Here is a 111,181-nt window from a genome sequence, read left to right as displayed (position 1 = left end):
CGCGGGTGTTCAGGGCGCGGATGATGGTGTCGCAGGCGTCGTCCATGGAGGCCGCGGGGTGGGCGGCGGACTCGCAGAGCGCGGCGAGGCCCTCGCCGATGTCGGAGCCGCGCACCTCGACCAGGCCGTCGGTGCACAGCACCAGCCGGTCGCCGGGCGCGACCTTGACCCGCGTCACCTCGAAGGGGACGCCGCCGACGCCGATCGGGGCGCCGGTGGGCAGTTCGAGGAGTTCGCTGCGGCCGTCCTCGGCGCGGACCAGCACGGGCGGGATGTGGCCGGCGTTGGCGAGGGTGAGGTCGCCGCGGATCGGGTCGTACACGGCGTACAGGCAGGTGGCGAGGTAGGTGTCGCCGAGCCTGCGGGCCAGGTCGTCCAGGTTGCGCAGCAGTTGGGCGGGCGGGGTCTCCATCGCGGCCATGGTCTGCACGGCGGTGCGCAACTGGCCCATCATCGCGGCCGAGTTCAGGCCGTGGCCCATGACGTCGCCGACCACGAGGGCGGTGCGGGAGCCGGGCAGTTTGATGGTGTCGAACCAGTCGCCGCCGATCCGGCCGAGCCGGGTGCCGGGCAGATAGCGGGTGGCGATGTCGCAGCCGGCCATCCGCGGGGTGACCTGCGGCAGCATGCTGTCCTGGAGGGTGTCGGCGACGTTCTCCTGGTAGGTGTACATACGGGCGTTGTCGAGCACCAGGCCCGCGCGGGCGGCGAGTTCGGCGCCCGTGGTGCGGTCCATGTCGTCGAACTGCGGCCGGTCGGGGCGGCGCATCAGCACCATGAAGCCGAGGACGACGTTGCGCGCCTTGAGCGGGACGATGAGCAGCGACCGGCCGCTGATGAGGGGCCGCAGGTCGCGCTTCTCGAACTCGCCGGAGATGCGCTCGGACAGTTCCTCGGTGACCCTCGGGACGAGCACCGGCTCGCCGGTGACCATGCACTTGTAGAAGGGGGTGTGCTCGGGGAAGGCGAAGGCCTCGCCGACGGGCACGGTGTCGTCCCAGCGGCCCGGTTCGTCGTTGTGCTCCACCCAGACGCGGAACATCACGGTGCTGGCGTCCGGCGGGCCGTCCGGGAAGCCTTCGCCGGCCAGCACCGCGGCGCGCAGATGGGTGCCGGCGAAGTCCGCGAACCGGGGCACGGCGGCGCTGGTGACCTCGCGGATGGTCTCGCCGAGGTCCAGGGAGGAGCCGATGCGGGAGCTGACCTCGTTGAGGAACTCCAGCCGCTCGCGGACGGCGGCGTACTCCAGGTCCTGTTCGGCGCCGGCCGGGACCACGGTCACGGCCCGCTGCTGCGGTACGACGGCTTCTTCGGCGCGGGTGCGGCCGGGGCGGCGGGGCACGCCCCAGTCCGGGGTCACGGGCACCCGCTCGTACTGGCTGAACTCCAGGATCGGATAGCCGAGTTCGAGGACCTGCGCGACGATGCGGGCGCTGAGTCCCGGACCCATGTTGGGCAGGATCTCGGGCAGCCGCCGTTCGAGTTCGTCGGAGGCGGGCAGTTCGGTGTGGCGGGCGAAGCCGGGCGAGATGCGTTCGGCGGTCTCGTCGTCGTAGCCGCGTCGCTCGCGCAGCCGGGTGGCGTCGGCGGCGAGCACGAGCAGCCGGGCGGGTCCGGGGCCGATCAGCGGGTAGGCCCACCACAGCACGTCCAGCCGCTCGCCGTCGGGCGTCTGCGGGGGCGGGCAGAGGCGGGCGCGGCCGGCCGTGGCGTAGCCGGTGTGCCCGCCGAGCGAGGTCTCCAGGTCGGGGCCGGGTCCGTCGTACGTCTCGCACGCGTCCGGCACCGCGCCGTCCTGGAGGTCCTCCGGCAGGGCACCGGAGACGGGCAGCAGATCGGCCGCGGGCTGTCCGACGGCGTCCTCGCGGCCCACGCCGAACAGGCGGCGCGCGCCGGTGCTCCAGTGGGACACCAGTCCGGCCCGGTCGACGACGACCACGGCCAGCGGAATCCGGCCCGCGGCGGTGTCGCCGACGCCGCGCCCGGGAGCTGTGTCCCGCTCGCTGCCACGGTCCATGGCCCAGGCCCTCTCTCCCCACGGCTGTCCGCAAACGATCTGTGCCGCCCGCCACTACGGTAGGACGACCGCCGGGCGCGATGTGCGGCAATGCTGGAATTGGTTCCAGTTGATCGCTCCGGCGCGGCGAGCGGGCGCCCCGCTCAGTCCTCGTGGCCCAGTTGGAGATCCCGTTCCGTCCGGCCACCCCCCGCGACCTGCAACACCGTGGCGACCGGCGGGTAACCTGCGGCGATGACGGTGTACTCGCCGGAGGAGAGGTCGACGAACCGGAACGTTCCGTCGGCTCCGGTGGTGAGGGTGTCGACGACGTTGCCGGCGGCGTCGAGCAGGGTCACGCGCGCGTCCTCCACGGGCCGTCCGCCGCTCGCCCGGACGGTGCCCCTCAGCACGGCGCCGCCCGCGAGTTCGACGTCCTGCCGGGTCTCCCGGGAGGCCTGCACGGTGACCGGGAGCGCGGCGGGCCGGAAGGCGGGGGCGCTGGCGGCGAGGGTGTACTCGCCCGCGACCAGTTCCGTGATGACGTAGCCGCCCTCGCGCCCGCTGCGGGTGCTCGCGACGACCTCGCCGTGCACGTTGGTGAGCGTGACGGCGGCGTCGCGGACGGGGCTGCCGTCGGCGGTGAGCACGCTGCCGGCGAGGCGGCCGGCGCCGCCGAGGACGACGTCGAGTTCGACGGGGCGTTCGCCGACGGTGACGGAGACGGCCTGCGGCTGGTGCCCGCCGGCGGCGGCGATCAGCACGTACGACCCGGAGCCGGGCGTGCTGAGCGCGTACCGGCCGTCGTCGCCGCTGGCGCCCCGTCCGATCTGCTGTCCGGCGACGTCGATGAGGGTGAGGGCCGCGCGGGGCACCACGGTGCCGTCGGGGTGCTGCACGGTGCCGCAGACGGGGACCCCGGCGGCGTAGGGCGCCCGGGCGCCGGGGATCGAGGCGGTCACGGTCTGCGGCTCCGTTTCGGCGGTGTTGTGGGACACCAGTGGTTTCTCCTTGAGGAAGAAGGCGATGAGCAGGCCGAGGGCGAGCACCGGCACCAGGTAGAGGAAGATCCGGGGCATCGCGTCGGCGTAGGCGCGGATGTAGGCGTCGCGCAGGGCCGGGGGCAGCGCGTGGACGAGCTGCGGGGTGATCGAGTCGGCGGCGGGCAGTCCGGAGCCCGCGCGCGGGGGCAGCTCCTCGCGCAGCGAGGAGGTGAGCCGGTCGGCGAAGAGGGTGCCGAAGACGGCGGCGCCGACGCTGCCGCCGATCTGCCGGAAGTAGTTGTTGGCGCTGGTGGCGGTGCCGAGGTCGGCGGGGCGGACGGAGTTCTGCACGGCGAGGACGAGGACGGGCATGACCAGGCCGATCCCGGCGCCGAGGACGGCCATCCAGACGCTGTAGTGCAGCCGGGGCGTGTCGGTCTGAAGCCGGGACAGCAGCCACATGCCGACGGTGGCGACGGCGCAGCCGAGCACGGGGTAGACCTTGTAGCGGCCGGTGTGGCTGATGAGCTGTCCGCCGATGATGGAGGCGCCGACGATGCCGGCCATCATCGGCAGCATCAGCAGCCCGGACTCGGTGGCGCTGGCGCCGTCGACCATTTGCAGGAAGGTCGGCAGATAGCTGGCGGCGCCGAACAGGGCGACGCCGATCACCAGGCCGACCAGGCCGCTGAGGGCGAACACGGAGTCGCGGAACAGCCGCAGCGGGATCAGGGGTTCGGCGGCGAAGCGCTCGGCGACCAGGAAGAGGACGGTGGCGAGGAGGGCGCCGGCGCCGAGGCCGAGGATCTGCCGGGAGCCCCAGGCGTACTCGGTGCCGCCCCAGCTGGTGAGCAGGACCAGGCAGGTCGAGGCGGCGGCGAGCAGCAGGGTGCCGAGGACGTCGAGCCGGGCGCGTGCGCGCGGTCTGGGGAGCTTGAGGACGACGGCGATGACGGCCAGGGTGACCAGGCCGAAGGGGACGTTGACGTAGAAGCACCAGCGCCAGGAGAGGTGGTCGGTGAAGTAGCCGCCGAGCAGCGGTCCGGCGACGGAGGCGAGACCGAAGACGGCGCCGATCAGGCCCATGTACCGGCCGCGCTCCCGGGGCGGCACGATGTCGGCGATGATCGCCTGCACACCGATCATGAGTCCGCCGGCGCCGACGCCCTGGACCGCGCGGAAGGCGATCAGCTGGTCCATGGTCCCGGCCCGGCCGGCGAGGGCGGAGCCGAGGACGAAGACGGCGATGGCGAACTGGAAGACGCCCTTGCGGCCGACCAGGTCGCCGAGTTTGCCGTAGACCGGCAGGCCGATGGTGGAGGTGAGCAGGTACGAGGTGATCGCCCAGGACATCTTGTCCAGGCCGTGCAGTTCGCCGACGATCTTCGGCAGGGCGGTGGCGACGATCATCTGGTCGAGGGCGGCCAGCAGCAGGGCCAGCATCAGCCCGACGAAGACCAACCGCGCCCGGCGGGGCCCGATGCCGGCGGGCGGCGCGGGAGGCGGCGGTGCGACCACGGTCTCCTCGCCGGAGGCCGGTGCCACGACCGGCTCGCGCTTCAGCAGAGTCGTCCCGCCCATGTACCGCTCCCCTCGTCACACCCGTTCACATTTCCCGCGTAAGGCGTCAACTGCGAACAACTGCGGCGAGTTACGGCGCGATCCGGTATGGGCCGGAGATGCACTCGAACCGGTGAAGGGGCCGACCGGCGGTCAACCCCCTTTCACCGGTGGGTGCTTGGGCTACTTCTCGACCTCGGCGGCGAGCCTGGCGAGCAGGGCGTCGTAGATCCGGCCGAGGCCCTTGGGCGCGAAGGTCCTCTCGAAGAAGCCGCCGATGCCGCCGGCGCCCTGCCAGGTGGTGGTGACGACCACGCGCGAGGCGCCCTCACCGGCGGGGGTGACACGCCAGGTGGTGACCATGGAGGAGTTGCGGTCCTTCTCGACCAGCTCCCCGTCGGTGGGCTCGCTGACCTCCAGCAGGCAGTCGCGCACCCGCTTGCTGGTGGCCTGGAGCTTCCAGTGGACGAGGGTGCCCTCGCCGTCGCCGCCCTCGCGCACCTCGTACTCGCTGAACTGCTCGGGCAGCAGCTTCTGCCGCGTGCCGCGGTAGTCGGCGAGGGCGTCGAACACCTTCTCCGCGTCCGCCGCGACGACCCGCTCCGTAGTGGCCTCGACCTGCGCCATTGCGTTCCTCCACGACCTGGTTCCTCGGGGTTGGGGCAAGCCAACCACCCCGGCGCCCGGCCGCCCAAATCGGGGTTCGCACGATCATGGGAACATGTGTTCTATTCTGTGGGCAGCGCGAGCGAGGAGGCGTCATGCGCTGGGAGAACCTCACGGACGAGAGCGAACACGGCCGGGCCGCGGACGCCGCGCTGTTCGGCGCGGACGCCGTCACCACCCGGACGTTCGACACGCCCGAGTTCCAAGGAATCACCTTCCACGAGGTCCGGGCGCGCTCGGTGCTGAACCGGGTGCCGGGCGCCTCCCGCATGCCGTTCGAATGGACGGTCAACCCCTACCGGGGCTGCACGCACGCGTGCGTCTACTGCTTCGCCCGCAAGACGCACGGCTACCTGGACCTGGACACCGGCATCGGCTTCGACACCCAGATCGTGGTCAAGGTGAACGCCCCCGAGGTGCTGCGCCGCCAGCTCGGCTCCCCCCGCTGGCGGGGCGACCACGTGGCGATGGGCACCAACGTCGACTGCTACCAGCGCGCCGAGGGCCGCTACCGGCTGATGCCGGGCATCATCTCCGCGCTCACCGATCACGCGAACCCGTTCTCCATCCTCACCAAGGGCACCCTGATCCTGCGCGACCTGGACCTGCTGGTCCGGGCGGCGGAGGTGACGGACGTGGGCGTCTCGGTCTCCGTCGGCTTCCTGGACGCCGGGCTGTGGCGCACGGTGGAGCCGGGCACGCCCGCGCCCGAGCGCCGGCTGGACGTCGTCCGCGCCTTCGGGGAGCACGGGATCGGCTGCGGGGTGCTGATGGCGCCGGTGATCCCGTTCCTGAGCGACCACCCGGACCAACTGCGGGCCACGGTACGGGCCATCGCGGCGGCCGGGGCCACCTCCGTCACCCCGCTGGTGCTGCACCTGCGCCCCGGCGCCCGGGAGTGGTTCACGGCCTGGCTCGGACAGCACCATCCGCACCTGGTGCGGCGGTACGAACGGCTGTACGCGGAGGGCGCCTACGCGCCCAAGTGGTACCAGCGCCGGATCACCCGCCAGGTGCACGAGCTGGCGCAGGAGTACGGCATCGGGCCCGCGCGCCCGGGGCTGGCCCGCCGGATCCGCCCGGCCGAGCCGGCACCGGCCCCCACGGAGCCGGAGCCCGTCCAGCTCAGCCTCATGTGAGGACGCCCCGGGGCGTCGGAGGGCATCCCACGGTCTCGCAGGGCGGCGGCAACCACAGCGTCAGGCTGAGCGGCAACACGTGTCCGGACGGGTACCCGGCCGCGTATCCGGGCGACGGCAGGGTGCCGCGCGGCGGCGGCCCGGTGGACGCGGTCTGCCCGAGGTCCCCCGCCCCGACACCGCTGAAGGCGAAGCCGGCGTCATCGGGCTCCCGCGGCTCCACCCTGCACGGCCTGCTGGGCTCCCACCGGTAGCCGGTAGCCGGTGGTCGGGCACCGGGCACCTCGTCCGTCGGGGGCGTTGTCAGTGGGGTGGGCCATCATGGGGCCATGAGCGAACCGACCCGGGCCGGTCGTGGACCGATCCGCATTCCCGCGCCGGCCGGGGTGTTCCCCGCCGCCCAGTACACCCATGTGGTGACCGCGACGGGCCGCCTCGTCGCCGTCTCCGGCCAGCTTCCCCTGGACAAGGACGGCGAGTTGGTCGGGCCGGGTGATCCGGCGGCCCAGGCGCGGCAGGTGTTCGCGAACCTGCGGCGCTGCCTGGCCGCCGCGGGAGCCCGCTTCGAGGACGTGGTGAAGCTGACGTACTTCGTCACGGACATGGCCCACATGCCGGCGATCCGCGCGGCCCGCGCCGCCCACATACCCGACGACCGCCTGCCCGCCTCCTCCGCGGTGCGGGTGGCCGGGCTGGTGGCGCCGGAGTTCCTGCTGGAGGTCGAGGCCCTCGCGGTGGTGGCCGCGTGAGTGCCCTGACGATCCGGGAGATGACCCTCGCCGACTGCGACCGCGTCTCCGGGATACGGATCCGTGGCTGGCGGCACGCCTACCGGGGGCTCATGCCGCAGCCGTACCTCGACGGGCTCAGCGTCACCGCGGACGCCGAGCGGCGGCGGGCCCGGTTCGCCGAAGGGAACGGCTCGGTGGTGAACCTGGTCGCCGAGCGGGACGGCACGGTGGTCGGGTGGGCGGCGCACGGGCCGTACCGGGACGGCGGGACGCGCACCGGCGACGCCGAGTTGTACGCGATCTACGTGGAACCGGCCCTGCTCGGCGGCGGGATCGGGCGGGCGCTGCTCGCCGCGTCGGCCGAGCGGTGCCGGGGGTTCCCGCGCATGCTGCTGTGGGTCCTGAAGGAGAACGCGCCCGCCCGCCGCTTCTACGAACGCGCCGGGTTCCGGCCCGACGGGGCCGAGGAGCCCTTCGAGGTGGACGGCGTACCGGTGCCCGAGGTGCGGTACGTGAAGACGCTGCGCGGCTGACCGGGCGTCAGCTCGGCTGCTGTTCCGGTATCCGCGCCAGCGCGTGCACCGCGGCCTCGGCGAGCGCGGGGTGCGCGAGGGCCTCGGTGAGGACCCGCCGGGCGCGGGCGTCGCCGAGCGCGCCCAGGCCCTCCACGCAGGCGAGGGCCACCCGGCGGTAGGGGTCGTGCGGGCGCAGCCGCCGCTCCAGCGTGGTGATCAGCGCGGGCACGGACTCCGGGGCGCGCAGGGCGACCAGGAGCCGTACCGGGTGCAGGGCGTAGGCGACGCGGAGCTCGTTGGTGGCGAGGGCCGCGGCGGCCCGTGCCGTGCGCGGGTCGCCGAGCCGGGCGAGGGCGTGCGCGGCGGAGGCGCAGCGCGGCGGGTCGCGGTGGTTGAGCAGCAGCACCAGGGACTCGAAGGCGCGCCGGTCGCCGGCCCGGCCGAGGCGGAACGCGGCCAGCTCCCTGGCCCAGAGCGGCTGTCCGGGCGCGGTGAGCACCTCCGCCAGTTCGTCCTGGTCCCCGGTGGCCAGCAGGTGCTCGAACGCGGCCGAGCCGCCCGACTCCCGCCGTAAGCGTTCCGTGAGCGATCGCGACTCTTCGTCCACGAGGTCCAGCGTAGGCGGGTGGCGGCGGCGGAGGGAGCCACATCACAAAGTCGGTTCGCACTCGGGGACTAGCGCGCTCGTTACCCGCCGGTTAAGCTCATACGAGCGAGCAACCCTCTCGCATTTCCGCTGGCGAAGGTCTGGTGACGCGGCCGTCGCGAGCGAGCAGGTCGGTTCGGTACGCCGTGCGTACCGCGGTACGACCCGGCTTCGGGACAGAGCCGGTCGGAAGTCCGCCGCTCCCGGGCGTGTGCACGCCCGTGGCACCGGCGCCCCCGGGCGTGTGCGCTCGCAGCCCGGCAACACCCGCACTCTCCCCGCTCCGTGGTGCGCCCTGAGGCGCACCCGGCGCGCTCCTCGTCGTCACCCTCATTCCTGGAGTCCCGCGATGGCCACTCCCCTGTCCGACTCAGCTCTGTCCCCGCTGTCCCCGCTCAAGACGATCGCCGTGGTCGGCCTCGGCACCATGGGCACCGGCATCGCCGAGGTCCTCGCGAAGGCCGGCCGCGAGGTGATCGGCATCGACATCAGCGAGGCCCGGACCGCGCAGGCGCTCGCCACCCTGGAGGCCGCCACCACCCGCGCCGTGGCGCGCGGCCGGCTCACCGAGGAGGAGCGCGCCCGGGCGCTGGCCCGGGTCCGCACCGCCACCGACCTCGGCGCGGCGGCCGACGCCGACCTCGTCATCGAGGTGGCCCCGGAGTCGTACGAGATCAAGCAGCAGATCTTCCGCGAGCTGGACGGCATCGTCCGCCCGGGGACGATCCTGGCGACCGGCACCAACGCGCTGTCGGTGACCCGGCTGGCGGCCGGCTCCGCCCGTCCCGAGCGCGTGCTCGGCCTGCACTTCTTCAATCCGGCGCCGGCGATGAAGCTGGTCGAGGTCGTCTCCTCGGTGCTGACCGCGCCGCAGGCCGTGGCGGCCGTCACCGACCTGGCGATCGAGCTGGGCAAGGAGCCGGTCGCGGTCGGCGACCGCCCCGGCTTCGTCGCGGACGGGCTGCTCTTCGGCTACCTCAACCAGGCCGCCGCCATGTACGAGGCCAGGTACGCCTCCCGCGAGGACATCGACGCCGCCATGCGGCTCGGCTGCGGCCTGCCCATGGGCCCGCTCGCCCTGCTGGACCTGATCGGCGTCGACACCGCGCGGACGGTCCTGGAGGCCATGTACGCCGAGTCCCGGGACCGGCTGCACGCCCCCGCCCCGATCCTCAAGCAGCTCAGCGAGGCGGGTCTGACCGGCCGCAAGTCGGGGCGCGGCTTCTACACCTACGAGGCGCCGTGCAGCGGGACCGTCGTGCCGGACGCGCTGACCCCGGCGGCGGGCGCCTCCCCGGTCGCGGGCCGCGAGGTGCGCTCGGTGGGCGTCGCCGGGTCCGGCACCATGGCCTCCGGCATCGCCGAGGTGTTCGCCAAGGCCGGCTACGACGTCGTCCTGGCCGCCCGCAGCGAGGAGAAGGCGCAGGCCGCCAAGGCCCGTATCGGCACGTCGCTCTCCCGCTCCGTCGACAAGGGCCGGCTGACCGCCGAGGCCGCCGCGCGGGTCCTGGACCGGATCACCCCGGCGGGCTCCTACGACGCCTTCGCCGAGGTCGACCTGGCGGTCGAGGCGGTCGCCGAGGACCTGGAGGTCAAGCGGCAGCTGTTCGCCACGCTGGACAAGGTGTGCAAGCCGGGCGCGGTCCTGGCGACCACCACCTCGTCGCTGCCCGTCGTCGCCTGCGCCCGCGCCACCTCGCGCCCGCAGGACGTGATCGGCATGCACTTCTTCAACCCGGCACCGGCGATGAAGCTGGTCGAGGTCGTGCGGACGGTGCTGACGGCGGACGACGTCCACGCGACCGTGCGCGAGGTCTGCACGAAGATCAAGAAGCACGCGGTGGACTGCGGCGACCGCGCCGGTTTCATCGTGAACGCGCTGCTGTTCCCGTACCTCAACAACGCGATCAAGATGGTGCAGGAGCACTACGCGTCCCTCGACGACATCGACGCGGCGATGAAGCTGGGCGGCGGCTACCCGATGGGCCCCTTCGAACTGCTGGACGTGGTCGGGCTGGACGTCTCGCTGGCCATCGAGAAGGTGCTGCACCGCGAGTTCCGCGATCCCGGTCTCGCCCCGGCTCCGCTGCTGGAGCACCTGGTGGCCGCGGGCTGCCTGGGCCGCAAGACCGGCCGCGGCTTCCGCGAGTATGCCCGCCGCTGACGGCGCCGGCGACTGGTCCCGGACGGAGCCGGACTGGGGCGGACTGCTCGACCCGGGCGGCCCCGCCCCGCCGGCCCGGCCCGGCGGTCCCCCGTCCTCCGGGGGCGGGGGACACCCCGGACCTGCGCATCGGGCTGCGCGCATGCAGTACGTTCGGGTCATGTCCCAGCCCGCCAAGTCCTCACGTACACCAGCTACGCCCGACGCGCCGGAGAGTGCCGCAGGCAGCCGCGCCGCCGCCCAGCGGCTCAAGATGCGCCGGGAACTGGCGGCAGCAGCCATGGAGCTGTTCGCGACCAAGGGGTACGAGGCCACCACCGTCGACGAGATCGCCGCCGCCGCCGGCGTCGCCCGGCGCACCTTCTTCCGCCACTTCCGCTCCAAGGAAGAGGCGATCTTCCCGGACCACGACGACACGCTGATCCGCGCGGAGGCGGTCCTCAACGCCGCGCCCGCGCACGAGCACCCGCTCGACACCGTGTGCCGGGGCATCAAGGAGGTCATGAAGATGTACGCGGCGCGGCCGGACATCTCGGTCGCCCGCTACAAGCTCACGCGCGAGGTGCCCACCCTGCGCGAGGCCGAGATCGCCTCCGTGGCCCGTTACGAGCGCCTGTTCACGCGGTACCTGCTCGGCCATTTCGACGAGCACGCGCACGCGGACGACGCCAACGACGACCCGCTGCTGGCCGAGGTCGCCGCCTCCGCCGTGGTCACCGCGCACAACCACGTCCTCAGGCGCTGGCTGCGGGCGGGCGGCCAGGGCGACGTGGAGGCCCAGCTGGACCACGCCTTCGCCATCGTGCGCAAGACCTTCGGCACCGGCATCGGGGCCGGGCGCGGCACGGCTCCCCGGACGGCCGCCTCCGCGCCGGCGGCGGCCTCCGTCGAGGGCGAGGTGCTGGTGACCGTCGCACGCACCGACGCCCCCCTGGAAGAGGTCATGCGCACCATCGAACAGGCCCTCAAGGAACGCTGACCCGACCTTTCCCGCTGTGACAACGGCCACCCTCCGGGTGGCCGTTTTTGCATGTCAGCGCCCTTTTTGACCCGCCGGTAGCGGGCCGTTCGATCGATCATCGCTCATCTGTCAAGTAAAGAATTCATTTGAGAGCAAGTTCTGGCACTCAGTGCCTTGCGGGGTGACACGCGGTGTCATACGTTGAAGGAGTCCGGGCTGTCCCCGCAGACCATCACCTGCGCGCCCGGCGCCTGCGTCACAGGCAACCTCCCGCGCCACAAAGCGCTGCCGAAGCACCACCGAGCCGAACCGACGGCACACCCTCACCACCCTCAGCAGCACTGACAGCACCGACGAACCCTCAGGCGCCCTCCCTCAAGGGCGCTCACCCGCCGGAGGCAACACCGTGACCGTGAAGGACATCCTGGACGCGATCCAGTCGAAGGACGCCACGTCCGCCGACTTCGCCGCCCTGCCGCTCCCCGACTCGTACCGGGCGATCACCGTCCACAAGGACGAGACGGAGATGTTCGCGGGTCTGGAGACCCGCGACAAGGACCCGCGCAAGTCGATCCACCTGGACGAGGTCCCCGTGCCCGAGCTCGGCCCGGGCGAGGCCCTGGTGGCCGTCATGGCCTCCTCGGTGAACTACAACTCGGTGTGGACCTCGATCTTCGAGCCGCTGTCCACGTTCGGGTTCCTGGAGCGCTACGGCCGCACCAACGAGCTGGCCAAGCGCCACGACCTGCCGTACCACATCATCGGCTCCGACCTCGCGGGCGTCGTCCTGCGCACCGGCCCCGGTGTGAACGCCTGGAAGCCGGGCGACGAGGTCGTCGCACACTGCCTGTCGGTCGAGCTGGAGTCCTCCGACGGCCACAACGACACGATGCTCGACCCCGAGCAGCGCATCTGGGGCTTCGAGACCAACTTCGGCGGCCTCGCCGAGATCGCGCTGGTCAAGTCCAACCAGCTCATGCCGAAGCCGGCCCACCTCAGCTGGGAGGAGGCCGCCGCTCCGGGCCTGGTCAACTCCACCGCGTACCGCCAGCTGGTGTCCCGCAACGGCGCCGGCATGAAGCAGGGCGACAACGTCCTGATCTGGGGGGCGAGCGGCGGTCTCGGCTCCTACGCCACGCAGTTCGCGCTGGCCGGCGGCGCCAACCCGATCTGTGTCGTGTCCTCGCCGCAGAAGGCGGAGATCTGCCGGTCCATGGGCGCCGAGGCGATCATCGACCGCAACGCCGAGGGCTACCGGTTCTGGAAGGACGAGCGGACCCAGGACCCCAAGGAGTGGAAGCGCTTCGGCAAGCGCATCCGCGAGCTGACCGGCGGCGAGGACATCGACATCGTCTTCGAGCACCCCGGCCGCGAGACCTTCGGCGCGAGCGTCTACGTCACCCGCAAGGGCGGCACGATCACCACCTGCGCCTCGACCTCGGGCTACCTGCACGAGTACGACAACCGCTACCTGTGGATGTCGCTGAAGCGGATCATCGGCTCGCACTTCGCGAACTACCGCGAGGCCTGGGAGGCCAACCGCCTCATCGCCAAGGGCAAGATCCACCCGACCCTCTCCAAGGTCTACTCCCTCCAGGACACCGGCCAGGCCGCCTACGACGTCCACCGCAACCTGCACCAGGGCAAGGTCGGCGTGCTGTGCCTCGCCCCCGAGGAGGGCCTGGGCGTGCGCGACCAGGAGACGCGCGCGAAGCACATCGACGCCATCAACCGCTTCCGGAACGTCTGAGAGCCGGGAGGTCATAGATGACAGAGCGTCAGAAGGACCGGCCGTGGCTGATGCGGACGTACGCCGGTCACTCCACGGCGGAGGCGTCCAACGAGCTGTACCGGCGCAACCTCGCCAAGGGCCAGACCGGTCTGTCGGTGGCGTTCGACCTGCCGACACAGACCGGCTACGACCCCGACCACATCCTCGCGCGCGGCGAGGTCGGCCGGGTGGGCGTGCCCGTCGCACACCTCGGTGACATGCGCCGGCTGTTCCAGGACATCCCCCTGGAGCAGATGAACACCTCGATGACGATCAACGCCACCGCCATGTGGCTGCTGGCGCTCTACCAGGTCGTCGCCGAGGAGCAGGGCGCGGACGTCACCAAGCTCCAGGGCACGACCCAGAACGACATCGTCAAGGAGTACCTGTCCCGGGGCACCCATGTGTTCCCGCCGGAACCCTCGCTCCGCCTGACGACGGACATGATCGCGTACACGGTCTCCCACATCCCGAAGTGGAACCCGATCAACATTTGCAGTTACCACCTGCAAGAGGCCGGGGCCACGCCGGTGCAGGAGATCGCGTACGCGATGTCCACTGCCATCGCCGTCCTCGACGCCGTGCGCGACTCCGGCCAGGTGCCGCGGGAGCGCATGGGGGACGTGGTCGCCCGTATCTCCTTCTTCGTGAACGCGGGCGTCCGCTTCATCGAGGAGATGTGCAAGATGCGCGCGTTCGGCCGCATCTGGGACCAGATCACCCGCGAGCGGTACGGCATCGAGGACCCCAAGCAGCGCCGGTTCCGGTACGGCGTCCAGGTCAACTCGCTCGGCCTGACCGAGGCGCAGCCGGAGAACAACGTCCAGCGGATCGTGCTGGAGATGCTGGCGGTCACCCTCTCCAAGGACGCACGCGCGCGTGCCGTGCAGCTTCCCGCCTGGAACGAGGCGCTGGGCCTGCCCCGGCCCTGGGACCAGCAGTGGAGCCTGCGCATCCAGCAGGTCCTCGCCTACGAGAGCGACCTGCTGGAGTACGACGACATCTTCGAGGGCTCGAAGGTGATCGAGGCGAAGGTGGACCGGCTGGTCGAGGACACCCTCGCGGAGATCGACCGCATCCAGGAGATGGGCGGCGCGCTGGCCGCCGTGGAGTCCGGCTACCTCAAGTCGCAGCTGGTCGCCTCGCACGCCGAGCGCCGGGCCCGGATCGAAGCCGGCGAGGAGAAGATCGTCGGCGTCAACATCTTCGAGGGCACCGAGCCCAACCCGCTCACGGCCGATCTGGACACCGCCATCATGACGGTCGACCCGGCGGTCGAGGCCCGCGTCGTCGAGTCCCTCCGGTGCTGGCGGGACACGCGTTACCAGCCGCCCTTCAACCACCCGCGCCCCTGCAAGGCGCTGGAGCGGCTGAAGGAGGCCGCCAAGGGCACCGACAACCTGATGGAGGCCACGCTGGAGTGCGCCCGCGCCGGGGTCACCACCGGCGAGTGGGCGGGCGCCCTGCGCGAGGTGTTCGGCGAGTACCGGGCGCCCACCGGGGTCTCCTCGGCGCCGGTGGCCGTCGCCGCCGAGGCCGGCTCGGCGCTCGCCGAGGTCCGCGCCAGGGTGGACGCCACCGCCCGCGAGCTGGGCGTCGCCCGCTTGCGCTTCCTGGTCGGCAAGCCGGGCCTGGACGGGCACTCCAACGGCGCCGAGCAGATCGCCGTCCGCGCGCGGGACGCCGGCTTCGAGGTGGTGTACCAGGGCATCCGGCTGACGCCCGAGCAGATAGTGGACGCGGCCCTGGCCGAGGACGTGCACGCCGTGGGCCTGTCGATCCTGTCCGGCTCGCACGCCCGGCTGGTCCCCGATGTGCTCCAGCGGCTGCGTGTGGCCGGTGCCACAGATATACCGGTGATCGCCGGTGGCATCATCCCCAACGGTGACGCCGAGCAGCTGCGGCAAGCCGGAGTGGCCGCCGTCTTCACCCCGAAGGACTTCGACATCACCGGGATCATCGGCCGCATCGTCGACGAGATCCGGAAAGCGAACAAGCTCGACCCCCTGGAGGTCCCCGCATGACGACCCCTGTCAACCGCCTTCGCCCGCGGCGCTCCTGCCTGGCCGTACCGGGCAGCAACCCGCGCTTCCTGGAGAAGGCGCAGGGCCTCCCCGCGGACCAGGTCTTCCTGGACCTGGAGGACGCGTGCGCGCCGCTCGCCAAGCCCGAGGCGCGGCACACCATCGTCAAGTTCCTCAACGAGGGTGACTGGACGGGCAAGACGCGCGTGGTCCGGGTCAACGACTGGACGACCGAATGGACGTACCGGGACGTCGTCACGGTGGTGGAGGGCGCGGGCCCGAACCTGGACTGCATCATGCTGCCGAAGGTGCAGAACGCCCAGCAGGTCGTCGCCCTGGACCTGCTGCTGACGCAGATCGAGAAGACGATGGGCTTCGAGGTCGGCCGGATCGGCATCGAGGCGCAGATCGAGAACGCGCAGGGCCTGAACAACGTCAATGAGATCGCGCAGGCCTCCCCGCGCGTCGAGACCATCATCTTCGGCCCGGCCGACTTCATGGCCTCCATCAACATGAAGTCCCTGGTCGTGGGCGAGCAGCCGCCCGGCTACCCGGCGGACGCCTACCACTACATCCTGATGAAGATCCTGATGGCCGCCCGCGCCAACGACCTCCAGGCGATCGACGGCCCCTACCTCCAGATCCGCAACGTCGACGGCTTCCGCGAGGTCGCCGGCCGCGCCGCCGCGCTGGGCTTCGACGGCAAGTGGGTGCTGCACCCGGGTCAGGTCGACGCCGCCAACGAGGTCTTCTCGCCGTCGCAGGAGGACTACGACCACGCCGAGCTGATCCTGGACGCGTACGACTACTACACGTCCGAGGCGGGCGGCAAGAAGGGCTCGGCGATGCTCGGCGACGAGATGATCGACGAGGCCAGCCGCAAGATGGCGCTGGTCATCGCCGGCAAGGGCCGCGCCGCCGGCATGCGGCGCACCAGCACGTTCGAGATCCCGGAGGCGTGACGGCGATGCAGTTCGGACGCACGTACGAGGAGTTCGAGGTCGGGGCGACGTACAAGCACTGGCCGGGCAAGACGGTCACGGAGTACGACGACCACCTGTTCTGTCTCCTCACCATGAACCACCACCCGCTCCACATGGACACCAACTACGCCGAGCAGACGACCGACTTCGGCAAGAACGTGGTGGTCGGGAACTATGTCTACTCGCTCCTGCTCGGCATGTCCGTCCCGGACGTCTCCGGCAAGGCGATCGCCAACCTGGAGATCGAGTCGCTCAGGCACGTGGCGCCGACCTTCCACGGCGACACGGTCTACGGCGAGACGACCGTGCTGGACAAGTGGCCGTCGAAGTCGAAGAACGACCGCGGGATCGTCTACGTCGAGACCAAGGGCTACAAGCAGGACGGCACCCTGGTGTGCGTCTTCCGCCGCAAGGTAATGGTGCCCACCGAGACGTACATCAAGGAGCGCGGCGGCGAGCAGCCGGGCCGCCCCGAGCTCAAGGAGCAGGAGAAGTAGCCATGGCCCGTCTCGCCCAGACCGCCGGTCTGACCGACGTCCAGCAGGAGATCCTCTCCACCGTCCGGGACTTTGTCGACAAAGAGATCATTCCGGTCGCGACCGAGCTGGAGCACCGCGACGAGTACCCGCAGGCAATCGTGGACGGCCTGCGGGAGCTCGGCCTCTTCGGCCTGATGATCCCCGAGGAGTACGGCGGCCTGGGCGAGTCGCTGCTCACCTACGCGCTGTGCGTGGAGGAGATCGCCCGCGGCTGGATGTCGGTGTCCGGCATCATCAACACGCACTTCATCGTCGCGTACATGCTCAAGCAGCACGGCACGCAGGAGCAGAAGGACCACTTCCTGCCGAGGATGGCGGCCGGCGACATCCGGGGCGCCTTCTCGATGTCGGAGCCCGGACTGGGCTCGGACGTGTCGGCGATCACGTCGAAGGCGGTCAGGGACGGCGACGAGTACGTCCTGAACGGCCAGAAGATGTGGCTGACGAACGGCGGCACGTCCTCGCTCGTGGCCGTACTGGTCCGCAGTGACGAAGGACACCCCGAGGGCACGGCGCCGCACAAGTCGATGACGACCTTCCTGGTCGAGAAGGAGCCGGGCTTCGGCGAGGTCCGCCCGGGCCTCACCATCCCCGGCAAGATCGACAAGATGGGCTACAAGGGCGTCGACACGACCGAGCTGATCATGGACGGACTGCGCGTTCCGGCCGATCGGGTGCTCGGCGGGGTCACCGGCCGAGGTTTTTACCAAATGATGGACGGCGTCGAGGTGGGTCGCGTCAATGTGGCGGCACGTGGCTGCGGCGTCGCCCAGCGCGCCTTCGAGCTGGGGATCCGCTACGCCCAGCAGCGGCACACGTTCGGCAAGCCGATCGCCCAGCACCAGGCCATCCAGTTCAAGCTGGCGGAGATGGCGACCAAGGTCGAGGCCGCGCATGCGATGATGGTCAACGCGGCACGCAAAAAGGATTCCGGGGAACGAAACGACCTCGAAGCGGGAATGGCGAAGTACCTCGCCTCCGAGTACTGCAAGGAGGTCGTGGAGGATGCCTTCCGGATCCACGGCGGCTACGGCTTCTCCAAGGAGTACGAGATCGAGCGCCTCTACCGCGAGGCCCCGATGCTGCTCATCGGTGAAGGTACCGCCGAGATCCAGAAAATGATCATCGGTCGCAGGCTGCTCGAAGAGTATCGATTCCAAGGCTGATTGTCCGGATACGGGGTGTTTTCTTCGAGAAGAAGATCACACCCCGTAGACGCTCTTCAGCCGCCGACTCGGCTTCCTGGCTTGCCCAGTTGTGGCCCGCGACCGGTACGATCCCGGGAAAGCCGCCGTCCCCCGTCAGAGCGCGGCATCATCCGCTACGAAGGTCATCCATGCCCCACAGCCAAACCTCTGCACCTCGCGACAGCCGAGTCGGCGTACGCCTCGCGCGCGGAGCATCGCCGTGGCTTCTCCCGACCGTCGCCACCGCAGCCCTCAGCCTGGCCCGCGCTCGCCGCTCGGGCGTCGCCAAGGCCGTCGCCGTGCCCGCCACCGCGCTCGCGGCGGGCATGCTGTGGTTCTTCCGCGACCCCGAGCGCGAGATCGCCCAGGGCCAGGTCATCTCGCCCGCCGACGGTGTGGTGCAGAGCATCATGCCGTGGAAGGACGGGCGTACCCGCGTCGCCATCTTCATGAGCCCGCTCAACGTCCACGTCAACCGCGCGCCCCTCGCGGGCACCGTGACGTCCGTCGAGCACATCCCCGGCGGCTTTGTTCCGGCTTTCAACAAGGAGAGCGAGAACAACGAGCGCGTAGTCTGGCATTTCGACACCGAACTCGGCGACATCGAGATGATCCAGATCGCCGGCGCGGTGGCCCGCCGCATCGTGCCCTACATCCCCCAGGGCACGAAGGTCGAGCAGGGCGACCGCATCGGTCTGATCCGCTTCGGCTCGCGTGTCGACCTCTACCTGCCCGAGGGCGTGGAGGTCGCGGTCGAGGTCGGCCAGAAGACCGTGGCTGGGGTGACTCGCATTGACCGTGATTGATCCGGAGACCCAGGCGGGCTGGGTGCCCGAGGCCGACGAGGTGGACGACGAGGAGGAGATGCCTCTTTCTCTCCGCCTGTCGATAGCGGACACCCTCACGCTGGGCAACGCCACGTGCGGCTTCATGGCGGTGTACTTCACCACCACCGGCATCCTGATCCCGCACCTCACCGGCAGCCAGGAGTCCGGCATGGCCCGCCACAGCGCGGCCACGGCGGTCATCCTGATGCTCTGCGCGGCGGTCTTCGACCTGTTCGACGGGCTGGTGGCCCGCAAGCTGCGCTCGTCGCCGATGGGCGCGGAGCTGGACAACCTGTCCGACCTGATCAGCTTCGGGCTGGCCCCCGCGTACTTCGTCCTCGTCTACGGCATGGTCGCGGACGACGCGCACCAGCGGGTGGCCGCGGTGGGCGCGATCGTGGTGCTGCTGGCCGTGGTGCTGAGACTGGCCCGCTTCAGCTGCGTGACGATGAAGGACGGCATGTTCCAGGGCATGCCCTCGCCGTTCGGCGCGCTGACGGTCGTCTCGATCGTGCTGCTGGAGCTGCCGTTCGTGGCGACCCTGCTGGCGATCCTCGGGACCGCGTGGCTGATGGTGAGCCGGGTGGAGTACCCCAAGCCCCGGGGACGTCTCGCGGGCGCGATGCTCTCCTGGATCGTGCTGTCGATGGGGCTGCTGGCGGCGTGGGCCTTCGACGCGCCCAGCGGACAGCTGCTCCTCCAGACGGGCTGCGCGCTGCAACTGGTGATGGGCGCGGTGATTCCGCTGTTCGCCACGGCCCGGCGGGTGAACAACTTCCGCGACAACCGTCGTGAGGCACGGGCGGCGCAGTTGCCGTAGCGGTACGTGGACGAGGGCCCCCTACCCGGGATGGGTAGGGGGCCCTCGCTTGTGCCGCCGATCAGGGACCTCAGGCCAGGTGGTCCTCGGCCAGCCGCGCGGCGACCCGTTCCAGGATCGGCCCCGCGTCCGCGATGCACCGGGCGACGTCCGGCTCGACGGACGTCAGGGGGTAGGCCTGCGCGATCCCGGCCGCGAGCAGCGCCTCCGTCGGCAGCGCCAGCCGCCCGCACACCGCCACGACCTCCTTGCCCGCCGCCCGCGCCGCCGCGGCGACCCCCGCCGGTGCCTTGCCGTGCAGCGTCTGCTCGTCCAGCGACCCCTCCCCCGTGATCACCAGCGAGGCCCGCTCCAGGGCGGGCGCGAAGCCCAGCACGTCGAGCATCACCTCGATACCGGGACGGAACCGCGCCCCGAGCAGCAGGGCCCCGTATCCGATGCCTCCGGCGGCTCCCGCACCCGGCGCCGCCGCGTACTCGGCGGCCCGCGGCCCGGCCTCCGCCTCCAGCACCTTCGCGAAGTGGGCCAGCGCGGCGTCCAGCGTCTCGACGTCGTCCGGCGAGGCCCCCTTCTGCGGGCCGTACACCGCCGGCGCGCCCTTCGGGCCGGTCAACGGGTTGTCGACGTCGCTGGCCAGCACCAGCTCGACCGAGGACAGCCGCGGGTCGAGGCCGGACAGGTCCGCGCGGGCGAGGTCGGCGAGTCCGCCGCCGCCCGGCGGCACCGGCTCGCCCTCCTCGGTCAGGAACCGCGCGCCCAGCGCGGACAGCATGCCCGCGCCGCCGTCCGTCGTGGCGCTGCCGCCGACGCCGAACACGATCGTCCGCGCGCCCGCGTCCAGCGCGGCGCGCAGCAGTTCCCCGGCGCCGTACGTCGAGGCGGTCAGCGGCGCGAAGACCCCGGCCGGCAGCCGCTGCAAGCCGCTCGCCTCGGCCATCTCCACCACCGCGGTGCCGCCGCGCAGCGCGAACGCGGCCGTGACCTCCTCGCCGAGCGGCCCGGCGACCCGCACCTCCCGGCGCTCGAAACCGGCCGCGACCGCCGCGTCCACGGTCCCGTCGCCGCCGTCGGCCACGGGCAGCGCCTCCACCTGAAGATCCGGCACGACCCGGCGCAGCCCGGCCGTCACCCGCTCGGCGACCTGCACGGCCGTCAGCGAGCCCTTGAACTTGTCCGCGGCGATGAGCACCCGACGGGTCTCGTTCACTGCAGCGTCCGCCACCTTGTCTTCCCCTTGCTCTCCGGGCCCCGCGCACGTCGGGGCCAGTCGCGCCGCTGTGACCATAACCGCAGGGCACCCCCGCCGTCATGCCCCGCCCGAACCCTGGTCGAGCCGCTGGGAGCCGGCCGGACGAAGTGGGTACACCCCTGCCATGAGCACCCAGCGCAGCGGTCCGGACCTCGCCGACCGCGTCCACGGCGGCTGGCTCGGCCGGATCGCGGGCAACATGCTCGGCAAGCCGGTCGAGCAGGGCGAGGTGTGGACGCGCGACCGCATCGACCGCTATCTGCGCCGGGCCGCGGCCCTGCCGCTGACCGACTACCTGCCCGAACCGGCCGACGCGGAGGAGGCCGCCGTACTGCGCCCGGAGTGGCGCGCCTGCGTGCGCGGCCGGATCCACGGCAGCTGCCGGGACGACGACGTCGACTACGCGATCCTCGGCCTGCACCTGCTGGAGACCCACGGCTTCGGCTTCAGCACCGAGCAGGTCGGCGAGCTGTGGCTGCTCAGGCTGCCGTACCTCCAGACGTTCACGGCGGAACGGGCCGCGTACCGCAACCTCGCGAACGGGCTGAAGCCGCCGCTGACGGCGACGTACGACAACCCGTACCAGGAGTGGATCGGCGCGTTGATCCGCGCCGACGTCTACGGCTGGACCTGCCCCGGCGCCCCCGTCCGGGCCGCCGGGCTGGCCCGCCGGGACGCGGTGCTCTCGCACACCGGCAACGGCGTGTACGGCGCGATGTGGGCCGCCGCGCTGATCTCGGCGGCGTTCACCGCCCCGACCGTGCGGGACGCCCTGGACACCGCGCTCTCGGTCGTCCCGGCGAGCAGCCGCCTGGCCCGGACCGTGCGGCGGGTGGCGAGCCTGCACGAGGCGCGGCTGCCGTGGGAGGAGACCCTGGCCACGGTGTCCGCGGAGACCGCGGGGCTCGGCTGGATCCACACGGTCCCGAACGCCGCCGTCCTCACCGCCGGACTGCTCTACGGCGACGGCGACTTCACCCGGACCGTCGCCCTGACCGTGCGCGGCGGCCTGGACACCGACTCCAACGGGGCGACGGCCGGTTCCGTGGCCGGGGTCCTCACCGGGGCGGAGGCCATTCCGGCGCACTGGCGGGACCCGCTGGAGGACACGGTGCGCAGCGCGGTGTTCGGCTTCGACGGCGTACGGATCAGCGCGCTGGCCGAACGCACCCTGCGCCTGGCGACGAGCGGGACGTAGCCGGCGGCCGGCTGGTTACCCTTCCCCCCATGACCACGACCCAGGATTTCGCCGCGTACATCGCGAGCCTGCCCCGTGTCCTCGCCGGGGCCGCCGCCCTCTTCCGGGACGCCGAGGGACGGGTGCTGCTCGTCGAACCCAACTACCGTGACGGCTGGGCCCTTCCGGGCGGGACCATCGAGTCCGACGACGGGGAGACGCCGCGCCAGGGCGCCCGCCGGGAGACGCTGGAGGAGATCGGGCTCGACCGCGAACTCGGCCGGCTGCTGGCCGTGGACTGGGTGCACGGCGCGGGCCGGCCGCCGCTGGTGGCCTACCTGTACGACGGCGGTGTCCTCACCGAGGACGAGCTGAAGGCCATCCGTCTCCAGGAGGAGGAACTGCTCTCCTGGCGCCTGGTCGCCCGCGAGGACCTCACCGCCCATCTGCCCGGGGCGCTCGGCCGCCGGGTGCTGGCCGCGCTGGACGTCCTCGCGGACGGCTCCGGGACGGCGGAACTGGAGAACGGCCACCGGGTGGCCTGACCGCCCAGTCACCGTGGCCATGCGCGGACGCCGGCACCGGGGGCCGTGCCCCGGTACCGTCCCGCCGGTCCGGCCCCCGCGGTTATCCGTTCGCGGCGGCCACGCCGCCCGCCCTACCCTCGATGCCATGGCCAAGCCTCTCGTCGCCCTGCTCAGCGGGGCCGGTATCTACTACGGGGCGGCTGGAGCCGACGTTCGTGCCTGGGGGTCGTGGGCGGGGCCAAGTCTTGGAAGAGCCTTCAGCACGCATAGGTGCCGGTGGCCACATCACAACTGACGAACCGGGACGCACTGTGCGGCGGCCCGTACGCGCTGCCTGCGCCCGCGACACGTCTCTTCCCCGTTACACACGACTGAGTTGAGCGGTCTGTCACACCGGTCCGCAACCGGAGTGGCGAGGTTTCGGTACGCCTCTCCCCAATGACATGATCGATTGACTGTTCGAGGCATCGAGCTGGAGGGGGAACAGGTTGTCATTCGAGGAGGAGTGGGCCCAATTGAAGGCCGACGCCTTGGCGCGTCGGCAGGCCGGCATGCAGATCGACCAGCTGCCGGCGGACGGAGGCGCGGGGTCAGGCGCCCCAGCCTCCGGGTCCCTGGTGGCCAAGGCCGAGTCGATCAATGGCAACGCGAATCTGCTGATCGAAATCGCGGGCTTCCTTCACGAGGGGCGGCCTGACGCCGAACTGACCACCATGGCCCGTGAACCCCGGACGCCTGAGGACGTGGCCAAACAGGTGGCACGGTTCGCTGGATTCGCCGATGACCAGTACCTGGACGCAGTCGCTCTGTTCGCGGCGCTATCCACCCGCCTGAGGACGACCGGCAGCGACTTCGTGAAGATCGACGACGACACAGCTCAGCGCTTCCTCGACAACGTCCTTCGCTACGGCCAGTACGTCGCCCCGGAGGCACGATGAGCAGCGGCATCAGCCACCGCAAGGACGTCGAGTTCCTGGAAAGCTGCAACCCACCCCTCGTCGAACGGAACGCGGACGAGTTCAAGCGCCTGCACGACATGCTCGTGGCGGTCGACCCCTCCGCCGAGCGGGCCGAGAAGCACACGCAGTGGAAAAGTGAGGGCAGTCAGCACTACGAGGCCAGACTCGCTGAGGGGCGCAAACTCATCGCGCAACTGGCCGAGGGCTACGACAAGGCCGCCAGCGCCCTGCGCAGCTACGCATTCGCGCTGGAGGTCGCCAAGGCCCACTACTCCAACGGCAAGGCGAACGAGCAGGCCCTCGCGACACTGATCCACACCAAGGGCACGGCGATCACCCGCGAAGCCCAGGAAGCGGAGCCGATGCGCCAGTGGGAGGACATGCGGGCCACCACCGGTGTCATGGACTTCTTCGCCGAACTCACCATGGACGTCGATGACATCCGCGACGATGCGAACCGGCTGCACGACGCTGCCGGCGGGGACTTCCACTTGGCGAAGACCACTGAGCACGAGGCGCGGGAGATCTGCGTCCACGAACTCAAGCAGGCCTACGACCTGCTGCCGGACTTTCGCATGGGTTTCATCCAACGCGTCGACATCGTCTCCGCGATCTCGGAGCTGCGGCGGGAAGCGGCCGAGGCGAGCACGGACCCGTTGACGCGGTTGCCCGGCAGCGGCCCCAAGCAGGACTACTATCCCATCGCCGGGAACGAGATCGTCTCTCCGACACTGCGCGACATCCGCCTCCAGGTCGCCAGTCTCCCCGGAGCGAAGGACAGTTACTGGAGCCCGCCCTCCAACGCCGAGGAGCGCGCTGAGTGGATCGCCGCGAACAAAGAGATCATCAAGGCGGCGGCACGGCACTCGGGGCTGCCGCCGGACATGGTCGCCGGCATCGCCTGGCAGGAGATCGGTGGGCAGCCTGGCATCCTCGACGACATCACCGACACCATCCGTGAACAGGCGGACTCCCCGTTGAGCCCGATCGCCCCCGAGAGCCTGCCTTGGCGTCTCGGCGGCGACCCCGACAACACGTCCATGGGGCCCATAGCCATCCAAGTGCGACGCGGCGCCGAGGTCCTCGGCTACGACCCCGACAACCTCACCGACCAACAGCGCGGCATGGTGGAGGAGGCCCTCCAAGACCCCGGGCAGAACATCTTCATCGCCTCGGAGTACCTGGCCCAGCTCAAGGCAGAGAGCGAGTTCGCCGACGTACCGCCGGAGGAGATGACAGCGGCCCAGTACCAGGAGCTCGCCGCGCGCTACAACGGTGGCCCGTACTGGCAGACCGATGACGCTCAGGCCTATGGGCGTGGCTTCACAAACAACCTGGACGAGGCAAGGAACGCACTGCGCTGATGACCCGCCCTTCCCACCCGGACAACGACCGCGGCGGCCTTCGCCTGGTCCTCGCCGTACCACTGACCCTGCTCACCCTCATCGCCGCGTACTTCTGCTGGACCGCCCTGACCATCCGCCCGTCAGGCTCCTGGGACGACGACGCATACGCCGGCATCGTCCTGTCCTGCGTCCTGACCATCGGGGCTGCCGGTGCGGCGACGGGTTTGTGGCTGCTGCCGTCGGTGCGGCGGGTCATGGGGTGGGGGTGGGTGGTTCCTGCCGTGGCGCTCGGGGTTGTGGCGGGCGTGCGATGGGGCTTGGGCGGCTAGGGACCACTACCGCCCCATTCAGCGCGTCACGTGATGGCCATCGCCTCCTGCGAACGCTCCGCTGCCGGAACGACGACGTGTTACGTCTGCCAATGCCTTGCGACTCCGGCATTCCGGACTACCGCGGGCCGAACGGGCTGTGGCGGCGCGATCCGGAGGCCGAGAAGCTCGTGACGTACGAGTACTACATGACGGACCCGGAGATCCGGCGGCGGTCCTGGCGGATGCGGCGCGAGAACCGGACGCTGCGGGCCGAGCCGAACGCGGCGCACCGGGCCGTCGCCGAGCTGGAGAAGTCCGGCGTGCCCGTCCGGGTCATCACCCAGAACGTGGACGGCCTGCACCAGCTCGCCGGTATGCCCGCCCGCAAGGTGCTCGAACTCCACGGCAGCCTGGAGTGCGGCGGCATACTGAAGTCGGCGACGGTGATGTTCGGCGAGCGGCTGGATCCGGTGGTCCTCGGGCAGGCCGTGGCCGTCACCAAGGCCTGCCAGGTGTTCATCGCCGTGGGCAGCAGCCTCCAGGTGCAGCCCGCCGCCGGCCTGGCCGGCGTGGCCGCCGACCACGGCGCCCGCCTCGTCATCGTGAACGCCGAACCCACGCCCTACGACGACCGGGCCGACGAGATCGTCCGGGAACCGATCGGCACCGCGCTGCCCGCGCTCCTGCGCACGCTGGGCGACTGAGAACGCCGGGCCGGCGCCGTCGGCGCCGGTCAGCGGGGTCAGAACAGGGCGGTTCCCCGTTCGAAGTCCAGCAGGCGGCGTTTGCGGTCGAGGCCGCCGCCGTAGCCGGTGAGGCTGCCGTCGGAGCCGATCACACGGTGGCAGGGCACGATGATGCCCACGGGGTTGCGGCCGTTGGCGAGGCCGACGGCGCGGGAGGCCCGGGGGTTGCCGAGGGCGTCGGCCAGTTCGCCGTAGGTGCGGGTCTCGCCGTACGGGATGGCGGTCAGCTGCTGCCAGACGCTGCGCTGGAACGGTGTGCCGTGCAGGCCGAGCCGAACGGTGAACTCCTTGGTCTCGCCCGAGAAGTACGCCGTCAACTGCTCGGCCGTCTCGGCGAAGACGGGCAGGGAGTCGTCGCGCGGGCCGAACCTCTCCTCGCCGGGGCGGTGCCGCTGGTCCACCATGTACAGGCCGCACAGGGCGCCGTCGGCATCGGCGACGAGGGTGAGCGGACCGTACGGGCTGTCGGTCACGGTGTGGTGGTTCATCGGAGTCCTTCAGGCCGGGAGGAAGTTGATCGGGTGGCTGTCCGTCGCCCACAGGTACTGCACCGCGTACGACCGCCAGGGCCGCCACATCTGCGCGCGGGCGGTGAGCGCGGCCGGGGTGGCCGGCAGGCCCAGCTCCTTCGCGGCGCGCCGGATGCCGAGGTCGGTGGGGAGGAAGGCGTCGGGGTCGCCGAGGGCGCGCATGGCGATGACGTCCACCGTCCAGGGCCCGAAGCCGGGCAGCGCGAGGAGCCGCGCCCGCGCCTCGGCCCAGTCGGCCTCCACGCCCAGGTGCAGTCCGCCGTCGGCGAGTTCGCGGACGAGGGTGGTGAAGGTGGTGCGCCGGGTGCGGGGCATCGCCAGGGTCTCGGGGTCGATGCCGGCCAGCGCCTCGGGTGAGGGGAAGAGGTGCGTGAGGCCGCCTTCGGGGTCGTCCAGGGGCTTGCCGTGCGCGGTGACCAGGCGGGCCGCGTGGGTGCGGGCGGCGGCCGTGGAGACCTGCTGTCCGAGCACGGCCCGGACGGCGAACTCGGCCTCGTCGACCGTGCGCGGCACCCGGCGGCCCGGGGCCCGGTCGACCAGGGGGGCCAGGGACGGGTCGGTGCGCAGATGGCCGTCGACCGCCACCGGGTCGGCGTCCAGGTCGAGCAGGCGGCGGCAGCGGCTGATGGCCACCGTCAGGTCGCGCAGGTCGCTGAGGGTGAGGCGGCAGGCGATGTGGTCGGGGCGGGGTGCGAGCGCGGCGATGCCGTGGCCGTAGGGCAGCCGCAGGGTGCGGCGGTAGGCGCCGTCGCGCCACTCCTCGACGCCCGGGACGGCGGTGGCGGCGAGGTGGCCGAAGAGGTTGGACGGGTTGAGCGGGGCGCGGAACGGCAGCCGCAGGGTGACCACGCCGGGGGTGCCCGCGCCGCTCTTCGGCGCCCGGGCGCGCAGCTCGCTCGGGGACAGGGCGAAGACCTCGCGGACGGTGTCGTTGAAGGCGCGGACGGAGGCGAAACCGGCCGCGAACGCGATCTCCGCCATCGGCAGGGCCGTGGTCTCGATGAGCAGCCGCGCGGTCTGGGCCCGCTGCGCGCGGGCGAGCGCGAGAGGGCCTGCGCCCAGCTCGGCGAGCAGCTGGCGCTCCACCTGCCGGGTGCTGTAGCCGAGCCGGGCGGCGAATCCGGGCACGCCCTCGCGGTCCACGACCCCGTCGGCGATCAGCCGCATGGCCCGGGCCACGAGGTCGGCGCGCGCGTTCCACTCCGGGGAGCCGGGGCTGGTGTCGGGGCGGCAGCGCTTGCAGGCCCGGAAGCCGGCCTGCTGGCAGGCGGCGGCGCTCGGGTAGAACGTCATGTTCTCCGGCTTGGGCGGCACGACCGGGCAGCTCGGCCGGCAGTAGATCCGGGTGGTCAGGACGGCCGTGAAGAACCATCCGTCGAACCGCGCGTCCTTGGACTGCACGGCGCGTACGCAGTGCTCCCGGTCGTGGTGCATCCCTGTCTGCATGCGCCCAGCATGGCCCACCGCACGCCCCGGCCGCTGGCGAAAATCCGACATCAACGTGGGCCTGGCCAGGGCCCTCGACCGCTGCATCTCATGATCGAGTGGTCTGCCGCTCCTCGCTGACCCGTTCGGATCCGTGGCGGAAGCGGGCGATCCAGTCCGCGGTGGTCCGCAGGCCGCCGAAGGTGTAGAAGTGCACCTTCACCGTGCCGTGCCGGGCCGGGTCGTACCGGTCGGACAGTGCGTGCAGGAAGCGGTCCGGGCCGGCCGTGCCCATGAGGTTGGTCAGCGAGAAGCCGTACTTGCGGGCCACGGAGGCGCTGGTGCCGACGCCGAACCGGCCGGCGTAGCGCAGCAGCCGGCGCACCCCCGCGGGTCCGGGGACGCCGACGCGGACGGGCAGGTGCACGCCCCGCGCGCGGAGGGCCTCCAGCCAGGCGAGCACCGGGTCGGCGTCGAAGCCGAACTGGGTGATGACGTCCCCGGTGAACCGGTCCGCCCCGATGGCCGCCGCCTTGTCCGTGAGCGCCGGCCACAGCAGCCGGTCGGCTATGCCGGGGTGGCCCTCGGGGTAGCCGGCGATGCCGACGTGCCGGACGCCGTGGCGCCGCAGCAGCCCGGTGCGAAGGACGGCGAGGGCGTCCTCGTAGGGCCCCTCGGGGCGGGCCGGGTCGCCGCCGACGACGAACACGTTCCCGGCGGTGCCGTCGGCCGCCAGCCCGGCGAGGAACTCCTCCAGGGCGGTACGGGAGGGCAGGCGGCGCGCGGAGATATGCGGTACGGGGACGAAACCGAGCCGTTTGACCGCGCGGGCGGCGGTCAGCCGCGTACCGGTGTCCTCGCCGGCCAGGAACGTGATGTTGATCCGGGTGCCGGGCGGGATGCTGTCCCGCGCCTCCTCCAGCCCGGGCACGTCCTTGCCGGTCATCTCCAGGGAGAAGTCGTCCAGCAGCGCGGGGTCCATCGTGCTCCTCGTACTCCTCGTGCCGTGCCACGGCTGTGGCCGGGGCCGCGCCGATGATGCCACGCACGGGCGCGGGGCCGGTGCGCAGGGGCCGGGAGCGGGTGCTGGACGGGGAGCGGGGGCGGCTGCTGGGCGGAGGCCGGGAGCGCGCCCCGGGGCGGCTGCTGGACAGAGACCGCGAGCGCGGCCCGTGGGCCGGCGTGGCGGGGGCGTGTCGGGCCGCGCGGGGGCTCAGGCCGGCGCTTCGCGGTGTGACGCGAGCGCCCAGAGCACGAAGACGTCGATCGCCAGCAGGACCAGTGACCAGACGGGCGCGTACGGCAGGAACAGGAACTGCGTGACGAGGCTGAACGCGACGAGGACCATACCGACGATGCGGGCCCAGGCCATGCCCATGAGCAGGCCGACGCCCGTCGCCAGGACCAGGGCACCGATGACGATGTGGATCGTGCCCCAGCCGGTGAGGTTCATCTTGTAGATGTAGCTGCCGATGCGGTAGTAGACGGCGTCCCCGGCGACGGCGGCGATCCCCTGGAAGAGGGCGAGGAGGCCGCTGCACATCATCAGGACCCCGGCGAACGTGACGCCGCCGGTCGCCCAGGCGCCACCCTGGGCGCCGGGCTGCCGCGGCGGCCACGAGCCGCCCGGGCTGGTCGGTCCGGTGGGCTGTGCTGCCTGGCTCATGAGCGTGTCCTTTCTGCCTCCCCGTCCGTCTCGGATCCCGCGCTCGCGGGGAGCACGTGGGGCACTCCGAGCGTTGGCCAGGCAGCCGCCGGGCGCACCGAGGGATACGCCGTTCGGGTGAGCTCGCCGATCGGTTCGGGTCGGTCGGCGGCGGCGTCCGTCAGCCGGCCTGCCGGGCGAACGCCTCGTACGCCCGCTCGTCGAAGAGCACGAACCGCGCCTCCTCCACCGCCGTCGGCGTGTTCCGTACGGTCTCCACCGCGATGCGGGCCGCGTCCCGCATCGGCCAGCGGTAGACGCCGGTGGAGACGGCCGGGAAGGCGACGGTCCGGGCGCCGAGTTCGTCGGCGACGCGCAGTGCCTCGCGGTAGCAGGAGGCGAGCAGGTCGGAGCGGTCCTCGGTGGCGGACCAGACGGGTCCCACGGTGTGGATCACCCAGCGGGCGTCCAGTTCGCCCGCCGTGGTGGCGACCGCCCGGCCCGTGGGCAGGCCCTTTCCGTACCGGGAGGCGCGCAGGGCGCGGCACTCCTCCAGGATGGCGGGGCCGCCCCGGCGGTGGATCGCGCCGTCCACGCCCCCGCCGCCGAGCAGGGAGGAGTTCGCCGCGTTGACGATGGCGTCGGCGTGCTGCCGGGTGATGTCGCCCTGGACGAGGGTGATGTCGGTCATGTCTGCCTCGGTCGACGGCCGTCAGGTCTGTCTCAGTCTCCGCCAGACGGCCTTGGCCGCGTTGTGTCCGGACATGCCATGGACACCGGGTCCGGGCGGGGTGGCCGAGGAGCAGATGAAGACGGCCGGGTGGGGGGTGTGGTACGGGAACAGGGTGGGCTTGGGGCGCAGCAGCAGTTGGAGTCCACTGGCCGCGCCGCAGGCGATGTCGCCGCCGACGTAGTTGGCGTTGCGGGCGGCCATCTCGGCGGGTCCGGCGGTGGCGCGGGCGAGCACGCGGTCGCGGAAGCCGGGGGCGAAGCGCTCCAGTTGGCGTTCTATGGCGTCGGTGAGGTCGCCGGACCAGCCGTTCGGCACATGGCCGTAGGCCCAGAAGACGTGCTTGCCCTCGGGGGCGCGGGACGGGTCGACCAGGCTGGGCTGCACGGTGATCATGAACGGTCTGTCGGGGGCGCGGCCCTCGCGGGAGGCGGCGCGCAGGGCGGTGCCGATCTCGGCCTGGCTCGCGCCGATCTGGACGGTGCCGGCGGTGCGGGCCTCGGGCGCGGTCCAGGGCACGGGGCCGTCCAGCGCGTAGTCGATCTTGAAGACGCCGGGGCCGTAGCGGTAGCGCGCGTAGTGGTCGCCGAAGCCGGCGATCCGGGCGAGCGCGGCGGGCGAGGTGTCGAAGACGTACGCGCGCGCGGGCGGCAGGTCGTCGAGGCGCTTGACCTCGTAGTCGGTGTGCACGGCGCCGCCGAGGTCGGTCAGGTAGGCGGCGAGGGCGTCGGAGATGGCCTGGGAGCCGCCGCGGGGCACCGGCCAGCCGCGGGCGTGGGCGGACAGCGCGAAGACCAGTCCGATGGCGCCCGTGGCCAGGCCGTTCAGCGGCGCCATGACATGGGCGACCAGGCCCGCGAAGAGGGTCTTGACCCGCTCGTCCTTGAAGCGGCGCATCAGCCAGGTGGACGGCGGGAGCCCGGCCAGGCCGAAGCGGGCCAGGGTGACGGGGTCGCGGGGCAGCGCGGTCAGCGGCAGGGACATGAAGTCCCGGACCAGGGTGTCCCAGTGGGCGAGGAGCGGCTCGACCAGCCTGCGGTACGCACCGGCGTCGCGCGGGCCGAAGGAGGCGGCGGTCTCGGCGACCGAGCGGGAGAGCACGGCCGCGGTGCCGTCCGGGAACGGGTGGGCCATGGGCAGCGGGGCGTGCAGCCATTCGAGGCCGTACCGGTCGAGCGGCAGGGCGCGGAACGCCGGGGAGTTGATGCCGAGGGGGTGCGCGGCCGAGCACGGGTCGTGCCGGAAGCCGGGCAGGGTCAGCTCCTCGGTGCGGGCGCCGCCGCCGACGGTGGACTTCGCCTCGAACAGGGCCACGGAGAAGCCGCGGCGGGCCAGCTCCACGGCTGCGGTCAGTCCGTTCGGCCCCGCACCCACCACGACCGCATCGAGCATCGACGGCACCTTCGGACCCCTTCGTCAGCCGATGGCCATTCGGGATCAGGATATGCCGGGGGTCTGACACCGCCCCGGCCCGGGTGGTCCCGGGGTCAGGACGCGGTGCGCAGCAGGTCCGCCACCCGGCGGGCGGTGGCGGCGTCCCGGGCGGCGGTGAACGGCAGGGCGTTGCCTCCGGTGACGCGGAACGGCTCGCCGGTCAGGGTGAGGTGCGTGCCGCCCGCCTCCTCGACCAGGAGCAGACCGGCCGCGTGGTCCCAGGCGGCCTCCCAGGAGAACGCGACGGCGTCCAACTCGCCCCGGGCCACGGCGAGGTACTCCAGGCCCGCCGAGCCGCACGCGCGCGGGGCGAGGCCGTCGGTCCACAGGGGGCGCAGGGCGCCCTTCTGCTCGTCGGTGGTGTAGTCCGGGTGGGAGGTGGCGACGACGAGGTCCCGGCCGGGCGTGGGCGGGCCCGCGAACAGCCGCTCGCCGTCGAGGAAGGCGCCCTGGCCGCGGACGGCGGTGGCGAACTGGTCGCGGGCCGCCGCGTAGGTCCAGGAGGCGATCACGACGCCCCGCTGGACGAGCGCGACCAGGGTGCAGAAGCCGTCGTCGCCGTGCACGAACTGGCGGGTGCCGTCGACCGGGTCGACGATCCACACCGGTACGTCGCCCTGGAGCGCCCGGTACACCGCCGGGTCGGCGTGCACCGCCTCCTCGCCGACGACCACCGAGCCGGGCAGCAGGGCGCCGAGGTCCTCGGTGAGCCGGAGCTCGGCGAGGCGGTCGGCGTCCGTCACCAGGTCGTGCGGGCCGCTCTTCTGGTCGACCTCGTACGCGGCGAGGCGGCGGAAGCGGGGCAGGATCTCGGCCGCGGCGGCCTTGCGGACCGCTTCCTCCACGTCGGCCGAGCAGCGGGCGAGAAACTCGTCGATGGTTTCCGTCTCTTCGATCATGCCTCCCATGAGAGCACGTCCCACTGACATCCCCCGCCCCCATTCGGTGCACTCGGGGTGGAATCGGGGTGAAGAGCGGGGATCGGCACCGCCCGCCGGGCCGGGCCGTCAGCGGCCGACGGCGTACCCCTGCATGCCGCGCGGATTGGCCGCCGCCGACAGGACGCCGGTCTCCGGATCCCGGGCCACCGCGCACAGCCGCCCCTCGGACCAGGCGGGACCCACAGTGACGTCGTGGCCGCGCCGCCGCAGCTCCTCGATCACCCCGGCGTCCATGCGGGACTCCACGGTCACGCCGCCGGCATGCCGGCCGCGCGGGTGGAAGGAGCTGGGGTGGTTGTCGTTGTGCCAGTTGGGGGCGTCGACGGCGCCCTGGAGGTCGAGGCCGCCGCGGACGGGGGCGCGCAGGGCGGCGGCCAGGAAGAAGTGCAGCTGCCACTGGTCCTGCTGGTCGCCGCCGGGCGTGCCGAACGCCATGACCGGCACGCCGTCGCGCAGCGCGAGGGACGGGGTGAGGGTGGTGCGGGGGCGGCGGCCGGGGGTGAGGGAGCCCGGCAGGCCCTCCTCCAGCCAGGTCATCTGGAGGCGGGTGCCGAGCGGGAAGCCCAGTTCGGGGACGACGGGGTTGGACTGGAGCCAGCCGCCGCTGGGCGTGGCCGCGACCATGTTGCCCCAGCGGTCGACGACGTCCAGGTGGCAGGTGTCGCCGCGGGTCGTGCCATCGGCGGCGACCTCGGGCTCGCCGGGCGGCCCGGCGACGGTCGGTTCGCCGGCGCCCATCGGGTCGAAGCCGTGCTCCGCGCCGGCCGGCACGCGCGCGTGTGCCCGTGCGGGCAGCCGCGGGGTGCGGCCGCCGGGGCTGCCGGGGCGCAGCCCGTGGTCCGCCTTCTCGCCGACGAGGGCCCGCCGGGCCGCGTTGTACTGGTCCGACAGCAGGTCCGCGAGGGGCACCTCGGCGGCGTCCCCGTACCAGGCCTCGCGGTCGGCCATGGCGAGCTTGCAGCCCTCGATCAGCAGGTGGACGTAGTCGGCGGAGCCATAGGCGGGCAGTTCGGGCGGGAGCAGGGCGAGCTGCTGGAGCAGCACCGGGCCCTGGCTCCAGGGGCCGGCCTTGCACACCGTCCAGCCGTTCCAGTCGTACGTCACCGGGGTCTCGTAGGTCGCCGACCAGCCGGCGAGGTCGGCCTCGGTGAGGGTGCCGGTGTGCCGCTCGCCGCTGGTGTCCAGGGTGGGCCGGCGGGACTGCCGTACCAGGGCCTCGGCGATGAAGCCGGAGCGCCACACCTCGCGCGCGGCGTCGATCCTGGCCTCCCGGCCGCCCGCGCGGGCGGTCTCGGCCAGCAGCCGCTTCCAGGTGGCGGCCAGGGCGGGGTTGCGCAGCAGCGTGCCGGGGCGGGGTGCCCGGCCGCCCGGCAGGTACAGCTCCGCCGAGGAGGTCCACTCGGTCTCGAACAGCCGCCGTACGCTCTCGACGGTCAGGCCGACGTTCTCCACGGGCGCGTGCCCGTGCTCGGCGTAGCCGATGGCGTACTTCAGGACGTCGTCCAGGGACTTGGTGCCGTGATCGCGCAGGAGCAGCAGCCAGGCGTCGAAGGCACCGGGCACGGCGGCGGCGAGCGGTCCGGTGCCCGGTACGAGATCCAGCCCGAGCCCCCGGTAGTGGGCCACCGTCGCGCCCGCCGGGGCCACGCCCTGGCCGCACAGCACGCGCACCGCGCCGCCCGCCGGGGCAAGCAGGACCGGCACCTCGCCGGCCGGCCCGTTGAGGTGCGGCTCCACGACGTGCAGCACGAACGCCCCGGCCACGGCCGCGTCGAACGCGTTGCCCCCGTCCTCCAGCACCGCCATCGCCGACTGGGAGGCGAGCCAGTGGGTGGAGGACACCATGCCGAAGGTGCCCTGGAGGGTGGGCCGGGTCGTGAACGTCATCTCTCACCTCGGTGTGCGGGTGCGTCGGTCGGCCCGTCCACCCTCACACAGTCCGCGGGGAGATTCCGGGGTTCCGGGAACAGGGCCGGAGGAACGCGGGGGCGCGGTGCGGTCATTTTGCCGACGCGAGGAGAAATCCCACCTGGACGCGCCGCGAACAGCCTTGGGAATATCCGGAGTTGGTCTTCTCCTCCCGCCGCCCGGAAAAGCGAAGGCGGTCCTCGGCGCGGCCCGGGTCGTTCCGTTCCGCGAGCGCCGGACACGGGCTCGTCATCCGCAGAAGGAGCAGCATTGTCCCGCTCAGCCGATCGCTTCTTACCGGTGGACGGATACGTGCCGGTCATCGATCTGTCCGCCACCCGGACCAAGGCCGGGGAACTACTCGTCGCCCAGGCGATCAGCGGCGCCTGCGAGACGTCCGGGTTCTTCACCGTCGTCGGCCACGGCGTGGACCAGGATCTGGTCGACCGCATGTACGCCGTCTCCCGCGCGTTCTTCGAACGGCCCGCCGGGGAGAAGGCCGAGGTGGCCGTCTCTCCCGGCACGCACGGCCTGTACGCCGACGCCGGCAGCGCCGCGAAGAGCCTGGGGAACACCGCGCCACCGGACCTGAACGAGGTCATCATCGCCGGTGTCCGGGGCGACCGCCCCGTGGAGTCGCGGGCCCCGGACGGGAACACGGCGTCGCCGTGGGGAGCCGTGAACCGCTTGCCCGCGACGCCCCCGGAGTTCCGGGCGGTGTGGCACGAGTACATGGCGGCGATGGAGCGGCTCGCGACGGACCTGATCCGCCTGTTCGCCCTGGCCCTGGGGCTGGACCGGCACTTCTTCGACGACAAGATCGACGACGGCATGTCGACGCTCGCGGCGAACTACTACCACCCGCTGAGCGGGCCGCCGCTGCCCGGGCAGTTGCGCAAGGGCGCCCACACGGACTGGGGGACGCTGACCATCCTCTACCAGGACGGGGCCGGCGGCCTGGAGGTCGAGCAGAAGCGGCGCGGCTGGCGCGAAGTGCCCTTCACCCAGGGCGGCTTCGTCCCCAACGTCGGCGATCTGATGGCGTTCTGAACCGCCGGGCGGTGGGTGTCGACGCTGCACCGGGTGCGCAATCCCGCCGAGGGGCGCACCGGGGCGCGGATCAGCATCCCGTTCTTCCACATGCCCCGCCACGACGCCCCGGTCGAACCGCTCTTCCCGTTCTCCGACGCCGCCACCGAGACACGGTTCCGCACGGCCACGGCACCGGGCGAGTGGTACCGCGAGCGGCTGGCGGCGATGGTGGGCCGAACCACGTACCGCGCCGTTCCCGCCCGCGCGGACGGCGTCTCGCTGGTGAGCGCGTACAGCGTCCTTCCAGCGCGGAGCGGCACCGTGACCCGGAGCGCACCCTGTAGGCGTCCGGAAGGATTCACGATGTCGAGCAGCAGATCCTCGCGGGACGGGCGGAAGCGGCCATGAGGGCGGCGGTGCTGCGCGCGTTGGGCGAACCGCCGCGCTGCGAGGACGTGCCGGAACCGCGTGCGGCGGAGGGCGAGGAGGTCGTCCGGGTGACGGCCTGCCCGCTGACCAGCCTGGACCGGGCGCGGGCCGCGGGCACGCATTTCCCGGCACCCGCCAGGCTGCCGGCGGTGTGCGGCGCCGCCCTGGCCGCCGGGCGCCTGGAGGACGGCAGCCGAGTCCTGTTCCGGTCGTCGGGCGGCACCATGGCCGAGCGGGCGGTGACCCGGCGCGCCTGGTGCTCGCCCATCCCCGACGCCGTGGACGACGCGCTGGCCGCCGCGGTGCAGAATCCCGGGGTGTCGGCGTGGAACGCGCTGGAATGGCGGGCGAAGCTGCGGCCGGGCGAGTCCGTGCTGGTGCTGGGCGCCACCGGGGTGGCCGGGCAGCTCGCGGTGCAGCTCGCCAGGCACCTCGGCGCCGGCCGGGTGGTGGCCGCCGGGCGCAATCCGCGGGTGCTGGCCGGGCTGCCCGCGCTGGGCGCGGACGCCGTCGTCCGGCTCGACCAGCCCGACGACGCGCTGCGCGGCGCGCTGCGCGAGGCCGCCGGCGGCGCGGACTACGACGTGGTGCTCGACTACCTGTGGGGGCACCCCACCGAGGTCCTCATCAGCACGCTCGGCTCCGCCGACATGGAGCTGCGGTTCTCCCGCACCCGCCTGGTCCAGATCGGGGTGATGGCCGCGCCCGTCCTCAGCCTGTCCGCCGAGGTGCTGCGCAGCAGCGGGCTGGAGATCGTGGGCAGCGGTACGGGCAACGCTCCCCCCGCCGAGGTGCTGGCCCGGCAACTCGGCCGGGTGCTGGACCTGCTGGCCGACGGCGGGCTGCGTCTGGAGATCAGCCGGGTCCCGCTCACCCGGGTGCGGGAGGTCTGGGACCTGGACCAGCGAGGCCGCCGGACCGTACTCGTGCCCTGACCCCCCGGTACCGGCCCGCCCCGGCGTTGCCGGGCGCTTGAGCGGATTTTGAGCAGGCGGGTGAAGTGTGGTGCCAGCGACGGATCACGTGAGGAGAAGATTCATGACGGAGTCAGCACAGACCCCCTCCCTCTACGAGCGCCTGGGCGGGACCATGGGTATCGCCGCGGTGATGGACGTCCTCACGGACAGGCTTTACGACAATGTTTCCGCCAACCGCAATCCGTACGTGCAGAAACTGCACGAGACGAATTCTCGCGCGGGGTTCAAGTTCATGGTGACGGCGTGGTCCATTCAGGAGACCGGCGGGCCGAAGTGTTATCCGGGGCGCGATATGCGGGAAGCCCACGCCGACATGGTCGCGACGGAGGAGGACTTCGACATCGTGGCCCTGGAGATCGCCGCCACCCTGAGTGCGGCACACCAAGGAATGGAGCGCGACCGTGGAGGCGGCGGACGCGGTCGTCCTCGTCACCCCGGAGTACAACTTCGGCTACCCGGCCACGCTCAAGAACGCGATCGACTACCTCCACCAGGAGTGGCACCACAAGCCGGTCGGATTCGTCTCGTACGGCGGAGTGGCCGCCGGCACCCGGGCGGTGCAGCAGCTCAAGCAGGTCGTGACGACGCTGCGGATGCTGCCGGTGTTCGAAGGGGTCCACATCCCCTGGCACCCGCGGTTCATCGCGGACGGGCGGTTCCGGGGCACCGCGGAGATGCGGCGGGCCCGCACGGTCGTGGAGTCCACCGAGACCGCCCGGTCGAGGTCCTCATCGGCGTCGGCCTGGGCCACAAGAGCGGTGAACAGGTGATCGTGCGGACGTGACCGGCGCCCGGGGGAACACCACGGCCGGCCCCCGCGTTGATCTCGTGCGGGAGGAACGGAGGCCCAGGCAGTGCACGGTGAGTACAAGGTGCCCGGCGGCAAGCTCGTCGTCGTGGACGTGGACGTCGAGGACGGCGTGCTGCGGCACGTGCGCGTGGCGGGTGACTTCTTCCTGGAGCCGGACGAGGCGCTGGATGCGGTGAACCGCGCGCTGGAGGGCGCCCCGGCGGACACGGACGCGGCGGGGCTGGCCGCGCGGATCGAGGCGGCGCTGCCGGCGGGGACGGTGATGTACGGGCTGACGTCGGAGGGCGTCGGCATCGCGGTGCGCCGGGCGCTCGCGCACGCCACGGACTGGACGGACTACGACTGGCAGCTGATCCACGAGGCCCCGCAGCCGCCCGCCCTGCACATGGCGCTGGACGAGGTGCTGACCGCCGAGGTGGCCGCGGGCCGGCGGGCGCCGACGCTGCGGGTGTGGGAGTGGGGCGCCCCGGCGGTGATCATCGGCAGCTTCCAGTCGCTGCGCAACGAGGTGGACCCGCGGGGCGCCGCCCGGCACGGCATCGAGGTGGTGCGGCGGATCTCCGGCGGTGGCGCGATGTTCGTGGAGCCCGGCAACACGATCACCTACTCGCTGTCGGTGCCCGAGTCCCTCGTGCAGGGCCTGTCCTTCCAGGACAGCTACGCCTACCTGGACGACTGGGTGCTGGGCGCCCTCGGCGACATGGGCATCCGGGCCTGGTACCAGCCGTTGAACGACATCGCGACCGACCAGGGCAAGATCGCGGGCGCGGCGCAGAAGCGGATCGTCGGCCCCGGCGGCGGCCCGGGTGCCGTGCTGCACCACGTGACCATGTCGTACGACATCGACGCGGACAAGATGGTCGAGGTGCTGCGGATCGGGCGGGAGAAACTCTCCGACAAGGGGACCAGGAGCGCGAAGAAGCGGGTCGACCCGCTGCGGCGGCAGACGGGGCTGGCGCGCGAGGCCGTCATCGACCGGATGATCGCCTCCTTCCGCGCCCGCTACGGCCTGGCGCAGGGCAAGGTCACCGACGAGGAGCTGGCCCGGGCCGAGGAGCTGGCGCGCACCAAGTTCTCGTCGCCGGAGTGGACCGCGAGAGTGCCGTAACCGTAGCCGCAGCCGTACCCGCGCCGGGCCGGCCGCCGTCGGCGGCTCGTGCTGCTCGCGGTCGGCCGGGGGCATAACGGGCAGAGCAGTACGTCGTGAACGCGCGGCCGTGATCGGGCGGGTACGCAGCGAGTTGGCACTTCCGCCCCACAGGGAGTCGTGTGAGACTGTCGTCCCCGTCCACCCCGCGGACCCCTTCCGCACCCCCTCCCCCACGAGAAGTGCGCTGTGCGTTCCCTTCCTCTGCCGCTCGCTCTCACCGCGCGCCTGACGCCGGTCGCGGTGCTCGCCTGCGCCGGCTGGGCGCTGTCGTCCGGCCCGGCCGCGCCGCCGGCCTCCGCCGGGCACCCGACGGCCCAGAAGACGCCCGCCGGATCCTCCGCCGCCCCGTCGTCCAGCACGGCGGCGAAGACGTACACCACCGCACCCGCCCCCTGCTCCGCCGTGCCCGCCGGCACCGTCAAGTCCCTGGTGCCCGGGGCGAAGACGGCCGGCAAGGAGATCCCGTCCACGGACACCGCGCTGCGCCGCACCTGCTCCTGGAACGCGCTCCAGGGCTACGACTACCGCTGGCTCGACGTGTCCTTCGAGATCAGCGAGTCGGACCAGGGGGCGGAGAAGGAGTACGAGCAGCGGGTCGCCGAGAAGAGCGGCGGCGGGGTCGTCCCCGGGCTCGGGGACAGCGCCTACTCCGTCGTGAACCTCACCACGGAGGACGGCCAGCAGACCCGTGAGGGCGTGGTGCTGGTCCGCGCCGCCAACGCCCTCGTCGTCGTCACGTACAACGGAAGCGACTTCGAGAACAAGAAGGCCCCCGGTACGGACGAGATCAACAAGGGGGCCATCAAGGCGGCGAAGTCCGCGGTGGCCGCGCTGGGCGCCGGCCGGGACTGAGCCCGCACCACCGGCCCGGGCCCGTGCGCCGGTGGTCAGGTCGGCGGGTCCGTGGGCTCGGCCTCGATGCCGCGGACCACGAAGCCGGCCCGGGGGCCGAGTTCGACGCGGTCGCCGTTGCGCAGGCGGACGGGCCGGTCCGGCACCAGCACACGGTCGTTGACGCGCGTGCCGTTGGTGGCGCCCTGCGCGACCTCGGTCACCCAGGCCGCCCCCTCCGCGGTGTGCACGACGGTCGCGTGCCGGGCCGAGACCGTCTCCTCGTCGGCCAGGATCGCCGCCGCCTCGGGCGCCCAGCTGCCGCTGCGTCCCAGCCGGAGTTCCCCGCCGCGCGGCACGTCGAGATGCCGGCCGCCGGCGCGGAAGACGAGCCGCCGCCATGGTGCCCGTTCCCGTGCCGCGGCAGCCGGGTCCGGCGCGCCTGACCGGCATCCTGCCGGACAACGCCCGGCCCCCGGCCGGTTTCCGCCCGATCCGCCGTGGCGCGGGAGGGGCGGAGTGGGCATGCTGGGGTGGCCGGCCGAGGACGGCCGCACGGGTGACGCAGGGGGCGGCGCACGGCGCGCCCACCGGGGTCCGGCTGCCCACCGGCGTCCCCGCCACGGCCACCGCGCTGCACCTGGGCGACCACATGGAGACCCGTCGCACGGTGCGGGCCCTCACCCGTGGGGTGGCGCTGACGATCTGCTGCGGGGCGCTGCTCGTCACCGCGGTGGCGCTGACCTGGTACGGCCCTGGGAAGGACGGTCCCCGCGTCCTGGTGCGCACCCCGTCGGGCGTGGTGTGCGGGAAGCCGGGGCGCACCGAGGACGGAGTGCTGCTGGTGCGGACGGACACCGGTGAGGTCGCGGTGCGGCTGGCCCGGGCCGAGGCCGTGACCGCGGTCGACGACTGCCCGGGCGCCGCGCCCCCCTGAGGAGGCCGGTCCGCTCAGCCGGCGGCGCGCCGCCCGGAGGCCAGGGTGAGGGTCAGGTACAGCACCAGGGAGGTGCCGAGGCCCACCGCCCAGCCGTAGTCGGCGAGGGGCGCCAGGGCGGGGATGGGGCGGCCGTCGGTCAGGGGCTTGAGGCTCGCGCCGCCGAGCGAGAGGACACCGCCCGCCAGGAAGGCGACGACCGCCCGCCAGTTCCAGCCGCCCGTGTACCAGTACTTACCGCCCGGCCGGTACAGGTCGCCGAGGTCCAGGCGGGTGCGGCGCAGCAGCCAGTAGTCGGCGACGAGGATGCCGGCGACCGTGCCGAGCAGGCCGCCGACCAGACCCAGCCAGGTGAAGATGTAGCCCTGCGGGTCGGAGTACAGCTTCCACGGGAAGATCAGCACGGCGAGGACGGCGGTGATCAGGGCGCCGGTGCGGAAACTCACCTTCCTGGGCGCGACGTTGGAGAAGTCGAAGGCCGGGGAGACCAGGTTGGCGGCGATGTTCACGGACAGCGTCGCCACCAGGACGGTCACGAGCGCGTACAGCAGACCGGCCGGGTTGTCCGTCTTCGCCGCCAACTGCACCGGGTCCCAGACCGGTTCGCCGTACACGGCCTGCGAGCCGGAGGTGACCAGCACGGACAGGAACGCGAACAGGGTCATCGTGGTCGGCAGGCCGAGGGCCTGGCCCCAGGTCTGCGCGCGCTGGCTCCTGCCGTAGCGGGTGAAGTCGGGGATGTTCAGCGACAGCGTCGACCAGAAGCCGATCATGCCCATGAGGGAGGGCCAGAACAGCTTCCAGAAGTCGCCGCCCCAGCCCAGCCTGGACGGCTGGTCGAAGAGCGGTCCGACGCCCCCGGCCTTGCCGCTCATCCACCACAGCATCACGAACGCGCCGACCAGGACGAACGGCGCGGCCCAGTTCTCGAAGCGGCGGATGGTCTCCATGCCGCGGTGGATGATGGCCACCTGGATCGCCCAGAAGACCGCGAAGGACAGCCACATGGTCCAGGCGTGGCCGCCGATGTGCCCCGCGTTCCTCCAGCCGTCGCCGATCAGCTTCCCGGCGAGGAAGTAGATCGCCTCGCCGCCGATCCAGGTCTGGATGCCGAACCAGCCGCATGCCACCAACGCCCGTACGACGGCGGGCAGGTTGGCGCCGCGCACACCGAAGGAGGCGCGGGCGAAGACCGGGAAGGGGATGCCGTACTTGGGGCCGGCGTGCCCGGTGAGCAGCATGGGCGCCAGCACGATCAGGTTGGCGAGGGCGATGGTGAACACCGCCTGCTTCCAGTCCATGCCCACCGCGATCAGTCCGGAGGCGAGGGTCCAGGAGGCGGTGTTGTGGGCCATGCCGACCCACAGGGCGGAGAAGTTGTACGTCGTCCACGTGCGCCGGGCCACGGGGACCGGGAGCAGGTCCTGGTTGGCGTAGGGGCCGCTGGGCGGGGTCGTGCCGGGGGCGAGTTCCACGCGCCCGTCGGGGAGGGTGACCTGGCCGGGTATCGGTCTGGCCGTGGGAGCGGTGTCGGTCATGGGCTGGCCAATCGGAAGGAGGCGGATCGGGAATGGCCGTGCGGGCACCAGCCCCCTCCCCGGGACGGCGGGGAGGGGAGACCAAGGGGGGCGTGGGGGGACTCGCGGACGTGGGCGGGTCAGGAGTTGACGGCGGGGATGACGTGGTGGCCGTAGGCCTCGATGACGGCTTCCTGCGCGTCGTGCATGTCGTACACCGCGAACTGGTCGACGCCCAGGGCGCGCAGCGCGGTCAGTTTCTCGATGTGCTTCCCGACCGGGCCGATGACGCAGAACCGGTCCACGATCTCGTCGGGCACGAACGCGGTGTCCGGGTTGCCGCTGCGTCCGTGGTGGGCGTAGTCGTAGCCCTGGCGGGCCCTGATGTAGTCGGTGAGTTCCCCGGGGACCTGCGCGGAGTGCTCGCCGTACCGGGCGACCAGGTCGGCGACGTGGTTGCCGACCATGCCGCCGAACCAGCGGCACTGGTCGCGGGCGTGCGCCAGGGCCTCGGGCGAGTCGTCCTCGGTGACGTACGCCGGCGCGGCGACGCAGATGGTCACCTCGGACGGGTCACGGCCGGCGGCGACCGCCGCGTCCTTGACGGCCTTCACCATGTACTCGGTCAGGTAGAGGTCGGCGAGCTGGAGGATGAATCCGTCGGCCTCCTCGCCGGCCATCTTCAGCGCCTTCGGTCCGTACGCGGCCATCCAGACCGGGAGTTCGGCGTCCTCCTTGATCCACGGGAACCGGATCTTCGTGCCGCCGAGGTCGGCCTCCTCGCCCCGGCCGAGGGCGCGGATGACCTTCATGGCCTCGCTGATCCGGGCGAGCGTGTTGGGTCTGCGGCCCGCGACGCGCATCGCGGAGTCGCCGCGGCCGATGCCGCAGACGGTGCGGTTGCCGAACATGTCGTTGAGGGTGGCGAAGGTGGAGGCGGTGACCTCCCAGGTGCGGGTGCCCGGGTTGGTGACCATCGGGCCGACCGTGAGCTTCCGCGTGTTCGCCAGGATCTGGCTGTAGATCACGAACGGTTCCTGCCAGAGCACGGCGGAGTCGAAGGTCCAGCCGTAGCGGAAACCGTTGCGCTCGGCCCGTTTCATCAGGCTGACGACCCGGGAGGCGGGCGGGTCGGTCTGCAGGACGAGTCCGAAGTCCATGGGGCGCCACTCCTAGGTGAGGTACTGACAGGTGGAGCGCGGGGTGAAGACGCCGTGCCCGGCGCGTCCGGTGTACTCCCGCTGGTCGATGACGAGTTCGCCGCGCGACAGGACCGTCTCGACGCGGCCGGTGACGCGCTTGCCCTCGTACGCCGAGTAGTCGACGTTCATGTGGTGGGTCTCGGCGGACATCACCTGTTCGGCGTGCGGGTCGTAGATGACGACGTCCGCGTCGGCGCCCGGGGTGATGGTGCCCTTCTTCGGGTACAGCCCGAACATCCGGGCCGGGGCGGCGCAGGCGATCTCGATCCAGCGGCGGCGGGAGATGTGCCCGTCGACGACCGCCTGGTGGAGCAGGTCCATCCGGTTCTCCACGCCCGGCAGCCCGTTGGGGATCTTGGAGAAGTCGCCGCGGCCCAGTTCCTTCTGGCCGGTGAAGCAGAAGGGGCAGTGGTCGGTGGAGACGACCTGGAGGTCGTTGGTCCGCAGGCCCCGCCACAGCCGGGCCTGGTGCTCCTTCGGCCTGAGGGGCGTGCTGCACACGTACTTGGCGCCCTCGAAGCCGGGCTCGGCCAGGTTGTCCGTCGACAGGAACAGGTACTGCGGGCAGGTCTCGCCGAAGACGTTCAGCCCCTCGTCGCGTGCGCGCGCCAGCTCGGCCACGGCCTCCATGGCGGAGACGTGCACGACGTACAGGGGCGCGCCGGCCACCTGGGCGAGCTTGATGGCCCGGTGGGTGGCCTCCGCCTCCAGCAGGGCCTTGCGCACCTCGCCGTGGTAGCGCGGGTCGGTCTCGCCCCGGGCGAGGGCCTGCTCGACCAGCACGTCGATGGCGATGCCGTTCTCGGCGTGCATCATGATCAGTCCGCCGTTCTCGGCGGAGCGCTGCATGGCGCGCAGGATCTGCCCGTCGTCGGAGTAGAAGACCCCGGGGTAGGCCATGAACTGCTTGAAGCTGGTGACCCCTTCCTCGATGAGCAGGTCCATCTCCTTGAGCGTCTCCTGGTTCACATCGGAGACGATCATGTGGAAGGCGTAGTCGATCGCGCAGTTGCCCTCGGCCTTGGCGTGCCAGGTGTCCAGGCCCTCGCGCAGGGTGTGGCCGACGCTCTGCACCGCGAAGTCCACGATGGTCGTCGTACCGCCCCAGGCGGCGGCCCGGGTGCCGGTCTCGAAGGTGTCGGAGGCGAAGGTGCCGCCGAACGGCAGCTCCATGTGGGTGTGGGCGTCGACGCCGCCCGGGATGACGTACTTCCCGGTGGCGTCGATGGTGCGGTCCGCGCTCCAGTTCTGCGCGCCGGGCGTGGTGAGGGCGGTGATGCGGGAGTCCTCGATGAGGACGTCGGCGTGGATCTCGTCGGACGCGGTGATGACGAGACCACCGCGGATGACGGTACGGCTGCTCATGCTGCTCCCTCTGTCGACGGTGCCGTCAGGGCGCGGTCAGCGGTCCGTAGGCCCCCGGCGCGCGGTCCCGGTAGAACTGCCAGCGGTCGCGGACCTCGCGGAGTTCGGCCAGGTCCAGGTCGCGGACGACGAGTTCGGTCTCCTTGTCGCTCGCGACCTCGCCGACGAACTGTGCCTCCGGGCCCACGAAGTAGGTGGTGCCGTAGAAGTCGTTGTCGCCCAGGTCCTCCACGCCGACCCGGTTGATCGCGCCTACGAAGTACTCGTTGGCGACGGCCGCCGCCGGCTGCTCCAGCTGCCAGAGGTAGCGGGACAGGCCGCGCGAGGTGGCCGACGGGTTGAAGACGATCTCGGCGCCGGCGAGGCCGAGCGCCCGCCAGCCCTCCGGGAAGTGGCGGTCGTAGCAGATGTAGACGCCGATCCGGCCTGCGGCGGTGTCGAAGACGGGCCAGCCGCTGTTGCCGGGGCGGAAGTAGAACTTCTCCCAGAACCCTTGGACCTGCGGGATGTGGGTCTTGCGGTACTTGCCGAGGTAGGAGCCGTCCGCGTCGATCACGGCGGCCGTGTTGTACAGGACGCCCGGCTGCTCCTCCTCGTACATGGGCAGGACCAGGACGATGCCCAGCTCGCGGGCGAGGGCCTGGAAGCGCCGGACGGTCGGGCCCTCGGGGATCCGTTCGGCGTACTCGTAGAACGCCTTGTCCTGGACCTGGCAGAAGTACGGGCCGTAGAACAGCTCCTGGAAGCAGAGGACTTGGGCGCCCTGGGCGGCGGCGTCGCGGGCTGCCTGCTCGTGCACCTGGATCATGGACTCCTTGTCGCCGGTCCAGGCGGTCTGGAAGAGGGCGGCACGGATCACTCGGCTCATCGGGACCTCCGGTAGCTCGGTGTGCCGTGAGCGTAGGAAGCCCGAGGGGCCGGTTCGACGGGCAGCGTGTCACGTCCGCGGGTGGCCGGCGTGCCACCGTGTCACGTGTCCGCGGTCCCATGTTTCACCGCCGTTGTCGCAGGTCGTCGCATGTTTCACCCCTGTTGCGCGTCGTGCGCGAGGAGCGCGATGTGCACGGAGGCCGCCTGTTCGAAATCGTCCAGGTCGACGCCGAGGCGGGCCTGTATGGCCTCCAGGCGGCGGTACAGGGCCGGCCGGGAGACGTGGTGGAGCTGGGCGGTGCGGGACTTGTTGCGGCCCGTCGCCAGATAGGTCCGCAGGACGTTCAGCAGTTCCGGTTCGGCGTCGCACAGCAGCCCGTCCAGCTCGCGCTCGGCGAAGGACTGCACCTGCGGGTCGTCGCGCAGCAGGCGGATCAGTCCGCGCAGGTGGACGTCCTTGAGGCGGACGACGGCCGGCAGGTCGAGGGCGGCCGAGGAGCCGGCGACGGCGTCGGCGACGTGCCGGGCCTCGCGCAGCCCGGCGGGCACGTCGTCCCACGCGGTGCGGGGGCCGGCGGCGGCGACCACGGCCGGGGACGCGGCGCGCAGCCGGGTCGCGAAGTGGGTGGTGAGCGCCTCGGCGTCCTGGTCGCGGGCGAGGCTGAGCAGCACGGTGGCGGCGCCGGCGGCGAGCTCGGCGACGAGGCCGGGCAGCCCCAGCAGACGCAGCACCCGGTCGAGTTGGCCGGGTGTGCGGCCCTGGACGACGAGCGGCACGAAGGTGCGGCGGTTGACCGGCAGCCCGGCGGCCCGGGCCCGCGGCAGCAGCTGCCGGGCCGGTACGGCCCCGGAGACGAGGTCGGTCAGCAGGCTCTGCGCGGACTGCTCCTCCCAGCTGTGCGCGCGGGCGCCGCCGAGCATCCGGTGCAGCACCAGGGCCTCGGCGGCCCGGTCCGCGAGCAGCCGTCCGGTGGCCGCGTCGCCCCGGTAGCCGCAGAGCAGCAGCCGGCCCCACCGCTCCCCGCGCCCGCCCAGCTCGGCGCGGACCCAGCCGTCGCCGGCGCTGCCGCCGGCCTGCCGGGCGATCCGCTCCCAGTCGCGCAGCACGTCGTCCACCGCGGACCGCTCCCCCGCCGTGCCGAGGACGCGGTGGGCGAGGTTGGTGACGACGACCGGGCAGCCGCTGTGCCGGGCGACCTCGTCGAGCAGCCGTTGCAGCGGCGCCCCGGCCGTGATCAGCCCGGTGAGGGCGGTGCGTACGCTCTCCGACAGGCTGATCGCGGCGAACTTGCGCCGCACGAGCCGGGACTGCACCTCCTCCGTGAGCTCGGCGAAGGGGAACGGCCGGTGCAGTACGACCATGGGCAGCCCGCACCGCTCGGCGGCGCGGCGCATCACCTCGGGCGGCGCGGGGAAGGCCCGGCCGAGACCGAGGACGACGGCCGCCGCCTCCGCTCGGTGCAGGGACTGGACGTACTCGGCCTGCCGGGCCTCGTCCCCGGCGAGCAGCACACCGGTGGTGAGGACCATCTCCCCGCCGCTGAGCATGACGCCGACGTCGGCGGCCTCGGCGACGTGCACCCAGCGCACCGGCCGGTCGAGCTGTGCGGCGCCGGCCACCACCTCGGGCTCCCCGGCGAGCACGCGCTCCAGGGTCAGCACCTGGCGCACGGAGAGGGCGGGTTCCAGCACGTGCCGTGACTCCGAGGTGATGCTCATGGCCGTACACCTGTTCTCTAGTACGTGCTCCTCAGCGCCTGTTCCAGGATCGCCGCGCCCTCCTCGGCCTCGGCGACCGTCAGCGACAGCGGCGGGCTGATCCGCAGGGCGCTGGTGTCGTGCCCGCCGCCCTTGCCGAGGAGCAGCCCGCCCTCCCGGGCCGCCTCCAGCACCGCCGCGACGGCCTGCGGGTCGGCCTCGTCCGTGCCCGGTCTGACCAGCTCGACGCCGATCATCAGCCCGCGTCCGCGCACTTCCCGCACCCCGGGCAGCTGCGCGCCGACCGCCCGCAACCGCTCGATGAGCAGGCCGCCGACGCGCCGGGCGTTGCCCTGGAGGTCGTGTTCGAGGAGGTAGGTGAGGTTGGCGAGGCCGGCGGCCATGGTGATCTGGGTGCCGCCGAAGGTGGAGATGCTGTTGGCGTCCAGGCAGTTCATGATCTCGGAGCGGGCGATGACCCCGCCGATGGACATGCCGTTGCCGATGCCCTTGGCGAAGGTGACGATGTCCGGCGGGCCGCTGCGGGCGTGCGCCTGCCAGCCCCAGAAGTGGTCGCCGGTGCGGCCCCAGCCGGTCTGCACCTCGTCGGCGATCCACAGGACGCCGTGTTCCTTCAGCACCTCCCGGAAGGAGGCGTAGAGGCTGTCCGGCGGGGAGGTGAACCCGCCGACGCCCTGGACGGGTTCGGCGATCAGCGCGGCCGGCGGCCGGGTGTGGCCGAGGACGTCCTTCAGGTCGGCGACACAGGCGTCGATGAACGCGCGGTCGTCGAGGTGGGCGAACGGTCCCCGGGTGCGTACGCCGCCGTGGACGTACAGGGTCTGGAGCGGGGAGAGGGAGGTCGGGGACCAGCCGCGGTTGCCGGTGACGCCGATGGCGCTGAAGGAGCGGCCGTGGTAGCTGTTCCGCATGGCGAGGACGGTGTTGCTGCGCCGGTAGGTGGTGGCGAGCAGCAGGGCGGTGTCGTTGGCCTCGGTGCCGGAGGTCGTGAAGAACACGCGGGCGTCGGGGATGCCGCTCACCTGGGCGATCCGCTCGGCGAGTTCGACCATCGGCCGGTTGAGGTAGAGGGTGGAGGAGTGGATGATCCGGCCGGCCTGCTCGCTGACCGCCTTGGTCACCTCGGGCAGGGCGTGCGCGGTCAGCGTGGTCAGGATGCCGCCGAAGAAGTCCAGGTACCGCCGGCCGGCGGTGTCCCAGACGTGGCGTCCCTCGCCGTGGCTGAGCTCGATCGGGTCGTCGTAGTAGAGGGCGAGCCAGTCGGGCAGGACCCTGCGGTGGCGGGAGTAGAGGTCGTTCACGGCTGCACCAGCCCTTCGTAGGCGTCGGGACGGCGGTCGCGGTAGAAGGCCCACTGCCGCCGCACTTCCTCGATGAGGTCGAAGTCCAGGTCGCGTACGAGGAGTTCCTCGCTCTTGTCGCTGGCGACCTCACCCACGAACTGTCCGCGCGGGTCGACGAAGTACGACGTCCCGTAGAAGTCGTTGTCGCCGTACTCCTCCTGCCCGACCCGGTTGATGGCGGCGATGTAGTACTCGTTGGCGACGGCCGCGGCGGGCTGCTCCAGCTGCCACAGGTAGGCGGACAGGCCCCGGTGGGTGGCGGACGGGTTGTACACCAACTGGGCGCCGTTGAGCCCCAGTTGCCGCCAGCCTTCCGGGAAGTGGCGGTCGTAGCAGATGTAGACGCCGACCTTGCCGACGGCGGTGTCGAAGACGGGCCAGCCGAGGTTGCCGGGCTTGAAGTAGTACTTCTCCCAGAAGCCCTTGACCTGCGGGATGTGGTGCTTGCGGTACTTGCCGAGGTAGGAGCCGTCCGCGTCGATCACGGCGGCGGTGTTGTAGTAGAAGCCGGACCCCTCGACCTCGAAGACCGGGACGACGATCACCATGCCGGTCTCGCGCGCCAGCTCCCGCATCCGGCGCACGGTCGGGCCGTCCGGCACGGGCTCGGCCCAGCGGTAGTGCTCCGGCTCCTGGACCTGGCAGAAGTAGGGGGCGTTGAAGACCTCCTGGAACCCGATGATCCGCGCGCCCCGGCGGGCCGCCTCGCGGGCGTGCTCCTCGTGTTTCGCGACCATGGACTCGGTGTCGCCGGTCCAGGTGGCCTGGACCAGAGCGGCGCGGACGACGTTGGTCATGAGCTGCTCCTTCGACACGACGTCAGAGCCTCTACGCCCGTAGAGCAGGCGGTAGATTGACGAAAGTAAGCCTCCGCGCGGCCCTTGCCAAGACCATCGCCGCCAACCCGCTGAGTCGATCTCGATTCACACCCCGGTGGGTGAGCCGCCGGGCCGGCCCGGGGGCGCGGACCGTGACACACCAGGACACTACCCACCCCGGCCTGTCACGCGGTGTACCCGGCGACACGCAGGGCGTGCGCGAGGTCCCGGTGCCGCTCGCCGGAGACGCCGAGCGCGGCCTCCAGCAGCAGCGGGACCAGGCGCCCGGGGTCGGCGGCGGCACACCGGGCGGCCTCCTCGGGGGCACGGACGCGCACGTGGGCGTCCAGCAGGGCCCGCGCCTCCCGCTGCCTGCCCTCGTCCTCCATCCGCAGCACGGCCGCGCCGATCTGCTCCGCCGGCCGGGCCGCGCCCTGCCGCAGCAGTCGCCGGCCGTCGCCGTCCTGGCCGGCCGCGGTGAGCGCGTCGGCGGCGGCGACCAGCCGCTCGGCGGGCAGCGCGGCGGCCTCCCACAGCAGCGTGGCCCAGTCGGCGCCGAGCCCGGCCCGGTGCAGGGCGTCCGCGAGCAGCGGCAGCCGGCCCACGGGCCACCCCGCGGCCTCGACCAGCACCATGTGCGCCTCGCCGCCCCGCCCCTCGCCCCGCAACCGCGCCAGCCGCCCGACGACCCCGTCGACGGCCTCGCGGGCCCCCTCGTCCACGGCCGCGCCGTCCGGCACCGACGGCTCCACCGCCTCCCCGGCCCCGGCGAACCGGGCCCCCCGCGGCGACCGCGGCCCACCGTCCGCGCCGGCACCCCCGGAGGCCGGCGATACGACGACGGGCGCGGCCTCCGCACCCTCGACGACCCCGGCGAACCGGGCGCTGCCACGGCGACGCCTGCGGGCTCGGGGGGCGGGGGTGGCGCCGGGCGAGGAGGGGTCTCCGGCACCGGTGGCCGGTGAAGCGGGCAGGTCGGGAGCGGTCGTCCCGGGGGACGAGGCGAGCGGGACGGCGCCGTGGCGGGCCTCCTCGGGGGCCACCGCGGCCCAGGGGCGGGGAGCCGCGGGCGGGACGGCACGGGAAGGACGGACGGCGACGTCAGGCGCGGGCGCGACACCGGGGGCGGCTCCGGGCCGGTCTCCCGCGGAACCCGTGCGCCGGTCCAGCGCCTCCAGGCGGGCGCGGAGTTCCGCGCAGCGGGACGCGGCGCGGGTGTGGTCGTCGTGGGCCCAGGCGAGGTCGACCCGGAGGGCGTCGGCCTGGTCGCCGGGGAGCGGCGTGGACAGCCGGCGGCTCAGTGCGGCGTGGCATTCCGCCGCGTACCGCTGCTCGCGGAGCATGACGTCGAGCCGGTCGGCCAGGGCGTCCCGGGCGCCGGGCCGGGCGTCGTACGCGGCGACCGCGGCGGCGTGCAGCGCGCGGGCGCGTTCCCGCTCGGCCCCCTCGGCGGCGGGGCCGTACAGCGCGCCGAGATCCTCCAGCAGCGCCTCCACCACGTCCCACGGCGCCACCTCACGCCCGTCCAGGCAGGCGCGCATGCCCTCGGGGTCCCGCTGCCAGAAGACCCCGTTCCAGCCGCCGCGCGGATCGAGGCGCGCCAGCAGAGCGTCCAGGTAGCTCGCGAACTCCCCCACCTGACCCGGGAGTTGATCCACAGCCATCGTCCAGCTCCCGCCCGACCGCCGCCACTCTCGTCCCGGTAGGCAACACCAGTGGTGTTACGGGCTTGCTACGGAGAGTTTTCCGGCAGCACGCGAACCGCTCATCGCGGGATCCCGACCGCTGCGCGTCCGACCCCGCCGCACGGGCTCCTCAGACTCAGGCAGGCACCAGGGCACACCGGGCGACCAGGTCGTCCATCGACAGGCCGAGGACGCGCGCCAGCGCGGCCACGGTGAAGAACGCCGGCGTCGGCGCCCGCCCCGTCTCGATCTTGCGCAGCGTCTCGGCCGAGACGCCCGCCTCGGCGGCGACGTCGACCATGCTCCGGTCACCGCGCGCCGCCCGCAGCAACTGCCCGAGCCGCTCGCCGCGTTCACGCTCTTCGGGGGTGAGGGGGGTGCGCACCATGCGCCCATTCTAATACCACCCCGCACCGACCCCCCATTCAAATACCGGTATAGTAATTGGCGTGGTGCTGAAGACGGCGTCTCCCCGCTGGAGCCGGACGAGGTGGCCCGGGAGGTGCTGCGCGCGGCGGGCGCGACCTCATCGTTCCTCGGCTACCGCCCCCCATCCCCACGTGGGCCGCCCGTGCCCCGCGGACCCCCGCTGACCGAGACCGCCGTGCGGGCGCCGACGGCGGGCATCGAGGCGGCGGCCGGGAACCACGTCGGCGCCCTCGCGCACGCCGTCGGCCGGGTCTGCCGTACGGCCGGTCACGGCATCCCGGACGGCTTCGGCGGTCACGGCGTGGGCCGCCGTACGCACGAGGACCCCGAGGCCCCGCACGAGGGCCGCCCCGGCCACGGCCTCCCGCTGGGCCCCGGCAGGGTCCTAGCCGTCGAGCCGCCAGCCGTCGAGCCGATGGTGACCGGGAGCGGCGAGGACGCCTGCCACGCGGCGGCCGACGGCTGGACGCCCCGCACGAACGACGGCTCCCGCGCGGCCCGCGTCGAGCGCACGCTGGCGGTCACGGAGAACGGCCCCGGGTCCTGACCGCACGGGAAGTCCCGTGCGGGGCGCGGGTCACCGCGACGCCCGCGCCAGCGCCGGGCAGGACCGGCGCCCTCACCCCCCTGGGCGGACATGCCCACCCCCACGGATCGTGTCATCGTGGGCATGAGCAACCCGCCCCCGGGTTACCCGGCCGCTCCGCATGTCGTCAGCGAAGGAACCCACGCGATGACCAACGGCTACCCTCCTGACCCCTTCGGTGAATTCCTGGCCCGCTTCTTCGGCGGCACGGGCGGAGCCCCCGGGCCCCGCCACATCGACATCGGCCGCCTGCTCAGCCAGCCGGCCCGGGAGCTGGTCAGAGGAGCCGCCCAGTACGCGGCCGAGCACGGCAGCCGGGACCTGGACACCCAGCACCTGCTGCGCGCGGCGGTGTCGACGGAGCCCACCCGGAGCCTGCTGAGCCGGGCGGGCGCGGACCCGGACTCGCTCGCGACGGAGATCGACGACCGGGCGGGCCCCGTCCAGCACCCGCCCGGCGAGGCACCGCCGCCGACCTCGCTGTCGCTGACCCCGGCGGTCAAGCGCGCCCTGCTGGACGCGCACGACATGGCGCGGGCGAGCGGCGCCGGGTACATCGGCCCGGAGCACGTGCTGAGCGCGCTGGCCGCGAACCCGGACTCGGCGGCCGGGCACATCCTGCACGCGGCCCGGTTCTCGGCGGGCGGCCTGCCGCCCGAGGCCCCGGAGAGCGCGCCGCCCCGCCCGGAGCGGCAGCGCCAGCGGCCCACCGGCACGCCGACCCTGGACAAGTACGGCCGTGATCTGACCGACATGGCCCGGCAGGGCCGGATCGACCCGGTGATCGGCCGGGAGACGGAGATCGAGCAGACCATCGAGGTGCTGTCGCGGCGCGGCAAGAACAACCCGGTGCTGATCGGTGACGCGGGCGTCGGCAAGACGGCCATCGTGGAGGGCCTGGCCCAGCGGATCGCGGACGGGGAGGTCCCGGACGTCCTGGCGGGGCGCCGGGTGGTCGCCCTGGACCTCACCGGGGTGGTGGCCGGCACCCGCTACCGGGGCGACTTCGAGGAGCGCCTCAACAACATCGTGGAGGAGATCCGCGCCCACTCCGACCGGCTGATCGTGTTCATCGACGAGCTGCACACCGTCGTGGGCGCGGGCTCCGGCGGCGAGGGCGGCACGCTGGACGCCGGGAACATCCTCAAGCCGGCGCTGGCCCGCGGCGAGCTGCACATCGTGGGCGCGACCACGCTGGAGGAGTTCCGCCGGATCGAGAAGGACGCGGCGCTGGCCCGCCGCTTCCAGCCCGTCCTGGTGCCCGAGCCGACGGCCGAGGACACGATCGAGATCCTGCGCGGGCTGCGCGACCGGTACGAGGCCCACCACCAGGTCCGCTACTCCGACGAGGCGCTGGTCGCCGCCGTGGAGCTGTCGGACCGGTACCTCACCGACCGGCGGCTGCCGGACAAGGCGATCGACCTGATCGACCAGGCGGGCGCGCGGGTCCGGCTCGGTGCCCGGACGAAGGGCACGGACGTGCGCGCGATGGAGCGCGAGGTCGAGCAACTGGTCCGGGACAAGGACCAGGCGGTCGCGGACGAGGACTACGAGCAGGCCAAGCAGCTGCGCGACCGGATCGGTGAGCTCAAGCAGCGGATCGCCCAGGTGACCGGCGGGGACAAGGCGGACGAGGGCCAGGACCTGGAGGTGACGGCGGAGGCCATCGCCGAGGTGGTGTCCCGGCAGACCGGCATCCCGGTCAGCCGGCTGACCCAGGAGGAGAAGGAGCGGCTGCTCGGCCTGGAGCAGCACCTGCACCAGCGGGTGGTGGGCCAGGAGGAGGCGGTCGCCGTGGTGTCCGAGGCGGTGCTGCGCTCCCGCGCAGGGCTGTCGAGCCCGAACCGGCCCATCGGCAGCTTCCTCTTCCTCGGCCCGACCGGCGTCGGCAAGACCGAACTGGCGCGGGCGCTGGCGGAGGCGCTGTTCGGCAGCGAGGACCGGATGGTCCGGCTGGACATGAGCGAGTACCAGGAGCGGCACACCGTCTCCCGGCTGGTGGGCGCCCCGCCCGGGTACGTCGGCCACGAGGAGGCCGGCCAGCTCACCGAGGTGGTGCGCCGGCACCCGTACTCGCTGCTGCTGCTGGACGAGGTGGAGAAGGCGCACCCGGACGTCTTCAACATCCTGCTCCAGGTGCTCGACGACGGCCGGCTCACCGACTCGCAGGGCCGGACCGTGGACTTCACCAACACGGTCATCGTGATGACCAGCAACCTGGGCTCGGAGGCGATCACCCGGCGCGGTGCCGGGATCGGGTTCGGGCCGGGTGGCGCGGAGGCCGACGAGGAGGCGCGGCGCGAGCAGATCCTGCGGCCGCTGCGCGAGCACTTCCGGCCGGAGTTCCTGAACCGGATCGACGAGATCGTGGTGTTCCGGCAGCTGACGATGGAGCAGTTGCGGCAGATCACCGATCTGCTGCTGGAGAGCACCCGGCGGCTGCTGGACGGGCAGGGCGTCTCGGTGGAGTTCACGAGCGCGGCCGTCGACTGGCTCGCCGAGCGCGGCTACGAGCCGGAGTACGGCGCCCGGCCGCTGCGCCGCACCATCCAGCGGGAGGTGGACAACCAGCTGTCCCGGCTGCTGCTGAACGGCACGATCTCCGAGGGCAGCCGGGTGACGGTGGACGCGCGGGACGGGCGGCTGGACTTCCGCACGGAGGCGGCCGGACCGCCCGCGCCCGAACTCTGACCCGGACGGTGGGCCCGGCCGCCGGCGCGGCTCGGGCCGTGAACCCGGCCGTCGCGGCTCGGATACGTGGGCCCGGCCGTCACGGCTCGGGCCGTGAACCCGACCGTCAGCGCGGCTCGGGTACGTGAACCCGACCGTCAGCGCGCCGGGTCCACCACCATCGCCGAGCCGCCGCCGCGCCGTACCTTCTCGGCGGCGGCCAGCCACTTGCCGTCCGGCAGCCGCTGCACGCCCGTGGCCGCCCCGATCTCCGGGTTGAGGCTGAAGGAGTGCCCGATGGCCTCCAGCCGCTTCCTCAGGTCGCTGTCGTACAGCCCCGGTTCCAGCTCGGTCCGGGCGGCGTTGCGCTGGCTGGCGCGCGGTGCGGCGATCGCGTCCACCAGGGGCAGTTTCCGGTCCAGGAAGCCGGTGAGCGTCTGGAGCACGGTGGTGACGATGGTCGCGCCGCCGGGGGAACCGAGCGCCACGACGGGCCTGTTGTGCCGGTCCAGGACGATCGTCGGGGAGATCGAGGAGCGCGGGCGCTTGCCCGGGCCCGGCAGGTTCGGGTCGTGCACGGCCGGGTTGGCCGGGGCGAAGGAGAAGTCGGTCAGCTCGTTGTTGAGCAGGAAGCCCCGGCCCGGGACGGTGATGCCGCTGCCGCCGGTCTGCTCGATGGTGAGCGTGTAGGCGACGACGTTGCCCCACTTGTCGGCCACGGTGAGGTGGGTGGTGTTCTCCCCCTCGTAGGTCGTCGGGGCCGCCGTACCGCCCTGGCCGCAGGGGGCCGGGTGCCGGGGGTCGCCGGGCGCGAGCGGGCTGGTGAGGACCGCGTCGTCCTTGATCAGGCAGGCGCGGGAGTCGGCGTACCGCTGGGAGAGCAGTTGCGCGGTCGGGACGTCCTCGAAGGCGGGGTCGCCGACCCAGCGTCCGCGGTCGGCGAAGGCGATGCGGCTGGCCTCGATGTAGTGGTGCAGGTACTGCACCTCGCTCGCCTTCGACAGGTCGGTGTTCTGAAGGATGTTGAGCGCCTCGCCGACCGTGGTGCCGCCGGAGGAGGAGGGCGCTATGGAGTACACGTTCAGACCGCGGTACGACGTCCTGGTGGGCGCCTGGAGCTTGGCGCGGTAGACGGCGAAGTCCTTCTCGGCCAGCTTGCCGGGGCGGGCGTTCCAGCCGGAGGCGGGGTCCACGGGCGGGTGTTCGACCGTCTTGACGATGTCGTCGCCGATGTCCCCGCGGTAGACCGCGCCGATGCCCTGCCGGCCCAGTTGCTCGTAGGTGCGGGCGAGTTCGGGGTTCTTGAACGTGGAACCGACGACGGGCAGCCGTCCGTTCGGCAGGAACAGCTTCGCGGTGTCCGGGAAGTAGCGGAACCGGGTCTCGTTGGAGGCGGTCTGCGCGCGGAAGGTGTCGTCCACCGTGAAGCCGTCGCGGGCGATGCGCTCGGCGGGCTTCAGCAGGGTGCCGAGCCGCTTGCTGCCCCACTTCTCCAGCGCCTTCTGCCAGGTGGCGGGCGTGCCCGGGGTGCCGACGCTCAGACCGCTGCTGACGGCGTCGGCGAAGGCGAGCGGTTTGCCGTTCTCCGTGAACAGGTCGGCGTCGGCGCTCAGCGGCGCGGTCTCGCGCCCGTCGATGGTGTGCACCGTGCGGGACTTGGCGTCGTAGTAGACGAAGTAGCCGCCTCCGCCGATGCCGGCCGAGTAGGGCTCGGTGACGCCGAGCGCGGCGGCGGTGGCGACGGCCGCGTCGACCGCGTTGCCGCCGTGCTTGAGCACCTCGATGCCGGCGGCGGAGGCGTCGGCGTCGACGCTGGCGACGGCGCCGCCGTAGCCGACGGCCACCGGGACCTTCGCCGGCGTTCTGTCCGCCGTGGCGGCGGGCGGCGCCGCCGCCCCCACCGACACCACGGCGGCCGAGACCGCCATAACCGCCAGTTTCCGCGTGCCTGGACGACCCATCCGTACCTCCCGTCGGGACAAGTCCGCGCAGCGTAACCGGATGACCGGTACTACCGACAGTACGCCTGCGCACCGCGGCCGTCGCCCGGGCCCGCTACCATGCGCGGCCATGAACGACGACGTGCGCAACATCGTCCTCGGAGTCATAGCCGCGGGCGTCTCGGCCGCGCTGGGCTGGGTCGCCCGGACGTACCTGTGGAAGCGCCGGCTGCGCCGCAAGCAGTCCTTCTTCGGGCTGCCGGACCACGCCGAGTCGCTGCTGGTGGTCAACCGCAACGCGGGCGGGCCGGAGCTGTCGGTGATGCGGCACGACGTGTTCGCCCTGCTGGAACTGTCCGCCCTCATCAAGGACTGCAACGCCCACGCGCGGGTGGTGGCGCACGACGCCGCCCAGCAGGGGTTCGGCGAGCGCACGGAGTTCTGCCTGGGCGGTCCCGCCTCGAACCGCCGGATGGAGGCCCACCTCTCCTCCCTGCTGCCGGGCGTGCGGATGAACGCGGAGGCCGCGACGGGCCCGGACGTCGGCGCCTTCCGGATCGGCGGCGAGGAGTACCGGATGGACGCCGGCCGCAGCGAGTACGTGCTGCTCGCCCGGCTCACCGCCGACGGCGGCCTCGACACCCGCCCGGTGTTCCTCTTCTGCGGCCAGCGGGCGATCACCAATCAGGCGGCGACCCGCTATCTCGCCCGCCACCACGAGCGGCTGGCCCGCAAGTACGGCGGCGGCTCCTTCGTGTTGCTGCTGAAGGTGGTCAACTCGCAGGCGTACGGCCCGGATGTGGTCGAGCTGGTGGCGGACGTGACGCGGGCGGCGCGGACACCGCTGCCGGAGCCCGCCCCCGCCACCGCCGAGTGACACTTCAACAATCTTTATCCGCACGTAACTTACCGACGGGTTACTTGCGGTAGGAGGGCACGGTTACCGTCGGGTCACTTTGCACGGACACGAGTGAGGGAGTGACCCATGGGACACGGCCGCACCGCGCTGCGCGCCTCCGCCGCCGGAGCCGTCTCGGCGGCGCTGCTCGCCGGCTCCGTCGTCGGCCTGGCGCCGGCCGCCGAGGCCGCCCCGGGCGTCCGGTTCGTCGACATCACCGGCGACGGCGGCACCGTACTGAAGGCCAACGTCCTCACACCCGGGGGCGCCGACGGCTCGCACCGCTACCCGCTCCTCGTGCTGCCCACGAGTTGGGGCCTGCCGCAGGTGGAGTACCTGGCCCAGGCCCGGGAACTGGCCGATTCCGGCTATGTGGTGCTCACCTACAACGTGCGCGGGTTCTGGCAGTCCGGCGGCCGGATAGAAGTGGCCGGTCCGCCCGACACGGCGGACGCCTCCAGGGTCATCGACTGGGCCCTCGCCCACACCCCGGCCGACCCGGAGCACATCGGCATGGCCGGGGTGTCGTACGGCGCCGGGATCAGCCTGCTGACCGCCGCGCACGACAAGCGCGTCCGGGCCGTGGCCGCGCTCAGCGGGTGGGCCGACCTGATCGACTCCATCTACTCGGGGCGCACCCAGCACCTCCAGGCGGCGGCCGTGCTGGACGGCGCGGCCACCCTCACCGGCCGCGAGAGCCCCGAACTGCGGGACATCTTCGACAACCTGTACACGTCGAACCTGTCGAAGGAACAGGAGATGGTCGACTGGGGGCGGAAGCGTTCCGCCACGACCTACGTGGACCAGCTCAACGAGAACGGCGCCGCCGTCATGCTGGCCAACGCCTGGGGCGACACGGTGTTCCCGGCGAACCAGTACGCCTCCTTCTACGAGAAGCTGACCGTCCCCAAGCGGCTGGAACTGCGCCCCGGCGACCACGCGACACCCGAGCTCACCGGTCTGTTCGGGCTGCCCAACGACGTGTGGACGGACACCCGGCGCTGGTTCGACCACTACCTCCGGGGCGTCGGCAACGGCGTCGACCGCGAGCAGCCGGTCCGGCTGAAGTCCCGTACCGCGGGGGCGTACGAGGGCTACCCGGACTGGAAGTCGGTCACCGCGACCCGGCGGAAGCTGGCACTCACCGGCTCGCCCACCATCCACGCGAACGTCGACTCCGGCGCGGACGGCGGGATCGTCTTCCTCTCCAGCATCCTGGACCAGGTCGCCCGGCTGCCGCCCACCGCCTCCCTGCCGCTGCTGCCGCGCCGTTGGGCGGCCGTGTGGCAGTCGGAGCGGTACGGCGCCGCCCAGCGGGTCCGCGGCACGGCCACCCTGCACACCACGCTCACCCCGACCGGGGAGAGCGGCACCCTCATCGCCTACCTGTACGACGTGGGCCCGCTCGGCATCGGCAAGCTGGTCACGCACGCACCGTGGACCTGGCACGGGCGGACGCCCGGCGAGCCGTTCGCCGTCGACCTGGACCTGTTCTCCACGGCCTACGACGTCCCCGCCGGGCACCGCCTCGCGCTGGTGGTCGACACGGTCGACCCGCTCTACGCCGAGCACAACCCGTCCGGCGCGCAGCTGACCTTCTCCTCGCCCTCGGACGACCCGTCGTACGTGTCCGTCCCGCTCGGCGAGCAGTGATCTCCGGCTGCCGCCGGACGAGCCTGGCCCGTACTGCCGCCCCCCTGGCGGCAGCGCCCCCGGACCGGGAGCGGCGACCGCCACCCCTTGGTCCCGGGGCCGCACCGCTCCCGCCGGGACACCCGGTCGGCGAACCGGGAGAGCAGTACGCACATCCGATGCGGATCGGCGACATCACCATCACCACAAGGATGAACGGCAAATCGTAGTCGAGGTTGGAGGCGATGGGCTTCCCGGCGTCGGGGAACTCCTCGTGGGTGAGGAGAAAGCCGAGGGAGTTGTCCTCCAGGGCGACCATCAACCGGCTGGTAGCGGCGGGCAGCATGGCACGCACCGCCTGCGGGACGAGGACATGCGCCATGACCTGGGTCTCGCGCATGCCGAGCGCGAACGCGGCCTCGCCCAGACCGCGTTCGACGGCGTCCACACCCGAGCGGAAGACCTCGGCGAGGCGAGCACCGAGCCGTTGCGGAGGGCGAGCCCGGCGACCGGCGCGGGCAGCGGCTGCGCCTTCAGCGCCACGAAGAGGAAGCCCTGCGCCTGGGCACGGTGTTGCTGCCCGCGCGCAGCGCCTCGCAGAGGAACGCGGAGGTGCAGCCGCAGAGGTCCTGCGGGCCGTGGATGTCGTCCTCCGCGTAGCGGACCAGGAGGGACTGGCCCGCCAGGTGGTGGAGGCCGACGAGCTTCTTGCGGCCCGCGTTGATGGTGCAGGTGCCGGCGTAGTAGTCGATCTGGCCGATTGTTGACGTTCCGCAGTGCGGTCAACGGATCGACGGCCACCCGCAGGCCCACCCGCTCCCGGCTGTGTCGTGGTGCCGCGACCTGTCCGGACGACAGCGGAGGTGAAGGATGACACGCATCTTCCGGGCAATCGCCGTATTCACGTCGGAAGGGGCCTCCGGGGCAGCGGGCGTCAGGTCTCGGCGAACTCCGCGTACAGCTGGGACAGCTCGGGAACCCCGCTCACCGCCCACTCCTCCCCGGCCGGCACCACCTCCACGGCGCGGCCGGAGGCGAGGCGTACGACGGGCTCGCCGTCGGACCGGATCCGCCAGGCGGCGCCGGGTACGGTGCGCACGACGACGGTGCCCAGGTACAGCCCGGCGTCGTGGCCCAGCCAGGGCAGGATCTCCGGGTCGTCCCGCCAGCGCGGGACCATCTGGTCCAGGGCCTCCAGCGAGTCCGGGGTGTCGTCGAGGCGGACGCCCGCCCGAGCCGCGTGCGAGCGCAGCAGCTCGCACTCGGACAGCAGCGCGGCGACCGCCTCGGGGTCGGCGCGGAGCGCCGCTTCCGCCTTCTTCGCGTGCCGGTGGCCCAGGAACGGAAGGTTCATGGACCCAGCGTGGCATCACACGTCCAGGTCGACCACCACCGGCGCGTGGTCGGAGGCGCCCTTGCCCTTGCGCTCCTCGCGGTCGACGTAGGCGTCCTTGACGGCCTGGGCGAACGGCTGGTTGCCGTACACCAGGTCGATGCGCATGCCGCGGTTCTTCGGGAAGCAGAGCTGGCGGTAGTCCCAATAGGTGAACGGGTGGTCGTACTTCAGCGGGCGCGGCACGACGTCGTCCAGGCCCGCCTCGCGCAGGGCGGCCAGCGCGGCGCGCTCGGCCGGGGTGACGTGGGTGGAGCCCTCGAAGGCGGCCGGGTCGTAGACGTCGTCGTCCGTCGGCGCGACGTTGTAGTCGCCCAGCACCGCGAACGGGCGGCTGCCCTGCGCGTCGCCGTACACGGCCGCCTTCAGCGCCTCGAACCACTGGAGCTTGTACGCGTAGTGCGGGTGGCCGACCTCGCGGCCGTTCGGCACGTACACCGACCAGACGCGGACCGGGCCGCAGGTCGCCGAGAGGGCGCGCGGCTCGGTCACGCCGTCGTAGCCCGGGTCGCCGGGCAGGCCCTTGACCACGTCCTCGATGCCGACGCGGGAGAGCACCGCCACGCCGTTCCACCGGCCGGTCGCGTGGACCGCGGCCTCGTAGCCCAGCTCGCGGAGCTGGTCGAACGGGAACTGCTCCTCGGCGACCTTGGCCTCCTGGAGGCAGAGCACGTCGGTGCCGCTGCTCTCCAGCCAGGCCAGCAGCCGGGGAAGGCGGGCGGTGATCGAGTTCACGTTCCAGGTAGCGATGCGCATGCCTCACAACCTACCTGGCGGGTCCGACAACGCCCGTCCGCCCGCTCAGACCTCGGTCCACGCCCCGGGGTGCAGCCGCTGGTGTTCCGTGCCGCCCAGGCGGCCGAGGTGGCCCTCGTAGATCGGCAGGGCGAGGTCGGTGAGCAGGGCGTCGTGGACGTCGTACGCGCGCCGCGGGCCCACCTCGCGGACGTAGTCGATCACCTCGGAGATCTTGTTCCAGGGGGCCATCACCGGCACCAGCAGCGTCTCGACCGCCTGGCCGGGCACGGTGAGGGCGTCACCGGGGTGGAAGACCTTCCCGCCGTCGATCAGATAGCCGACGTTGGTGATGCGCGGGATGTCCGGGTGGATCACCGCGTGCAGCTCGCCGTGGACCTGGACGTCGAAACCGGCGGCGGTGAAGGCATCGCCGTGGCCGACGGTGTGCACCCGGCCCGGGAAGGCCGCCTCGACCTGGTCGGCGACCGACTTCAGCGTCCAGATGTGGGCGGCCGGGTTGTTCTCCATGGCGGCCCGCAGCCGGAACTCGTCGAAGTGGTCCGGGTGCTCGTGCGTGATGAGGATCGCGTCCGCGCCGAGGGCGGCGTCCTCCTCGGAGAACCCGCCCGGGTCGATGACGAGGGTCTGCCCCTCCTTCTCCAGGCGGACGCAGGCGTGGGACTTCTTCGTGAGCTTCATGTCTCCCCATCCTGCCGTCTGCGACCGCCCGGGGCGCTACTCGGCGGGCGTGGTCTCCTCCCGGATCACCTGCTGGGCCACCCGGAACGCGCTGTTCGCGGCCGGCACCCCGCAGTAGACGGCCGTCTGGAGCAGCACTTCCTTGATCTCGTCCGGGGTGAGCCCGTTGCGCAGGGCCGCCCGGGTGTGGAAGGCCAGCTCCTCCAGGTGGCCGCCCGCGACCAGCGCGGTGAGCGTGATGCAGCTGCGGGTACGGCGGTCCAGGCCGGGCCGGTCCCAGATCTCGCCCCAGGCGTAGCGGGTGACGAACTCCTGGAAGTCCCCGGAGAACTCGTCGGCCTGTGCCAGCGCCCGGTCCACGTGGGCGTCGCCCAGCACCTCGCGGCGGACCTTCAGCCCGTTCTGGTACCGGTCCGGCTGTCCGGTGGGCTGCGCCGGTACGGCGGCCGGGGCGATCTCGGCGACCGGCGCGGGCTGCGGCGCGGCGGCCGGGACCTGGACCGGGACGGCCGGCGTGCCCGGCAGGGCGGTCTGGCCGGTGTCGTAGGGCTGCTGCCAGGCGGTGGAGAAGTGGTGGACGAGCAGGTCGGTGACGGCGGCGGGCTGCTCGACCGGCACCAGGTGGGAGGCGCCGGGGACGACCGCGAGCCGGGCGTCCGGAATCCCGGCGACCAGGGTGCGGGCCTCGGCCGGGCCGGTGACCTGGTCGTCGGAGCCGACCAGCACCAGGGTCGGCACCCCCACCCGGCCCAGCTCGGGCCGTACGTCGAAGGAGGCCAGCGCCTCGCAGGCGGCGATGTAGCAGCCGGGGTCGGTGGTGCGGACCATCTGCACGGCCCACTCGGTGATCGCGGGCTGCGCCGCGGCGAACCCGCCGGTGAACCAGCGGTCGGGCGCGGTCCGGGCGATCGGGTCGAGCCCGTTGGTGCGCACGACCACCCCGCGCTGGCGGAACTCGTCGGCGGTGCCGAACCGGGGGGAGGCCGCGACCAGGGCGAGGGAGGCGAGCCGCGCGGGGTGGCGCAGGGCCAGCTCGATGCCGATCGCGCCGCCCAGCGCACAGCCCGCGTAGCCGAACCGCTGCACGCCGAGCGCGTCCAGCGTCGCCAGCAGCCGGGCGCTCAGCTCCGCGACCGATCCGGCCGGGTGCGCCGGGGCGCCGCCGTGCCCGGGCAGATCGAACCGGAAGACGCGCCACTGCTTGGCCAGCTCCGGGACCTGGCGGTCCCACATGTGCCAGGTCGTACCCAGTGAGGGACCCAGGATCAGGACCGGGGCCTCTTCTGGCCCGTCAAAGCGGTATTGCAGGGTGTTCGGTGGTGTCTCACTCACGCCCCAGACCCTCTCACGTCTCACGAAATCTCTCACGACCAGGGCGACCCGGCGGCTCTTGGCCCGTCGCGGCGCGGCACGCCCGGCGCTCCGACAGTGGCGGGTTGGAGTCCAACCCGCCCGTTCCGGCTCTTGGCATAACGTTCCGTGGCGGGGCCGGGCCGGTGCATGAGGACTCAGCCGAACGGGGATGACAGCTGGGTGAAAAGCAGGGGGTACGGCAACGTCTGGTACCGCGGGCGGCTGCCCCACTGGTTACGGGGGCTGCTCGTGCTCGCGGCCGGATGGGGAGTCCTGTTCTGCGGTCAGCAGGTCGCTGAAGGCTACGGAGCGACCATGGAGTACCGCGACGCACCGGTCTGCCAGGGCGGGGGCCGGAGCGGGGACGGGGACGAGGGGGAACGGTGCGTGCGGCGCGAGGCGGGCACGGTGCTCGACCGGCGGACGGGTGAGCGCTGCACGTCCGACGGCACGAGTGGCGGCACGACGGGAGGCATCACGACCGGAGGCGTCACGGCCGGAGGCGGTATGAACACCGCCGGTGGCAGCAGCACCGGCGGTGTGACGGCCGGCGGTGTGACCACCGCAGGCGGCGGAGGCGGCGGTACGACCTGTACGACGTACTACGACCTGAAGGTCCAACGGCCAGGGGGTACAAGCTGGTTGGGCGTGGGGTCGGAGACGTACAACGACGCCGGGAAGGGCGACCACGCCGAAGTCCGGCTGTGGCGGGGGGACGTCGTGGAGCTGAGGGTTCGCGGCCACATCGACACCTACGCGCCCTCCTCGCAGCAGGCGGTTTTCCCGTGGCTGGCGCTGGGCTGCCTGATCCTGGCGGCCGGCGCATGGGCGTTGCTGAGCGGGCGGCTCTCCGGCCTCTTCGCCTTCTCCAGCTTCGGCTTGCCGTTCGTGGCCGTTGGGGTCGGCTGGCTCGGCTCCATGGCACTGTTCGGCGGCCACCCCGCGGTCTGGGTGTTCGCCATGGTGTGGACGGGCTTCGCGGTCTTCTGGACCGTGAGTGCCTGGCGGGACGGGTAGCGGCCCGTTCGAGCCTCCAGCGACCGGACCGCCGCCGGCGAGTCGAGTCGGTGCACGGGGTGCGCGGGGTGCGCGGGGTGCGCGGGGTGCGGGAGTCAGAAGTCACTCGTCGAGCTGGCGAGCAGCGCGTGCGCGTTGCTCCAACAGTCCGCGACAGCCCGCAGGTGAGGCCGGCGCACAGGCAACCGGCAGTCTCGTCCGAACTGCTCGCAGCCACGTCGGCCCGCTCGGCCGAGCGAATTGACCGACGCGCCCATCGCCGACGAGCAGAACTGGATCAGGCCGTCCGCCGGATGGCGGCCCAGCCCGGCGGTCGTCCGGCGGGTCCGGCGCCGCGACCACGTCGGGGGATCCATACCCGCAGCGCACGGGGACTGATGCGGCACCGCACGGGAGTCGGCAGACTGACGGCTTCGCCGTCCAGCCCGGCGGGGAGGGCCGGGACGTCGGCGTAGACGACGACGTCGTCGGGCGTGGCGAGACGAGTGAGGCCGTGCGGTTGCCGGCTACGCAGTCTCGTGGCCGTCTCGGCGGGCGTCTCCACCCTGACGGCCAGCACTCCCAGGAGACCGGAGTCGAGGCGCGCACGCCTGCCGAGCCCAGCCGGGTCGTCCACTTGGTAAGGGTTGTTGCTCACCAGTACGGCATCCGGCCCGTCAACGGTGCGCAGCCCGGTGCGGACCACCAGCTCCGGGCCCTCGTGGCGGGCCAGGAAGTCCGGAAGGATGCGCACTGCCGTGCCCAGCTTGTCGTCCCGATAAGCCGGGTCCTGCACCAGGGCGGCATAAGCACCGAACGAGACGTTGTTGACGAACGCACGCTCGCCTGCGTACCCGAGATCCACGCGCACCTCGACGCAGTCCGTGAGGGCCTCCAGCGCGGCCGAGGGGTCCTCACGGTCCAGGCCGAGATCCATGGCGAAGTGGTTCCGGGTACCTGCCGGAATGACCACGAAAGGCAGGCCGCTCTCCGCGGCCACCTCGGCGACAAGCGCCTGTGTACCGTCTCCGCCGGCCACGCCCAGCAGATCCGCACCGTCGTCCACCGCGCGTCGGGCGACCGTCGCCAGGTCCTGGGGCAGGGAAGGATCGATCAGGACCACCTGGGCTCCGAGCGTGCGGGCGCGTTCCGCGATCCGGAACCGGCTCGCTTTTCCTCCCCCCGAACGCGGATTCACGATCAGACAGGGCCGCCGCGCACCGGTCGTCGGCCGCGGCGCGTTCTCGGTCACACCATGACACTCCTTCGACAGTTACGGCGCATCAGACGGGGTCACAAACGACAGCTCCGGGAAATATCGCGCACCGGGCGGAGAGATCTCGTCGTTTTCCCGTGACCGGGGCTGGGCACCCGGTGCCCATGGCGACGCGTCCGGTTCCGGTGCGAACCATCCTCGCCACCATCGGCCTGGTACTCGCCACCTACGCCGTACTCGAACTGGTGGTCCAGGCCCGCCGGGTGCTGATCTGGGCGGTCATCGCGTTGTTCCTGGCCGTCTCCCTTCATCCGGCGGTAGAAGCCCTGCGGCGACGGGTGCCGCGGTGCCGACGGTCGGTGGCCGCCTTGCTGGTCTTCCTGGCCACGGCCGCGGTCATCGGCGCGGTGGTCGCCCTCTTCGTCATCCCCCTGGCCCAGGAGGGAAGCCGGTTCGCCGGTCGTCTGCCCGCGATGATCAGGGACGCCCAGGCCGGCCGCGGGCCAGTCGGTAACCTGCTGGAACGAACGCACGCTCTGCAGTACGTCCAGCACCATCAGGCGCAGATCCACGCGTTCGCCACCGGACTGAGCACGCCCGTCGCGAAGTTCCTCCGCGGCGCCGCGAGCACCGCGGCGGGCGCTGTCACGATTTTCGTGCTGGCCTATCTGATGGTGCTGGAGGGCCCCAGGGCCATAGGCCGGTCCCTGGCCCTCCTGGACGAGGCGCCCGCGGCCCGCATCCGCCGCGTCGGGGCCGCGTGCGCCCGTACCGTCAACGGCTATCTGACCGGGAACTTGCTGATCAGCGTCATCTGCGGGCTTCTGACCTACGTCGTGCTGCTGGTTTCCGGAGTGCCGTTCGCCGGCCTGCTGGCCCTCTTCGTCGCCGTGACCGACCTCATTCCCCTGGTGGGAGCCACCATAGGAGCTGTCGTCGCCTCCGCCGTGGCGTTGGTCCATTCCCTGCCGGCCGGCATCGGCGCCATCATCTTCTTCATCGTCTATCAGCAGGCCGAGAACCACCTCCTGCAACCGGTCATCCTCTCTCGGACGGTGAAACTCAACCCCCTCACTGTGCTGCTGGCCACCCTGATCGCCGCCGAAGTCGCCGGAATCCTCGGAGCCCTGCTGGCGATTCCCGTCACCGGCGTCATCCAGGTCGTCCTCGGTGACATCTGGGCTCACCGCGGCGGTCGGTCACTGGGGCTGCCGACACGGACGGACAACAGCCCCGAGGACACCGACCGGTCCGACGCCCCCGGATGACTGCCCCCCTATGTGACCGCTCGCCGACGTCCGATCGATCCGGCTCCACCGGTCAGTGCTGGGGGTGCGGACGTGCGTGGAACAGGGGACGCCGCTGGGTGGCCGTACCGGCAGCCAGATGGCCGATCTCGACGCGTGTCCTGATGGCGCGGACCACTTCGGTCAGGCCGACGACGATGGCCATGATGCCTACCACCAGGGTGAGTGTCGCGATGGAGGAGAACGGCATGACGATCATCACGATGCCGGCCATGGTGCCGATGACGCCGAAGGCCACGTGCCAGCCGCGGCCTGGCATGGTCTCATCGGAGGCCGCCGCGGCCGTCTCCAAGGTGCCCCGGAGCAGCCAGCTGAAGCCGATCCACAGAGCGAGCAGGAAGACCGACTCAAGGGGGCCCCGGAAGCAGACCAGTCCCAGCAGGATGGAGGCCGCGCCGGTGATGAAGTGCAGTACGCGAAGATGCCGGGGGACGTGGGTGCCGAAGGCGGCGGCGAGTTGGAAGACACCGGTGGCCAGCAGGTAGACGCCGAAGAGCACGCCGACGACGCGCAGCGTCTCGCCCGGCCAGACCAGGGCGATGACGCCCAGGGCGATGGTGGCGAGGCCCATGGTGAGCAGGATCTGCCAGCCCGCGTTCGCCAGGGCGGCGATGCCTTCGGCCGCAGGACCCTCTCGTGGCTCGGTGCCGCGTGGCGGAACGGGGCCGGCGGATTCGGAAGGAGATGTCATGGCACCTGCCTCCTTCTGTGAGCAGCGTGGCACGTCACTACATCTCCATCGTCACCCGATCGGCCTCATGTCGCTCGGCGGAAGTGGCAGGGGGCCGTGGCGCATGAGGTACCCCGGGCAAGCCCCTGCCGACGGCCAGGCACAGTCGTGTGTCCCGTTCGGGTTGGCTGGTGAGCCTCACTGGCGCGTTGCGGGGGAAAGTGCTCGACCAGCATCCAGATGCACGCACTGTGCGTATCCCTGGCACCGGTTCAAATCCACGCCGATTCGCATGGGCGGACTCCCTCGGGCAGACGCGCTTCTCAGGGCAGAAGGCGCTCCGGGACGTGCGGCCCGTGATGGACCGCACGTCACGCTCAGTGGATTCCTCAGTCAGTGGCCTCCGCCACCACCGCCGTGGCCTCCGCCGCCATAGCCACCGTGGTCGCCGCCATAGCCGCCGTGGTCTCCACCGCCATAGCCACCGTGGTCGCCGCCATAGCCACCGTGGTCTCCACCGCCATAGCCACCGTGGTCGCCGCCATAGCCGCCATGGTCTCCGCCGAAGCCGAAGCCGTAGCCGCCATAGTCTCCGCCGTAGCCGTAGCCATAGCTGTCGTCATCGTCGTCGCCCCACCAGCCGTGACCGCCGTGGTCGCTGCTGTAGGAGCTGAGGTTGCCGTGTTCCGCGGCGAAGGCGCTGCCTGCCGTGCCGATTGCCGCCGCACCGGTCAGCAGCAGGCCCGAAGCGGACAACGCGACGAGACGCCGAATGCGCTGTGATCGCATGGGAATACCTTCCGTCTCCATCTTCTTTCGCGGGTCCCGTGAGGGAGGCGCGAGGCGGATGGCCGTCGCCGGGCTCGACAAGCGGGGTGCGGCGCGGTCTTCAGGTGTCACCGCAGCAAGATTGAAGGAACGACCTGTTCACCGATCTCTCCGGGGCCCACGCGCGCGTCATTCGCTTGATCGGGTGCTGTGACCGGGAGGCTGGCAAGCCTGTGAGCGAAAGGCACAGGGCGTGTCGTTGACTGCGGCCTTCGCCCAGAGAGTGTAGTCCCACATGCGCTGCACGGCATGTCGAGCAAGGGCGGCAGAAGCGACCGTCCCGATTCCGCTGATCGCGCTGATCACGGTCGTCGACGTCCACTCCCCCACGAACATCCACCTGGGGCCGCTCCTGGTGATCGCTCCTGCCCTCGCGCCGTCCTTCGCCGGGCCGAGGACCACAGCAGCGGTCGGTGCCCTCGCCGTCGCGGCCCAGGTCTTCATCGCTGTCCTGCACGGCGGGCTGACCACCAGCAACCATCTGGCCCAGATCGCCGCGCTGACAGATCGCCTGCCGCCATCTCGCCGCCGCGGAGGAGACCCAGATCGGCGGCGACCTCTACACCGCCACCCGCACCGACCACACCACCCGCCTGCTGATCGGGGACGTACGCGGCAAAGGTCCGGCCGCGGTCGGTGAAGCCTCCCTCCTGCTCAGCGCCTTCCGCCTCACCACCGCCGGCCACCCCAGCCTGCCCGGCCTCGCCACCCCCCTGGACGACCACGTCCACCGCTACCTCACCGACTTCTCCGCCACCGACGACGAAACGGGCGAACACTTCATCACGGCCCTTCTCCTGGACCTGCCCGCCGACGAGCCCCTCGCCCGTCTCACTGCGGGCACCCGCCACCCCTGCTCCTGCGGCCGAGCCAAGAGCCCCGGCCGGTCGCCGCCGACGCGGCCCCGCCCCTGGGCGTCCCGCCTCACCTCGGCCAACTCGCACGCCGAGACCACCGTGCCCTTCGACACCGGAGACACCCTGCTGCTGTACACCGACGGCGTGATCGACGCCCGCGACACCTCCGGCGCCCTCCATCCGCTGGCCGAGCGCGTCGCCCGCTGGGCCCGCTGCCCGCCGACCGCACTGGTCAAGCACCTGCGCCGCGACCTGCTCACACCTCGTTCCACGTCCTGGACCAGCATGCACTGGGCCAGGGCCGCCCCGATGGGGCCGGTCCCCTCCACTCCGGGTGGTCGGGAAGACCTCGCTGCCGATCACTTCCCCACCGAGGAGAGCGCTGGACGGCACGCCCTGTTGAGACGGACCCCTCGGCATCAGCAGCGCACCATCCCCCGCCGGCGGTCGGCGAGCGCCGGTACGTCGTCGGCGGCGGGGCGTATCGAGCGCTCGGATACCGCAGGCAGTGGATCACCTTGCGCCGCTCTCCGGGTACCGTCAGGGTATGAGTCATCCACACCCCGAACTGAAAGCCGCCCCACCCCTTGCTGAAGGAGGGCTGCGGGTCATCGCCCTGGGCGGCCTGGGTGAGATCGGCCGCAACATGACCGTCTTCGAGCACGCGGGCAAGCTGCTGATCGTCGACTGCGGCGTGCTGTTCCCCGAGGAGACCCAGCCCGGCGTGGACGTGATCCTGCCGGACTTCACCTCGATCCGGGACCGGCTGGACGACATCGTGGCCGTGGTACTCACCCACGGCCACGAGGACCACATCGGCGGCGTGCCGTACCTGCTGCGCGAGCGGCGCGACATTCCCGTCGTCGGCTCCAAGCTGACGCTGGCGTTCCTGGAGGCCAAGCTCAAGGAACACGGCATCCGGCCGCGCACGGTGCGGGTGCGGGAGGGCGACCGGCGTGGCTTCGGCCCCTTCGACTGCGAGTTCGTCGCGGTCAACCACTCCATCCCCGACAGCCTCGCGGTCGCGATCCGCACCCGGGCCGGGCTGGTGCTGCACACCGGCGACTTCAAGATGGACCAGTTCCCTCTCGACGACCGCATCACCGATCTGCGCGCCTTCGCCCGCCTCGGCGAGGAGGGCGTGGACCTGTTCCTCACCGACTCCACCAACGCCGAAGTACCCGGCTTCACCACCTCCGAGCGTGAGCTGAACCCGGCGATCGAGCAGGTGATGCGCACCGCGCCGCGCCGGGTCATCGTCTCCAGCTTCGCCAGCCACGTGCACCGCATCCAGCAGGTCCTGGACGCCGCCCACCAGCACGGCCGCAAGGTCGCCTTCGTCGGCCGGTCGATGGTCCGCAACATGGGCATCGCCCGCGACCTGGGCTATCTGAAGGTGCCCTCCGGTCTGGTCGTGAGCACGAAGGAGCTGGAGAAGCTCCCGGACCACAAGATCACTCTGGTGTGCACCGGCTCCCAGGGCGAACCGATGGCCGCGCTGTCTCGGATGGCCAACCGCGACCACGTGATCCGGATCGGCAAGGGCGACACCGTCCTGCTCGCCAGCTCTCTCATCCCCGGCAACGAGAACGCCATCTACCGGGTGATCAACGGACTCACCCGGTGGGGCGCCCACGTGGTCCACAAGGGCAACGCCAAGGTGCACGTCTCCGGGCACGCCAGCGCCGGCGAACTCGTCTACTGCTACAACATCGTCAAGCCCCGCAACGTCATGCCCGTGCACGGCGAATGGCGCCACCTGCGGGCCAACGCCGACCTCGCCATCCGTACCGGTGTCGACCCCGACCGAGTGGTCATCGCCGAGGACGGCGTCGTCGTCGACCTCGTCGACGGGCGCGCGTCCATCACCGGCAAGGTCCCCGCCGGCAACGTCTACGTGGACGGCATGGAAGTCGGCGGCGCCACCGAAGCGTCCCTCAAGGACCGTCTCACCCTCGCCTCCGAAGGCGTGGTCACGGTGGTGGCGATCGTCGACGCGGACACCGGCGCCCTCGCCGAGGCCCCCGACTTCCTGGCCCGCGGCTTCGTCCACGACGACACCACCTTCGAGCCGGTCATCCCCGTCATCGAGAAGACCCTGGCCACCGCAGCCGAGGAAGGCGTCGGGGACGCGCGCCAACTCGAACAGCTCATCGCCCGCGCCGTGGCGAACTGGGCGTTCCGCGCCCACCGCCGCAAGCCCCTGATCATCCCCGTCATCATCGACGCCTGAGCCACAGCCCGGCAGCACTGTCCGGTTCCGGCCGCGGGGCTGCCGGCATGGAGGTCGGCCGCGGGGTCGGCTGCCGCCCCGGCAGGCCGGGGCGGCAGCAGCGAAGGGTAGTGCCGTCGGGGCCGGTGCGGACACGGACGACGTCCGCGAGTTGGTGGACAAGTAGTGGACAAGTAGGAGTCCCCTGCCGCCGGTCTGCGTGGGGCGGGGCGGCCGGCGCCCCAGGGGATCGTTCAGCCGTCCGCCGTCGTGGGCCCTCGCAGACGCCCCGGTCGCTCTCGGTCCGGATCCGCAGCGTGCCCGAGCAGGCGCCGTGGACGACGCTGCCGGTGGTCGGCTCCGCCACCGCGCTCAGGAGTCGAGGCCGAGTTCGGCCCAGACCGTTTTGCCGGGGTGCCTCGGGGTGACGCCCCAGCGTCGGGCGAGTCGGTCGAGGAGTTGCAGGCCAAAACCGCCGGGCTCGGTGTTCGCAGTGGCGCGTTTGCGGGGCCAGCGGTCGCTGGAATCGCTGACGGCTATGCGCAGCCACCGCCCGTTCCAGGTGAGCTGGATCAGGGGCGGGCCGGAGCCGTGGCGGATGGCATTGGTGATCAGTTCCGAGACGAGCAGTTCGGCGGTCTGGATCACCCGGTGCTGGCGCAGCGGACCGCCGAAACCGTCCACGCAGTCACGGACCCAGTGCCGGGCGGCGGTGATACTCGCCGTGACTGCGGGGAAGCGCGTCTCACAGGATGGGATGGTCGATTCGCCGTTCACCAGGTTCCTCCAGCGCGGGTGGCTCTGGGCCGCCGCCGACCGGTGCTCCGCGCAGCCGGTGGGAGCCATCTGTCGGGTTACCCATGCCTGCCAGGTGAACCGTCTGTGTCTGCCGGGTGACCGGCAGATCCCGTGAAAGTCATCCGCCGGGAGTCCGACAGTGCGGGCGCGTGCTGGGTGAGTGGCTGCGGCCCCCTCGACGCCTTCGGCACCGGGATGGACGCCGACACCGCCGTCCTGGCCGTTCCCGCCCCCCGCCCCCCGCCCGACGGCGAAGCACAGCTGTGAGCGAGATGCCCTGTTCGCCGAGAGCCAGGTCCGAATCGGCACACACGCAGTGAAGGCCCGGCGGATGCCGGGCCTTCACGTTTGAGTAGCGGGGACAGGATTTGAACCTGCGACCTCTGGGTTATGAGCCCAGCGAGCTACCGAGCTGCTCCACCCCGCGTCGGTACGGTGAACTGTACGGCACGGATCGGCATCGGCCCAATCGACTTTCGCCTGCGCTCGGAGCTGCGTTTGCCGACCGGCTCGCGCCGGGCTTCCACGCCCTGCGCGACGGCCATCACGATCTCCAGGCCGTGCTGCCCGACGCGGCCGGCGTCCGAGGCCCGCGCCACCGGCAGCACCGGATCGGAGTTCCACACGACGACCTCCACCGCTTCGCCCGTGATCCGCAGTTCCATCAGTACGGGTCCGGGCGCGTACTTGCGGGCGTTGGTGACCAGTTCGCTGACCACCAGCCGGGTGAGGTCCACGGCACGCTGCGAGACCGGTCCTCCTTGCCCGCTCCGGGCACGGGCGAGAAACCCCGCGGCCAGACGGCGGGCCTGGGCGATGCAGGCGCCGTCCGTACCCCCGCAGCCGAGGTTCACCCCGCCTTGTTGCCTGTGCCACGCGAAGACTCCGCCCGTACCATGCCGGGCGGCACTGCGTACGGCGGTGTGAATATGCCAGGATCACTTCTATGGCTGAGGCAGAGATGACCAATACCGGCCCCACTGAGCCGCCAGGCCAGCTATCGGTCGTGTCCACGACCGTCAACGGCATCCGCGTAGTGACCCTGGCCGGAGAGATCGACCACCACACCGGCGACACACTCCGCCAGGCCCTGGACGCCTCCCACACCCCTCGCCCCCGCGTCGTGGTCGACCTGCACCAGGTCACCTTCATGGACTCCAGCGGCATCAACATCTTCATCGCCGCCCACCACACCCTCAGCGAAGCCGACGGCTGGCTGCGCCTGGCCGCACCCGGCGAATCCGTGATGCGCACCCTGAACATCGTCGGCGTCGACACCCTCATCGACTGCCGGGAAACGCTCCGCCAAGCCCTCGGCAACTGACGCTTCAGCACCGGCCTCTCCATCGGCGGGAAGAAATCGGCCCGCAGAGGGGGTGTGGCCGGCCTCGACGACATGACTGGCGGAACCGCCTCCGGGACCGATGCGCGGTCCTGCTGCCCGAGCGGCCGGTGTGCCACCCGGACCACTCACCGGGTTGTCACCGGCCCCTCGTCACGGACCGGATCGTGCAGGGCCGCGCATGCGCGGCGCGCCCCGGCCGTCGGCGCCGCCCACGGCAGGACCGCCATCAACCTCCCGCGAGGCCCGTGATCAGCCTCCCGGCGGCTGGACGCCCTGCGGGCCGCCCGTCCTCTGCCGACAGGTCTACCGAGACCCACGGCCTCAGGATCGCCATCATCGAGACCGAGTTCGGCGAGGACCGCATCGACGGCACCTGCGAGCATGAGCATCCCGAACTCGTGGCGGGCCCCTGAGGACCCCGCGTCGGATAAATGCGTTGGGCTGACCGGCCCCCGCTGATAGCGTCTGGGCAGCCGTGAGAGAACGCGAGGAGGTGAGACCCATGAAGGCTGTATCCATGTGGGTGCTCCCCCATGTCGTCACGGTGGGCGATTGACGTAGGTGTCGCCGGGAGCGCCTCGGACAAGGCACTCCTGAGAGGCAACACCTATGAACTTCGTGCATTCCACTCCGGGCACGGACAGCCATCCGGTTGCGGTCACGCGGGTCTCGGAAACGCAGTGGCACGCCGTGGAGGACGACCTGACGGTCGGCCGCGGCGTCGCTGCGCGTCGGCCCGACGGGCGGCTCTTCGTCAGCATCGACGCGTGGCACGGCGCGGTCTTCGACCGCATCGCCGACGCGATGCTGGCGGACCTGCCGACACCGCTGTACACCGTCGTCGACGAGGCCGACCACGACTCGATGTCCGCCTGGGAGCGGGCCGGCTTCGCCACCGCACGCCGCGAGTGGGGCTATGTCGTGCCCACCGACCCGCAGATCACCGGGCTCGGCTCGGTACGGCCCCCGTCCGGCGTGACGATCCTGCCCGCCGGTGAGGCGGAGGAGGGCCCGCTGCGCGCCCTGGACCGCCTCATCCGCGACGAGGTCGAGGCCACGGCCGGATGGCAGACGATGCCGGCCGAGGTGCTGCCCCGCCCGGCGGGGACCACCGTGCTCGACCCGTCGAAGTACGCGGTGGCGAGGCACGTGGACGCGTACGTGGGACTGGTCCGAGTGGCCCCGCTGACCCGGCAGCCCCGGATCGGGCTGATCGCCGTCCGGTCCGACAGACACCGCCGGGGCATCGCCCGGGCGCTGCTGACCCATGCGCTCGGTTCCTTGCACCGCTCCGGGACCGCTTCGGCATGGGCCGAGGTGGACGAGTCCAACGCGGCGGCCACCGCCCTGTTCGAGAGCATCGGCGCCCGGCGCACGGCCGGCACCCTGGAGCTCGTCCGCCACTGACGCGCGACCACACCGCACCGGGCGACCACTACCTACCGAATTCGCCGTCACACAACGGCAGAAGTGAGAGACCATGACAAAGGCAGCAGGGGGCGTAGAAGCCGAAGGCACCGTCATCGAGTGCCTGCGCAACGCCACCTTCAAGGTGGAACTCCAGAACGGGCACACAGTGCTCGCCCACATCAGCGGGAAGATCCGGAAGAACCGCATCAAGATCCTCCCGTACGACCGAGTGCTCGTGGAACTCAGCCCCTACGACCTCACCCGCGGCCGGATCCGCTACCGGTACCGGGCGTAACGGAAGGTGCGGCGCCCACCGCCCTACCGGGAGCCGTAGGGCAGGAGCGCCATCTCGCGTGCGTTCTTGATGGCCTGGGCTATCTGCCGCTGCTGCTGACGCGTCACGTGGGTCACCCGACGGCTGCGGATCTTTCCGCGGTCGGAGATGAACTTCCGCAGCAAGTCGGTGTCCTTGTAGTCGATGTAGGTGATTCCTGCGGCGTCCAGCGGGTTGGTGCGCTGGGCCTTGGCAGTCTGACGCCGGATGCCGGTGCGTCGGGTCATGGTGAGGTCGGTCCTCTCTTTCAGGTCACGGGGTCGAGCAAGTCGTCGAAGACGTGCGGGAGTTGCTTCCAGCGGTCCCTGCCCGCCGCGTACTCGTCGTCGGTGAGCAGGCATGAGTCGAGCAGGGCCGACAGGCCGTCGCGGTCCAGGCCGGGCGAGGTGAAGGTGAGGTACTGGCAGCGGTCGCCGTGTTCCGGGTGCCAGTCCACGGAGGCGGCGAGGCGGCGCTCGGCGGGCACCATCTCCCAGGCGGCGTCGGGCAGAGCTGCCAGCCAGGGCCCGGCCGACTCCACGCACAGCGCGCCGCCGGCGGCGTCCCAGGACAGCAGTGTGTCGGGGCGGTCCGCGAGCCAGAACCGCCCCCGGCTGCGCGCGGCGGCGCAGGCGAGGTCCTCAAGCGCCGCGTACAGGCGCTGCGGGTGGAAGGGCCGTTCGCGCCGCCAGACGAAGGTGCTCACGCCGTGCTCGTCGCACGACTGCGGCAGCAGCGCGCACGCGGGATGCACACGGGCCGCGGCCGCTGCCACGTCGAAGCCCGCCGACAGCGCCGCCCCCAGGGCGCCGCCGCTCTCCACCCGTACGCTTCGTGCGCCTGGTGTGAGCTGGGCGAGCAGCGCGTGGTCGGTGTCGTCGGCGACCTCGTCGCAAGAAGCGTCGTCGCCGAGGGCGATCACCGTGGGGTACTCCAGCTGCCGGGCGAAGGTGTCGGCGACCGTGCGCTGGTCGGTCGGCGCGGCGGCGAGGCCGACGTCGGCCAGGTCGTCGCCGTTGGAAAGGTACGGCAGGACGAGTGCCGGGTCGACCACGGTGGCGACCCCGGTCAGGGCCAGCGGTGCGCCGGCGGCGGCAACGACTCCGGCCGCGGCCTGCGGCTCGACGGAGTCCCACAGTTCCACGACGACCAGCCGGTACGTTCCCTCCGCTGCGAGCCTCAATAGTTCGGGGACGAGATCCTCGCGAAGTGCGCAGCAGGCGCAGTCGTTCACCAGGGGGGCATCGCCGCTGCCCAGCAGGCCGTCGGCGTCGCGTACCGTCCGGTGCACCATCCTGTCGGCGGCGGATGTCAGGTCGTGGTGCAGCGCGACCGAGCCGGGGACCGTACGCAGGATCTGCTCTACGGCGGCCCGGCGGGCGTCGGCGTGCAACCCGGCGACGATCGCGACCGGCAGCCGCGCCTCGTCCCGGTTCACGGCTTGCTCCGTCCGCGTCCGTAGCGCCGCTCGAAGCGCTCGACCCGCCCCGCGGTGTCCAGGACCCGCTGGGTGCCGGTGTAGAAGGGGTGGCTCGCCGAGGAGATCTCGACGTCGATGACCGGGTAGGTGTTGCCGTCCTCCCATTCGACGGTCTTGTCGCTCGTGGCCGTGGACCGGGTGAGGAAGGCGTAGTCGGCGGCCCGGTCACGGAAGACGACCGGGCGGTAGGCGGGGTGGATTCCGGGCTTCACGGCTCTCAGCGCTCCTCACGGAAGTCGACGTGGCGGCCGGCGACCGGGTCGTACTTGCGCAGGGTGCGCCGGTCGGGGTTGTTACGGCGGTTCTTGCGGGTCACGTAGGTGTAGCCAGTGCCGGCGGTGGACCTCAGCTTGATGATCGGGCGCAGTTCGTTACGGGCCATGGGCAGCACCATACAAGAGATTGGTTTTCATTTTCATCTGGCGCTAGTGTGCTGCCGCATCCACCCCAAGGAGGAACAGCCATGTCCGCCCACTGCCAACTCACCGGCCGACAGCCCGGCTTCGGCCATCACATCTCCCACTCGCACCGGCGGAGCAAGCGCCGTTTCGACCCCAACATCCAGAGCAAGCGCTACTGGCTGCCGAGTGAAGGCCGGCACGTCCGGCTCGCGCTTTCCGCCAAGGGCATCAAGACGGTCGACACGATCGGCATCGAGGCCGCGGTGGCCCGCATCCGCGCCCGTGGGGGGAAGGTCTGATGGCGAAGAAGAGCAAGATCGCGAAGGACGGCCAGCGGCGCCTCGTCGTGGCCCGGTACGCCGCGCGCCGCGCCGCATTGAAGGCGATCATCGCGTTCCCCGGAAGCTCCGACGAGGACCGCGCCGCCGCCCAGCGGGAACTGCGCCGGCATCCCCGCGACGCCAGCATCACCCGCCTGCGCAATCGCGACTCCGTGGACGGCCGCCCCCGCGGCTACCTGCGCGCATTCGGCCTGTCCCGCATCCGCGTACGCGAGATGGCCCACGCGGGCGAGCTCCCTGGCGTGACCAGCAGCAGCTGGTAACCCGGCACGCCAGGGGCTCGCAACGGGCGCGTCGGCAACGCAGCCCGAATCTGTGCCCGGTTCCGAACGCGCCTTCCGCCACTCTGGACGGGGGCGTGCGGCGGCACCGGCTCGTGGCGATCCGCGACGAGCCGGCGGGTACGGCCCAGACCCGGGCCCGGGCGCGGCCACTGAGCACGGCTCGCGCGGCGGCCTGAGCGTCGAGCGGGTCGGCTGGCTCAGCAGGTTCAGGTCTTCGAAGCGAACCGGCCCGGGTAGCGGGACAGGCCCGCGCCGAAGGTGCCGGTGCCCTCTGCACCGGCCCGGCGCACCGCACCCCGCTTACGGGCCCACACGAGCAACTGCCGGTAGTCGGCCGCCGTCGCGGAAAGGACTCCGTTCGAACTCGGTATCGGGTCGGCCGGCTGCCCGTGCAGACCCACCGGGGCGCCTGCTACATGGCGGGTGAACGGCACCGGCCTCAACACCCCGGCCGGCGTGGCTGCCGGCCGGGGCCGAACCCATGAAGCGTGCGGCCGTGAAAGGGTGGTCGCGTACGCCGGTCCGCGGACTGGTGCACCTGTTGCGGCCAGCTGCCGACCACCGAGCGGGACGCGTGGACCCGACCCGGCACCGCCGGGCCTCCCGTACACCTCGCCTCGTTCGTATGACCTGCTTCCAGGCGACACGAGTGCAAGCCAAGGAGACGCATCCGTGAAGGAATGGACCCATTTCTCCGTGACCGCCGAGACCAGGCGGCTGTGGAGGATCACATTCGACAGCCCACCGATCAACCTGGTGTCCCCGGAGATGATCAAGGAGCTTCCGAGGCTTGTCGACCAGATGGAGGCCGCTTCGGAGCTGCGGGTGGCCGTGTTCGAGTCGGCGAACCCCGATTACTTCCTGAACCACTACGACACCACCCGGGTAGCTGAGACTCCCAAGGAACTGGGCGCAAGCGGATACCCGCTGCTGATCGATGCCAGCACCCGCCTGTCACGCCTGCCCGTCGTCTCGATCGCCAAGGTCCGGGGCCGGGTCAGAGGCGTGGGCAGCGAGATGATCCAGGCGATGGACATGCGTTTCGCCAGTGAACGCGCACTGTTCTGCCAGCCCGAGACGGCCAACGGCAACCTGCCGGGCGGAGGCGGCCTTGAACATCTGCCGCTGCTGCTCGGCCGTGCCCGGGCGTTGGAGGTGGCCCTGTCCAGCGACGACTACCCGGGTGAGCTGGCGGAGCGGTACGGCTGGGTCAACCGCACCGTCCGCGACGGCGAACTCGATGTGCTCGTCGACACGCTCGCCCGCCGAATCGCCTCCTTCGACAAAGAATCGATCGCCGCGGTGAAGCAGCGAATCAACCGGTACACGCTGCCGTCAGCAGAGGATCTGCAGTCCTCCTACGACCTTTACATGCACTCCTTCGGCTGGCCGGGGTCCAAGCGCAGGCTTCCGGCCGCGCTCGCCGCAGGACGCAATCAGCCGGGCGACTACGAGATGCGCCTGGGCTACCACCTCGGCCACCAGCCAGAAGAAGACACACGGTGACGCTCCACAACCGGGATCGCTCAGTCAAGCCCTCCGTCGGCAAGCGCCCGCAGCAACGGTGAGCCGATCACCGTCGGCGCCATGCGCCGAGTTGCTCCAACCAAACGAGGCCAGACGGAAGCAAGGTCACGAGCCATCCGCTCCAGCCCATAAGCCCGCACCGTTCTTAGGAGCCGGTCCGCTTCTCGATCCGCTCCAGGGCCTGCCCCAGGTATTGGGCGAAGCGCGGGTAGTTCTCGCTCATCGGGAAGTGGCCGATCTCCTTCATCTCGATGAACTCCGCTCCGCGGATGGCCTCTGCGGTCCGGCGCCCGTCCTCGGGGGTGGTGAGGTAGTCGTACTCGCCGGTCAGCATGATCACGGGACACCGGTCGCCGTCGATGTCGTCCAGCCGGTCCCTCAGATCGTGGTCGACCGAGTAGAAGTACAGGTCGCCCTTGAACGCCTCCGATCCCTGGGTGTAGTAGAACCAGGTTGCCCAGCGGTCCTGTTCCGGGGACTGCGGTGCCATGAGGTCCCACACGCCGCTGGCGCACACCTGGGCGGCATTGGCGTGGGGATGCTGCCACCAGTCGAGGTAGAAGCCGGGTGAGTAGTCCGCGCCCTCGACGGGGATCACCGCTTTGAACCGGTCCGGGTGCCGCAGGGCGAGTTGCAGGGCCACGTTCCCCCCGAACGACGACCCCATGAAGATCGGGTCCTGCAGTTCGAGGGCGTCGCAGAAGGCGACGATGAAGGACGTGAAGTGGTCCGCGGTGAGCCGGTACTCCTCCTTCCACCACTCCTGGTTCCACGGCGGGTCCGACTTGCCGTGCCGGGCGAGGTCGTAGGCGATCACCCGGTAGCGGCCGGTGATCTCCTCGTCCTCCAGGAGGCCCCGCCACTGGTGGTTGTGGCAGCCCGCTGTGTGCTGGCACACCAGAGGCGTGCCCTGCCCGTTCTCCAGGTAGAACACCCTGTACTGCGCGTCCTCCACGTCGATGGTGACGTAGTGGCCGGTGACCGGGGAGATCCTGCCGCTGACCATGAGGAGCTCCTATGTCTCACGAGGGGGATGGGGCGGGTCCGGCCTCGTCTGCCGGCCCGAGGGGGCCCGTGACGCGCAGCAGCTCCAGCTGCCGGGTCACACAGCGCAGGTTCTGCATGAGCACGAGCAGGTCGCCCTCCAGGCGCATGCCCCGCCGGAACGTGGCCGCCCAGATGCCGTGGCACATCGGCGGAGGCGTCTCCCGGCAGAAGCCCTGCCATGTCTCCGCGTCCGCGCGGATCGCGAAGTCGTAGGCCGCCAACGGCTCGGGGTCGGTGATCAGTTCGTCCACCTTTCCCTTGTGCATCCGCACGAGGAACCGGTGGGGGTCCATGTCCAGCAGGAAGCTGCACGAGTAGTACGTGCCGTGGGCCTGCAGCTCCGGATCGTCGTCGCTGAGCCGACGGAACTCCTCCGCCGCGTCGCTCGTCGTCGCTGATGTCATGTGCCACCTCGTCGAGACGTGTCGTCGCTGCCGTACGTCGGGACGTCGCACCGGCACGGTGACCAGCCGGTCGCCGGCCGGCGACCACTTCCCGGCCTCGCTCCTTCCAGCCTGGGCATCCTGTCGTCCGCCTGCAATCCGGGTGCGGGCCCCCGGGCGGACGGAACCCTTCGCAGAGATCCTCTTCCCGGGTGCGAGCCTTGACCGCGGAGTCCGGGCGCGACCGCTGGGCACCCGGCATCGACGTAGTGGCTCTGCTGGTGCGCCGGCACGGCGACATCCGCAACCTCTTCGACTAAGAGACCCTCGCCGCCATGGCCAAGGCCGTCAAGGCCGCCGAGGCCATGGGGAAGAGCTGACATACCCGGGAGCCGTCGCGCGACGACCTGGGGCACCTCGTGGCCGACCGGGAGGTGCGCTGCCAGCCGTTGCAGGCGCAGGTCGCGCGGACGAGCACGAGCGGATCAGCGGATTCTCGGTGGAATCACTCCACACCCCCTCACTTTCCGCCGTCTGCTCCGTAGGCGTGGCCGCGGGGCAGGGGGCCGAAGCCGGTGTGGCGGCCGGGGCGGGCGGCAGCGTGGCGCTGTCCGGGGCCGGGTCCGCCGCGGGCGGCGAGGGCGTCGGCGACGGCGCCGGTGGTGAAGGCGTAGACGGCCTTGTGGAGGAGGTCCACGGCGAGCTCCTGGCGGGTGAGGGCGCCGACGCCGGTCGCGTTTTCGAGGATCTGGTCGTTGGTGAGGCCGTAGTGCATGACCCAGTTGAGCGGCAGCGGCTGTCTGCCGGGACGTTCGGGCAGGCCGGTCAGCCGCTGGAGAACCCGCGCGGGCACATGGGAGTCGGGCCGGCCGGTGACGGACTGCTCGATCTTCTCACCGAGGGTCATCACGACTCCTCCGGCGGCGCCGGCGAGCAGTCCCTGCCACAGTGCGCGCTTGAGCATGCCCCGGCGGGTACCCTCTGCCACCGCCTTCACCCGCGCGGACGGTGCCCCCGCACAACAGCAGAGCGGGGACGCCGTGAAGAGAACCCGCCCACGCTCCGGCCCGTCCCTCGCCGGTGTGGTGACGGATCCACCGCGTTGCGTCGGCGGGTCATTCGCCGGACGTCTTCTCGATCAGCGCGCTGTACGCCAGTTGCAGCGTGTCCGCCCCGGCGAGGGCGGCCAGCGTGCCCATGGCGGTGCGTGTCGCACGCGGCCACAGGAGCTGGCCGGCGGTCAGGGTGGACGCCACCCAGACGCTCATGCAGAAGGGGCAGGTGGCCAGTTCGCCGACGGTGTGCCTGGCATCCTCGGACTTGGCCTCCTCGTGCACTTCGGCCGGGCCCTGCGGGGCGACGTACTCGGTGAACGGGGCGCGCAGCGGGCTGGTGACCGATGCCTTGGTCAGCAGTCGGCTGAGCCGGAACGTGGCGACCGAGGTCAGGACCACGTCCCACGGCTCGGGCCGGTCGGGCAGCGGCCGGCCGCGGAGCCGTACGGCGGTGGCCCAGGCCGTCGTGTACGCAACGAAACCCGCCATGGCTGCGAGGTAGCCGGCCAGCGGCCGGTCGTGCCCTGCCGCGTACTGGCTCCCGGTGCGCCGCAGCAGCCCGTGCAGACGTGGGGTGAGGCGGCCGTCAGCTGCCGTGTTCATGGGCTTCCGTTTCCGTGCGTCGCTGCCCGTCCCCGTCCTGTTGGCGCAGGCGTATCTCGACGTGACCGTCGGTGATCCGGGTGTCGAAGGACGGCTGGGGCGCGGTGGCCGGGCCGCGGACGTTCCAGCCGTCCGAGAGCCGGAAGACGCTGCCGTGCCACGGGCACCGGACGCAGCCGTCGGAGACGGTGCCCTCGGAGAGCGGTCCGGCGAGGTGGCTGCACCGCTCGGCCAGGGCGTGGATCCGCCCTCCGGTCTCCCGGACGACCAGGACCGGGACGTCGTCCACGCTGCGCCGTACCGGCCGGTCGACCGGGAAGTCCGCCACGGCTCCGATCCGGTGCCAGCCCTGGGTGACGACGTGCGGGACCTCTTCGGCGTGGTTGGCGCCGGACGCCTGGCGGTAGGCCAGGTGACCGCCCAGCATGCCGCCGAGTGCGACCGCCGACAGTCCCAGGAAGCCGTAGGCCCGGCCAGCCGCGTGCCGTCCCCTGGCCCGGCTGGTCAGCGAGGCGGCGTACAGACCGACGGCCGCCGAGTTCGCCAGGGCGTGCACCAGACCGACACGCTGCTGCTGGCGGTGCAGCTCCGCCCAGTCGACCCAGCCCGCCAGGGCCGCGGGCGCGGCGGAGGCCAGGCCGACACCGACCAGGAGGCCCGCCTCACGGGAGCGGCCGGGGTACAGGTCCAGTACCGCCGCCGACAACCAGCTGCCGATCGGCACCTGCACCATCAGCGGATGCACCGGGTGCCCCAGCCACCTGCCGTGCAGCAGGTCCCGTCCGTCACCGAGCGGCAGGGCCCGCACCCCCTTGCGGATCCCCTCGATCACCGCGTCACCCCTGGGCTCCCGCTCCAGGCGGTCCAGCAGCCACAGCAGGCGGCTCTGCCGCATCCGCGGGCGTGGGCGTGGCGTAGCACTCATGGGCAGGCGGGTCCCCACCTGCGCAGACGGCAAACAGCAGCCGGGGGCGGCTTCGGTCGCCGCTGGTCGTTGCGCGGCGCCGGGTCCGGGACCTGCTCGACGGACAGCCCGTGTCGCCTTTGGAGCAGGAGACGGACGAGCGGGACGTCCACCCGGAGGAGGAAGGACCTTCGCTCGCCCTCCGAGTCGCCGGCTTGGCATGGGCGCGATAGAAGTCCCGGCTACGGGGATGGGGTGTGCCTCCGCTGGCGGGCCTCCGGCCTTGGCGCAAGGGTGGGCACCTGCGGGGTCAATCCCCTCTGACCTGCGAGAAACGCTGCTCGCCGGGGCCGCGGCCCACGCCCGTGGTCCGGCTCGGGACCCGCGTTCCGGCGGCGAGCCGCTGATGCGGTTTGCCACGACTCGTGCGGGTTACCCCGAGGTGGCCGCAAGCTGATGCCGGTGACACAGGGGCAGCCTGCGGTGACGGTCTTCGGGCGCACGGGAGAGTGCTTGTGAACGACATCGCTGTTGCCCCTGGCACGCATCCCGTCATCGTCCTGGCACGTGCCGCGACGGAGGGGGACCTGTCGGCGGCGCGGGCCCAGATGGGGTTCTCGCTGGCCTGGCACATCGTGGTGGCCTGCCTCGGGGTGGGCCTGCCGGCGCTGACCCTTCTCACGGAGTGGCTGGGCATCCGCAGGAACGATCCGGCGCTGCAACTGCTGGCGCGGCGCTGGGCGCGGGCCATGGGCGTGCTGTTCGCCGTGGGCGCGGTGTCCGGCACCATCCTCAGCTTCGAGATGGGGCTGCTGTGGCCCGGTCTGATGGGACGCTTCGGCCAGGTCATCGGGCTGCCCTTCGCGCTTGAGGGCATCGCCTTCTTCATCGAGGCCATCTTCCTCGGCATCTACCTCTACGCCTGGGACCGGCTGACGCCCCGCAGGCACCTGCTCACGGGCATCCCCATCGTGATCGCCGGCACCGCATCGGCGTTCTTCGTCGTCTGCGCGAACGCCTGGATGAACCAACCCCGCGGCTTCACGCTGCACGACGGCAAGGTGGTCCACGTGGACCCCTGGGCGGCGATGCTGAACCCGGCGAGTCCGCCGCAGACGGTGCACATGATCCTCGCCGCGTTCATGGTGTCCTCGTTCCTGACCGCCGCCGTGTACGCCGTCGCCCTGCTGCGGGGCCGCCGCGACGCCTACCACAAGGCGGGCTTCGCCATTCCGTTCACCGTCGGCGCGGTCGTCGCCCCCTTCCAGATCGTGGTGGGCGACTGGGCCGCCCGCTTCCTGGCCGACTACCAGCCGGTCAAACTGGCGGCCATCGAGGGCGTGTACCGCACCGGCTCCCACGTCCCGCTGACCATCGGCGGCGTCGCCGGGCAGGACGGACTCAAGTACGGCCTGGAGATCCCCGACGGACTCTCCCTACTGGTCGGCTACCGGACGGACACGGTCGTCAAGGGACTGGACACGGTGCCCCGCAGCCAGTGGCCCGCCGTCACCGGCGTCCACTGGGCCTTCGACCTCATGGTCGGCGTCGGCTTCTTCCTGCTCGCCCTCGGCCTGTGGCTGCTCATGGCGTGGTGGCGCGCCCGGCGCCACGGCGGTGAACTCCTCGACCGGCGTGGGAGCCGTCTGCTCCTGCTGCTCGTCGCCCTCTCCGGACCGGCGTCCGTAGTGGCACTGGAGAGCGGCTGGAGCGTCACCGAACTGGGCCGCCAGCCGTGGATCGTCTGGGGCGTGATGAGCGTACGGGACGCCGTGAACCCGGCGCCCGGCTTGATGGCGGGCCTGTGGCTCGTGCTGGTGGTGTACGCCGCCATGACCGTCGCGACGGTGTACGTGCTGCGCCGCCTGGCTCGGGCAACGGCCGTTCCCACCGCACCGCAGGAAGCGGACGTGCGGGGGTACCCCGTGGTCTGACTCCACAGCGTGGGGACTTCCGACGGGACCGGTCTTCCTTCGGCCCTCGTCCCGGCTCCACCGCCAGCGAACCGCAGCCGTCCTTGGAGGCACCGTGCTCGCCGACACCGCCCTCGCCGTCATGTGGGTCGGGCTGACGTGTTACGCCCTGTTCGGAGGCGCCGACTTCGGTGCCGGTGTGTGGGATCTGCTCGCCGGGGGTGCACGCCGGGGCGACGCACAGCGACGGCTCATCGAGCACAGCATCGGGCCGGTCTGGGAGGCGAACCACGTCTGGCTCATCTTCGTGATCGTGCTGCTCTGGTCCGGTTTCTCACCGGTCTTCGCCGCCGTGATGTCCACCCTCTACCTGCCGCTGACCCTCGCCGCCCTCGGCATCATCGCCCGTGGCGCCGCCTTCGCCTTCCGCAAGGCCAGCACCGAGCTGTGGCAACGCCGGCTCTTCGGTGCGTGCTTCGCCGTCTCCTCACTGGTCACCCCCTTCTTCCTCGGCGCCGTCGCCGGCGCAGTCGCCTCGGGACGGGTGCCGGCCGGCCTCGCCGAGGGGAACGTGATCACCAGCTGGCTCAACCCCACCTCCGCGCTCGGCGGTGTCCTGGCCGTCCTGACGTGCGCGCATCTCGCCGCCGTCTACCTGTGCGCGGACGCCGACCGCGAGGGCGACGCGGAACTGGCGCGGGCCTTCGCCCGCCGTGCGGTGGCCAGCGGACTGGCGAGCGGAGCCGTCGCCCTGGCCGGGATCGCCGTGCTGCACACCGACGCTCCCCAGTTGTTCCACGGGCTCACCCACCGGGCGCTGCCCCTCGTCGTTCTCAGCGCGATCAGCGGTGTCGCGGGCCTCGGTCTGCTGACGCGGCGGCGATACGTCGCGGCCCGGGGAGCGGCTGCGCTGGCCGTCGCCGCGATCCTGTGGGCATGGGGCGCGGCCCAGTACCCGGCCATGCTGGTCGGCAGCCTCACCGTGGGCCAGGCCGCCTCCCAGGCCGCCGTGCTCTCCGCCTGTCTCATCGCCCTGGCCTGCGGCGCGGTGCTGCTGATACCGGCCCTGTGGCTGCTGTACGGAACCTTCCAGCGGGCACACACGGACGAAGCGCCGCACACCCACGGCCGCACGTCCCCCCGATGACCTCGCCGAGCGGGCTGTGACGTCCCTGACGCGGAAGCCCAGCCGGCCGAGGCGGCCAGCGCCTCCCCGGCCCGGCGGACGCGCCGCTCCTCGATCCGTTCCTGCCGCCGGGCTCCCGTTGAGCGCGAGGACGGCGTTGGCGGTCGACGGGCCGAAGTTCATCGATGGCGCCAGGACCCGGTGCCCGATGAGCCGCCGCGCGTCGATCGCTTTGTCACAGTGCGGCCACTGGGCGACTGCGGCGGGAACACGCCGCACGCAGCGTGGGTCGGATCGGCGTACCGGTCGGACCGGCACAGGGGTGCCGAGCATCGGCAGGCGAAGCGAGGGTGTCGGCGGGAGGGACCGCCGCTCGCCGTCAGCCGTGCGAACCGGCACGGCGCGTCATTCCGAAGGGATGCGGAACTCGAATTCGGGACGGTCCCACGGTACGGCGGGCGGGTTCGCGAGCGCGGTCCCGGTCCGCACCGCACCGGCGCGGTGGTAGAAGTCCTCGGCGGGAAGATGCGACACGACCTTGACACGGTCGAGCCCGGCGGCCCGGGCCTCGGACTGCATGTGCGCGACGAGCAGCCGTCCGATACCCCGTCCTTGCGCTTCGTCGGCGACGAACAGCAGGTCGAGCTCCGGCGGAGCGAGGACGAGCGAGTAGAACCCGAGGACCCGGCCTCCCTGCTCGTCGGCGCCGACGGCCACAAAGGCGCGATGGGCCTCGATGTAGTCAGGGCCGACCCGGTAGCCCGCGACCGCGGCCGCGTACTGGCCCTGGTAGGCGCCTGAGCCGCGCACGAGCCGCGTGAGCCGCTTGGCATCCCTCGCGACGGCCCTCCGTATCGTGATCGGCTGGCTGATCGGGGAAGTGCGTGAACTCATCGGGAGAGTATTTCGCACGGGGCTGTGCCGTCGTGCGGCGGGTCGGCTGCTCGGGCAGCATGTCTGCGCCGCTCCCGGGAACCGCCTGCCCAGGCCCCGATCGACACACGTCACTGCCGCCCCGCACCACGGGGTGGACCAGGTACGTCTGGACCATCCCGGCCGGATACATGCCATGGCGCTTGACTCCAGCAGCGGATGCCCTGCTCGGCCACGCCGACGAGCTGCGGGATGTCCACCGCGCCGTCTTCTGCGCGCCGATCAGCAGTTCGCGGACCGTTCACGGCTCAGCGGCGGAACCGTGAACGGCTTCGGCCGGCCGGCGGAAGAGCTTGCGCAGCGCTGATCTCGCCCTGGCGACCCCGCTGTCCACCGCGGTACCCACGATCTGCTGCGCAGTCTGGTGCAGCGCCAGCCACACCACCGGAGTCACCAGCGTGGCGACCTCGCCGAGGCCGAAGCCGAGCGTGTCGCTGCGCCGGCTCCGGCCGCCCAGCCGCCGTACGACCGTGGCGTCGTCGAACCCGGCCACCCCCGCCACCAGCGGTAGTTCCTCCGGGGCCACCTCGGCCACCACGTCGCGCACCCGCGGCCGGTGCGTCCGGCCGCCGGGCCGAGCCGCTTCGTCGCCCATGACACCCCCGCGGGGCAAGCCCGACGGCGTCGCCCCGTCGGCGGGAGGGGTACACAGGCCACAGGCCCGGTACGCCTCACGGCTGGACGCTCATCCTCTCCCCACGGCCTGCCCGAGACCGGGTGTCGGATCCAGGTACAGCCGTCTGATCACCGGGAACGACTCCCGCAGTCGCGCTTCCGCACGTTCACAGGCCCATACGATGTCGGCCGCCGTCGCCGTGCCCCGGAAGTCGACCTTGGCGGCGACCAGGGCCTCGCGCGGGCCCTGCACGAGGGTCGTCAACTCCAGTACGGCTTCGATGTGTTCCACGTGGAGCAGCTCGACGCGTATCCGCTCCCGCACGTCACGCGGGAGCGCGCGGCCGATGAGGAACTCGGCGTTGGAGCGGCCGAGCACGCAGGCGACGTACAGCAGCAGCGCGCCGATGCACAGGGAGGCGATGCCGTCCCAGACGCCGGAGCCGGTCAGCTGTCCGCCGAGCAGTCCGACGGCGGCGAGCAGCAGGCCCATCAGGGCGGTGGAGTCCTCCAGGACGACGGCCTTGACGGCGGTGTCGGGGGTGCGGCGCAGGAAGCGCCCGAAGGGCACTTTGACGCGGGCCGCCTCCCCGCGGGCCTGCTTGAGGCCGGTGCGCAGCGAGTAGCCCTCCAGGAGGAAGGCGACGACGAGGACGACGTAGGAGACCAGGGGGTCGCCGGGGTCTTCGCCGTCGATCAGGGTGTGGATGCCGTCGTAGAGGGAGAAGACGGCACCGCCGACGAAGGTGGCGACGGCGGCGAGCAGGGCCCAGATCCAGCGCTCGGGGCCGTGGCCGAGGGGGTGCTCGTCGTCGGCGGGGCGGGCGCTGCGTTTGAGGGAGGTCAGCAGCAGCACCTCGGTGACGGTGTCGGCGAGCGAGTGCGCGGCCTCCGACAGCATCGCGCTGGAGCCGCTGATCAGGCCGGCGACCACCTTGGCCAGGGCGATGCAGAGATTGGCGAGGGCGGCGACCACGACCGTGAAGAGGCTCTCGCCGTTCCCTGCCGCTGTGTGTACTGGTTCAGACATGACCTCGGGGTGTCCTGTGCGCGGTGGACAAAAGCGCGAGCAGGGAGCCCGCGGTGGAGGGGGCGGCGCCCCGTCGCGGCGGTGCCGGGCGGGAACCGACCACTGTGCGCGTGCACCGGCGGGCCGCGGGACGACCGTGTCGACGTCCGCCTCCAGGGGTGGTGCGCGGTGAGCCGCGGGCATCTGAGCTCCCTCCGCGCCGGCTTGCGGCCGGCGGGACGCACCGCCACGGGTTCAGGTGCGTCTCCGCGGCGAACGTTAGACGCACGACCGCCGGGGACTTGCCGATCCGTGCACGGCCGGGGCACCGAGAGCGCACGGTTGTGGCCGGATGCCGTCCGGCCGTACGTGCGGATCCACGGCCGGTGCGGGGCGCCCCTGGTGCCGGCCTTCGCCCGGCCGGCCTGCCCGCCTCCTTGTGCACGGGGTGGTCAGAGTGCGTGCGCCCGCACGCAAGAGCGGACGGGGCAGCGGCCATACCGTGGCCGCAGTCCAGTGGATCCCTCATCCGGTGAGCATGGCCGCGCCGGGACCACCGGCACATCCATGACGTCTCAGGAGTGTGCAATGTCTTACGTGTACGAGCCGGTGCAGCCGGTGCTGGAGCCCGCCGCGGCCGCGTTCGCCGAGGCGACCGCCAACCCGCCGTACCTGGCCGACCTGGGACCGGTCGAGGGCCGCAAGACGGTCGACGAGGTGCAGTCCGGCGACATCGCCAAGCCCGCGGTCGACGACGAGTGGATCACCGTCGAGGGCGGTCCGACCGGCTCGGTGCGGGCCCGGATCGTCAAGCCGGCCGGCGCCGAGGGCACGCTGCCGGTCATCCTCTACATCCACGGCGCCGGCTGGGTCTTCGGCAACGCCCACACCCACGACCGCCTGGTCCGCGAACTCGCCGTCGGCGCCCACGCGGCCGTGGTCTTCCCCGAGTACGACCTCTCCCCCGAGGTCCGCTACCCGGTCGCCATCGAGCAGAACTACGCGGTCGCCCAGTGGATCGTGAAGGACGGCGCCGCCAAGGGCCTGGACGCGTCCCGCCTCGCCGTGGCCGGTGACTCGGTCGGCGGCAACATGGCGGCGGCGCTGACGCTGATGGCCAAGGAGCGCGGTGACGTCTCCCTGGTGCAGCAGGTGCTGTTCTACCCGGTCACGGACGCGAACTTCGAGACCGGCTCCTACCACCAGTTCGCGGAGGGCTACTTCCTGCGCCGCGACGGCATGCAGTGGTTCTGGGACCAGTACACCACCGACGAGGCCGAGCGCGCCCAGATCACCGCCTCGCCGCTGCGCGCCACCACCGAGCAGCTCGCCGGCCTGCCCCAGGCCCTGGTCATCACCGCCGAGGCCGACGTGCTGCGCGACGAGGGCGAGGCGTACGCGTCCAAGCTGCGCCAGGCCGGTGTCGCGGTCAGCGCCGTCCGCGTCGAAGGCGTCATCCACGACTTCGTGATGCTCAACGCCCTGCGTGAGACCCACGGCGCGGAGCTCGCCATCACCCTGGCGGCCCGCACCCTGCACGCCGCTCTGCACACCAGCTGACCGCGGGCGGGACGGCACGCGCGCAGCGGGTACCGCCTGCGTGGAAAGGCGGTCAGCCGACCGGTTGGCCGCCTTCCGTCGTCCGCCCGGCCGCCGCCCCGCCCCCGCCCCCTCGGCCCCGCCCCACACCCCGTGGAGAGACAGTGACGACATCCAACAGCATCTCCCCCGACGTCCCGCCCAGCGGCACCGGCTGCGTGGAGTGCGAAGCCACCGGCGCCTGGTGGTTCCACCTGCGGCGCTGCGCGAGCTGCGGCCACATCGGCTGCTGCGACGACTCCCCCTCCAAGCACGCCACCGCCCACGCCAGAACGAGCGGCCACCCGGTCATCCAGAGCTTCGAACCCGGCGAGGAGTGGTTCTGGGACTACGACACGTCGACCTTGTACGAGACGGGACCGCGGCTCGCGCCGCCGCACAGCCACCCGGCCGACCAGCCCGTTCCCGGACCCGCGGGACGGGTGCCGGCCGACTGGGCCGACCAGTTGGGCTGACCGGGCCCGCCACCGCCACCGCACGTTCCCTTCACAGCCACCGCACGAGGTACATCACGTCCTGAAAGGCCCTGCCCGTGACCACACCTGGGGCCGCGGACCGGCCCCGGACCAGGCCGGCCGCGGCCCCGTCACGTTCGCGGCCGGCCGGCGCGCTGGAGTACCGGACCCTGCTCGTCCTGCACGGGTGGCCGGACCGAGCAGCGCGCATACGGGGGCGGTGCCGGCTGGCGGAACGCTTCCCGGACGGCCAGATGGTGATGGACCTGCGGGGCATGGACGAGGATCCGCCCTCGGCGGCGGACATCATGCTGAGCGTGCTCAAGGAGTTCCGCGTCGCGGACACGGAGATCGCCGAGGCTGGTGCCGCCGGGCGGGCCGCGCTCTACCAGGGCCTCCTGGGCGACCGGCGCTGCCTGCTGGTGTTCGACAACGCCCGCGACGAGTCCCGGATCGCGCCGTCGCTGCCCCGACGGGGCCGGGGCATGTGCGTGGTGACCAGCCGCAAGGCGCTCACCGGCCCCCGCGACGTGCGCCGCATGGGTCTGGGAGTGCTGTCCGCCGAGGAAGCCTTCGCCTTCCTCGGCGGGATGATCGGGCAGGAGCGCGCCCGCCGGGAAGCCGCTGCCCTCGGTGAGGTGGCCCTGCGGTGCGGCTACCTGCCCCTGGCTCTGCGGATCGCCGGTAGCCGGCTCGCGACGCGTACCGGCTGGAGCGTGCGGCGCCTGGCCGACCGGCTCGCCGTGGACAAGCGCTGGCTCGACGTCCTGGTGGCCGGGGACCGCAGGGTCTCCGCGGCCTTCGACCTCTCCTACCGGCGGCTCACTCCGGATGCCGCCCGGCTGTTCCGGCGCCTGTCCGTCGTGCCCGGTCCGGACGCCGGCGCGGCCTGCGCCGCGCATCTGCTCGGCCGGGACCTCTCCTGCGCCGAAGGCGTCCTCGGCGAACTCGTGGAGGCCGGGCTCCTCGACGTCGTCGGCGACCGCTTCCGGCTGCACGCTCTCCTGCGCCTGTACGCGCGCAACCGGCTGGAGGCCGTGGAAGGGGAGGCCGGAGCCGAACGGGTGCGAGCCGGCCTGTCCCGCCGGCTGCCGGACACGACCGCCGCCGGCCGGTGGTTCGCGGCGAGCGGTGGCGTTCCTGCCTCTGCGTGCATCGATGTGTGCTGACACCGCACGCCGGGGCGGCCGGCTCTGTGGGAACGCCGCGGGCGGATCTTTACTGGTACGCACAGCCGCGAACGGAAAGGTTCATCGATGGCCACGCTGACGGTCTGGAAATTCGACACGCCGGAAAGTGCGGAGCAGGTGGAGCAGACACTGCTCGGCTTGCAGAAGCAGGAGCTGATCACCGTGGTGGACGCCGCCACCGTCAGTTGGCCCGAGAAGGCGAAGAAGCCCAAGACCAAGCAACTGACCGATCTGGTCGGGGCGGGTGCCCTGTCCGGCTCCTTCTGGGGGCTGCTCTTCGGCCTCATCTTCCTCATGCCGCTGCTCGGCGCCGCCGTGGGGGCCGCCGCCGGTGCCCTGGGCGGCAAACTGGCCGACGTGGGCATCGACGACGACTTCATCGAGTCGGTGAAGGCACAGGTGACCCGCGGCACGTCCGCGCTGTTCCTGCTGACCCAGGACGAGGTGCTCGACCGGGTGAAGGAGGCGTTCCCCACGGAGCACGCCGAGCTCATCCGCTCGAACCTCGACCGGGACCAGGAAGCCCGCCTGCGCGAGGTCTTCGAGGGCTGATCCGCACCGAGGGGCCGTTCGACGCCGTGCCGCGTCGGGCGGCCCCTCCTGTGTGCGGGCGGCCGGTCCTCCACAGGCAAGAACTCGGGCGTCGACAAGCAAGAGGGGCCCGAATCCCGTATTTAGGCTGCCCCTCAGTAGGGGAGCCGGTCCTTTCCGAGCAGCTCACGTACGCCTGCGTCGTCGAGAGATGGTGAGAAAACGTGAAATCCACCACCAAGCCATTGTTGCAGGTCTGGGAGTGGCAGGCCGAAGCCGCTTGCCGGGGCATGAAGAGTTCGATGTTCTTCTCCCCGGCAGGCGAGCGCGGCGGTGCCCGCAAACGCAGGGAAGCGCGCGCCATCGCCGTCTGCCGCGGCTGCCCGGTGCAGTCCGACTGCCGGTCCTTCGCCGAGAACTCCCGGCAGGCGTACGGCGTCTGGGGCGGTGCCACCGAACGACAGCGCCGCGGCGCCCATCCCGGCGACTGACCAGGGCACGGAAGCGCACAACGGCGTGCGTTGCCGGACAAGGCGCGCCCGGGAACCGGCGCAGGGTGGGCAGTGATTGTTCCTCCGACCTTAGCGAGTCGACATGACAGCCACCACGGAGATCACCCACCACACCAAGGTGCTCAACGGCATCAACCAGCACTGGGTCAGCGCCGGCCAGGGCCCGCCCGTCTACCTGCTGCACGGCTTCCCCGAGACGTGGTACGGCTGGCGCAAGCAGATCCCGGTCCTCGCCGAGAAGTACACCGTCATCGCGCCCGACCTGCGCGGGTACGGGGACACCGAGAAGCCGGCGTCCGGGTATGACAAGCGCACGATGGCGCGGGACGTCCTCGCCCTGATGGACCACCTCGGCCACGAGAGGATCGCGCTGGTCGGCCACGACCGGGGCGCGCGGGTGGGCACGCGCTTCGCCAAGGACCACCGGGAGCGCATCGACCGGTTCGTCGCGATGGACAACATCCCGACCCGGGTGATCGCCGACACCTACGACGTGGCCATGGCACGGCAGGGGTACTGGTTCTTCACCTTCCTCCAGGTACCGGACCTGCCCGAAGCGCTCATCGCGGGCAAGGAGGAGACCTGGCTGACGCACTTCTACCGCGGCTGGTCCTACGACCCGGAGATGCTGACGCCCGAGGAGATCGCCGTCTACGTCCGCGCCTACCAGCAGCCCGGGGCGGTCCGCGGGTCGTGCATGGACTACCGCGCGGCCCCCGAGGACGTCGCCCAGGACCGCGAGGACGAGGACCAGCCCATCGCCTGCCCGGTGCTGACCATCTGGGGCGAGGACTTCAGCGCCGTCGGCCAGGCCTACGACGTGCTGGACGTCTGGAAGGGCATGGCCCGTGACGTCCGCGGGGTCCCGATCCCCCAGTGCGGTCACCTCTGCCAGGAGGAGAAGCCGGAGGTGGTCAACGCGGAACTGCTGGCCTTCCTGGACGGCTGGGGCGGCTGAGCACGCGGACCGCGGCACCCCACGGCAGCCACCGGGGCGCGCGGAGCACACTCCCGCCTCGCCCCGGTCCCGGCACGCACATCACGAACACCTCCTCCGAGCGAGAGAATCGAGTCCGGTCATGTCCCGTTCCCCCAAGCCGACCGTCGTCCTGGTCCACGGCGCGTTCGCCGACGCCTCCAGCTACGCCCGCGTCATCCCCGGCCTGCTCCAGCGCGGCCTGAACGTCGTCGCCCCCGCGGTACCCAACCGCAGTCTCATCGGCGACGCCGCCTACATCTCCTCTGTCATCCGCCAGATCGACGGCCCCGTCATCCTCGTCGGCCACTCCTACGGCGGCGCCGTCATCACCGTCGCCGGCGTCGAGGACAACGTCCAGGCCCTGGTCTACCTGGCCGGCTACGCCCTGGAGACCGGCGAAAGCCTCGGCGAACTCCAGGGCCGCTTCCCCGACTCCGACCTCGCCACCGCCCTCGTCTACACCCCCTTCCCCGTCGAGGGCTCCGACACCCCCGGCACCGACGTCTCCGTCGACACCGACAAGTTCCCCGCCATCTTCGCCGCCGACGTCGACCCGGAGACCGCCAAGATCCTCGCCGTCTCCCAACGCCCCCTCGCCGCCCAGGCCTTCGCCGACCCGGCCCCCGCCGCCGCCTGGAAGACCAAGCCCTCCTGGGGCCTGGTCTCCTCCGCCGACCACACCATCAACCCCGACGTCGAACGCTTCGGCTACCAGCGCGCCGGCATGACCACCACCGAGGTCGACTCCTCCCACCTCGTCATGCTCGCCCACCCCGACCGCGTCATCGCCCTCATCGAAGAAGCCATCGACGCCACCACCAAGTAACACCCCACCACCCCGGAAAGCCACCGCGCGACACGGCCGACCGATGCCGAGCCGCACGGGAACGCACGGCGCGGCAGGAAAGGAGCACACATGCCGCTGCTCGATCCGAAGCCGGGTGCGCTGCGCCCGCACCCGGCGGACGGTCCTTCCGTCGACCGGGTCCCCGACGACCGGGCCTCCGGTACGCCGGACGGCCTGCGGGACGCCCTCGTCGCCGAACTGGGCCCAGAGAAGGTCCTGCACAGGATCTCGGACCTGGTGAGGTACGCCTCGGACGCCAGCCCGTACCGTCTGGTGCCCCGTGTCGTGGTCATCGCCGAGACCACCGCGGACGTGGCCGCCGTGCTCCGGCACGCCCGCGACAACGGCCGCCACGTGGTCTTCCGCGCGGCCGGCACCTCGCTGAACGGCCAGGCGCAGGGCGACGACATCCTGGTGGACGTACGCCGTCACTGGACCGGGCTGGAGATGCTCGACGACGGTGTGCGGGCCCGGATCAAGCCGGGTACGACGATCGGGCGGGCCAACATCTCGCTCTCCCGCCACGGCCGTCTGATGGGGCCCGACCCCGCCAGTTCCCTCGCGTGCACGGTCGGCGGCGTCGTCGCGAACAACGCGTCCGGCTCCGAAGGAGCCGCCGCCCACCGGGCCGGAGCGGAACCGCGGGTACCGCGCCCGGGCCTGTTTCCGGCCCGGCGGACGTCCGGGACGTCCGGCACCACCGCGGCCTGAGACGACCGGCCACCCCTCCCCGCCGAGCGGCCTTTTCCAGCCATCCGCATTTTTCCGCCAAACACACCCCGTGCGTGCCATAGTGGATCACCGGCGCGTCGTGCGGGGCACACGCAGCGGTCATTGTGGTATGGCCTGGCCTCGGCCGGGTGCTCGTGGATGGAAGGAACGCCTGTGACGGCGGCGGGGCAATCGCTGTCCAGAGGCGGTCTGCGCGGCCGGGAAGCCGAAGTGGAGCGGCTCCGGGCGCTGGTCGGCTCGGTGGCGCGTACGGGCAGCGCGGCCTTGGCGCTGATCAGGGGCGAGGCGGGCATCGGCAAGACGGTGCTGCTCGACGACTGCGCCGGCCACGCGGGAGCGGCGGGCTTCGCCGTCGGCCTGGGCAAGGCCGACGAACTGCACCACCTGGTGCCGCTCTCCTCGCTGATGGCCTGCCTCACCCACCAGGACCGGCCCCTGCTGTCGGACGAGGCGTTCGCGGATCTGTCACGGGGTCATGACCACCGGATCTGGCTGGTGCAGCACCTGGCGGAGCAGATCGAGGCCCTGGCCGCGCGCACCCCGGTGCTCATCGGACTGGACGACGTGCAGTGGGCGGATCCACTGAGCCGTTCCGTCCTGGCGCAGCTTCCGGCGCGCGTGCGCACCTCCCCCGTGCTGTGGCTGCTGACCCGGCGCCCGGACGCGTCCGGGGAGGCGGACGAGATATTCGCTGCGGCGTCCCGCGCCCTACCGGCCGTCGACGTACGTCTGGGCCCCCTGTCGGCGTCGGCCATCGCGCAGCTGGCCGACGACGTCCTGGGGACGGACGTCGACGAACAGGTGCGCGACCTGCTCGAAGGCGCCGGAGGCAACCCCTTCCTGGCGGTCGAGCTGCTCACGGGGCTGCGGTCCACGAACTCCCCTGGGGAGCCGGTCCCGACGGGGCTGGTGGCCGGTGTGCGCGGCAGGCTTTCCGCACTCTCCCCCGGCACACTGCGCCTGCTGCGGATCGGAGCCGTGCTGGGGCGCCGGTTCCGGTTCCAGGACGCCGTCGCGCTGAGCGGTCAGCCCTCGCCGGCCATGGTCGGCATGCTGGACGAGGCGGTGCGCGTCAACGTACTCGCCGACAAGGGAGACTGCCTGGTCTTCCGCCACGACCTGCTCCGCCAGGCGGTCTACGCCGACATCCCGCCCGCCCACCGACGGGCTCTTCACCGGGAGGCCGCCCAGCAGCTCGTCACCGCGGGCCACCAGCCCATCGAGGCCGTCTCCCACCTGCTCACCGGGGCACTGCCCGGTGACGAGGAGGCCGTCCTGCTGCTGCGGAGAGCGGCCGACGACGTGCTGCCCGTGACACCGGCCCTCGCCGCCGACCTGCTCACCCGCGCTCTGGAACTGACACCGCCGCAGCACCCCTCCGGCTTCGACGTCGGCGAACGGGCGATCGTCGCGCTGACCCGGGCCGGCCGGAACAAGGAGGCGCTCGCGACCGGGGAACGGCTGCTCGCGCGCCGGCCTCCGCCGGCCGTGTCCAGCCGCCTCCAGGCGGCGATCGGCGCGACCTTGTGGAACCTGGACCGGGCCGAGGACCTGCGGCGCCGCCTCGACGCCACGCTCGCGGCCGGCGGCGCCTCGCCGGAGACCGCGGCCCGGCTGAGGGCCCTGCGCGCCCTGGCCCTGTCCCGCGGCAACGACCTGTCCGCGGCGCGAGCGGACGGCGAGGCGGCGCTCCGGGAGGCCGTCGCGATCGGCGACCGCGAGGCACACGTCCAGGCGCTGTTCGGGCTCGGCGAGACGGCCCTCAACGCCGGCGAGACCGCCGAAGCCCTGCGCCTGTTCACCACGCTCAGCGCGGTCGATCCCGCGTACCTGCCCGAGGAGGTCATGGCCTGTCAGCACCTGGACGACTTCGCCCGCGGTGAGCACCTGCTCGCCCGGGCGACGGGTCAGAAGGAAGGCTCGCTCCGCGAGGGCATGCTCCTGTGGTCCCAGGGGCATCAGCGTCTGGGGCTCGGGCAACTCGACGACGCCGAGGCCGACTTCGTCACCGTGGAACGCCTGGAGAACGAGGTCGAAGCGCCGGTGCACCAGGTCAACGCCCGGGTCGTCCGGTCCCGCATCGGCCTGCTGCGCGGCGACCTCGCGGCGGCGCGGCACGACCTGGTCGCGGCGCGCGAACGGCTGGCGGTGAAGCCGAATCCCGGCAACACGGCCGCCGTGCGCTTCCTGGAGGCCCTCCATGCCGGTGCCGCGGACGATCACGCACGGGCCCTGGAGCGGCTCCGGGAGGTCCAGCGGCACGACGGCCTCATGCGGTGGCGCCTGCTGCGCACCTGGGTCGACGAGGCGGTCCGCATCGCCCTGCGGGGCGGCGACCGCGAGCTGGCCGAGGATCTCGCCGCACAGGCCGAAGCGCACGCCGCCCGCAATCCGGACGTGCCCACCGCCACGGGTCTGGCGGCGCAGACACGCGGGCTGGTCGCGAACGACGTCGGCCTGCTGGGGCGTTCCGTGACCCTCCTGCGGGGCGGTCCCCGGCCGCTGAACCGGGCGGCGGCGCTCGTCGACCTGGGAACGGCGCTGGTGAACGCCGGCCGGCGGGCGGAGGCGGTGGAGGTCCTGACCGAGGCGCGGGCCACGTTCGCCGAGTCGGGGGCCCATGCCGCCGCGGCGCGGGCGCAGAGCCTGTTGGGACGTGCGGGAGCGCGCGCCCGGCGGGCGTCGGCCGGCCCGCGTCCCTCCCAGGGCTGGGAGGCGCTCACGGCGTCGGAGCGGAAGGTCGCGCGTCTGGTCGCCGCGGGGCACACCAACCGCTCGGCGGCCGACCTGCTCGTCGTCTCGCCGCACACGGTCAACACCCATCTGTCCGCCGTCTTCCGCAAGCTGTCCGTCAACTCCCGGGTCCAGCTCACGCGCGTGGTCGCCGCCTCGGAGGACGGCTGACGGGCGGACCGGACCGGGTACGGCCGGACGGTCGCCCCCGCGGGCGGGGCGGCCCGCATAGGGCAGGCCGGCCGGGAACCGCTGACCGCCCCCCGTGGGTTCAGTGACCGGTGCGCACCGACAGCACGGCGTCGAGGATCACGTCGGTCACCGCGCGCGGATCGCTGACGGCGACGGCGTGCGGGGCGTGGACGGCGGTGGTGCGGGCCCCGGCCCGGGTGGCCATCCAACGCTGCGCGGCGGGCGGGATGTTGCGGTCCTCGGTGGCGATGAGCGACCGGGAGCCCGGCCCGTCGGGTCGGGCCGGTGTTCTCGGTGAGGACGTGGTGGGCGCCCGGCTCCTCGCCCCGGTTCCCGCCCTGGTGGCAGGTGCCCGCGGGGGATGCCGCGCCCGGGGCCGGCCTCTCGGCGTGGGCGGGCCGGCCGGAGGTCGTGCAGGCCGTGGCCGGGGTCGGCGTGGCGACGCCCGGCAGACCGCCGGCGACCCGCGTTCCGGTCATGATCGGTGCCCTGTTCCGTCCTCCGTGACGCGGATGATCGTTCTGCCCGGGGTGCGCTTGCCGGGGGCGAACGCGGAGGGTGCTTCGGCGAGCGGCCGTACCGCACCGACGACCGGCTTGAGCCGGCCGTCCCTCAGCCGCGCGGCGAGATCGGTGAGCCGGGCGCGGTCGGGTTCGACGACGAAGAAGACGGCCCGTCCGTCCTTGGGCCGGACCGTGGGCGGCATGGCGATGGTGACGAGCGTGCCGCCGGGGCGGACCAGGGCGGCCGAGCGGTCGAGGATGTCGCCGCCGATCACGTCGAACACGAGGTCGGCCTCGCCGGCCTCCTCCAGCTTCCCGGTCTCCAGGTCGATGAAGGTGTCGACGCCCAGCGCGAGCGCCTCTTCCCGGGCGGAGGACCGGCCGGTGCCGATGACGCGGGCGCCGGCCTCGCGGGCGAGCTGAACCGCGATCGAGCCGACACCGCCCGCGGCACCGTGGATCAGGACGGTCTGTCCCGTGGTGAGACGGCCGTGGTCGAACAGGCCCTGCCAGGCGGTGAGCCCGGAGATCGGCAGTGCGGCGGCCAGGGTGTGGTCGATGTCCGCCGGCAGCGGGGCGAGGTTGCGGGCTTCCACCGCGGTGAACTCGGCGAGGGTGCCGTCACGGGCCCAGTCGGCCAGCCCGAACACCCGCTGTCCGACGCTCAGGCCGGTGGTGCCGTACCCCAGCTCCACGACGACACCCGAGAGCTCGTGCCCGGGCACGCTCGGCGTCCGGTCGTGGCCCGCGCGATCGGTCCACGTGGCGGGCCAGTCCAGCTCCCCGGGGGTGAAGCCGGCGGCGTGCACCCGCACGATGACGTCGTTCTCGGCTGCGTGGGGGTAGGGCATGTCCGTGAGGGACATCCCGGCGACACCGGCGTCACGGTCTCGAACTGTGATGGCTTGCATACAGGTCCTTACTGGGAGGGGCGACGACGGGAGCGCGCGGCCCGTTCCCGCACGGGGCGCACGGCGGCTCGTCATCGAAAAGACGCGGCAGGGGGATGTATGCCGTTCCGCATGATCGATCTCACCTGGGGTGACAGCGGGACACGGGGGCGGGCTCGCCGCCGACTTCGGCGGAGTCGATGCGGTCCGGGCGCCACCGGCGCACCGTGCGCGCCGTGACCCACCCCGCTGATCCACCGCATGCGTCAGCGGGCCCGGAAGAGACCACATCGCCCCTTTCACCCTAGATTGCGTGCCCCGATCGGGGTACTCGCGGAAGTCCGGACGTACTACATCCTCCGAAGGTGAAGACCATGACCACTTCCCCCAGGCCGTCCATGGAGACGCACCCCGACATCGTCGACATGCGCCTTCGGCACGAGATGGCCGAGCGCGCCACGAGCACGCCCCAAGGCCAGGCCGTCGAGACCATGGCGCTGCTCACCGGTCTGTACCTCGCGGCGTCGCCCTGGATCACGGGCTTCAACAACCTGTCCACCCTGGCGGTCACCAACCTGCTCACCGGTATCGCCTACGCCGTCCTGATGAGCGGCGGATTCGGCCGGGCCTACGAACGCACCCACAGCATGGCGTGGGCGTCCTGCGCCCTCGGCGTGTGGGCGATCATCGCGCCGTGGGTGGTGGCCGGCAACGTCAGTACGACGAAGACGATCGTGAACAACGTCATCGTCGGCGCGCTGGCCCTGCTGCTGGCCCTGGCCGCCAGCGCCGCCGCCCGGACGGCGGAGTCGTCCGAGGCACGGCGCGGCATGCCGACGTCGTACGCGCCCGGTCGCGGCTGACGCCGCCGCGGGATCGGGCGTACGGCTCGCGGGACCACCTGGCCGGAACCGGTGATCCCGCGAGTCCGCGCGGAGACCGCGGACCCGTCAGGTGTCCTGCTGCTCCTCGCCGGGGCGGCGCAGGACGGTGAGCAGGTCGTCGTGGTCCGCCACGGCTTCCAGGGAGAGCGTGTGGTAGCCGGCCCGGTCGAACAGCACGGTGATGCGGTCCGGTTCCTCGCTGAGCACCGTGCCCTCGCCCCACTTCTCGTGCCGTACCTCGGTCCCGGTCGGGAACGCGGCGGCACAGGGGTGCCCGGACCGCTGGTCGCCGCTCGCGCCGCGGTCGGCCCGGTCGGCGGCCCCTTCCTCGCAGGTGTCGCAGTTCCCGCACGGGGCCTCGTACGCCTCGCCGAAATAGCCGAGGAGGAAGTGCCGTCGGCAGCCGGTCGTCTCGGCGTAGGCCCGTGCCATGTCCACGCGCGAGCGGTCCGTCCGGCGGTGGGCCTCGCCCGCCCGCTGCGCCCGCTCCACCGCCCGGCCCGGTGACACGCCCCCGGCCGGGCGCACCGCGCCGTCCTCCGCCGCGGCGACGGCTCCGGCCTCCTGGAGGAGGTTGACCGCGGCAGTGACCCGGTTCCGGGACAGTCCCGTCTCCTCGCGCAGTTCCTCCAGGCCGGCGGGATCCCGGCGGTGCCGGTGGACGGCTTCGGCCACCCGGGCCAGGACCGTGCGGCCGGGGGTCCGGCCCGCGAAGTACGTCTGCATCCCGGTGTCCCGCTCCCGGTAGTGCAGCACCGCGAGCGCGGGCTGCCCGTCCCTGCCGCAGCGGCCGATCTCCTGGTAGTAGGCGTCCAGGGAGCCGGGCAGCGAGGTGTGCAGGACGTACCGCACGTCCTCCTTGTCGATGCCCATGCCGAACGCCGAGGTGGCCACGACGACGTCGGTCTCGCCGGCCAGGAAGGCGCGGTGGACGCGGGCGCGTTCGCCGGCGCGCAGTCCGGCGTGGTAGGCCTCGGCGGCCAGCCCCAGAGAGGCGAGTTCGCCCGCGTACCGCTCGCTGTCCTTCCGGGTCGCCGCGTAGACGATGCCGGGCTTGGGTTCGGCGGCGGCCCGCTCGATCACGGCCTGCCGGCGCTCGTCCTCGTCGAGGAAGCGGCGGACCTCCAGCCGGATGTTCGGGCGGTCGAACCCGGTGACCATCAGCCGGGGGCGGCGCATCCCCAGACGCTCGGTGATCTCCCGGCGCACGGGCGGGGCGGCGGTCGCGGTCAGAGCCAGCACGGGCGGTCTGCCCACACGGTGCGCGGCCTGCTCCAGACGCAGGTAGTCGGGGCGGAAGTCATGGCCCCACGAGGAGACGCACTGGGCCTCGTCCACCACGAACAGGGCCGGACCCACCCCGGCCAGCGCCTCCACCACGTCGTCCCGGGCGAGCTGTTCCGGGGCCAGGTACACGAGACGGGCCCGGCCCGACCGCACGTCCTCCCAGGCCGCCTCGGTCTCCGCCGCGCCCAGGTCCGAGTTGACCGCGACGGCCCCCGGGGCGTCGTCGCCCTCGGGGAGACCCGCGATCTGGTCCCGCTGGAGCGCGAGCAGCGGTGACACCACGACGACCGGGCCGGGCAGCAGCAGCGCCGGCACCTGGTAGACGGCCGACTTGCCGGAGCCCGTCGGCATGACGACCAGGGTGTCGTGGCCGCCCAGCACCCACTCCATGGCCGTGAGCTGCTCCGGCAGGAGGTGCTCCCAGCCGAAGACGTCCGCCGCCGTACGGCGCAGACGCCCGGCCCGGACCCGGCCTTCCGTTTCCCGCCCCGCGTTCCTCACCATGCGCATCGCTCCCTGGGCTCCCTCGGCCCACCGGGTACCCGACGGGCCTGGGCGTACCACCTCCTCAGGGCTGGGCGGGGCCGGGCGCGCGGGGAACCGTGACGGCGCACCGGGCTCGGGCGGCCCGGTCCGCCGGCCCGGCCAGGGTGGTGCGTGCGTGCCGCACCGCCTCGGCGGGGGTCAGCCGCGCACCGCGCTCGAACGCCTCGCTGAAGGCACGCGGGCCCAGGACCGCCCGCGCCGCGGCGGTGACGCGGTCGACGTCGCCGCGCTCGGCGGACGGCAGGGGCGCGCCCACGCTGCGGCGCGCGGCGTGGGCGGCGCCGAGGAGGAGGGCCGCGCAGGTGGCGCCGGACCGGTGTCCGCACAGGGCGGCCGTCCCGGCGAGCCCTTCCAGGGACAGCGCGAGGGCACGGGGCTCGTCCAGGGCGCGGGCGATCCTGAGGCCGCGCAGGTGATGGGCGGCGGACCGGGCGGCATCGCCGCGCAGTTCGGCGAGGAAGCCGAGTTCGGCGTGCCGGAGGTGGTCACCGGCCGGGGAGGAGACGTCGGCGTGGGCGGCGCGGATGCGCCGCAGGTGCGCCTCGGCCGCGTCGAGGTCGCCGGAGCGCCGCGCGCCGAGGGCCAGGCCCATGTCGGCGTGGATCTCGCCGTACTTGTAGCCCTGCTCGACGGCGATCCGGCGAGCCTGCTCGTGCAGTCGGCGGGCGCGGTCGAAGTCGCGGGCGAGCAGCGCCAGGCGGCCGAGCCCGGACAGCCGCGCCGACACCTCGGCCTGAAGACACAACTCCCGGGCGATCCGGAGCCCTTCGCGCTGGCGGTGGGCCGCCCGTGTGTACTCCCCCTTGATCTCGGCGAGCACGGCGAGCGGCGAGACGGTCTGCAACTCCCCCCAGCCGTCGCCCAGTTCGCGGAAGAGGGCGCGGCTGCGCCGTCCGTCGCGGGCGACCGCGTCCAGGTCACCGCGGACCAGGGCGAGCGCCGCCCGCAGGCCGAGCGCGGCGGCGGTGCCCCACCGCTCGTCCACCGCCTCGAACTGGGCCAGGGCACGGGCGTTCAGGACGCGGCTGCCGTCCAGATCGCCCACGCTGAACCCGCCGTAGGCGTTCAGCCACAGCGCCCGGGCGCGGCGCACGGGGTCGGGTACGGCGTCGGCGGCGGGGGTCACCGTGCGCTCGCCGGTGAGCAGCACGAACGCGCTGTGCAGCAGGGCGAGTTGGGGGTCGGGATCACCGGCGGTGGCGGCGAGGACGGCGGCCAGGCCGCGGCGGCCCTCGGTGAGCCGGCCGCGCAGCAGCCACCACCAGGACAGGGCGGTGGCCAGCCGTACGGCCTCCGCACTCCGTCCGGCGGCGGCCCGGCGCACCGCCTCGTCCAAGGCGGCGCGCAGATTGCCCGCCTCGATGTCCAGGCGGGCGAGCCAGTCCCGCTGCCGTGGGCCGCGCAGCCGCTGCTCGGCGCGTTCGGCGAGCGTGAGGTAGTGGCGCAGGTGGCGCTCGCGTACGGCGGTCTCGTCGGCCGTGTCGCGCAGCCGCTCGACAGCGTAGGCGGCGACCGACTCCAGGAGGCGGTAGCGGGGGCCGGCCGGGCCGGTCGTGACGACGACGAGGGACTTCTCCACGAGCCGGGTGACGAGGTCGAGCACCGCGCCGCCGGGCACGCCCTCCCCCGCGCACACCGCCTCCGCCGCGTCGAGGGCGCAGCCGTCGCTGTGCACGGCGAGACGGCTCAGCACGAGGCGTTCCGGCACGCTGAGCAGTTCCCAGCTCCAGTCGATCATCGCGCGCAGGGTCTGCTGACGGGCGGGCGCGCCCCGCTGCCCGGAGGTCAGCACCCGGAACCGGTCGTCGAGGCGCGCGGCCAACTCCCGTACCCCGAGGGCGCGTACCCGGGACGCGGCGAGTTCCAGGGCGAGCGGGATGCCGTCCAGCCGACGGCAGATCTCGGCCACGAGGGCGGGGTCGGCTCCCTGGTCCTCGCCGGTGCCGTCGTCCTCGCCGGTGCCGAGCCGGAAGCCGGGCGCGCAGGCGGCGGCCCGCTCGGTGAACAGGCGTACCGCGTCCGGGGTGGGCAGCGGCTCGACCAGGAACACCGTCTCACCGGCCAGGGCGAGCGGTTCCTGGCCGGTGGTGAGGACGCGCAGCCCGGGGGCGCCGCGCAGGAGCAGCGCGACCAGTTCGGCGGCGGACGCGACGACGTGCTCGCAGTTGTCCAGCACGAGCAGGGTACGGCGGTCGCGCAGGGCGGCGGCCAGCCGGTGCACGGGGGATGCGGCCACGGTGCCGGTGGCGGGCGGGGCGGAGGGGGCGTCGTCACGGATGCCGAGGGTGGCGGCGACGATCCCGGCGAGGTCGTCGGGGGTGGCGGCGCGCAGACCCGCGAACTCCACGAACCAGACCCCGTCGGGTACGCCTCCGGACGCGACCCCCTGCGCGACGGCCACCGCGAGACGCGTCTTCCCGACGCCACCGGGACCGGTGAGGGTGACCAGCCGCTGCCGCGCGAGCAGAGGGGAGAGGTCGGCGAGGGCTTGGTCGCGGCCGATGAGGGGGGTGAGGGGATGGGGGAGGTTGGTGGGGGTGGCTGGGGTGGCGGCGGTGGCCGGGGTGATCTCGGGGGGCGACGAGGACGCCGGGTACGGCGGCACCGGGTCGGCCGGGACCGGGTGCGGCGCGGTGCCGTGGGGGCTCGGCACGGTGAGCTCGGGACTCGGCGTGGTGGTCCCGGCCCAAGTCGCGGGGTCGGTGGTCAGCGACGGGTCCTGGCGGAGCATCGCCCGGTGGAGGGCGCTCAGGGCGGGGCCGGGGCAGGCGCCGAGTTCGTCGGCGAGGCGGGTGCGCAGATCCTCGTACGAGGCGAGCGCCTCGCCCTGGTGGCCCGCGCGGTACAGCGCCCGCATCTGCACCGCGCGCAGACGCTCCCGCAGCGGATGCTCGGTCACGAGCGCGGCCAGTTCGCCGGCGAGGAGCAGGTGGTCCCCCGCCGCCAGCCGGGCCTCGGCCCGCTCCTCCAGCACGGCCAGCCGCTGCTCCCCCAGGCACTCCCGGGCCGCGCGGGTGAACTCCTCGTCGGCGAAGTCGGCGTACGCGGGCCCCCGCCACAGTCCGAGGGCCTCGGTGAGCAGGGTCGCCCGCACCCGTGGGTCCGCGACCGGGCGCGCCTCGGCGACGAGCCGGCCGAACCGCTCGGTGTCCACGTCGTCGGCCGGGCCGAGCCGCAGCCGGTACCCCGGCGGCTGCCGTACCAGCCGCTCGCGGCCGACCACCCGGCGCAGCTGGGAGACCTTGGCCTGGAGCGCGCCGGCCGGATTGCCGGGGAGGTGGTCGCCCCAGAGGTCGTGGACGAGCCGGTCGGCGGAGACGGGGCCGCCGTCGTGCGCGAGCAGATCCGCCAGCAGCGCCCGCACCTTGGTCTCGGGGACCTTGAGCGGTTCCCCCTCGTCGTCCCACACCGCGAGTGGTCCGAGCACCCCAAACCGCATGCGCACCACCGTACCCGTCCGTGAGCGGCCCGGCCGTCCCGTCCGGCGCCGCACCGTTCCCGAAGGATTTCCGAAGCATTCCGCAAGCGCCCGCCCGCACCGTTGCGCCAGACACGGATCCACGAGATACGGAGTGCCTCACCATGACCGCCTCCCCCGACACGGCCGCCCCCTCCGGCAGGGATTCCGGTGCCGCGCCGCCCGCGCGGCGGAGCGGCGGGAAACTGCCGCTGCCGGCGCTGCTCGCCCTCGCCACCGCGGTGTTCCTCACCAGTCTCACCGAGACGCTGCCCGCGGGCCTGCTCCCCGGGATGAGCCACGACCTGCGGGTGAGCGAGTCCGCGACCGGGCAGACGGTCACGGTCTACGCCATCGGCACGGCGCTCACCGCGATCCCGCTGACGGCGGCCACCTCCGCCTGGCGGCGCAAGCGGCTGCTGCTCACGGCCGTGGCGGGTTTCGCCCTGGCCAACACGGTCACCGCCGTGTCGTCCGTCTACGGCCTGACGATGGTGGCGCGCTTCCTCGCCGGTGTCGCCGCGGGCCTGGCGTGGTCCCTGCTCGCCGGCTACGCGCGGCGCATGGTGGAGGTCCCCCTCCAGGGCCGGGCGATCGCCGTGGCCATGACCGGGATTCCGGTGGCGCTCTCCCTCGGTGTGCCCGCCGGGACCTTCCTCGGCCAGGCCCTCGGCTGGCGCGTGGCGTTCTGGGCGATGACGGCGCTCGCGGTGGTGCTGCTGGTGTGGATCACCGCCGTGGTACCCGACCATCCGGGCCTGCCGCGCGGCGAACGGCCGCGGATGCTGCGGGCGCTGGGGGTCCCGGGCGTGCGCCCGGTGCTCTTCGTGACGCTCGTCTTCGTGCTGGCCCACACGGTGCTGTACGCCTACATCGCCACGTTCCTGGACGGCCTGGGGATGGGTGACGACACCGACCTGGTGTTGCTCGCCTTCGGTGTCGCGTCCCTGCTGGGCGTCTGGGTGGTGGGGGCGCAGATCCAGTACCGGCTGCGCTCGTTGACCATCGCCGGCACGCTGCTGGTGGCGGTGGCCGCGGCCTGGCTGGGGGTGCTCGGCGACGGCGGGGTGCCGGTGTACGTCGCCGCCGCGCTGTGGGGGCTGGGCTGGGGCGGGCTGCCGACCCTGTTGCAGACCGCCGTCGGTGACGCGGGCGGCGACCGGGCCGACGCGGCGCAGGCGATGCTGGTCACGCTGTGGAACGTGGCCATGGCGGGCGGCGGCGTGCTGGGCGGCGTCCTGCTGGACGCGGCCGGCAGCGGCTCGTTCCCCTGGACGGTGCTGGTGCTCCTGCTGCCCGTGCTCGCCGTGGTGCTCGCCGCGCGCGGCCATGGCTTCCCGTCCCGGCGCCGCGCGGCGTGAGCGCCGTACGCCGGTGACGGTACGGGGCCTTCCGCGCGGACCTTCCTCCGCGTCCCGACGCACCGTCGGCCGCCGGCGGGAGGCGCGCGGAAAGGTGCCCCGGCGGCCGTGGCCGCCGGGGCACCGAGCACGTCGGCCGCCGTGCGCGTCCCGCGGGGGATGGTCGGACGCGCGGTGGTGGCCGGTCGCGCTCACCGAACCGTGAGGACGGGATCCTCGACGGCCGCGGAGGCGGCCTGCGCCTTCTTGCTGGGCAGGCCGAGCGTGATGAGCAGGCCGACCACCATGCCGACCGCGGTGAGCAGGACGACGAGGAACTCGCCGTCGGCGGTGGCGGCCTTCAGCGCCTGTCCGGTCTTGCCCCCGGTACCGGCGTCGGCGATGGCGGTGAGGACGGCCAGGCCGATGGCGTTGCCGATGTTGAGGGTGGTGGAGGCCATGCCGTTGGCGATGCCCTGCTCGTTGGCGGCGACCCCGGTGGAGGCGGCGATCCACATGGCGGTCCAGACGATGCCCTGGCCCACACCGGAGACGATCAGTCCGGGCACGGCCATCAGGTACGTGGCGTCCGCGTCGAAGCCCCAGGCCAGGAGTGCCGTGCCCACGGCGCCGACGAGGAAGCCGGCCAGCAGCGTGGGCCGGGTGCCCAGCCGGGTGGTCAGGCGCTCGCCCAGCTGGGTGCCGGTGGCGATGGCGACGGAGGGCACGAGGAAGGCCAGGCCGGTCTGGAGCGCGCTGAAGCCGTGGACGGACTGGAGCAGCACGGTCAGGAAGTACGGCAGGGTGCCGAAGGTGGCCATGTAGAGGAAGGTGACCGTGATGCCCACGCTGAGGCTGCGGTTGCGGAACAGCCGGAACGGCATGAGCGGGTCCCGGCTGCGCGACTCGATGACGGCGAAGGCGATCAGGAAGACGACGGCGGCGACGAAGGAGCCGATGACCTCGGGCGCGGTCCAGCCGTTCTCCGGGCCCTCCACCAGGGCGAACACGAGCAGCGTGGCACCGGCGGTGACCGTGAGGGCGCCGGGCAGGTCGAACCGGCGGCCCGCGGTGCGCGCCTCGTCGCGCGGGATGACGGCCAGTGCGGCGAGGGCGACGAGACCGGCCAGCGGCACGTTGACGAAGAAGACGGCGGGCCAGCCGAAGCTCTCGGTGAGGATGCCGCCCAGCAGCGCGCCGACGGTCAGACCGCTCGCGCCGGCCCCGCCCCACACGGCGAGGGCCCGGTTCCGCTTGGGCCCTTCCTCGAAGAGCGTGTTGATCAGGGACAGCGTGGACGGCAGCAGGAGCGCGCCGCCGATGCCCTGGACGGCACGGGCGGCGATGATGACGGCCGGACTGCCGGCCAGCCCGCCGGCCAGGGACGACACGGCGTAGACGGTGAGTGCGAGGACGAAGATCCGGCGTCGCCCGAGCAGGTCCGCCGCCCGCCCGCCGAGCAGCAGGAAGCCGCCGGCGAAGACGACGTAGGCGCTGACGACCAGTTGCTGCGTCTGGCCGGGGAAGCCCAGGTCGTCGCCGATGTCGGGCAGGGCGACGAAGACGATGTTCAGGTCGAGCGAGAAGATCAGCTGCGCCAAGGCCAGCAGCGCCAGACTCCAGCCCAGTCGTCGCCCGTCCGGGCCCGCGTGGCCCGACTGGAGCGTGGGTGAAGTGGACATGAGAGGTCAGCCCCTTTGGGTCGTGGGCAGGGCAGCCCAACCAGTACGACTGTTCACATGCTTACGTACAATCGAACCGTCGGCAACCGGGGGGACGAGATCCGGCCACGACCCCGCGCGCCGGTCAACGAGGGCCGCACACCCAGGGGATGGTCATACTGTCGCGGTACAGTGGGACAATGATCGCCCACCACCCCGACCGTGATCAGATCCGCATCGAAAACGTCCTCAGCGCCCTCGGCAACCCCATGCGCCTGACCGTTGTCCGCGTCCTCAGCGACGGCGAGGAGCACAACTGTGGCAGCATCCTGGACGGGGTCTCGAAGTCGTCGATGACGCACCACTGGCGCGTTCTGCGCGACGCCGGCGTCATCTGGCAGCGCCCCTCGGGCCGGGAGAACCTGCTGTCGCTGCGCCGCGCCGACCTCGACCACCGCTACCCCGGCCTCCTGGACGCGATCCTGGACGGCGCGCGCAGCGAGGCCGGCCTCCAGCGGCAGGACTGACCGGTCTGACCCCCGGCCCGGCCCGGGATCAGCGCCGGTGCCGGGCCACGCCGGCGATCTCCTCCAGCAGCGAGGCCGTACGCCGGATGTCGGCGTGGTCCGGGGGCTGCCAGGCCGGACGGCCGCCGAGCTGCCGCAGGAACGCCGTGAGCACCGCCCGGGCCTGGGGCGGTTCGTGCCGCCACGTCGTCCCGGTCCGCCCCGTCCGCAGCGTGACGCTGCCGCCGGCGACCTGGACCGTGCCGTGCCGCCCCGCGAAGTGCGCGGTGAAGCCGGTGCGCGGACCGATCCAGCTCGCGTGCAGCGTGACCGGGACGCCTCCCCAGCGCAGCAGCGCGGTGCCGGCCGGTTCCACAGGAAGCCCCGGGCGGTGGCGCAGCTGCGCGTCCAGGACGTCGAGCGGCCGGCGCGGGGCCAGCCACAGCAGCAGGTCGATCAGATGGATGCCGAGGTCGCTCAGCGCTCCGGCCGCCCCGTGGGCGGGATCCAGCATCCAGGCCGCCTCCCCCGTGAACACGCCGTCCGTGAGCCCGGTGTGCGCGAAGCCCAGCCGTACGGCGGTGAGCGGCCCGAGGACGTCCTGCCGCAGCAGCTCCCGCACCCGTCGCAGGCCGGGCGCGCAGCGCAGGAACATGGCGGTGGTCGTGGGTCCGCCGGCCGTCGGCGGCGGCAGCAGACGGGCGGTCTGCCCGGCCGTCGCCGCCAGGGGTTTCTCGACCAGGGTCGGTACGCCGGCCCTGACGGTGTGGGGCAGGAGCTGGGCGTGCTGCGCGGTGGTGGAGGTGATGACGGCCGCGTCCGCGCACCGCAGCGCCTCCCGCACGGACGCGGCACCGAACGCCGGCCTGTCGCCGGTGTCCGGTGCCGCGGGGAGCACGACCGCCGAGACGCGGGGGTCGCGGGCCAGGAGGTCGTGGTAGTCACGGAAGTGCACGTGTGAGGTGCCGAGCAGGGCCACGTGGAGTGGTCTCAACGGGTCGCTGTCCCTTGGTGTCGCGTCCGGCGGTGTCAGCGGGCGCCGACGGCGGTGGCCTCGGGGACGGGCCGGCCGAAGGAGCGGTCGCTGTAGACCAGCGGGACGCCGTCACCGGTGTGGATCGCCTCCACGCGGCCGATGAGGATGCTGTGGTCTCCCCCGTCGACGATGTCGTGCAGGGCGCAGGCGACGCGCGCCGCCGCGTCGCGCAGGCCGGGGAGGCCGAACTCGCAGGTCTCCATGTCGCCGTCGGCGAACCGGTCCACGCCGGAGCGGGCGAAGCGCAGGGCGACGTCGCTCTGG

105 protein-coding genes, 1 tRNA gene and 5 pseudogenes (2 of these 111 running past the window's edge) are annotated in these 111,181 nt (G+C 72.4%); 55 read left to right on the top strand and 56 right to left on the bottom strand.

The window, feature by feature from the left end:
• The 3 genes from AQJ11_RS05680 to AQJ11_RS05670 form a co-directional block, all read right to left on the bottom strand.
• Positions 1 to 2,017 carry the 5' portion of an ATP-binding SpoIIE family protein phosphatase gene (locus tag AQJ11_RS05680; protein ID WP_059262083.1) on the bottom strand. Its footprint begins 437 nt before the window's first position, so only the first 2,017 of its 2,454 coding nucleotides appear in the window; it begins with the start codon at positions 2,015 to 2,017; its stop codon lies beyond the left edge, outside the window.
• Between the two features lie 143 nt (positions 2,018 to 2,160).
• Positions 2,161 to 4,560: an MFS transporter gene (locus AQJ11_RS05675; RefSeq protein ID WP_059262082.1), complete on the bottom strand. Its 2,400-nt coding sequence runs from the start codon at positions 4,558 to 4,560 to the stop codon at positions 2,161 to 2,163.
• Positions 4,561 to 4,722: 162 nt separating this feature from the next.
• Positions 4,723 to 5,166, bottom strand: a complete 444-nt coding sequence (locus tag AQJ11_RS05670) for an SRPBCC family protein (protein WP_058082695.1) — start codon at positions 5,164 to 5,166, stop codon at positions 4,723 to 4,725.
• Between the two features lie 134 nt (positions 5,167 to 5,300).
• Here AQJ11_RS05670 and AQJ11_RS05665 point away from each other — a divergent pair, with 134 nt between their 5' ends.
• From AQJ11_RS05665 to AQJ11_RS05650, 3 genes are all read left to right on the top strand, one after another.
• Complete coding sequence (locus tag AQJ11_RS05665) at positions 5,301 to 6,344, top strand: Rv2578c family radical SAM protein (protein ID WP_059262081.1); 1,044 nt, start codon at positions 5,301 to 5,303, stop codon at positions 6,342 to 6,344.
• 329 nt (positions 6,345 to 6,673) lie between these two features.
• Positions 6,674 to 7,093, top strand: a complete 420-nt coding sequence (locus AQJ11_RS05655) for a RidA family protein (protein ID WP_059262080.1) — start codon at positions 6,674 to 6,676, stop codon at positions 7,091 to 7,093.
• Entirely contained in the window at positions 7,090 to 7,608 is a 519-nt protein-coding gene (locus tag AQJ11_RS05650; protein ID WP_059262079.1) for a GNAT family N-acetyltransferase, read from the top strand. Before AQJ11_RS05655 ends, AQJ11_RS05650 begins: the two co-directional genes overlap by 4 nt.
• A gap of 7 nt (positions 7,609 to 7,615) precedes the next feature.
• On the opposite strand, the gene AQJ11_RS05645 is transcribed toward AQJ11_RS05650, so the two are convergent.
• The gene (locus AQJ11_RS05645) at positions 7,616 to 8,197 is read right to left on the bottom strand and encodes an adenylosuccinate lyase (RefSeq protein ID WP_014675989.1); all 582 of its coding nucleotides are present in this window, start codon (positions 8,195 to 8,197) and stop codon (positions 7,616 to 7,618) included.
• A gap of 388 nt (positions 8,198 to 8,585) precedes the next feature.
• Between AQJ11_RS05645 and AQJ11_RS05640 the strand changes: the two genes are divergently transcribed.
• The 9 genes from AQJ11_RS05640 (at position 8,586) to pssA (ending at position 19,512) form a co-directional block, all read left to right on the top strand.
• Complete coding sequence (locus AQJ11_RS05640) at positions 8,586 to 10,400, top strand: 3-hydroxyacyl-CoA dehydrogenase family protein (RefSeq protein WP_059262078.1); 1,815 nt, start codon at positions 8,586 to 8,588, stop codon at positions 10,398 to 10,400.
• A 160-nt stretch (positions 10,401 to 10,560) separates the two neighbouring features.
• A complete protein-coding gene (locus tag AQJ11_RS05635; RefSeq protein ID WP_200866718.1) occupies positions 10,561 to 11,379 on the top strand; it encodes a TetR family transcriptional regulator in 819 nt (272 codons plus the stop codon).
• 394 nt (positions 11,380 to 11,773) lie between these two features.
• Positions 11,774 to 13,111, top strand: a complete 1,338-nt coding sequence (gene ccrA, locus AQJ11_RS05630; RefSeq protein ID WP_203349168.1) for a crotonyl-CoA carboxylase/reductase — start codon at positions 11,774 to 11,776, stop codon at positions 13,109 to 13,111.
• A gap of 17 nt (positions 13,112 to 13,128) precedes the next feature.
• Entirely contained in the window at positions 13,129 to 15,156 is a 2,028-nt protein-coding gene (locus AQJ11_RS05625) for a protein meaA (protein WP_059262077.1), read from the top strand.
• Positions 15,153 to 16,118, top strand: a complete 966-nt coding sequence (locus tag AQJ11_RS05620) for an HpcH/HpaI aldolase/citrate lyase family protein (RefSeq protein WP_014675984.1) — start codon at positions 15,153 to 15,155, stop codon at positions 16,116 to 16,118. The genes AQJ11_RS05625 and AQJ11_RS05620 overlap by 4 nt, the downstream gene beginning before the upstream one ends.
• Positions 16,119 to 16,123: 5 nt before the next feature.
• On the top strand, positions 16,124 to 16,636 hold the full coding sequence (locus tag AQJ11_RS05615) for a MaoC family dehydratase (RefSeq protein WP_059262076.1): 513 nt from the start codon (positions 16,124 to 16,126) through the stop codon (positions 16,634 to 16,636).
• 2 nt (positions 16,637 to 16,638) lie between these two features.
• Positions 16,639 to 17,844, top strand: coding sequence for an acyl-CoA dehydrogenase family protein (locus AQJ11_RS05610; protein ID WP_059262075.1), 1,206 nt, complete (start codon positions 16,639 to 16,641; stop codon positions 17,842 to 17,844).
• A 170-nt stretch (positions 17,845 to 18,014) separates the two neighbouring features.
• Complete coding sequence (locus tag AQJ11_RS05605; protein WP_078611849.1) at positions 18,015 to 18,671, top strand: phosphatidylserine decarboxylase; 657 nt, start codon at positions 18,015 to 18,017, stop codon at positions 18,669 to 18,671.
• Positions 18,672 to 18,693: 22 nt separating this feature from the next.
• Positions 18,694 to 19,512: a CDP-diacylglycerol--serine O-phosphatidyltransferase gene (gene pssA, locus AQJ11_RS05600; protein WP_014675980.1), complete on the top strand. Its 819-nt coding sequence runs from the start codon at positions 18,694 to 18,696 to the stop codon at positions 19,510 to 19,512.
• A 70-nt stretch (positions 19,513 to 19,582) separates the two neighbouring features.
• On the opposite strand, the gene AQJ11_RS05595 is transcribed toward pssA, so the two are convergent.
• On the bottom strand, positions 19,583 to 20,719 hold the full coding sequence (locus AQJ11_RS05595; RefSeq protein ID WP_059262074.1) for a glycerate kinase: 1,137 nt from the start codon (positions 20,717 to 20,719) through the stop codon (positions 19,583 to 19,585).
• Between the two features lie 166 nt (positions 20,720 to 20,885).
• Between AQJ11_RS05595 and AQJ11_RS05590 the strand changes: the two genes are divergently transcribed.
• The 6 genes from AQJ11_RS05590 (at position 20,886) to AQJ11_RS05565 (ending at position 25,785) form a co-directional block, all read left to right on the top strand.
• A complete protein-coding gene (locus AQJ11_RS05590) occupies positions 20,886 to 21,959 on the top strand; it encodes an ADP-ribosylglycohydrolase family protein (protein ID WP_059262073.1) in 1,074 nt (357 codons plus the stop codon).
• A 29-nt stretch (positions 21,960 to 21,988) separates the two neighbouring features.
• Positions 21,989 to 22,483, top strand: a complete 495-nt coding sequence (locus tag AQJ11_RS05585) for an NUDIX domain-containing protein (protein WP_059262072.1) — start codon at positions 21,989 to 21,991, stop codon at positions 22,481 to 22,483.
• A 497-nt stretch (positions 22,484 to 22,980) separates the two neighbouring features.
• Complete coding sequence (locus AQJ11_RS05580; protein WP_244218128.1) at positions 22,981 to 23,403, top strand: hypothetical protein; 423 nt, start codon at positions 22,981 to 22,983, stop codon at positions 23,401 to 23,403.
• Positions 23,400 to 24,788: a hypothetical protein gene (locus AQJ11_RS05575; protein ID WP_059262071.1), complete on the top strand. Its 1,389-nt coding sequence runs from the start codon at positions 23,400 to 23,402 to the stop codon at positions 24,786 to 24,788. The genes AQJ11_RS05580 and AQJ11_RS05575 overlap by 4 nt, the downstream gene beginning before the upstream one ends.
• The gene (locus AQJ11_RS05570; RefSeq protein WP_014675974.1) at positions 24,788 to 25,099 is read left to right on the top strand and encodes a hypothetical protein; all 312 of its coding nucleotides are present in this window, start codon (positions 24,788 to 24,790) and stop codon (positions 25,097 to 25,099) included. Before AQJ11_RS05575 ends, AQJ11_RS05570 begins: the two co-directional genes overlap by 1 nt.
• A gap of 92 nt (positions 25,100 to 25,191) precedes the next feature.
• Positions 25,192 to 25,785, top strand: a complete 594-nt coding sequence (locus tag AQJ11_RS05565; protein WP_059262070.1) for an SIR2 family NAD-dependent protein deacylase — start codon at positions 25,192 to 25,194, stop codon at positions 25,783 to 25,785.
• Positions 25,786 to 25,823: 38 nt separating this feature from the next.
• Here the strand turns inward: AQJ11_RS05565 and AQJ11_RS05560 are convergent, their stop codons facing one another.
• The 8 genes from AQJ11_RS05560 to AQJ11_RS05525 form a co-directional block, all read right to left on the bottom strand.
• Positions 25,824 to 26,315, bottom strand: coding sequence for a methylated-DNA--[protein]-cysteine S-methyltransferase (locus AQJ11_RS05560; protein WP_014675972.1), 492 nt, complete (start codon positions 26,313 to 26,315; stop codon positions 25,824 to 25,826).
• A gap of 9 nt (positions 26,316 to 26,324) precedes the next feature.
• The gene (locus AQJ11_RS05555) at positions 26,325 to 27,803 is read right to left on the bottom strand and encodes a DNA-3-methyladenine glycosylase 2 family protein (protein ID WP_279616938.1); all 1,479 of its coding nucleotides are present in this window, start codon (positions 27,801 to 27,803) and stop codon (positions 26,325 to 26,327) included.
• Between the two features lie 88 nt (positions 27,804 to 27,891).
• Positions 27,892 to 28,764, bottom strand: a complete 873-nt coding sequence (locus tag AQJ11_RS05550; RefSeq protein WP_059262068.1) for a methylenetetrahydrofolate reductase — start codon at positions 28,762 to 28,764, stop codon at positions 27,892 to 27,894.
• A 231-nt stretch (positions 28,765 to 28,995) separates the two neighbouring features.
• Positions 28,996 to 29,448 carry a DUF7144 family membrane protein gene (locus AQJ11_RS05545; protein WP_059262067.1) on the bottom strand — a complete coding sequence of 151 codons (453 nt, stop codon included), beginning with the start codon at positions 29,446 to 29,448 and terminating at the stop codon, positions 28,996 to 28,998.
• Positions 29,449 to 29,608: 160 nt separating this feature from the next.
• Positions 29,609 to 30,118 carry an O-acetyl-ADP-ribose deacetylase gene (locus tag AQJ11_RS05540; protein WP_014675968.1) on the bottom strand — a complete coding sequence of 170 codons (510 nt, stop codon included), beginning with the start codon at positions 30,116 to 30,118 and terminating at the stop codon, positions 29,609 to 29,611.
• Between the two features lie 21 nt (positions 30,119 to 30,139).
• Complete coding sequence (locus tag AQJ11_RS05535; RefSeq protein WP_175252310.1) at positions 30,140 to 31,558, bottom strand: phytoene desaturase family protein; 1,419 nt, start codon at positions 31,556 to 31,558, stop codon at positions 30,140 to 30,142.
• An 86-nt stretch (positions 31,559 to 31,644) separates the two neighbouring features.
• The gene (locus AQJ11_RS05530) at positions 31,645 to 32,490 is read right to left on the bottom strand and encodes an inositol monophosphatase family protein (RefSeq protein WP_059262066.1); all 846 of its coding nucleotides are present in this window, start codon (positions 32,488 to 32,490) and stop codon (positions 31,645 to 31,647) included.
• A 108-nt stretch (positions 32,491 to 32,598) separates the two neighbouring features.
• The gene (locus AQJ11_RS05525; protein ID WP_059262065.1) at positions 32,599 to 34,419 is read right to left on the bottom strand and encodes a gamma-glutamyltransferase family protein; all 1,821 of its coding nucleotides are present in this window, start codon (positions 34,417 to 34,419) and stop codon (positions 32,599 to 32,601) included.
• A 321-nt stretch (positions 34,420 to 34,740) separates the two neighbouring features.
• Between AQJ11_RS05525 and AQJ11_RS50785 the strand changes: the two genes are divergently transcribed.
• From AQJ11_RS50785 to AQJ11_RS05500, 7 genes and pseudogenes are all read left to right on the top strand, one after another.
• Positions 34,741 to 35,490, top strand: a complete 750-nt coding sequence (locus AQJ11_RS50785; RefSeq protein ID WP_244218127.1) for an isopenicillin N synthase family dioxygenase — start codon at positions 34,741 to 34,743, stop codon at positions 35,488 to 35,490.
• A 33-nt stretch (positions 35,491 to 35,523) separates the two neighbouring features.
• Positions 35,524 to 35,880, top strand: a complete 357-nt coding sequence (locus AQJ11_RS50780; RefSeq protein ID WP_244218126.1) for a hypothetical protein — start codon at positions 35,524 to 35,526, stop codon at positions 35,878 to 35,880.
• Positions 35,877 to 36,836, top strand: a complete 960-nt coding sequence (locus AQJ11_RS05515) for a quinone oxidoreductase family protein (RefSeq protein ID WP_059262064.1) — start codon at positions 35,877 to 35,879, stop codon at positions 36,834 to 36,836. Before AQJ11_RS50780 ends, AQJ11_RS05515 begins: the two co-directional genes overlap by 4 nt.
• A gap of 103 nt (positions 36,837 to 36,939) precedes the next feature.
• A pseudogene (locus AQJ11_RS52605) lies at positions 36,940 to 37,197 on the top strand (globin domain-containing protein); the annotation flags it as partial.
• 52 nt (positions 37,198 to 37,249) lie between these two features.
• Positions 37,250 to 37,648 carry an NADPH-dependent FMN reductase gene (locus AQJ11_RS05510; RefSeq protein ID WP_079082229.1) on the top strand — a complete coding sequence of 133 codons (399 nt, stop codon included), beginning with the start codon at positions 37,250 to 37,252 and terminating at the stop codon, positions 37,646 to 37,648.
• A gap of 84 nt (positions 37,649 to 37,732) precedes the next feature.
• The gene (lplAB, locus tag AQJ11_RS05505; RefSeq protein WP_014675961.1) at positions 37,733 to 38,797 is read left to right on the top strand and encodes a lipoate-protein ligase LplAB; all 1,065 of its coding nucleotides are present in this window, start codon (positions 37,733 to 37,735) and stop codon (positions 38,795 to 38,797) included.
• Positions 38,798 to 39,025: 228 nt separating this feature from the next.
• The gene (locus AQJ11_RS05500) at positions 39,026 to 39,691 is read left to right on the top strand and encodes a hypothetical protein (RefSeq protein ID WP_059262063.1); all 666 of its coding nucleotides are present in this window, start codon (positions 39,026 to 39,028) and stop codon (positions 39,689 to 39,691) included.
• Positions 39,692 to 39,726: 35 nt separating this feature from the next.
• On the opposite strand, the gene AQJ11_RS05495 is transcribed toward AQJ11_RS05500, so the two are convergent.
• Positions 39,727 to 40,029 (bottom strand): FHA domain-containing protein, encoded by a 303-nt coding sequence (locus AQJ11_RS05495; protein ID WP_059262062.1) that lies wholly within the window; start codon positions 40,027 to 40,029, stop codon positions 39,727 to 39,729.
• 200 nt (positions 40,030 to 40,229) lie between these two features.
• Between AQJ11_RS05495 and AQJ11_RS05490 the strand changes: the two genes are divergently transcribed.
• Positions 40,230 to 40,607 (top strand): hypothetical protein, encoded by a 378-nt coding sequence (locus AQJ11_RS05490; RefSeq protein WP_244218125.1) that lies wholly within the window; start codon positions 40,230 to 40,232, stop codon positions 40,605 to 40,607.
• Between the two features lie 14 nt (positions 40,608 to 40,621).
• Here the strand turns inward: AQJ11_RS05490 and AQJ11_RS05485 are convergent, their stop codons facing one another.
• The 9 genes from AQJ11_RS05485 to AQJ11_RS05445 form a co-directional block, all read right to left on the bottom strand.
• Positions 40,622 to 42,145: an NCS1 family nucleobase:cation symporter-1 gene (locus AQJ11_RS05485; protein WP_059262061.1), complete on the bottom strand. Its 1,524-nt coding sequence runs from the start codon at positions 42,143 to 42,145 to the stop codon at positions 40,622 to 40,624.
• 119 nt (positions 42,146 to 42,264) lie between these two features.
• On the bottom strand, positions 42,265 to 43,284 hold the full coding sequence (locus AQJ11_RS05480) for a TIGR03842 family LLM class F420-dependent oxidoreductase (RefSeq protein WP_059262060.1): 1,020 nt from the start codon (positions 43,282 to 43,284) through the stop codon (positions 42,265 to 42,267).
• Between the two features lie 12 nt (positions 43,285 to 43,296).
• Entirely contained in the window at positions 43,297 to 44,691 is a 1,395-nt protein-coding gene (gene hydA, locus AQJ11_RS05475; RefSeq protein WP_059262059.1) for a dihydropyrimidinase, read from the bottom strand.
• Between the two features lie 25 nt (positions 44,692 to 44,716).
• Positions 44,717 to 45,559 carry a nitrilase-related carbon-nitrogen hydrolase gene (locus tag AQJ11_RS05470; RefSeq protein WP_059262058.1) on the bottom strand — a complete coding sequence of 281 codons (843 nt, stop codon included), beginning with the start codon at positions 45,557 to 45,559 and terminating at the stop codon, positions 44,717 to 44,719.
• 155 nt (positions 45,560 to 45,714) lie between these two features.
• Positions 45,715 to 47,280: a PucR family transcriptional regulator gene (locus tag AQJ11_RS05465; RefSeq protein WP_014675952.1), complete on the bottom strand. Its 1,566-nt coding sequence runs from the start codon at positions 47,278 to 47,280 to the stop codon at positions 45,715 to 45,717.
• A gap of 17 nt (positions 47,281 to 47,297) precedes the next feature.
• The gene (locus AQJ11_RS05460; RefSeq protein WP_014675951.1) at positions 47,298 to 48,581 is read right to left on the bottom strand and encodes an aspartate aminotransferase family protein; all 1,284 of its coding nucleotides are present in this window, start codon (positions 48,579 to 48,581) and stop codon (positions 47,298 to 47,300) included.
• Positions 48,578 to 49,420, bottom strand: a complete 843-nt coding sequence (locus tag AQJ11_RS05455; RefSeq protein ID WP_014675950.1) for a nitrilase-related carbon-nitrogen hydrolase — start codon at positions 49,418 to 49,420, stop codon at positions 48,578 to 48,580. Before AQJ11_RS05455 ends, AQJ11_RS05460 begins: the two co-directional genes overlap by 4 nt.
• A gap of 206 nt (positions 49,421 to 49,626) precedes the next feature.
• On the bottom strand, positions 49,627 to 51,105 hold the full coding sequence (locus AQJ11_RS05450; protein ID WP_208616444.1) for a hypothetical protein: 1,479 nt from the start codon (positions 51,103 to 51,105) through the stop codon (positions 49,627 to 49,629).
• A gap of 157 nt (positions 51,106 to 51,262) precedes the next feature.
• Complete coding sequence (locus AQJ11_RS05445) at positions 51,263 to 51,514, bottom strand: helix-turn-helix domain-containing protein (RefSeq protein WP_014675948.1); 252 nt, start codon at positions 51,512 to 51,514, stop codon at positions 51,263 to 51,265.
• Positions 51,515 to 51,574: 60 nt separating this feature from the next.
• Between AQJ11_RS05445 and AQJ11_RS48090 the strand changes: the two are divergent.
• A pseudogene (locus AQJ11_RS48090) lies at positions 51,575 to 52,102 on the top strand (M24 family metallopeptidase); the annotation flags it as partial.
• 186 nt (positions 52,103 to 52,288) lie between these two features.
• Positions 52,289 to 54,832 (top strand): ATP-dependent Clp protease ATP-binding subunit, encoded by a 2,544-nt coding sequence (locus AQJ11_RS05435; protein WP_059262056.1) that lies wholly within the window; start codon positions 52,289 to 52,291, stop codon positions 54,830 to 54,832.
• A gap of 137 nt (positions 54,833 to 54,969) precedes the next feature.
• On the opposite strand, the gene ggt is transcribed toward AQJ11_RS05435, so the two are convergent.
• Positions 54,970 to 56,772, bottom strand: coding sequence for a gamma-glutamyltransferase (gene ggt, locus AQJ11_RS05430; protein WP_175252308.1), 1,803 nt, complete (start codon positions 56,770 to 56,772; stop codon positions 54,970 to 54,972).
• Positions 56,773 to 56,881: 109 nt separating this feature from the next.
• On the opposite strand from ggt, the gene AQJ11_RS05425 reads away from it, so the two are divergent.
• Both AQJ11_RS05425 and AQJ11_RS05420 read left to right on the top strand, forming a co-directional pair.
• The gene (locus tag AQJ11_RS05425; RefSeq protein ID WP_014675944.1) at positions 56,882 to 57,628 is read left to right on the top strand and encodes a hypothetical protein; all 747 of its coding nucleotides are present in this window, start codon (positions 56,882 to 56,884) and stop codon (positions 57,626 to 57,628) included.
• Between the two features lie 108 nt (positions 57,629 to 57,736).
• Entirely contained in the window at positions 57,737 to 59,302 is a 1,566-nt protein-coding gene (locus AQJ11_RS05420; protein WP_059262055.1) for an alpha/beta fold hydrolase, read from the top strand.
• Between the two features lie 36 nt (positions 59,303 to 59,338).
• Here the strand turns inward: AQJ11_RS05420 and AQJ11_RS50775 are convergent.
• From AQJ11_RS50775 to pcaDC, 6 genes and pseudogenes are all read right to left on the bottom strand, one after another.
• A pseudogene (locus AQJ11_RS50775) lies at positions 59,339 to 59,833 on the bottom strand (ABC transporter permease subunit); the annotation flags it as partial.
• An 8-nt stretch (positions 59,834 to 59,841) separates the two neighbouring features.
• A pseudogene (locus tag AQJ11_RS50770) lies at positions 59,842 to 60,039 on the bottom strand (ABC transporter substrate-binding protein); the annotation flags it as partial.
• 176 nt (positions 60,040 to 60,215) lie between these two features.
• Entirely contained in the window at positions 60,216 to 60,635 is a 420-nt protein-coding gene (locus tag AQJ11_RS05415; protein WP_059262054.1) for a DUF6278 family protein, read from the bottom strand.
• Between the two features lie 15 nt (positions 60,636 to 60,650).
• Positions 60,651 to 61,430 carry an exodeoxyribonuclease III gene (locus AQJ11_RS05410; RefSeq protein ID WP_058082659.1) on the bottom strand — a complete coding sequence of 260 codons (780 nt, stop codon included), beginning with the start codon at positions 61,428 to 61,430 and terminating at the stop codon, positions 60,651 to 60,653.
• A 45-nt stretch (positions 61,431 to 61,475) separates the two neighbouring features.
• Entirely contained in the window at positions 61,476 to 62,111 is a 636-nt protein-coding gene (locus AQJ11_RS05405) for an MBL fold metallo-hydrolase (RefSeq protein WP_014675939.1), read from the bottom strand.
• Between the two features lie 36 nt (positions 62,112 to 62,147).
• The gene (pcaDC, locus tag AQJ11_RS05400; RefSeq protein WP_059262053.1) at positions 62,148 to 63,443 is read right to left on the bottom strand and encodes a bifunctional 3-oxoadipate enol-lactonase/4-carboxymuconolactone decarboxylase PcaDC; all 1,296 of its coding nucleotides are present in this window, start codon (positions 63,441 to 63,443) and stop codon (positions 62,148 to 62,150) included.
• A 201-nt stretch (positions 63,444 to 63,644) separates the two neighbouring features.
• On the opposite strand from pcaDC, the gene AQJ11_RS50765 reads away from it, so the two are divergent.
• Entirely contained in the window at positions 63,645 to 64,481 is an 837-nt protein-coding gene (locus AQJ11_RS50765; RefSeq protein ID WP_244218124.1) for a hypothetical protein, read from the top strand.
• Between the two features lie 277 nt (positions 64,482 to 64,758).
• On the opposite strand, the gene AQJ11_RS05390 is transcribed toward AQJ11_RS50765, so the two are convergent.
• Positions 64,759 to 65,712, bottom strand: coding sequence for a diacylglycerol/lipid kinase family protein (locus AQJ11_RS05390; RefSeq protein ID WP_059262052.1), 954 nt, complete (start codon positions 65,710 to 65,712; stop codon positions 64,759 to 64,761).
• Between the two features lie 128 nt (positions 65,713 to 65,840).
• Here AQJ11_RS05390 and AQJ11_RS05385 point away from each other — a divergent pair, with 128 nt between their 5' ends.
• Complete coding sequence (locus AQJ11_RS05385; protein ID WP_059262051.1) at positions 65,841 to 66,944, top strand: AI-2E family transporter; 1,104 nt, start codon at positions 65,841 to 65,843, stop codon at positions 66,942 to 66,944.
• 52 nt (positions 66,945 to 66,996) lie between these two features.
• Here AQJ11_RS05385 and AQJ11_RS05380 read toward each other — a convergent pair whose 3' ends face one another.
• Positions 66,997 to 67,674 (bottom strand): HdeD family acid-resistance protein, encoded by a 678-nt coding sequence (locus AQJ11_RS05380; RefSeq protein ID WP_059262050.1) that lies wholly within the window; start codon positions 67,672 to 67,674, stop codon positions 66,997 to 66,999.
• Positions 67,675 to 68,046: 372 nt separating this feature from the next.
• Complete coding sequence (locus AQJ11_RS50280; protein WP_107120789.1) at positions 68,047 to 68,442, bottom strand: hypothetical protein; 396 nt, start codon at positions 68,440 to 68,442, stop codon at positions 68,047 to 68,049.
• A 545-nt stretch (positions 68,443 to 68,987) separates the two neighbouring features.
• Here AQJ11_RS50280 and AQJ11_RS52600 point away from each other — a divergent pair.
• A complete protein-coding gene (locus tag AQJ11_RS52600; protein ID WP_079082226.1) occupies positions 68,988 to 69,932 on the top strand; it encodes a PP2C family protein-serine/threonine phosphatase in 945 nt (314 codons plus the stop codon).
• On the top strand, positions 69,886 to 71,571 hold the full coding sequence (locus AQJ11_RS05365; protein WP_059262048.1) for a ribonuclease J: 1,686 nt from the start codon (positions 69,886 to 69,888) through the stop codon (positions 71,569 to 71,571). The genes AQJ11_RS52600 and AQJ11_RS05365 overlap by 47 nt, the downstream gene beginning before the upstream one ends.
• A gap of 351 nt (positions 71,572 to 71,922) precedes the next feature.
• Here AQJ11_RS05365 and AQJ11_RS48075 read toward each other — a convergent pair whose 3' ends face one another.
• The gene (locus AQJ11_RS48075; RefSeq protein WP_244218122.1) at positions 71,923 to 72,234 is read right to left on the bottom strand and encodes an ATP-binding protein; all 312 of its coding nucleotides are present in this window, start codon (positions 72,232 to 72,234) and stop codon (positions 71,923 to 71,925) included.
• 225 nt (positions 72,235 to 72,459) lie between these two features.
• On the opposite strand from AQJ11_RS48075, the gene AQJ11_RS50275 reads away from it, so the two are divergent.
• Positions 72,460 to 72,615 carry a hypothetical protein gene (locus AQJ11_RS50275; RefSeq protein ID WP_208616443.1) on the top strand — a complete coding sequence of 52 codons (156 nt, stop codon included), beginning with the start codon at positions 72,460 to 72,462 and terminating at the stop codon, positions 72,613 to 72,615.
• 86 nt (positions 72,616 to 72,701) lie between these two features.
• Here the strand turns inward: AQJ11_RS50275 and AQJ11_RS05355 are convergent.
• Positions 72,702 to 72,775 (bottom strand) — tRNA-Met (locus AQJ11_RS05355).
• Positions 72,753 to 73,202, bottom strand: a complete 450-nt coding sequence (locus AQJ11_RS05350) for an ATP-binding protein (protein WP_244218121.1) — start codon at positions 73,200 to 73,202, stop codon at positions 72,753 to 72,755. Before AQJ11_RS05350 ends, AQJ11_RS05355 begins: the two co-directional genes overlap by 23 nt.
• 152 nt (positions 73,203 to 73,354) lie before the next feature.
• Between AQJ11_RS05350 and AQJ11_RS05345 the strand changes: the two genes are divergently transcribed.
• From AQJ11_RS05345 to infA, 3 genes are all read left to right on the top strand, one after another.
• On the top strand, positions 73,355 to 73,672 hold the full coding sequence (locus tag AQJ11_RS05345; RefSeq protein WP_079082224.1) for an STAS domain-containing protein: 318 nt from the start codon (positions 73,355 to 73,357) through the stop codon (positions 73,670 to 73,672).
• A 630-nt stretch (positions 73,673 to 74,302) separates the two neighbouring features.
• A complete protein-coding gene (locus AQJ11_RS05340; protein ID WP_059262046.1) occupies positions 74,303 to 75,100 on the top strand; it encodes a GNAT family N-acetyltransferase in 798 nt (265 codons plus the stop codon).
• A gap of 73 nt (positions 75,101 to 75,173) precedes the next feature.
• Complete coding sequence (infA, locus tag AQJ11_RS05335; RefSeq protein ID WP_014675926.1) at positions 75,174 to 75,398, top strand: translation initiation factor IF-1; 225 nt, start codon at positions 75,174 to 75,176, stop codon at positions 75,396 to 75,398.
• A 23-nt stretch (positions 75,399 to 75,421) separates the two neighbouring features.
• Here infA and rpsR read toward each other — a convergent pair whose 3' ends face one another.
• The 4 genes from rpsR to rpmG are packed head-to-tail and all read right to left on the bottom strand — an operon-like array spanning position 75,422 to position 77,278.
• Positions 75,422 to 75,664: a 30S ribosomal protein S18 gene (gene rpsR / locus AQJ11_RS05330; protein WP_041665552.1), complete on the bottom strand. Its 243-nt coding sequence runs from the start codon at positions 75,662 to 75,664 to the stop codon at positions 75,422 to 75,424.
• A gap of 20 nt (positions 75,665 to 75,684) precedes the next feature.
• A complete protein-coding gene (locus AQJ11_RS05325; protein ID WP_059262045.1) occupies positions 75,685 to 76,854 on the bottom strand; it encodes a CobW family GTP-binding protein in 1,170 nt (389 codons plus the stop codon).
• A complete protein-coding gene (locus AQJ11_RS05320; protein WP_014675923.1) occupies positions 76,851 to 77,108 on the bottom strand; it encodes a type B 50S ribosomal protein L31 in 258 nt (85 codons plus the stop codon). Before AQJ11_RS05320 ends, AQJ11_RS05325 begins: the two co-directional genes overlap by 4 nt.
• Positions 77,109 to 77,113: 5 nt before the next feature.
• Positions 77,114 to 77,278 carry a 50S ribosomal protein L33 gene (rpmG, locus tag AQJ11_RS05315; protein WP_059262272.1) on the bottom strand — a complete coding sequence of 55 codons (165 nt, stop codon included), beginning with the start codon at positions 77,276 to 77,278 and terminating at the stop codon, positions 77,114 to 77,116.
• Between the two features lie 81 nt (positions 77,279 to 77,359).
• Here rpmG and rpmB point away from each other — a divergent pair, with 81 nt between their 5' ends.
• Together rpmB and rpsN are read left to right on the top strand one after the other, a co-directional pair.
• Entirely contained in the window at positions 77,360 to 77,596 is a 237-nt protein-coding gene (rpmB, locus tag AQJ11_RS05310; RefSeq protein WP_059262044.1) for a 50S ribosomal protein L28, read from the top strand.
• On the top strand, positions 77,596 to 77,901 hold the full coding sequence (gene rpsN, locus AQJ11_RS05305) for a 30S ribosomal protein S14 (protein WP_014675920.1): 306 nt from the start codon (positions 77,596 to 77,598) through the stop codon (positions 77,899 to 77,901). The genes rpmB and rpsN overlap by 1 nt, the downstream gene beginning before the upstream one ends.
• A 227-nt stretch (positions 77,902 to 78,128) precedes the next feature.
• Here rpsN and AQJ11_RS05300 read toward each other — a convergent pair whose 3' ends face one another.
• The gene (locus AQJ11_RS05300; RefSeq protein WP_244218120.1) at positions 78,129 to 78,356 is read right to left on the bottom strand and encodes a hypothetical protein; all 228 of its coding nucleotides are present in this window, start codon (positions 78,354 to 78,356) and stop codon (positions 78,129 to 78,131) included.
• Between the two features lie 238 nt (positions 78,357 to 78,594).
• Here AQJ11_RS05300 and AQJ11_RS05295 point away from each other — a divergent pair, with 238 nt between their 5' ends.
• On the top strand, positions 78,595 to 79,428 hold the full coding sequence (locus tag AQJ11_RS05295; RefSeq protein WP_059262042.1) for an enoyl-CoA hydratase/isomerase family protein: 834 nt from the start codon (positions 78,595 to 78,597) through the stop codon (positions 79,426 to 79,428).
• A gap of 166 nt (positions 79,429 to 79,594) precedes the next feature.
• Here the strand turns inward: AQJ11_RS05295 and AQJ11_RS05290 are convergent, their stop codons facing one another.
• The 5 genes from AQJ11_RS05290 to AQJ11_RS05270 form a co-directional block, all read right to left on the bottom strand.
• Positions 79,595 to 80,455, bottom strand: coding sequence for an alpha/beta fold hydrolase (locus AQJ11_RS05290; RefSeq protein WP_014675917.1), 861 nt, complete (start codon positions 80,453 to 80,455; stop codon positions 79,595 to 79,597).
• Positions 80,456 to 80,471: 16 nt separating this feature from the next.
• Positions 80,472 to 80,900 carry a hypothetical protein gene (locus AQJ11_RS05285; protein ID WP_014675916.1) on the bottom strand — a complete coding sequence of 143 codons (429 nt, stop codon included), beginning with the start codon at positions 80,898 to 80,900 and terminating at the stop codon, positions 80,472 to 80,474.
• Positions 80,901 to 81,399: 499 nt separating this feature from the next.
• The gene (locus tag AQJ11_RS05280; protein WP_059262041.1) at positions 81,400 to 81,843 is read right to left on the bottom strand and encodes a hypothetical protein; all 444 of its coding nucleotides are present in this window, start codon (positions 81,841 to 81,843) and stop codon (positions 81,400 to 81,402) included.
• 151 nt (positions 81,844 to 81,994) lie between these two features.
• Positions 81,995 to 82,537, bottom strand: a complete 543-nt coding sequence (locus tag AQJ11_RS05275; protein WP_059262040.1) for a DUF1360 domain-containing protein — start codon at positions 82,535 to 82,537, stop codon at positions 81,995 to 81,997.
• Complete coding sequence (locus AQJ11_RS05270) at positions 82,521 to 83,432, bottom strand: Rieske (2Fe-2S) protein (protein WP_059262039.1); 912 nt, start codon at positions 83,430 to 83,432, stop codon at positions 82,521 to 82,523. Before AQJ11_RS05270 ends, AQJ11_RS05275 begins: the two co-directional genes overlap by 17 nt.
• Positions 83,433 to 83,956: 524 nt before the next feature.
• On the opposite strand from AQJ11_RS05270, the gene AQJ11_RS05265 reads away from it, so the two are divergent.
• Together AQJ11_RS05265 and AQJ11_RS05260 are read left to right on the top strand one after the other, a co-directional pair.
• On the top strand, positions 83,957 to 85,375 hold the full coding sequence (locus AQJ11_RS05265) for a cytochrome ubiquinol oxidase subunit I (RefSeq protein ID WP_059262038.1): 1,419 nt from the start codon (positions 83,957 to 83,959) through the stop codon (positions 85,373 to 85,375).
• Between the two features lie 94 nt (positions 85,376 to 85,469).
• Positions 85,470 to 86,501 carry a cytochrome d ubiquinol oxidase subunit II gene (locus tag AQJ11_RS05260; protein ID WP_059262037.1) on the top strand — a complete coding sequence of 344 codons (1,032 nt, stop codon included), beginning with the start codon at positions 85,470 to 85,472 and terminating at the stop codon, positions 86,499 to 86,501.
• Between the two features lie 384 nt (positions 86,502 to 86,885).
• Here the strand turns inward: AQJ11_RS05260 and AQJ11_RS05255 are convergent, their stop codons facing one another.
• The 3 genes from AQJ11_RS05255 to AQJ11_RS05245 all read right to left on the bottom strand — a co-directional run bounded on the left by AQJ11_RS05255 (position 86,886) and on the right by AQJ11_RS05245 (position 89,058).
• A complete protein-coding gene (locus tag AQJ11_RS05255; protein ID WP_078611846.1) occupies positions 86,886 to 87,374 on the bottom strand; it encodes a GNAT family N-acetyltransferase in 489 nt (162 codons plus the stop codon).
• 280 nt (positions 87,375 to 87,654) lie between these two features.
• A complete protein-coding gene (locus AQJ11_RS05250; RefSeq protein WP_244218119.1) occupies positions 87,655 to 88,008 on the bottom strand; it encodes a hypothetical protein in 354 nt (117 codons plus the stop codon).
• Between the two features lie 90 nt (positions 88,009 to 88,098).
• The gene (locus AQJ11_RS05245; RefSeq protein ID WP_014675908.1) at positions 88,099 to 89,058 is read right to left on the bottom strand and encodes a cation diffusion facilitator family transporter; all 960 of its coding nucleotides are present in this window, start codon (positions 89,056 to 89,058) and stop codon (positions 88,099 to 88,101) included.
• Positions 89,059 to 89,625: 567 nt separating this feature from the next.
• On the opposite strand from AQJ11_RS05245, the gene AQJ11_RS05240 reads away from it, so the two are divergent.
• The 9 genes and pseudogenes from AQJ11_RS05240 to AQJ11_RS05200 all read left to right on the top strand — a co-directional run bounded on the left by AQJ11_RS05240 (position 89,626) and on the right by AQJ11_RS05200 (position 98,786).
• Positions 89,626 to 90,597 (top strand): alpha/beta hydrolase, encoded by a 972-nt coding sequence (locus AQJ11_RS05240; protein ID WP_059262036.1) that lies wholly within the window; start codon positions 89,626 to 89,628, stop codon positions 90,595 to 90,597.
• 143 nt (positions 90,598 to 90,740) lie between these two features.
• On the top strand, positions 90,741 to 91,091 hold the full coding sequence (locus AQJ11_RS05235) for a UBP-type zinc finger domain-containing protein (protein WP_014675905.1): 351 nt from the start codon (positions 90,741 to 90,743) through the stop codon (positions 91,089 to 91,091).
• A 77-nt stretch (positions 91,092 to 91,168) separates the two neighbouring features.
• Complete coding sequence (locus tag AQJ11_RS05230; protein ID WP_244218118.1) at positions 91,169 to 92,260, top strand: NB-ARC domain-containing protein; 1,092 nt, start codon at positions 91,169 to 91,171, stop codon at positions 92,258 to 92,260.
• 87 nt (positions 92,261 to 92,347) lie between these two features.
• Positions 92,348 to 92,833, top strand: coding sequence for a DUF1269 domain-containing protein (locus tag AQJ11_RS05225; protein WP_058082533.1), 486 nt, complete (start codon positions 92,348 to 92,350; stop codon positions 92,831 to 92,833).
• A gap of 203 nt (positions 92,834 to 93,036) precedes the next feature.
• Positions 93,037 to 93,303 (top strand): WhiB family transcriptional regulator, encoded by a 267-nt coding sequence (locus AQJ11_RS05220; protein WP_059262035.1) that lies wholly within the window; start codon positions 93,037 to 93,039, stop codon positions 93,301 to 93,303.
• A 103-nt stretch (positions 93,304 to 93,406) separates the two neighbouring features.
• The gene (locus AQJ11_RS05215) at positions 93,407 to 94,282 is read left to right on the top strand and encodes an alpha/beta fold hydrolase (RefSeq protein WP_059262034.1); all 876 of its coding nucleotides are present in this window, start codon (positions 93,407 to 93,409) and stop codon (positions 94,280 to 94,282) included.
• Positions 94,283 to 94,403: 121 nt separating this feature from the next.
• A complete protein-coding gene (locus tag AQJ11_RS05210) occupies positions 94,404 to 95,129 on the top strand; it encodes an alpha/beta fold hydrolase (protein WP_059262033.1) in 726 nt (241 codons plus the stop codon).
• 90 nt (positions 95,130 to 95,219) lie between these two features.
• Positions 95,220 to 95,753 (top strand): annotated as a pseudogene (locus AQJ11_RS05205) (FAD-binding oxidoreductase); the annotation flags it as partial.
• A gap of 267 nt (positions 95,754 to 96,020) precedes the next feature.
• Complete coding sequence (locus tag AQJ11_RS05200; protein WP_244218117.1) at positions 96,021 to 98,786, top strand: helix-turn-helix transcriptional regulator; 2,766 nt, start codon at positions 96,021 to 96,023, stop codon at positions 98,784 to 98,786.
• A gap of 100 nt (positions 98,787 to 98,886) precedes the next feature.
• On the opposite strand, the gene AQJ11_RS52090 is transcribed toward AQJ11_RS05200, so the two are convergent.
• Complete coding sequence (locus AQJ11_RS52090) at positions 98,887 to 99,012, bottom strand: hypothetical protein (RefSeq protein ID WP_279616937.1); 126 nt, start codon at positions 99,010 to 99,012, stop codon at positions 98,887 to 98,889.
• 270 nt (positions 99,013 to 99,282) lie between these two features.
• Positions 99,283 to 100,221 carry an NADP-dependent oxidoreductase gene (locus AQJ11_RS05195; RefSeq protein WP_208616442.1) on the bottom strand — a complete coding sequence of 313 codons (939 nt, stop codon included), beginning with the start codon at positions 100,219 to 100,221 and terminating at the stop codon, positions 99,283 to 99,285.
• A gap of 353 nt (positions 100,222 to 100,574) precedes the next feature.
• Between AQJ11_RS05195 and AQJ11_RS05190 the strand changes: the two genes are divergently transcribed.
• Positions 100,575 to 101,063 (top strand): SPW repeat protein, encoded by a 489-nt coding sequence (locus AQJ11_RS05190; protein ID WP_229887065.1) that lies wholly within the window; start codon positions 100,575 to 100,577, stop codon positions 101,061 to 101,063.
• A gap of 87 nt (positions 101,064 to 101,150) precedes the next feature.
• Here the strand turns inward: AQJ11_RS05190 and AQJ11_RS05185 are convergent, their stop codons facing one another.
• Positions 101,151 to 102,875 carry a RecQ family ATP-dependent DNA helicase gene (locus AQJ11_RS05185; protein WP_059262270.1) on the bottom strand — a complete coding sequence of 575 codons (1,725 nt, stop codon included), beginning with the start codon at positions 102,873 to 102,875 and terminating at the stop codon, positions 101,151 to 101,153.
• A 64-nt stretch (positions 102,876 to 102,939) separates the two neighbouring features.
• Positions 102,940 to 106,356: an AfsR/SARP family transcriptional regulator gene (locus AQJ11_RS05180; RefSeq protein WP_244218116.1), complete on the bottom strand. Its 3,417-nt coding sequence runs from the start codon at positions 106,354 to 106,356 to the stop codon at positions 102,940 to 102,942.
• A gap of 143 nt (positions 106,357 to 106,499) precedes the next feature.
• Between AQJ11_RS05180 and AQJ11_RS05175 the strand changes: the two genes are divergently transcribed.
• Complete coding sequence (locus AQJ11_RS05175) at positions 106,500 to 107,735, top strand: MFS transporter (protein WP_059262029.1); 1,236 nt, start codon at positions 106,500 to 106,502, stop codon at positions 107,733 to 107,735.
• 191 nt (positions 107,736 to 107,926) lie between these two features.
• On the opposite strand, the gene AQJ11_RS05170 is transcribed toward AQJ11_RS05175, so the two are convergent.
• Positions 107,927 to 109,396: an MFS transporter gene (locus tag AQJ11_RS05170; RefSeq protein ID WP_175252306.1), complete on the bottom strand. Its 1,470-nt coding sequence runs from the start codon at positions 109,394 to 109,396 to the stop codon at positions 107,927 to 107,929.
• Positions 109,397 to 109,575: 179 nt separating this feature from the next.
• On the opposite strand from AQJ11_RS05170, the gene AQJ11_RS05165 reads away from it, so the two are divergent.
• Complete coding sequence (locus tag AQJ11_RS05165; RefSeq protein ID WP_059262028.1) at positions 109,576 to 109,902, top strand: ArsR/SmtB family transcription factor; 327 nt, start codon at positions 109,576 to 109,578, stop codon at positions 109,900 to 109,902.
• 28 nt (positions 109,903 to 109,930) lie between these two features.
• Here AQJ11_RS05165 and AQJ11_RS05160 read toward each other — a convergent pair whose 3' ends face one another.
• Both AQJ11_RS05160 and AQJ11_RS05155 read right to left on the bottom strand, forming a co-directional pair.
• A complete protein-coding gene (locus AQJ11_RS05160; RefSeq protein ID WP_244218115.1) occupies positions 109,931 to 110,875 on the bottom strand; it encodes a Gfo/Idh/MocA family protein in 945 nt (314 codons plus the stop codon).
• Between the two features lie 35 nt (positions 110,876 to 110,910).
• On the bottom strand, positions 110,911 to 111,181 hold the 3' portion of the coding sequence (locus AQJ11_RS05155) for a flavin reductase family protein (protein WP_237280992.1). 230 nt of this gene lie beyond the right edge of the window; the window shows 271 of its 501 coding nt (coding positions 231-501); the start codon falls outside the window, past its right edge; the stop codon is at positions 110,911 to 110,913.

The sequence above is a fragment of the Streptomyces corchorusii genome (genome assembly GCF_001514055.1).
In the GTDB taxonomy this organism is placed as follows: Bacteria; Actinomycetota; Actinomycetes; order Streptomycetales; family Streptomycetaceae; genus Streptomyces; species Streptomyces olivaceoviridis.
Note: the sequence above shows the minus strand (reverse complement) of the source record. Positions and strands in the feature narration are given on the sequence as shown.

What these genes read in the sequence shown, in the direction of transcription:
- AQJ11_RS05675 (WP_059262082.1), bottom strand. Translation starts at nt 4,560, where the DNA reads ATGGGCGGGACGACTCTGCTGAAGCGCGAGCCGGTCGTGGCACCGGCC.
- AQJ11_RS05670 (WP_058082695.1), bottom strand. Translation starts at nt 5,166, where the DNA reads ATGGCGCAGGTCGAGGCCACTACGGAGCGGGTCGTCGCGGCGGACGCG.
- AQJ11_RS05665 (WP_059262081.1), top strand. Translation starts at nt 5,301, where the DNA reads ATGCGCTGGGAGAACCTCACGGACGAGAGCGAACACGGCCGGGCCGCG.
- AQJ11_RS05655 (WP_059262080.1), top strand. Translation starts at nt 6,674, where the DNA reads ATGAGCGAACCGACCCGGGCCGGTCGTGGACCGATCCGCATTCCCGCG.
- AQJ11_RS05640 (WP_059262078.1), top strand. Translation starts at nt 8,586, where the DNA reads ATGGCCACTCCCCTGTCCGACTCAGCTCTGTCCCCGCTGTCCCCGCTC.
- AQJ11_RS05635 (WP_200866718.1), top strand. Translation starts at nt 10,561, where the DNA reads ATGTCCCAGCCCGCCAAGTCCTCACGTACACCAGCTACGCCCGACGCG.
- AQJ11_RS05625 (WP_059262077.1), top strand. Translation starts at nt 13,129, where the DNA reads ATGACAGAGCGTCAGAAGGACCGGCCGTGGCTGATGCGGACGTACGCC.
- AQJ11_RS05620 (WP_014675984.1), top strand. Translation starts at nt 15,153, where the DNA reads ATGACGACCCCTGTCAACCGCCTTCGCCCGCGGCGCTCCTGCCTGGCC.
- AQJ11_RS05615 (WP_059262076.1), top strand. Translation starts at nt 16,124, where the DNA reads ATGCAGTTCGGACGCACGTACGAGGAGTTCGAGGTCGGGGCGACGTAC.
- AQJ11_RS05610 (WP_059262075.1), top strand. Translation starts at nt 16,639, where the DNA reads ATGGCCCGTCTCGCCCAGACCGCCGGTCTGACCGACGTCCAGCAGGAG.
- AQJ11_RS05605 (WP_078611849.1), top strand. Translation starts at nt 18,015, where the DNA reads ATGCCCCACAGCCAAACCTCTGCACCTCGCGACAGCCGAGTCGGCGTA.
- AQJ11_RS05590 (WP_059262073.1), top strand. Translation starts at nt 20,886, where the DNA reads ATGAGCACCCAGCGCAGCGGTCCGGACCTCGCCGACCGCGTCCACGGC.
- AQJ11_RS05585 (WP_059262072.1), top strand. Translation starts at nt 21,989, where the DNA reads ATGACCACGACCCAGGATTTCGCCGCGTACATCGCGAGCCTGCCCCGT.
- AQJ11_RS05575 (WP_059262071.1), top strand. Translation starts at nt 23,400, where the DNA reads ATGAGCAGCGGCATCAGCCACCGCAAGGACGTCGAGTTCCTGGAAAGC.
- AQJ11_RS05570 (WP_014675974.1), top strand. Translation starts at nt 24,788, where the DNA reads ATGACCCGCCCTTCCCACCCGGACAACGACCGCGGCGGCCTTCGCCTG.
- AQJ11_RS05565 (WP_059262070.1), top strand. Translation starts at nt 25,192, where the DNA reads ATGCCTTGCGACTCCGGCATTCCGGACTACCGCGGGCCGAACGGGCTG.
- AQJ11_RS05560 (WP_014675972.1), bottom strand. Translation starts at nt 26,315, where the DNA reads ATGAACCACCACACCGTGACCGACAGCCCGTACGGTCCGCTCACCCTC.
- AQJ11_RS05555 (WP_279616938.1), bottom strand. Translation starts at nt 27,803, where the DNA reads ATGCAGACAGGGATGCACCACGACCGGGAGCACTGCGTACGCGCCGTG.
- AQJ11_RS05550 (WP_059262068.1), bottom strand. Translation starts at nt 28,764, where the DNA reads ATGGACCCCGCGCTGCTGGACGACTTCTCCCTGGAGATGACCGGCAAG.
- AQJ11_RS05545 (WP_059262067.1), bottom strand. Translation starts at nt 29,448, where the DNA reads ATGAGCCAGGCAGCACAGCCCACCGGACCGACCAGCCCGGGCGGCTCG.
- AQJ11_RS05540 (WP_014675968.1), bottom strand. Translation starts at nt 30,118, where the DNA reads ATGACCGACATCACCCTCGTCCAGGGCGACATCACCCGGCAGCACGCC.
- AQJ11_RS05530 (WP_059262066.1), bottom strand. Translation starts at nt 32,490, where the DNA reads ATGATCGAAGAGACGGAAACCATCGACGAGTTTCTCGCCCGCTGCTCG.
- AQJ11_RS05525 (WP_059262065.1), bottom strand. Translation starts at nt 34,419, where the DNA reads ATGACGTTCACGACCCGGCCCACCCTCCAGGGCACCTTCGGCATGGTG.
- AQJ11_RS05515 (WP_059262064.1), top strand. Translation starts at nt 35,877, where the DNA reads ATGAGGGCGGCGGTGCTGCGCGCGTTGGGCGAACCGCCGCGCTGCGAG.
- AQJ11_RS05485 (WP_059262061.1), bottom strand. Translation starts at nt 42,145, where the DNA reads ATGACCGACACCGCTCCCACGGCCAGACCGATACCCGGCCAGGTCACC.
- AQJ11_RS05480 (WP_059262060.1), bottom strand. Translation starts at nt 43,284, where the DNA reads ATGGACTTCGGACTCGTCCTGCAGACCGACCCGCCCGCCTCCCGGGTC.
- hydA (WP_059262059.1), bottom strand. Translation starts at nt 44,691, where the DNA reads ATGAGCAGCCGTACCGTCATCCGCGGTGGTCTCGTCATCACCGCGTCC.
- AQJ11_RS05470 (WP_059262058.1), bottom strand. Translation starts at nt 45,559, where the DNA reads ATGAGCCGAGTGATCCGTGCCGCCCTCTTCCAGACCGCCTGGACCGGC.
- AQJ11_RS05465 (WP_014675952.1), bottom strand. Translation starts at nt 47,280, where the DNA reads ATGAGCATCACCTCGGAGTCACGGCACGTGCTGGAACCCGCCCTCTCC.
- AQJ11_RS05455 (WP_014675950.1), bottom strand. Translation starts at nt 49,420, where the DNA reads ATGACCAACGTCGTCCGCGCCGCTCTGGTCCAGGCCACCTGGACCGGC.
- AQJ11_RS05450 (WP_208616444.1), bottom strand. Translation starts at nt 51,105, where the DNA reads ATGGCTGTGGATCAACTCCCGGGTCAGGTGGGGGAGTTCGCGAGCTAC.
- AQJ11_RS05445 (WP_014675948.1), bottom strand. Translation starts at nt 51,514, where the DNA reads ATGGTGCGCACCCCCCTCACCCCCGAAGAGCGTGAACGCGGCGAGCGG.
- AQJ11_RS05435 (WP_059262056.1), top strand. Translation starts at nt 52,289, where the DNA reads ATGACCAACGGCTACCCTCCTGACCCCTTCGGTGAATTCCTGGCCCGC.
- ggt (WP_175252308.1), bottom strand. Translation starts at nt 56,772, where the DNA reads ATGGGTCGTCCAGGCACGCGGAAACTGGCGGTTATGGCGGTCTCGGCC.
- AQJ11_RS05425 (WP_014675944.1), top strand. Translation starts at nt 56,882, where the DNA reads ATGAACGACGACGTGCGCAACATCGTCCTCGGAGTCATAGCCGCGGGC.
- AQJ11_RS05420 (WP_059262055.1), top strand. Translation starts at nt 57,737, where the DNA reads ATGGGACACGGCCGCACCGCGCTGCGCGCCTCCGCCGCCGGAGCCGTC.
- AQJ11_RS05415 (WP_059262054.1), bottom strand. Translation starts at nt 60,635, where the DNA reads ATGAACCTTCCGTTCCTGGGCCACCGGCACGCGAAGAAGGCGGAAGCG.
- AQJ11_RS05410 (WP_058082659.1), bottom strand. Translation starts at nt 61,430, where the DNA reads ATGCGCATCGCTACCTGGAACGTGAACTCGATCACCGCCCGCCTTCCC.
- AQJ11_RS05405 (WP_014675939.1), bottom strand. Translation starts at nt 62,111, where the DNA reads ATGAAGCTCACGAAGAAGTCCCACGCCTGCGTCCGCCTGGAGAAGGAG.
- AQJ11_RS05385 (WP_059262051.1), top strand. Translation starts at nt 65,841, where the DNA reads ATGGCGACGCGTCCGGTTCCGGTGCGAACCATCCTCGCCACCATCGGC.
- AQJ11_RS05380 (WP_059262050.1), bottom strand. Translation starts at nt 67,674, where the DNA reads ATGACATCTCCTTCCGAATCCGCCGGCCCCGTTCCGCCACGCGGCACC.
- AQJ11_RS50280 (WP_107120789.1), bottom strand. Translation starts at nt 68,442, where the DNA reads ATGCGATCACAGCGCATTCGGCGTCTCGTCGCGTTGTCCGCTTCGGGC.
- AQJ11_RS05365 (WP_059262048.1), top strand. Translation starts at nt 69,886, where the DNA reads ATGAGTCATCCACACCCCGAACTGAAAGCCGCCCCACCCCTTGCTGAA.
- AQJ11_RS05340 (WP_059262046.1), top strand. Translation starts at nt 74,303, where the DNA reads ATGAACTTCGTGCATTCCACTCCGGGCACGGACAGCCATCCGGTTGCG.
- infA (WP_014675926.1), top strand. Translation starts at nt 75,174, where the DNA reads ATGACAAAGGCAGCAGGGGGCGTAGAAGCCGAAGGCACCGTCATCGAG.
- rpsR (WP_041665552.1), bottom strand. Translation starts at nt 75,664, where the DNA reads ATGACCCGACGCACCGGCATCCGGCGTCAGACTGCCAAGGCCCAGCGC.
- rpmG (WP_059262272.1), bottom strand. Translation starts at nt 77,278, where the DNA reads ATGGCCCGTAACGAACTGCGCCCGATCATCAAGCTGAGGTCCACCGCC.
- rpmB (WP_059262044.1), top strand. Translation starts at nt 77,360, where the DNA reads ATGTCCGCCCACTGCCAACTCACCGGCCGACAGCCCGGCTTCGGCCAT.
- rpsN (WP_014675920.1), top strand. Translation starts at nt 77,596, where the DNA reads ATGGCGAAGAAGAGCAAGATCGCGAAGGACGGCCAGCGGCGCCTCGTC.
- AQJ11_RS05290 (WP_014675917.1), bottom strand. Translation starts at nt 80,455, where the DNA reads ATGGTCAGCGGCAGGATCTCCCCGGTCACCGGCCACTACGTCACCATC.
- AQJ11_RS05285 (WP_014675916.1), bottom strand. Translation starts at nt 80,900, where the DNA reads ATGACATCAGCGACGACGAGCGACGCGGCGGAGGAGTTCCGTCGGCTC.
- AQJ11_RS05280 (WP_059262041.1), bottom strand. Translation starts at nt 81,843, where the DNA reads ATGCTCAAGCGCGCACTGTGGCAGGGACTGCTCGCCGGCGCCGCCGGA.
- AQJ11_RS05275 (WP_059262040.1), bottom strand. Translation starts at nt 82,537, where the DNA reads ATGAACACGGCAGCTGACGGCCGCCTCACCCCACGTCTGCACGGGCTG.
- AQJ11_RS05270 (WP_059262039.1), bottom strand. Translation starts at nt 83,432, where the DNA reads ATGCGGCAGAGCCGCCTGCTGTGGCTGCTGGACCGCCTGGAGCGGGAG.
- AQJ11_RS05255 (WP_078611846.1), bottom strand. Translation starts at nt 87,374, where the DNA reads ATGAGTTCACGCACTTCCCCGATCAGCCAGCCGATCACGATACGGAGG.
- AQJ11_RS05250 (WP_244218119.1), bottom strand. Translation starts at nt 88,008, where the DNA reads ATGGGCGACGAAGCGGCTCGGCCCGGCGGCCGGACGCACCGGCCGCGG.
- AQJ11_RS05245 (WP_014675908.1), bottom strand. Translation starts at nt 89,058, where the DNA reads ATGTCTGAACCAGTACACACAGCGGCAGGGAACGGCGAGAGCCTCTTC.
- AQJ11_RS05240 (WP_059262036.1), top strand. Translation starts at nt 89,626, where the DNA reads ATGTCTTACGTGTACGAGCCGGTGCAGCCGGTGCTGGAGCCCGCCGCG.
- AQJ11_RS05225 (WP_058082533.1), top strand. Translation starts at nt 92,348, where the DNA reads ATGGCCACGCTGACGGTCTGGAAATTCGACACGCCGGAAAGTGCGGAG.
- AQJ11_RS05215 (WP_059262034.1), top strand. Translation starts at nt 93,407, where the DNA reads ATGACAGCCACCACGGAGATCACCCACCACACCAAGGTGCTCAACGGC.
- AQJ11_RS05210 (WP_059262033.1), top strand. Translation starts at nt 94,404, where the DNA reads ATGTCCCGTTCCCCCAAGCCGACCGTCGTCCTGGTCCACGGCGCGTTC.
- AQJ11_RS05200 (WP_244218117.1), top strand. Translation starts at nt 96,021, where the DNA reads ATGGAAGGAACGCCTGTGACGGCGGCGGGGCAATCGCTGTCCAGAGGC.
- AQJ11_RS52090 (WP_279616937.1), bottom strand. Translation starts at nt 99,012, where the DNA reads ATGGCCACCCGGGCCGGGGCCCGCACCACCGCCGTCCACGCCCCGCAC.
- AQJ11_RS05195 (WP_208616442.1), bottom strand. Translation starts at nt 100,221, where the DNA reads ATGCAAGCCATCACAGTTCGAGACCGTGACGCCGGTGTCGCCGGGATG.
- AQJ11_RS05190 (WP_229887065.1), top strand. Translation starts at nt 100,575, where the DNA reads ATGACCACTTCCCCCAGGCCGTCCATGGAGACGCACCCCGACATCGTC.
- AQJ11_RS05185 (WP_059262270.1), bottom strand. Translation starts at nt 102,875, where the DNA reads ATGGTGAGGAACGCGGGGCGGGAAACGGAAGGCCGGGTCCGGGCCGGG.
- AQJ11_RS05180 (WP_244218116.1), bottom strand. Translation starts at nt 106,356, where the DNA reads ATGCGGTTTGGGGTGCTCGGACCACTCGCGGTGTGGGACGACGAGGGG.
- AQJ11_RS05175 (WP_059262029.1), top strand. Translation starts at nt 106,500, where the DNA reads ATGACCGCCTCCCCCGACACGGCCGCCCCCTCCGGCAGGGATTCCGGT.
- AQJ11_RS05170 (WP_175252306.1), bottom strand. Translation starts at nt 109,396, where the DNA reads ATGTCCACTTCACCCACGCTCCAGTCGGGCCACGCGGGCCCGGACGGG.
- AQJ11_RS05165 (WP_059262028.1), top strand. Translation starts at nt 109,576, where the DNA reads ATGATCGCCCACCACCCCGACCGTGATCAGATCCGCATCGAAAACGTC.